General features: G+C 35.8%; 108 protein-coding genes and 3 pseudogenes (2 of these 111 running past the window's edge). 68 read left to right on the forward strand and 43 right to left on the reverse strand.

Annotation, left to right across the window (positions count from 1 at the left end; translation table 11 throughout):
- Window positions 1-368, forward strand: the 3' portion of a protein-coding gene (locus IPH52_03605; protein ID MBK7054128.1) for a hypothetical protein. It extends 394 nt beyond the left edge of the window; only the last 368 of its 762 coding nucleotides appear in the window; its start codon lies beyond the left edge, outside the window; its stop codon occupies window positions 366-368.
- Between the two features lie 184 nt (window positions 369-552).
- Here the strand turns inward: IPH52_03605 and IPH52_03610 are convergent, their stop codons facing one another.
- The gene (locus IPH52_03610) at window positions 553-1,311 is read right to left on the reverse strand and encodes an outer membrane lipoprotein-sorting protein (protein MBK7054129.1); all 759 of its coding nucleotides are present in this window, start codon (window positions 1,309-1,311) and stop codon (window positions 553-555) included.
- Window positions 1,312-1,577: 266 nt separating this feature from the next.
- A complete protein-coding gene (locus tag IPH52_03615) occupies window positions 1,578-2,219 on the reverse strand; it encodes a response regulator transcription factor (protein MBK7054130.1) in 642 nt (213 codons plus the stop codon).
- A 292-nt stretch (window positions 2,220-2,511) separates the two neighbouring features.
- Here IPH52_03615 and IPH52_03620 point away from each other — a divergent pair, with 292 nt between their 5' ends.
- From IPH52_03620 to IPH52_03675, 12 genes are all read left to right on the forward strand, one after another.
- Entirely contained in the window at window positions 2,512-2,799 is a 288-nt protein-coding gene (locus IPH52_03620; protein ID MBK7054131.1) for a hypothetical protein, read from the forward strand.
- Window positions 2,775-3,131, forward strand: a complete 357-nt coding sequence (locus IPH52_03625) for a hypothetical protein (protein ID MBK7054132.1) — start codon at window positions 2,775-2,777, stop codon at window positions 3,129-3,131. The genes IPH52_03620 and IPH52_03625 overlap by 25 nt, the downstream gene beginning before the upstream one ends.
- Before the next feature lie 378 nt (window positions 3,132-3,509).
- Entirely contained in the window at window positions 3,510-3,746 is a 237-nt protein-coding gene (locus tag IPH52_03630) for a response regulator transcription factor (GenBank protein ID MBK7054133.1), read from the forward strand.
- A gap of 162 nt (window positions 3,747-3,908) precedes the next feature.
- Window positions 3,909-4,133 (forward strand): hypothetical protein, encoded by a 225-nt coding sequence (locus tag IPH52_03635; protein ID MBK7054134.1) that lies wholly within the window; start codon window positions 3,909-3,911, stop codon window positions 4,131-4,133.
- Window positions 4,134-4,153: 20 nt separating this feature from the next.
- Complete coding sequence (locus IPH52_03640; protein ID MBK7054135.1) at window positions 4,154-6,001, forward strand: tetratricopeptide repeat protein; 1,848 nt, start codon at window positions 4,154-4,156, stop codon at window positions 5,999-6,001.
- A gap of 24 nt (window positions 6,002-6,025) precedes the next feature.
- On the forward strand, window positions 6,026-6,958 hold the full coding sequence (locus IPH52_03645) for a hypothetical protein (GenBank protein ID MBK7054136.1): 933 nt from the start codon (window positions 6,026-6,028) through the stop codon (window positions 6,956-6,958).
- Between the two features lie 46 nt (window positions 6,959-7,004).
- A complete protein-coding gene (locus IPH52_03650) occupies window positions 7,005-7,727 on the forward strand; it encodes a transposase (protein MBK7054137.1) in 723 nt (240 codons plus the stop codon).
- Window positions 7,720-8,937, forward strand: a complete 1,218-nt coding sequence (locus IPH52_03655; protein MBK7054138.1) for a hypothetical protein — start codon at window positions 7,720-7,722, stop codon at window positions 8,935-8,937. Before IPH52_03650 ends, IPH52_03655 begins: the two co-directional genes overlap by 8 nt.
- A gap of 700 nt (window positions 8,938-9,637) precedes the next feature.
- Window positions 9,638-9,844, forward strand: a complete 207-nt coding sequence (locus IPH52_03660; protein ID MBK7054139.1) for a hypothetical protein — start codon at window positions 9,638-9,640, stop codon at window positions 9,842-9,844.
- Window positions 9,834-10,193 carry a hypothetical protein gene (locus tag IPH52_03665; protein MBK7054140.1) on the forward strand — a complete coding sequence of 120 codons (360 nt, stop codon included), beginning with the start codon at window positions 9,834-9,836 and terminating at the stop codon, window positions 10,191-10,193. The genes IPH52_03660 and IPH52_03665 overlap by 11 nt, the downstream gene beginning before the upstream one ends.
- Window positions 10,190-10,447 carry a hypothetical protein gene (locus IPH52_03670; GenBank protein ID MBK7054141.1) on the forward strand — a complete coding sequence of 86 codons (258 nt, stop codon included), beginning with the start codon at window positions 10,190-10,192 and terminating at the stop codon, window positions 10,445-10,447. Before IPH52_03665 ends, IPH52_03670 begins: the two co-directional genes overlap by 4 nt.
- A 5-nt stretch (window positions 10,448-10,452) precedes the next feature.
- Window positions 10,453-10,782, forward strand: a complete 330-nt coding sequence (locus IPH52_03675; GenBank protein ID MBK7054142.1) for a DUF4384 domain-containing protein — start codon at window positions 10,453-10,455, stop codon at window positions 10,780-10,782.
- A 45-nt stretch (window positions 10,783-10,827) separates the two neighbouring features.
- Here the strand turns inward: IPH52_03675 and IPH52_03680 are convergent, their stop codons facing one another.
- Together IPH52_03680 and IPH52_03685 are read right to left on the reverse strand one after the other, a co-directional pair.
- Window positions 10,828-11,199, reverse strand: coding sequence for a PIN domain-containing protein (locus IPH52_03680; GenBank protein MBK7054143.1), 372 nt, complete (start codon window positions 11,197-11,199; stop codon window positions 10,828-10,830).
- Window positions 11,196-11,429, reverse strand: coding sequence for a hypothetical protein (locus IPH52_03685; GenBank protein MBK7054144.1), 234 nt, complete (start codon window positions 11,427-11,429; stop codon window positions 11,196-11,198). The genes IPH52_03680 and IPH52_03685 overlap by 4 nt, the downstream gene beginning before the upstream one ends.
- A 442-nt stretch (window positions 11,430-11,871) precedes the next feature.
- Between IPH52_03685 and IPH52_03690 the strand changes: the two genes are divergently transcribed.
- Window positions 11,872-12,108 (forward strand): DUF433 domain-containing protein, encoded by a 237-nt coding sequence (locus IPH52_03690; protein MBK7054145.1) that lies wholly within the window; start codon window positions 11,872-11,874, stop codon window positions 12,106-12,108.
- Window positions 12,089-12,421, forward strand: a complete 333-nt coding sequence (locus IPH52_03695) for a hypothetical protein (GenBank protein MBK7054146.1) — start codon at window positions 12,089-12,091, stop codon at window positions 12,419-12,421. Before IPH52_03690 ends, IPH52_03695 begins: the two co-directional genes overlap by 20 nt.
- A gap of 30 nt (window positions 12,422-12,451) precedes the next feature.
- On the opposite strand, the gene IPH52_03700 is transcribed toward IPH52_03695, so the two are convergent.
- From IPH52_03700 to IPH52_03710, 3 genes are read right to left on the reverse strand one after another with little or no spacing between them, the layout of a single operon-like run.
- A complete protein-coding gene (locus IPH52_03700) occupies window positions 12,452-13,732 on the reverse strand; it encodes a hypothetical protein (protein MBK7054147.1) in 1,281 nt (426 codons plus the stop codon).
- A 41-nt stretch (window positions 13,733-13,773) separates the two neighbouring features.
- Window positions 13,774-15,189 carry an FAD-binding oxidoreductase gene (locus IPH52_03705; GenBank protein ID MBK7054148.1) on the reverse strand — a complete coding sequence of 472 codons (1,416 nt, stop codon included), beginning with the start codon at window positions 15,187-15,189 and terminating at the stop codon, window positions 13,774-13,776.
- Window positions 15,186-16,124 carry an NAD(P)-dependent oxidoreductase gene (locus IPH52_03710; GenBank protein ID MBK7054149.1) on the reverse strand — a complete coding sequence of 313 codons (939 nt, stop codon included), beginning with the start codon at window positions 16,122-16,124 and terminating at the stop codon, window positions 15,186-15,188. The genes IPH52_03705 and IPH52_03710 overlap by 4 nt, the downstream gene beginning before the upstream one ends.
- A 54-nt stretch (window positions 16,125-16,178) precedes the next feature.
- Here IPH52_03710 and IPH52_03715 point away from each other — a divergent pair, with 54 nt between their 5' ends.
- Window positions 16,179-16,847, forward strand: coding sequence for a tetratricopeptide repeat protein (locus tag IPH52_03715; protein MBK7054150.1), 669 nt, complete (start codon window positions 16,179-16,181; stop codon window positions 16,845-16,847).
- A 161-nt stretch (window positions 16,848-17,008) separates the two neighbouring features.
- Here the strand turns inward: IPH52_03715 and IPH52_03720 are convergent, their stop codons facing one another.
- The gene (locus IPH52_03720) at window positions 17,009-17,455 is read right to left on the reverse strand and encodes a hypothetical protein (protein MBK7054151.1); all 447 of its coding nucleotides are present in this window, start codon (window positions 17,453-17,455) and stop codon (window positions 17,009-17,011) included.
- A 666-nt stretch (window positions 17,456-18,121) separates the two neighbouring features.
- Here IPH52_03720 and IPH52_03725 point away from each other — a divergent pair.
- The 5 genes from IPH52_03725 (at window position 18,122) to IPH52_03745 (ending at window position 25,505) form a co-directional block, all read left to right on the forward strand.
- Window positions 18,122-18,964 carry a Bro-N domain-containing protein gene (locus IPH52_03725; GenBank protein ID MBK7054152.1) on the forward strand — a complete coding sequence of 281 codons (843 nt, stop codon included), beginning with the start codon at window positions 18,122-18,124 and terminating at the stop codon, window positions 18,962-18,964.
- A 169-nt stretch (window positions 18,965-19,133) separates the two neighbouring features.
- Window positions 19,134-19,805, forward strand: a complete 672-nt coding sequence (locus IPH52_03730; GenBank protein ID MBK7054153.1) for a hypothetical protein — start codon at window positions 19,134-19,136, stop codon at window positions 19,803-19,805.
- On the forward strand, window positions 19,795-20,664 hold the full coding sequence (locus IPH52_03735; GenBank protein MBK7054154.1) for a DUF4238 domain-containing protein: 870 nt from the start codon (window positions 19,795-19,797) through the stop codon (window positions 20,662-20,664). The genes IPH52_03730 and IPH52_03735 overlap by 11 nt, the downstream gene beginning before the upstream one ends.
- A gap of 92 nt (window positions 20,665-20,756) precedes the next feature.
- Window positions 20,757-21,611: a hypothetical protein gene (locus IPH52_03740; protein MBK7054155.1), complete on the forward strand. Its 855-nt coding sequence runs from the start codon at window positions 20,757-20,759 to the stop codon at window positions 21,609-21,611.
- Between the two features lie 24 nt (window positions 21,612-21,635).
- A complete protein-coding gene (locus IPH52_03745; protein MBK7054156.1) occupies window positions 21,636-25,505 on the forward strand; it encodes a DEAD/DEAH box helicase family protein in 3,870 nt (1,289 codons plus the stop codon).
- Window positions 25,506-25,581: 76 nt separating this feature from the next.
- Here the strand turns inward: IPH52_03745 and IPH52_03750 are convergent, their stop codons facing one another.
- Complete coding sequence (locus tag IPH52_03750; GenBank protein MBK7054157.1) at window positions 25,582-26,115, reverse strand: hypothetical protein; 534 nt, start codon at window positions 26,113-26,115, stop codon at window positions 25,582-25,584.
- A gap of 533 nt (window positions 26,116-26,648) precedes the next feature.
- Between IPH52_03750 and IPH52_03755 the strand changes: the two genes are divergently transcribed.
- The 24 genes and pseudogenes from IPH52_03755 (at window position 26,649) to IPH52_03870 (ending at window position 50,461) form a co-directional block, all read left to right on the forward strand.
- On the forward strand, window positions 26,649-27,044 hold the full coding sequence (locus IPH52_03755; protein MBK7054158.1) for a hypothetical protein: 396 nt from the start codon (window positions 26,649-26,651) through the stop codon (window positions 27,042-27,044).
- Window positions 27,037-28,055, forward strand: a pseudogene (atpB, locus tag IPH52_03760) (F0F1 ATP synthase subunit A). The gene IPH52_03755 and the pseudogene atpB overlap by 8 nt, the downstream one beginning before the upstream one ends.
- Window positions 28,056-28,099: 44 nt before the next feature.
- Window positions 28,100-28,393, forward strand: a complete 294-nt coding sequence (gene atpE / locus IPH52_03765; protein ID MBK7054159.1) for an ATP synthase F0 subunit C — start codon at window positions 28,100-28,102, stop codon at window positions 28,391-28,393.
- A 16-nt stretch (window positions 28,394-28,409) separates the two neighbouring features.
- Entirely contained in the window at window positions 28,410-28,925 is a 516-nt protein-coding gene (locus IPH52_03770) for a F0F1 ATP synthase subunit B (protein MBK7054160.1), read from the forward strand.
- Window positions 28,926-28,927: 2 nt separating this feature from the next.
- Entirely contained in the window at window positions 28,928-29,494 is a 567-nt protein-coding gene (atpH, locus tag IPH52_03775) for an ATP synthase F1 subunit delta (protein MBK7054161.1), read from the forward strand.
- Entirely contained in the window at window positions 29,484-30,992 is a 1,509-nt protein-coding gene (locus tag IPH52_03780; GenBank protein ID MBK7054162.1) for a F0F1 ATP synthase subunit alpha, read from the forward strand. Before atpH ends, IPH52_03780 begins: the two co-directional genes overlap by 11 nt.
- Window positions 30,993-31,005: 13 nt before the next feature.
- Window positions 31,006-31,868, forward strand: a pseudogene (atpG, locus tag IPH52_03785) (ATP synthase F1 subunit gamma).
- Window positions 31,869-31,896: 28 nt separating this feature from the next.
- Window positions 31,897-33,303: a F0F1 ATP synthase subunit beta gene (gene atpD, locus IPH52_03790; protein ID MBK7054163.1), complete on the forward strand. Its 1,407-nt coding sequence runs from the start codon at window positions 31,897-31,899 to the stop codon at window positions 33,301-33,303.
- Window positions 33,304-33,306: 3 nt separating this feature from the next.
- On the forward strand, window positions 33,307-33,687 hold the full coding sequence (atpC, locus tag IPH52_03795) for an ATP synthase F1 subunit epsilon (GenBank protein ID MBK7054164.1): 381 nt from the start codon (window positions 33,307-33,309) through the stop codon (window positions 33,685-33,687).
- A 135-nt stretch (window positions 33,688-33,822) separates the two neighbouring features.
- Window positions 33,823-34,023, forward strand: coding sequence for an SLBB domain-containing protein (locus tag IPH52_03800; protein MBK7054165.1), 201 nt, complete (start codon window positions 33,823-33,825; stop codon window positions 34,021-34,023).
- 10 nt (window positions 34,024-34,033) lie between these two features.
- Complete coding sequence (locus IPH52_03805; GenBank protein MBK7054166.1) at window positions 34,034-36,505, forward strand: hypothetical protein; 2,472 nt, start codon at window positions 34,034-34,036, stop codon at window positions 36,503-36,505.
- A 2-nt stretch (window positions 36,506-36,507) separates the two neighbouring features.
- On the forward strand, window positions 36,508-38,790 hold the full coding sequence (locus IPH52_03810; GenBank protein MBK7054167.1) for a diguanylate cyclase: 2,283 nt from the start codon (window positions 36,508-36,510) through the stop codon (window positions 38,788-38,790).
- A gap of 14 nt (window positions 38,791-38,804) precedes the next feature.
- On the forward strand, window positions 38,805-40,286 hold the full coding sequence (locus IPH52_03815; GenBank protein MBK7054168.1) for an MBOAT family protein: 1,482 nt from the start codon (window positions 38,805-38,807) through the stop codon (window positions 40,284-40,286).
- Between the two features lie 42 nt (window positions 40,287-40,328).
- Entirely contained in the window at window positions 40,329-40,685 is a 357-nt protein-coding gene (locus tag IPH52_03820) for a hypothetical protein (protein ID MBK7054169.1), read from the forward strand.
- Between the two features lie 6 nt (window positions 40,686-40,691).
- On the forward strand, window positions 40,692-41,273 hold the full coding sequence (locus tag IPH52_03825) for a Uma2 family endonuclease (GenBank protein MBK7054170.1): 582 nt from the start codon (window positions 40,692-40,694) through the stop codon (window positions 41,271-41,273).
- Between the two features lie 227 nt (window positions 41,274-41,500).
- The gene (locus IPH52_03830; GenBank protein ID MBK7054171.1) at window positions 41,501-43,006 is read left to right on the forward strand and encodes a DUF459 domain-containing protein; all 1,506 of its coding nucleotides are present in this window, start codon (window positions 41,501-41,503) and stop codon (window positions 43,004-43,006) included.
- A gap of 177 nt (window positions 43,007-43,183) precedes the next feature.
- On the forward strand, window positions 43,184-43,456 hold the full coding sequence (locus tag IPH52_03835) for a TM2 domain-containing protein (GenBank protein ID MBK7054172.1): 273 nt from the start codon (window positions 43,184-43,186) through the stop codon (window positions 43,454-43,456).
- The gene (selD, locus tag IPH52_03840) at window positions 43,456-45,699 is read left to right on the forward strand and encodes a selenide, water dikinase SelD (GenBank protein MBK7054173.1); all 2,244 of its coding nucleotides are present in this window, start codon (window positions 43,456-43,458) and stop codon (window positions 45,697-45,699) included. The genes IPH52_03835 and selD overlap by 1 nt, the downstream gene beginning before the upstream one ends.
- A gap of 38 nt (window positions 45,700-45,737) precedes the next feature.
- Entirely contained in the window at window positions 45,738-46,718 is a 981-nt protein-coding gene (locus tag IPH52_03845) for a MoxR family ATPase (GenBank protein ID MBK7054174.1), read from the forward strand.
- 11 nt (window positions 46,719-46,729) lie between these two features.
- Window positions 46,730-47,611 carry a DUF58 domain-containing protein gene (locus tag IPH52_03850; protein MBK7054175.1) on the forward strand — a complete coding sequence of 294 codons (882 nt, stop codon included), beginning with the start codon at window positions 46,730-46,732 and terminating at the stop codon, window positions 47,609-47,611.
- On the forward strand, window positions 47,608-48,150 hold the full coding sequence (locus IPH52_03855) for a hypothetical protein (GenBank protein ID MBK7054176.1): 543 nt from the start codon (window positions 47,608-47,610) through the stop codon (window positions 48,148-48,150). Before IPH52_03850 ends, IPH52_03855 begins: the two co-directional genes overlap by 4 nt.
- Window positions 48,150-49,154: a VWA domain-containing protein gene (locus tag IPH52_03860; protein MBK7054177.1), complete on the forward strand. Its 1,005-nt coding sequence runs from the start codon at window positions 48,150-48,152 to the stop codon at window positions 49,152-49,154. The genes IPH52_03855 and IPH52_03860 overlap by 1 nt, the downstream gene beginning before the upstream one ends.
- Window positions 49,151-50,227 carry a VWA domain-containing protein gene (locus tag IPH52_03865; GenBank protein MBK7054178.1) on the forward strand — a complete coding sequence of 359 codons (1,077 nt, stop codon included), beginning with the start codon at window positions 49,151-49,153 and terminating at the stop codon, window positions 50,225-50,227. Before IPH52_03860 ends, IPH52_03865 begins: the two co-directional genes overlap by 4 nt.
- 15 nt (window positions 50,228-50,242) lie before the next feature.
- Entirely contained in the window at window positions 50,243-50,461 is a 219-nt protein-coding gene (locus IPH52_03870; GenBank protein MBK7054179.1) for a hypothetical protein, read from the forward strand.
- Between the two features lie 156 nt (window positions 50,462-50,617).
- Here IPH52_03870 and IPH52_03875 read toward each other — a convergent pair whose 3' ends face one another.
- Window positions 50,618-52,168, reverse strand: coding sequence for a DASS family sodium-coupled anion symporter (locus IPH52_03875; protein MBK7054180.1), 1,551 nt, complete (start codon window positions 52,166-52,168; stop codon window positions 50,618-50,620).
- Between the two features lie 335 nt (window positions 52,169-52,503).
- Between IPH52_03875 and IPH52_03880 the strand changes: the two genes are divergently transcribed.
- The gene (locus IPH52_03880; GenBank protein ID MBK7054181.1) at window positions 52,504-53,883 is read left to right on the forward strand and encodes a hypothetical protein; all 1,380 of its coding nucleotides are present in this window, start codon (window positions 52,504-52,506) and stop codon (window positions 53,881-53,883) included.
- A 2-nt stretch (window positions 53,884-53,885) separates the two neighbouring features.
- On the opposite strand, the gene IPH52_03885 is transcribed toward IPH52_03880, so the two are convergent.
- Together IPH52_03885 and IPH52_03890 are read right to left on the reverse strand one after the other, a co-directional pair.
- Window positions 53,886-54,386 (reverse strand): ankyrin repeat domain-containing protein, encoded by a 501-nt coding sequence (locus IPH52_03885; protein ID MBK7054182.1) that lies wholly within the window; start codon window positions 54,384-54,386, stop codon window positions 53,886-53,888.
- Between the two features lie 299 nt (window positions 54,387-54,685).
- Window positions 54,686-54,865 carry a hypothetical protein gene (locus tag IPH52_03890; protein MBK7054183.1) on the reverse strand — a complete coding sequence of 60 codons (180 nt, stop codon included), beginning with the start codon at window positions 54,863-54,865 and terminating at the stop codon, window positions 54,686-54,688.
- Window positions 54,866-55,165: 300 nt separating this feature from the next.
- On the opposite strand from IPH52_03890, the gene IPH52_03895 reads away from it, so the two are divergent.
- A complete protein-coding gene (locus IPH52_03895; GenBank protein ID MBK7054184.1) occupies window positions 55,166-59,497 on the forward strand; it encodes a GAF domain-containing protein in 4,332 nt (1,443 codons plus the stop codon).
- 10 nt (window positions 59,498-59,507) lie between these two features.
- On the forward strand, window positions 59,508-63,632 hold the full coding sequence (locus IPH52_03900) for a PAS domain S-box protein (protein ID MBK7054185.1): 4,125 nt from the start codon (window positions 59,508-59,510) through the stop codon (window positions 63,630-63,632).
- A gap of 184 nt (window positions 63,633-63,816) precedes the next feature.
- Here IPH52_03900 and IPH52_03905 read toward each other — a convergent pair.
- The 13 genes and pseudogenes from IPH52_03905 to IPH52_03965 form a co-directional block, all read right to left on the reverse strand.
- Window positions 63,817-65,965: pseudogene (locus IPH52_03905) on the reverse strand (copper-translocating P-type ATPase).
- Complete coding sequence (locus IPH52_03910; GenBank protein MBK7054186.1) at window positions 65,955-66,167, reverse strand: heavy-metal-associated domain-containing protein; 213 nt, start codon at window positions 66,165-66,167, stop codon at window positions 65,955-65,957. The pseudogene IPH52_03905 and the gene IPH52_03910 overlap by 11 nt, the downstream one beginning before the upstream one ends.
- A 161-nt stretch (window positions 66,168-66,328) precedes the next feature.
- Complete coding sequence (locus tag IPH52_03915; GenBank protein ID MBK7054187.1) at window positions 66,329-67,051, reverse strand: hypothetical protein; 723 nt, start codon at window positions 67,049-67,051, stop codon at window positions 66,329-66,331.
- Window positions 67,052-67,089: 38 nt separating this feature from the next.
- A complete protein-coding gene (locus IPH52_03920; protein MBK7054188.1) occupies window positions 67,090-67,581 on the reverse strand; it encodes a hypothetical protein in 492 nt (163 codons plus the stop codon).
- Window positions 67,517-68,281, reverse strand: coding sequence for a hypothetical protein (locus IPH52_03925; protein ID MBK7054189.1), 765 nt, complete (start codon window positions 68,279-68,281; stop codon window positions 67,517-67,519). Before IPH52_03925 ends, IPH52_03920 begins: the two co-directional genes overlap by 65 nt.
- A gap of 69 nt (window positions 68,282-68,350) precedes the next feature.
- A complete protein-coding gene (locus IPH52_03930; GenBank protein ID MBK7054190.1) occupies window positions 68,351-69,433 on the reverse strand; it encodes a trypsin-like peptidase domain-containing protein in 1,083 nt (360 codons plus the stop codon).
- A complete protein-coding gene (locus IPH52_03935; protein ID MBK7054191.1) occupies window positions 69,430-70,647 on the reverse strand; it encodes a hypothetical protein in 1,218 nt (405 codons plus the stop codon). The genes IPH52_03930 and IPH52_03935 overlap by 4 nt, the downstream gene beginning before the upstream one ends.
- A 110-nt stretch (window positions 70,648-70,757) precedes the next feature.
- Window positions 70,758-71,159 (reverse strand): hypothetical protein, encoded by a 402-nt coding sequence (locus tag IPH52_03940; GenBank protein MBK7054192.1) that lies wholly within the window; start codon window positions 71,157-71,159, stop codon window positions 70,758-70,760.
- Window positions 71,160-71,238: 79 nt separating this feature from the next.
- Window positions 71,239-72,423, reverse strand: a complete 1,185-nt coding sequence (locus IPH52_03945) for a cation transporter (protein MBK7054193.1) — start codon at window positions 72,421-72,423, stop codon at window positions 71,239-71,241.
- A gap of 61 nt (window positions 72,424-72,484) precedes the next feature.
- Window positions 72,485-72,820, reverse strand: coding sequence for an STAS domain-containing protein (locus IPH52_03950; protein MBK7054194.1), 336 nt, complete (start codon window positions 72,818-72,820; stop codon window positions 72,485-72,487).
- Window positions 72,821-72,851: 31 nt separating this feature from the next.
- Window positions 72,852-73,184 (reverse strand): STAS domain-containing protein, encoded by a 333-nt coding sequence (locus tag IPH52_03955; protein MBK7054195.1) that lies wholly within the window; start codon window positions 73,182-73,184, stop codon window positions 72,852-72,854.
- 1 nt (window position 73,185) lies between these two features.
- A complete protein-coding gene (locus IPH52_03960) occupies window positions 73,186-77,862 on the reverse strand; it encodes an AAA family ATPase (GenBank protein ID MBK7054196.1) in 4,677 nt (1,558 codons plus the stop codon).
- Between the two features lie 41 nt (window positions 77,863-77,903).
- Window positions 77,904-78,767: a serine/threonine protein kinase gene (locus IPH52_03965; protein MBK7054197.1), complete on the reverse strand. Its 864-nt coding sequence runs from the start codon at window positions 78,765-78,767 to the stop codon at window positions 77,904-77,906.
- 500 nt (window positions 78,768-79,267) lie between these two features.
- Between IPH52_03965 and IPH52_03970 the strand changes: the two genes are divergently transcribed.
- The gene (locus tag IPH52_03970) at window positions 79,268-79,495 is read left to right on the forward strand and encodes a hypothetical protein (protein ID MBK7054198.1); all 228 of its coding nucleotides are present in this window, start codon (window positions 79,268-79,270) and stop codon (window positions 79,493-79,495) included.
- A gap of 45 nt (window positions 79,496-79,540) precedes the next feature.
- Window positions 79,541-79,888 (forward strand): type II toxin-antitoxin system VapC family toxin, encoded by a 348-nt coding sequence (locus tag IPH52_03975; protein MBK7054199.1) that lies wholly within the window; start codon window positions 79,541-79,543, stop codon window positions 79,886-79,888.
- Window positions 79,889-79,937: 49 nt separating this feature from the next.
- Here IPH52_03975 and IPH52_03980 read toward each other — a convergent pair whose 3' ends face one another.
- From IPH52_03980 to IPH52_03990, 3 genes are all read right to left on the reverse strand, one after another.
- Window positions 79,938-80,150 (reverse strand): DUF1569 domain-containing protein, encoded by a 213-nt coding sequence (locus tag IPH52_03980; protein ID MBK7054200.1) that lies wholly within the window; start codon window positions 80,148-80,150, stop codon window positions 79,938-79,940.
- Window positions 80,093-80,395: a DUF1569 domain-containing protein gene (locus IPH52_03985; protein ID MBK7054201.1), complete on the reverse strand. Its 303-nt coding sequence runs from the start codon at window positions 80,393-80,395 to the stop codon at window positions 80,093-80,095. The genes IPH52_03980 and IPH52_03985 overlap by 58 nt, the downstream gene beginning before the upstream one ends.
- 133 nt (window positions 80,396-80,528) lie before the next feature.
- On the reverse strand, window positions 80,529-80,804 hold the full coding sequence (locus IPH52_03990) for a hypothetical protein (protein MBK7054202.1): 276 nt from the start codon (window positions 80,802-80,804) through the stop codon (window positions 80,529-80,531).
- 331 nt (window positions 80,805-81,135) lie between these two features.
- Between IPH52_03990 and thrS the strand changes: the two genes are divergently transcribed.
- Window positions 81,136-83,055 (forward strand): threonine--tRNA ligase, encoded by a 1,920-nt coding sequence (gene thrS, locus IPH52_03995; protein ID MBK7054203.1) that lies wholly within the window; start codon window positions 81,136-81,138, stop codon window positions 83,053-83,055.
- Window positions 83,056-83,184: 129 nt separating this feature from the next.
- Here thrS and IPH52_04000 read toward each other — a convergent pair whose 3' ends face one another.
- The 3 genes from IPH52_04000 to IPH52_04010 are packed head-to-tail and all read right to left on the reverse strand — an operon-like array spanning window position 83,185 to window position 85,800.
- Window positions 83,185-84,027, reverse strand: coding sequence for an ABC-2 family transporter protein (locus IPH52_04000; GenBank protein MBK7054204.1), 843 nt, complete (start codon window positions 84,025-84,027; stop codon window positions 83,185-83,187).
- Window position 84,028: 1 nt separating this feature from the next.
- The gene (locus IPH52_04005; protein MBK7054205.1) at window positions 84,029-84,817 is read right to left on the reverse strand and encodes an ABC-2 family transporter protein; all 789 of its coding nucleotides are present in this window, start codon (window positions 84,815-84,817) and stop codon (window positions 84,029-84,031) included.
- Entirely contained in the window at window positions 84,814-85,800 is a 987-nt protein-coding gene (locus IPH52_04010; GenBank protein ID MBK7054206.1) for an ATP-binding cassette domain-containing protein, read from the reverse strand. The genes IPH52_04005 and IPH52_04010 overlap by 4 nt, the downstream gene beginning before the upstream one ends.
- Window positions 85,801-86,111: 311 nt before the next feature.
- On the opposite strand from IPH52_04010, the gene IPH52_04015 reads away from it, so the two are divergent.
- Window positions 86,112-86,504, forward strand: a complete 393-nt coding sequence (locus IPH52_04015) for a hypothetical protein (protein ID MBK7054207.1) — start codon at window positions 86,112-86,114, stop codon at window positions 86,502-86,504.
- 17 nt (window positions 86,505-86,521) lie between these two features.
- Here IPH52_04015 and IPH52_04020 read toward each other — a convergent pair whose 3' ends face one another.
- Complete coding sequence (locus IPH52_04020; GenBank protein MBK7054208.1) at window positions 86,522-87,328, reverse strand: hypothetical protein; 807 nt, start codon at window positions 87,326-87,328, stop codon at window positions 86,522-86,524.
- A gap of 234 nt (window positions 87,329-87,562) precedes the next feature.
- Between IPH52_04020 and IPH52_04025 the strand changes: the two genes are divergently transcribed.
- A complete protein-coding gene (locus IPH52_04025; GenBank protein ID MBK7054209.1) occupies window positions 87,563-88,324 on the forward strand; it encodes a hypothetical protein in 762 nt (253 codons plus the stop codon).
- Window positions 88,325-88,478: 154 nt separating this feature from the next.
- Here the strand turns inward: IPH52_04025 and IPH52_04030 are convergent, their stop codons facing one another.
- The gene (locus IPH52_04030; protein MBK7054210.1) at window positions 88,479-89,594 is read right to left on the reverse strand and encodes a DUF3187 family protein; all 1,116 of its coding nucleotides are present in this window, start codon (window positions 89,592-89,594) and stop codon (window positions 88,479-88,481) included.
- Window positions 89,595-89,681: 87 nt separating this feature from the next.
- Here IPH52_04030 and gyrB point away from each other — a divergent pair, with 87 nt between their 5' ends.
- From gyrB to IPH52_04060, 6 genes are all read left to right on the forward strand, one after another.
- A complete protein-coding gene (gene gyrB / locus IPH52_04035) occupies window positions 89,682-91,601 on the forward strand; it encodes a DNA topoisomerase (ATP-hydrolyzing) subunit B (GenBank protein MBK7054211.1) in 1,920 nt (639 codons plus the stop codon).
- Between the two features lie 36 nt (window positions 91,602-91,637).
- Window positions 91,638-94,142: a DNA gyrase subunit A gene (gyrA, locus tag IPH52_04040; GenBank protein ID MBK7054212.1), complete on the forward strand. Its 2,505-nt coding sequence runs from the start codon at window positions 91,638-91,640 to the stop codon at window positions 94,140-94,142.
- 58 nt (window positions 94,143-94,200) lie between these two features.
- Complete coding sequence (locus IPH52_04045) at window positions 94,201-96,387, forward strand: sulfatase (GenBank protein ID MBK7054213.1); 2,187 nt, start codon at window positions 94,201-94,203, stop codon at window positions 96,385-96,387.
- Window positions 96,388-96,473: 86 nt separating this feature from the next.
- A complete protein-coding gene (locus IPH52_04050) occupies window positions 96,474-96,953 on the forward strand; it encodes a crossover junction endodeoxyribonuclease RuvC (GenBank protein ID MBK7054214.1) in 480 nt (159 codons plus the stop codon).
- Between the two features lie 31 nt (window positions 96,954-96,984).
- Window positions 96,985-98,523 carry an outer membrane protein transport protein gene (locus IPH52_04055; protein MBK7054215.1) on the forward strand — a complete coding sequence of 513 codons (1,539 nt, stop codon included), beginning with the start codon at window positions 96,985-96,987 and terminating at the stop codon, window positions 98,521-98,523.
- 52 nt (window positions 98,524-98,575) lie between these two features.
- Entirely contained in the window at window positions 98,576-99,028 is a 453-nt protein-coding gene (locus IPH52_04060; protein ID MBK7054216.1) for a MarR family transcriptional regulator, read from the forward strand.
- A 20-nt stretch (window positions 99,029-99,048) separates the two neighbouring features.
- Here the strand turns inward: IPH52_04060 and IPH52_04065 are convergent, their stop codons facing one another.
- Complete coding sequence (locus tag IPH52_04065) at window positions 99,049-99,471, reverse strand: hypothetical protein (protein MBK7054217.1); 423 nt, start codon at window positions 99,469-99,471, stop codon at window positions 99,049-99,051.
- A gap of 77 nt (window positions 99,472-99,548) precedes the next feature.
- Window positions 99,549-100,661 (reverse strand): hypothetical protein, encoded by a 1,113-nt coding sequence (locus IPH52_04070; protein MBK7054218.1) that lies wholly within the window; start codon window positions 100,659-100,661, stop codon window positions 99,549-99,551.
- Between the two features lie 218 nt (window positions 100,662-100,879).
- On the opposite strand from IPH52_04070, the gene IPH52_04075 reads away from it, so the two are divergent.
- The 3 genes from IPH52_04075 to IPH52_04085 all read left to right on the forward strand — a co-directional run bounded on the left by IPH52_04075 (window position 100,880) and on the right by IPH52_04085 (window position 103,608).
- Complete coding sequence (locus tag IPH52_04075) at window positions 100,880-101,542, forward strand: hypothetical protein (GenBank protein MBK7054219.1); 663 nt, start codon at window positions 100,880-100,882, stop codon at window positions 101,540-101,542.
- Between the two features lie 112 nt (window positions 101,543-101,654).
- On the forward strand, window positions 101,655-102,779 hold the full coding sequence (locus tag IPH52_04080; protein ID MBK7054220.1) for a hypothetical protein: 1,125 nt from the start codon (window positions 101,655-101,657) through the stop codon (window positions 102,777-102,779).
- A 1-nt stretch (window position 102,780) separates the two neighbouring features.
- Window positions 102,781-103,608 (forward strand): DUF4846 domain-containing protein, encoded by an 828-nt coding sequence (locus tag IPH52_04085; GenBank protein MBK7054221.1) that lies wholly within the window; start codon window positions 102,781-102,783, stop codon window positions 103,606-103,608.
- On the opposite strand, the gene IPH52_04090 is transcribed toward IPH52_04085, so the two are convergent.
- The 3 genes from IPH52_04090 to IPH52_04100 are packed head-to-tail and all read right to left on the reverse strand — an operon-like array spanning window position 103,609 to window position 105,200.
- Window positions 103,609-104,391 (reverse strand): histidine phosphatase family protein, encoded by a 783-nt coding sequence (locus tag IPH52_04090; GenBank protein MBK7054222.1) that lies wholly within the window; start codon window positions 104,389-104,391, stop codon window positions 103,609-103,611.
- A 2-nt stretch (window positions 104,392-104,393) separates the two neighbouring features.
- A complete protein-coding gene (locus IPH52_04095; protein MBK7054223.1) occupies window positions 104,394-104,759 on the reverse strand; it encodes an FHA domain-containing protein in 366 nt (121 codons plus the stop codon).
- A 30-nt stretch (window positions 104,760-104,789) separates the two neighbouring features.
- Window positions 104,790-105,200: a hypothetical protein gene (locus IPH52_04100; GenBank protein ID MBK7054224.1), complete on the reverse strand. Its 411-nt coding sequence runs from the start codon at window positions 105,198-105,200 to the stop codon at window positions 104,790-104,792.
- 107 nt (window positions 105,201-105,307) lie between these two features.
- Here IPH52_04100 and IPH52_04105 point away from each other — a divergent pair, with 107 nt between their 5' ends.
- Window positions 105,308-105,775: a DNA starvation/stationary phase protection protein gene (locus IPH52_04105; protein MBK7054225.1), complete on the forward strand. Its 468-nt coding sequence runs from the start codon at window positions 105,308-105,310 to the stop codon at window positions 105,773-105,775.
- Between the two features lie 36 nt (window positions 105,776-105,811).
- On the opposite strand, the gene IPH52_04110 is transcribed toward IPH52_04105, so the two are convergent.
- Window positions 105,812-107,704 (reverse strand): ABC transporter ATP-binding protein, encoded by a 1,893-nt coding sequence (locus IPH52_04110; protein ID MBK7054226.1) that lies wholly within the window; start codon window positions 107,702-107,704, stop codon window positions 105,812-105,814.
- 110 nt (window positions 107,705-107,814) lie between these two features.
- Here IPH52_04110 and IPH52_04115 point away from each other — a divergent pair, with 110 nt between their 5' ends.
- The 5 genes from IPH52_04115 to IPH52_04135 all read left to right on the forward strand — a co-directional run bounded on the left by IPH52_04115 (window position 107,815) and on the right by IPH52_04135 (window position 111,684).
- Entirely contained in the window at window positions 107,815-108,273 is a 459-nt protein-coding gene (locus IPH52_04115) for an energy transducer TonB (GenBank protein MBK7054227.1), read from the forward strand.
- A gap of 41 nt (window positions 108,274-108,314) precedes the next feature.
- The gene (locus IPH52_04120) at window positions 108,315-109,112 is read left to right on the forward strand and encodes a TatD family hydrolase (GenBank protein ID MBK7054228.1); all 798 of its coding nucleotides are present in this window, start codon (window positions 108,315-108,317) and stop codon (window positions 109,110-109,112) included.
- 2 nt (window positions 109,113-109,114) lie between these two features.
- Window positions 109,115-110,368 carry a serine--tRNA ligase gene (gene serS, locus IPH52_04125; GenBank protein ID MBK7054229.1) on the forward strand — a complete coding sequence of 418 codons (1,254 nt, stop codon included), beginning with the start codon at window positions 109,115-109,117 and terminating at the stop codon, window positions 110,366-110,368.
- Window positions 110,369-110,396: 28 nt separating this feature from the next.
- Window positions 110,397-110,981: an RdgB/HAM1 family non-canonical purine NTP pyrophosphatase gene (rdgB, locus tag IPH52_04130; GenBank protein MBK7054230.1), complete on the forward strand. Its 585-nt coding sequence runs from the start codon at window positions 110,397-110,399 to the stop codon at window positions 110,979-110,981.
- A gap of 202 nt (window positions 110,982-111,183) precedes the next feature.
- Window positions 111,184-111,684, forward strand: coding sequence for a DUF1564 family protein (locus IPH52_04135; GenBank protein ID MBK7054231.1), 501 nt, complete (start codon window positions 111,184-111,186; stop codon window positions 111,682-111,684).
- A gap of 143 nt (window positions 111,685-111,827) precedes the next feature.
- Here the strand turns inward: IPH52_04135 and IPH52_04140 are convergent, their stop codons facing one another.
- The 4 genes from IPH52_04140 to IPH52_04155 form a co-directional block, all read right to left on the reverse strand.
- Window positions 111,828-112,319 carry a 2-C-methyl-D-erythritol 2,4-cyclodiphosphate synthase gene (locus tag IPH52_04140; protein ID MBK7054232.1) on the reverse strand — a complete coding sequence of 164 codons (492 nt, stop codon included), beginning with the start codon at window positions 112,317-112,319 and terminating at the stop codon, window positions 111,828-111,830.
- Entirely contained in the window at window positions 112,303-113,883 is a 1,581-nt protein-coding gene (locus tag IPH52_04145) for a peptide chain release factor 3 (GenBank protein MBK7054233.1), read from the reverse strand. The genes IPH52_04140 and IPH52_04145 overlap by 17 nt, the downstream gene beginning before the upstream one ends.
- Before the next feature lie 46 nt (window positions 113,884-113,929).
- Window positions 113,930-114,592, reverse strand: coding sequence for a DnaJ domain-containing protein (locus IPH52_04150; GenBank protein ID MBK7054234.1), 663 nt, complete (start codon window positions 114,590-114,592; stop codon window positions 113,930-113,932).
- A 90-nt stretch (window positions 114,593-114,682) separates the two neighbouring features.
- A protein-coding gene (locus IPH52_04155; GenBank protein MBK7054235.1) for an adenylate/guanylate cyclase domain-containing protein crosses the window boundary here: on the reverse strand, window positions 114,683-115,343 show its end. Its footprint extends 665 nt past the window's final position; the window shows 661 of its 1,326 coding nt (coding positions 666-1,326); the start codon falls outside the window, past its right edge — the gene reads right to left on this strand; its stop codon occupies window positions 114,683-114,685.

Here is a 115,343-nt window from a genome sequence, read left to right on the forward strand (position 1 = left end):
AGGATAAATTCTATCTATTAACATATAAAACTTTAAGCTTTATAGTGCGTAGTTATGAGAAAAAGATTCTACAGGACGTAGATGCAAGAAAGTCTTACGTTAGAATAAAAAATAAACGTTATCCGTTATTTCCTGCCTATACCGGTCTCAAGACTGGCGATGAAGATTTTCAAATAGATTATTGTAATGTTTTAATTCTTAAAGTCAGAACTGATTATAAATGCTTCCGATTCGATCATATCGAAACAGTATCGGATATTAGTTATGATTATTTAAATGCAAAGATGATTCCCCTCGAAGAGCCAATTCAAGAAATCAAACACTATATCCGCCTAAGAGGCAAACGGGTATATTACTTAGATGTTTGATTACTTCCTCTGTCATTTCGAACTAGCAGCATCCGATTTTGCGCCGTGAGAAATCTATTTGGCAATATAACGATAGTTCTAAGCTAGATAGACCTCTCACGATTTTCCACCCTGCGCTTAGTCGCGGCCTTCACCTTCGTATGTTCGAGGTGACTGTAATGCAAGGCTCTATACTTTATATTCGTTATTTTTCATACATTGTCTTCATTTCGTAAAGAATCTTGTTGGGCTTAGTATCTTTATCTATTTCTGTAAATTCTAAAATAGAAACTAAACCGGTTGCATTGTCTGTCATTTCTAATCTATTCAAACTTGAAATTTCGGAATTGGAATTGCTTTCTCTTACTTTGATTTTTCCATATCTAAATTTCATTGTCTTAATTAAAAATCCTTCATGGGAAGTAAAATCTATTTTCCTTGGAGCATAATCTGTATTATCTACTTGAAGTTCTAGGTATTTGTAAGAAGGAGTCGATAGAGGAGTCATTTTTAGAATACTTGTTTCCGAGGTTTCGGTCTTTGTTTTGTTTACCTCTGCTGCACTGTAATTTGCTTCATAAGAAAGATTGCTCAAATCTAAATAGGTAAACGAGGAATGCAATACTCTTTCCATCTTTTCCATTTGCTCAATTCCAAAAAAATTTCCGGATAATACATTGTAGTAAGTTAGGTTTTGACCGCGCTTGATGGAAAGTAATTTTGCTACCGGCTTACGGTGAGTAATCTCAAATGTATATAATACATCTTCGCCTTGCTTGAATATGTTTACTTTCCAGAAATGAGTTTCATGATTTCCTTTCTTGATAGAAAGTCTAGCGCGGGTAAGTCCATCGTTTATTGCAAGAGTCCTATCGAGTCGCTCAATGATTTCTTGTCCACCAAGCTTTTCATCAGCGAAGAGAGACAGATTTATTATGAGTAGAAGTGTAGAGAAAAGTTTCATCTTACTTAATATCGGAAATAGAAAAAGGTAATTAACATTATTTATGGAATTGCAAATTTATTTAAAGTCTTCTAATTGTTGATATGGGAACAATGAATTGACCTTTACTACAACTGGAGCAGCACTCGTTTATCATTCGACAGTAAGGGCAATTTGCATCGAACTCTGATCGAACCCTGACCGAAGGCTGATCGAAAGGTAGTAAATGGCTACTAGTCGCTTGCCAATGTAATTCTTAAACTATAAAACAAAAAGGGATGATCAGTTTAGAAAAGATTTTTATCTTTTGCTTTCTTCATTAATTGGCGTTGATTGTTCACTTCTAATTTTCTATAAATACTTCGAACATGAACTCTGAGTGTAGTAACTGAAATATTTAGAGTTTTTGAAATTGTCTTTATGGAATAACCTTCACATAGTTCTTTTAGAACTTCATTTTCCCTTTTGGTAAGAGGCTCGGATTCCTCAGGAGTATTCTCTATGTCATTAAAAAAATTTACAATTCGAAGAGCAATGCTTGGCGTAATGGAAGCTTCCCCAGAAAGTAGAGTGTCTATTGCTGTATCAATAGTAAAGATTTCTCCTTTAAACATATAACCCGTAGCCCCATATTTTAAAGCCTCAAAAATTCGTTCCTCAGCATTGAATCCAGACAAAAGTAATTTTGGAATTTTTAGATTTCGAATGGAAGGTTGTCCTAAGAAAGTAATCCCATCCATTCCTGTGAGTCTAATATCAATTATTAGAAAATTAATTGTGCTAAGAAAATTTGATTGAAGCGCTTCTTCGGCAGAGGTAAATTCTAAAATTTCTTTTACATCTTTTCTTACTTTTAAAAGATTCACTACCGTTCCTAAAAATCTATAGTCATCTTCTACAATTCCAAAAACCAAATTCGCCTCTTTCATTCATACAGGAAAATTGTTAGTTATCCTAATTTCAAGTGAAAATATACTCAAAATTGGGTAGATGGAAGACCGTTTGCATTAATATGTCATAATATGGCACATAACTAATCCGAAAGCATTTAGAAAAATGGAATCAAGTTTAATCTGTTTTGATACAAGCATCCTAAAAGATTTCTTCCGTTAGGTGGCAAGGAGAAATGAAATGGAGAGTGAATTTTCCTTTTTGTTTTAAAAAATACTTGCAGAGCTTGCTTTATTCATAAGAATAAAAACTATGATGTCACAGGTAACAATGTTACAACTGAAAGAACTGACTGGAGAATCCGACTATGAATCCTCAGTGCAAAAACTTGTTTTTGAATATTTAGAATTGAAACTTTCCTATTGGAAATTAATTGATAAACAATTTGAAGAAAAAAAAGGAATGCCATTTTTAGAGTATCAGAATACTAAATACGAAGAATGGGATGGCATTAACTGGAAATTAAAGGAGGAATTTCACGATTGGGAAGCCGCAATTGCTACAATACAACACTTTTCTAACCTAAGAGACAAATGGTCATTAGTCAGTTCGAAATAGAGTTACAGTCTGCCCTGCAACAGCTTGATTATGTTGTAAGTATTTATCTCTATCAAATCAGTGAAAATTCGATCAAGGGAAAAGTGACTTTGCGAAAGAGTTATACTTTAGAAGTCAGATTTACAGAATTTGAGCAAGAATTCAATTTTACTTTATCATTTACCTTGTTATACAATGACGAAAGAATCTGGGGATTAGATAAAGATAACAGGATCGGCTGGCATATTCATCCAATAGGAAATCCAAAAGATCATGAGCCAATACAACCTAAATCAATTTCTGAGATTATTAGCATCTTTGACTCTATGTGCAGTCAATTCATGAGTTACTAACTCAGCAGCTAATCACCATTTACCTTTTTACTACTCAATGAAACCATTTCCATAACTAGAATTTCCGATTTTTCTCCATTCCATCTACCTAAAATTAGGTAGATCGGCTTACAAAAAACGCATAAATCTACTCAATTTTGAGTATTTACATTCTTCGAAGAATATGCGATAGTTGGGTATGGGAAAGGTTAGGCGATAGGGGTTGTCGCCATGGTGGACGGGGAAGAATTTTTGAACAAGAAGGGAATTATATTTTATGAATTCTTTTAATAAGGAGCTAACAGGAAGAGGAATGGTCAGGAGAATCAAAGGAAAATCTATATACCAGATTACGGATAGGTTCCATTTCTTTTTAAATATATTTCAGAGACACATAGCATGAAAACAAAGATGTCCGTAGATTTAACATCCCGTGAAACCCAAATCATTGAATTGGTCATCCAAGGTGCCAGAAATAAAGACATTTGTGACTTACTATGCATTTCAGAAAACACCGTCAAAACTCATTTGCAAAATATCTACTCTAAACTTGACGTTAACTCTAAAGCAAAACTCGTTACATTCGCCTTCCAAAATAAAATCAGCATCCCTCCTGATATGGCGACTTCCGACTAGTTCCTTTTCAATAAAAATTATGCTTTAGTCGAAAAAATCACCCCTTTGGGTGATTGACGGAATTTAAAAATGCGGTTAGAATGAGATTACTGATAGGAGTAGTCTTTAAAGAAGGCCTTATACTAAACAGCCAGTTTAGTATGGAATTTAAATGAGAATAAAATGAAACAACTTTATATATATAGCAGATTAATTTTGATTTTATTGATTTCATCTTTACAATTAAAGTGCAATACAATTCAAGAAATGGCAAGCATACCAAGCATAATTAAAGACTGGTGGTTTTCTAAACCGCAAGCTAGTGTAAATATACATAGCTTAAATTACTTTCTGACAGTTCTAAAGGCTGGAATTCAACCAGCCACAATTCCAAAATCATGCAAATAGTAAAAACAAAGGATCCATCTATGAATAAAATCGGAAAAACAATACAGACCATTACCGTAAAGACAATTCACGAATTGTCTTTACTCGTATCTCTGTCCCTGTATCGACGTATAGAGGCAATTCGTGAATTGCCTCTACGTATAATCCCAATAATTCTTCTTCTCACATGTAGCACACCGGAGGAGAAAAATACAATACCAACAGTAGAACCCGTAAAGATCAAAGGTCGAATTCAGATAGATGAGATTAAATATTCAGGACCGCCAAAGGAAAGCTGGATCGTAGCAGGTATCCGTGATACGGTTACTAACGATTTGGCGAAAGTAAAAGAAGTAGAAGCTATTTCCATTGATGATCAGAACAAGGCATTAAAGATGATAGCGGAGAGACGCAAAGCAGGAGAGAAAAATCTTGATCCTTCTAAAGAATCAGCAAAGATATTAGCCGCAGATTATCTTTGTGTTGGAAACTTACAGAATACAGGAAAAGTTCTGCGATTAAATATTCGACTTTTAAAAGCTCCTGATTTTAGTGCGGAGCAAACATCCACGTTAGACGGCACATTGGATGAAATATTTACTCTGCAAGATAAAGTAGTGGAATCACTGTTAGCCAACGTAGATGCTAAGATGAAACCGGAAGAAAGACTGGCAATAGAAGTATTTACTCCTAAAAATAAAAAGGCTTATGAACTGTATGCGCAGGGATTGCAAATCGAGGATACAAATCCGAAAAAGGCTTTGGATTTGTTTTTACAGGCTTTGAAGTTAGAGCCAGATTATTTGGAAGCTTTGAATTGGATTGGTATACAATATAATGCATTAAGCCAATATGAAAAGGCATTCGAATACCATAATAGAAGAAAGAAACTATTAGAAGATAAAAAACTGAATAATCACAAGGAATATGCAAAAACTTTGAATAATATTGGTTTGGTGTATAAACAACAGAAAAATTATACAGAGGCTTTGGATTATTATTTTCAATCCAAAAAAATCGAGGAAGATTTTGGGCTTCGAAAGACGGCAGAGTATGCAAGCACTTTGAATAACATTGGTTCGGTATATGATGACCAGGGTAAATATGCAGAGGCTTTGGATTATTATTTTCAAACCAAAAAAATCGAGGAAGATCTTGGGCTCGGAAAAACAGCTAGTTATGCAAGCACTTTGAATAACATTGGCGCGGTATATGATGACCAAGGTAAATATGCAGAGGCTTTGGATTATTATTTCCGATCTAAAAAAATCAGTGAAGACCATGGGCTTGGAAAAACAGAAAGTTATGCAGCCAATTTGAACAATATTGGTTATTTATATAGTTCACAGGGCAAATATACAGAGGCTTTGGAATATTATTTCAAAGCACTAAAAATCAGTGAAGACCTCGGACTTGGAAAAACAGCAGGCCATGCAGTAGGTTTAAAAAACATCGGTTTGGCTTTTTATAAGAAAGGTGAATACTGCAAAGCGACAGAATGGGTAAAAAAAGCTGTTACTATTCGGGAAGAAATTGGTGTTCCCAGTGCTAGAGATGACTTAAATATCGTGCAGGAAAAATGTGAGGAGAGTAAACCCACAAATGTAACCCAAGAAAAGAAGAAAGCAATTGATTGGATAATCAAAAATAACCGCTGGGGCACAAAAGACAATGGCGTAGTTCAATTACTAACTGAGAAAATTAATACTGCAATCCAGGATAAAAAAAATATCTATGTTGTCTTTGGAAGTGGTCTGTTAAAATCCGGAAAAGCAATGGAAATTTATTGGAAAAATAATCGTTTTTCAATGAAAGAGTTAAGTGATGAAGAAATTGGTGAGAAAAAACTGGAAGAAATGCAATTAACAGATGGTGAATTAAATGATTAAATTTAGAGGAGATAGGAGAGGATAATGGATAATAAAATGAATTTTATAGGAGAAAAGAGAATGAAAAAAGCAGTAATACTATTTGCTCTGACGCTTATTATGGACTGTTCAAGTGTGCCAGACAAACAGGAAGCAAAAGTAGAAGAGAACAAGATTTCCGAACGAACATTGGATCAAAGTAAAAAGTCAGATAATTTAGCATGGTTTAAGGATAAGTCACCAGTTTATATTTCAATTTCTCTTTTAAAAATTAAGGCTTCTGAAGAATTTTGTAATAGGTTTGAGCCGGGATTATTCGGGAGTAGTTTGGGAGGATTGCTTAGAAAGCCAGACCTAGATTTTAGAGCTTGGCTCAGAGAAGAAAATTCGAATATTGCGCATATCGCAAGTACGCAAGGATTTGAAATTATTACCTTAAAATGCGGAAAAGAGGAGAATACAAAGTTTAGTTTTTTTCAGGGCAATGGGATCATATCGAGAGATTCTCATTTGTCATTTTCTATAAAGATTTATGAAAACGACCAACTTGTAACAGATAATAAAACTGAGAAACTGAATAAAATTGTTACCGACTTATCATCAATTGCAACCGCAGCAGTAGATAAAGGATTCCTTCAAAAGAACAGAGGTGATGCGTTTTTAAATTATTTCTCCTTCGCGCTTATACCTGTAGACTTGCTCAATAATATTAACAATTTAATATATGGAGAAGAAACATTAGTAACATCATTTGAAATAAATTTATTTAGAGATAATTATTTTTTACCTGCGACTACTTCTGGAGACACAATTAAGACCGAAATATTAAAAGCGAATGAAATAAAAAATTTTACTGTTCTAGACAATTCTAAGCTACCAGACATGAAAGATGTTACTGCTATTAGATATGAAATCCCCACTAAAGCAAATGAACTAGAATTAACATTCGAAATACTATTAAGCAAACGTAAGGATTAATTTTTCATATTTACAGATTATGCATACAAATGTTATGTATATTTTTATGTCAAAATTATTCAAAAACAAATACAGGATAGAATCCACAAGGCGAAAAAATTGGGATTATTCACAAGAAGGATTTTATTTTATCACGATTTGCACAAAGGATAGAATAAAAGCATTCGGTAGTATTAAGGATGGAGAAATGATAAATACAAAACAGGCAGATATTTGTAACGAATGCTGGATGGATTTAACAAATCATTATCCCAATATTGAATTGGATGAATTTATCATAATGCCAGATCATGTGCATGGGATTGTTGCAATAACCGATTCGGTTTGCGTGAATCAATCCGACGTAGAGACAATTCGACCACGCGTAGAGACTCATGAATTGTCTCTACCGGTATATGATGAATTGTCTCTACGGGATATATCGGGTAAACGGAACGAACCCAATATACACGATGATCAATTCATTCGCCAACAACGCCGAAAAATGTTAATCCCCAAAATCATTGGTCGGTTTAAAATGCAATCAGCAAAGAAAATCAATCAATTTCAAAATACAATAGGACAACCATTCTGGCAAAAAAATTACCATGACAGAATTATTCGAAATGAAACGGAATTATATTTTGTCCGTGAATATATTCGCAATAATCCATTGCATTATACGGGGGATATTGTCGAACAAAATGAATTTGTCGTCGTAGAGACAATGAATCCTCTCTGCAATACGATAAAACAAACCAAATACATCAAAGGAACCAACCATGAATGAAATCGCACAGACAACAATGGTAAAGGCAATTCACGAATTGACTCTGATAACCGTAAAACCCGTAAAGACAATTCATGAATTGTCTCTACGAGGACGATGCATCCTCATAACAATCCTCCTCCTCTCCTGCGCCTCGGAACAGAAGACTACAAAACTAGAAAGCTCGCTTGTAGAAGTAACAGCGTTTGGTTCTTCTCTGGATGATGCAGATACGGAAGCGAAGCTGCAAATAGTAGAGAGAGGCATAGGCGTGTTAGTCGAAGGGGGAAGTGCGGTAGCAGATGGGCAGTTGCAATACAGTGTGGTTTCCACGTTTGCACAGGGGTATGTGACGGATTATCAAAGAATTTCGAATGAGAAGCAGGGAAGCGGGTATTGGGTTAAGGCTAAGGGCAAACCGAATTTAAAAGCGATAGGCGATGCATTGGAGCAAAGAAGACGAGAGATTGGAAATCCAAAAATGCTGATTCTAATGAGTGAAACAATGTTTGGGAAAAAATCAAAGGCTGGGTCTACTAAGAGCGAATACATATTCCAGGCTGATTTAAAAAAAGATGGATTCCAGTTTGATGATAAAGAAACAGTCATGAAGATATTAGCCCGCGAAAAAGGATTAGAAGTTGGTGCTTACGGAAATCCAAAAGCAGAAGAGTTGGCTCAAAGGATTGCAGTAGAGTTAAATACGGATATACTTGTAATCGGAGAAGCGATTCTCAAGAACGCAGGCGAAATCCGTAAAGGCACAGGACTCTTCTCAATTCAGACTGACGTAAAATACAAATTAGTAGATATAAACTCAGGAGCGATTATCGCAACGGCAACTGATACAGCTATAGTGTCTGACGTTGACCAAGAGTTAGGTGCAACAGAAGCACTTAATCAGGTCACAGAAAAACTCACTCCTAAAATCAAAGAGCAGATCGGCAAACAATGGCAAGCCGGTAGCACAACTCGCATTGCCTTTAAAGGAATTAGTCTTGGAGAATTCTTATCGAGCGACATCACCGACACAATCAAAAAAATCCGTGGAGTCAATGGCGTAGACGATAGAGGCAACACGGGAGTAGGTCCTACCATTGAAGTCAAATGCTACTGTGGAAGATTTGAACTCGTAAAACGTATATCCAAACGAAGCTTCGAGATGGACTATACACTAGAGTTGAAAGAAGAAAAAGGAAATCTAATTGTGTTCGGGGTGAAGAAACCGTAGGGATATTGCAACCACAATCTCGCGTAGAGACAATTCATGAATTGTCTTTACGATGAATTGTCTTTACGATATAGACAGAACCAGTCAAGGATTCGCGGATAACAAAGATTATGCAGTTATCAGATGGGAATGTGGGGAAGTTGTGAGGTGATTATTACTCTTCAACTTTCGAATAAGGTTGAATCGTTTTAAGTTTAGAAATTCCAGAATAATGTTTTATATTGAAAGTATGAAGCGGTAAATTTAAAGATAATGCTAATTCGCAATGCTCTTTAGAAAGCCAAACGCGATCAAAGGAACCAAATTTTTTTGTGATGTCTTTTTAATGAAACATTCTTTAAGAACAACTCTCCATCATTTAGAATATTTGAATTTAATTGAATAGCTTTATTCATATATTCATTTTTTTGATTTAAAGTAAGAATTGCAATCTCCGCCGCTACTTGTGCTCAGTCTGCCTTGGAATCCAAAGAATGGCAGAACGAAGCATTTACCTTTGTAATCAAAGAAGCAATTCTAAAAGGAAAAGCGAAAGACGAAAAAGGGAACATAACAGCCCGTAGCCTTCGCAAGTAGAGATAATTCATGAATTATTTTTACGATGATGTCTTTACGATGATCGATAATACAAAAACAAAAAGAGGTTGAAAAGGATTTTAGGTAGTAATAAGATTATCTTTAAATAGAAGGAGGTCTCAAAATGCAGGTAAATGCTAATTTCTTAATGGATAATAAGGGCGAGAAACAATTTGTAATGATACCGTATCTTGAATGGGAAAAAATTCAAAAATTACTCAACAAAATGGATGCATTAGAAGGAATTAAAAAAGGATATATTGAAGTTAAGAAGGCTAAAAATTCCAAGAAAAAACTAAGAACTTTAAGTGAGTTTTTAAGTGAATGTTGAAATAAGGACAACTAGGCAGTTTGAAAAGAATGCAAAATTTCTTATCAAGAAATACAAATCTTTGAAAGAAGAATTAAATGACCTACAAGAAAGTCTTTTGGCCAACCCACGTATGGGTGTTCAAATAAAAGAGAATGTGTATAAGATTCGATTGGCTGTAAAAAGCAAAGGAAAAGGGAAAAGTGGCGGGTTACGCATTATTAACTACATTAGTATTGAAATACAAGAATTGAAAAATGAGACTACGATCGTTTACCTATTAAGCATTTACGATAAGTCAGATACAGAAAAAATTTCCGATAGTGAAATAAAAGAATTAATCTCAGACATTGATAATGAGGATTTATGAAAAGACTTACTTTTTTAGCTATATTACTATTTGCATTCATTTCCCTCTCTGCTGGCGAATTACGAGTAGCCGTTGTGGGAGAGCCAGAAGAGCTTCGTTTAAAAGTAGAAGCTGCGTTGTTTAATTCTCCTTATTGTAAAGTCATTGAGTTAAACAAAAGAAAAGATGCGCTGAATGAAATTAAAATGGGTCAGCTTGGTGTGCTCGATGAAGAGAGTGTGGCTAAAGCTGGTAAACTGCTGACGGATACTTAACGTTAATCGACATTCAGCCCGATGGTAGCATCTTACAGCTATTACCCAACAAGACAGGGCAATCCAATCAGATTAAAGCAGAGGAGCCTTTTCGTTTTCCACCAGAAGACATTGATCTAAAAGTTTCTCCTCCTGCAGGAATGGATTCAATTAAGGCAATTGTTACTAAGAAGCCTTTGAATTTATTTAACAAAGCAGACTTGGACAATGAAAGTATTTCGTCTGTTAAACCCGGGAGCGGTATTCGCGCGGGTAAAGGTTTGAATATGACCATTAAGAAAGTTCCTGCTGGTGATTGGGGAATGGATGAAGTGAAGTTTTATACGATAGAGTAGAGGCAATTCACGAATTGTCCTTACGGTGGGATTACCTCATATTTCTCAATACGGAATTTTTAATTTAAGTTTTTCAATATTTTTGAAATGTTTGGAATTCCTAGAATAAAAATCAACGTTATGAAAGATAGCGGAGGCCGCATTTATGCTATCAATCAAACCAGTTCCTGATGTCAATTTGTGTTTGGAATAGATTTTAATTGCTAACTGCATGATTTGATTGTTCGTGTCTAGAATAGGATAGAATACACTTTCTTGAATTTGTTTTAATTGGGTTTTATTTTCAGCACCAGATATCAATTCCATCATTGTATAGTATGTAATATGAATATCATTTGTATGCTTATCAAAGAATGCGTTAGCAGGATCATAGTCACGGAAATAATCAACAAAAATATCTGTATCTACAAGAATCATATTTCGCGTTTTTCTATTTTCTTTCTCAATTGATTGATATAAGTAACACTGTCTGCTCCTATATCAGTTCTATTTTTCCAGATGCCTTTTAGCTGTTGAAACTTTTTATAGTTTGTTTTTGATTCAGGGACTATTTTTATTTCAACAAAGCCTTTCCCTTTAGGAAGTTTCTTTTCTTCGAAAGTAATTTTTCCATTTTCATAAAATCCATGTAAAGTCATAGTTTCCATAATAGTAAGAATTGTTTACCAATGGAATTTCTGTGTCAAGGGAATTTTTGAAATCCAAAGAATGGCAGAACGAAGCATTTACCTTTGTAATCAAAGAAGCAATTCTGAATGTTAAGCGAAAGACGAAAAGGGAAACATAACAGCCCGTAGCCTTCGCAAGTAGAGATAATTCATGAATTATTTTTACGATGAAGTAGAGAAATTAACAGATGGTCAACAAACGCCTATGGTGGCGCGAGATATTTCCGGAAGGGATTTTGTGATCTTTGGGAAGTGAAGATTAGGCAGTCGGTAGCTACCGACTGTCCAGTGCGTAGCTAAGCACAGTCTAAGCGGATGACCTCGCCTTTATTCTTCTTCATTCGAAGGATTTGTAAAATAAAAGGATTGTAAAAATTAAAGAAATTGGCTAGGTTTATTTTATAGTAGTGAGGTTTATATTTTGGAACAGTTAATTACAATTTCCCCTGAGGTGCAAAGTGGAATGCCTGTATTTTTTAATACACGTGTTCCTGTCAAAAATCTTTTCGATTATCTTTCGGAAGGAAAGACAACGGATGAGTTTATGGACGACTTCCCTTCCGTTTCAAAACAACAGATTCAAAAAGTTTTAGAGTTAGTATGTAATATGGTGACATTTCAATTTACAGGAAGCTTACATGAAAAAAGTGCTGCTTGATGAAAGTCTGCCTAGAAAGCTAAAGAATTTTCTTAAAGATGTCTGTGATCCCAAAACAGTTACGGAAATGCGATGGAATGCAAAGACAAATGGAGATTTACTCAGTCTCGCAAAAGATGCAGGTTTTGAAATTCTAATCATAGTAGATAAAAATCTAGTTCACCAGCAAAATTTATCCAAGTATGGAATACAAGTTGTATTGCTAGACTCATTTAAAAATACATTAGAAGTCTTAGAACCCCATATACTAAAATTCAAATCTTTACTTATTGAAAATAAACTTACAGAAATTTATACAATTATCAAAATTTAATAAACTGGATACTGTCTATGAAACCACTTTTCATATCTCATACGCAACATTCACATCACCGCCGTTTAATGGTAGAGTGATTTGAATATGAAAAGAATTCTCTTTGTTGGTAAATTGCATTTTGCCGCTCAGGCTGGCGAGCCTTTGCTCTATCGTTTCAGTGCCCTTCCCGGTAACTTGTCTGTTTGGTTGGTAGGTAGTATTGGATTGAATTTCTAATTCTAAAAAATCATTTTCCTTTTTTGTCCATTTCCAACTAGCTAAACCGAATCCATATTTTAAATCGTTATTACAAATCTCCATGCAAAGGGAGTATAAGCTCCAATACCGAATGGGTTCTTTAAAAATGGAATCATTCGATTGAGTGATGTTATCTAGAATAATGACTATCTCCCGTTTATATACCGCATAACGTCTGTATAAAATGAGTTGTATTCCTTTAAGGAAATCATTTTCTAGAACTCTCCTATCTTGGAATGTATTTATCTGCATTCTCAGATTGTCTTCTATTTGGTGAATATAATATTCCATTGAGTCTAAGTTTTCTTTTTCCGGATATTGTTTTGGGGATAAGGATTTTACAAGCATAGATAAATCCACAATGGCAGAACCAATATGATCGTGCAGATTATAGAAAATAGCCTCTCTTTCTTTTTGCACTGCTAGTTCTTTTTCCGTTTTTATTCTTCTTTTGGTTTGTTCTTCTAATTCTCTTAGATAAGTAAAGTTAGTATAACGGACTCTAAACCAGAATAGGTTAAAGAATCCAGAGAATAACCAGACAGGGGCTAAGTTAGTCATCACGGATATTAGCTTATGATCTGCAAAGCCAGATTTATCTGAAATGGCAACTCGCAGATAATAGTAAATAACCAGCGATAGCCAATACAGAAAAAACTTACCCGGCACTCCATTAAAATAGAAAGCATGAAAGATCATCAGTAGCGGAAGGATCGCCCATCCCAGTGGATCATAGAATGTAGTATCCGTTGAAATTAATTGTGTTTCTATATCCATTGTGAAGAAAATCGCCATTACCCACCGACTACTATCGAAGGAAAGTTTAGATAGTTTCGTATAGAATGCAATATAGAGTGCGCAGACTAGAATTACAAATAAACGAATGTAAGCCGAGATTCTATTTTCGTTTAGGAAGTCAATAATAGCAAAATAGGTATGTCCCGAAACAGCGATGATTGCTAAGTAGTTAAGCCCAATATACGATTGCTGGAAAATCTTTTCTGTAATTTCCTTTTCATATAGAAATAAAAATCTATAGGCACGCTGAATTCTTTTGGCTAAAGTTCTCATTGCGTTTTTCCTGTCATATACGGGCTAATCTTAATTTGCTGTTATAGAACTTTCCCCGGATTCATAATTCCTTTTGGATCGAAAATCTTTTTAATCTCACGCATAAGTGTTATTTCTTCTGAAGAGCGAGAGAAGGAAAGAAAATCTTTCTTAAGAAGACCAATCCCATGCTCTGCACTGATAGAGCCGTTGTGTTTTTGAATCAAAGTAAACATATCGGGGTCCACTTTCTTGCAGGAAGTAAAGAATTCTTCGTTGGATAGCTTCTCTGGCTTGAGGATATTCAAGTGTAAATTCCCGTCTCCAATATGACCGAAGAGTGCAATTTCAAATCCGGGATATTTGGAAGCAAGCAGAGATTCCATATCAGTAATAAAAGCTTCCATGTTTCTAAGTGGTAGCGATATATCGTTCTTATGCACAGTGTGTAAAATAGAAAGACTTTCCGAAATTCCTTCTCTGTATTTCCAGAAAGTTTGTTTTTGATGCGAGTTTTGTGCAACGGTTCCGTCATCAATTAAACCTTGCTCTGTTACATTTTCTAGAAATGCGTATAGTTTGTCGTTATCCGCTTCTTCTGCAATTTCAAATTCGAGTAGAACATAATAAGGACTCTTTGCTCCGAATGGATCACCCAGACCTAGATGTTGTTTTACTTTATCCGCACATAGATCAGAGAAGAATTCAAAGGCAAGTAGCGGCAGAACGGAATTATGCGTTTCTTTGAATACATTGAGAATAGATTGATAGTCAGGAACGGCGAGCAAAATGACGCTTGTATCAATTGCTTTTTTTGCTAGCTTTAAGGTTACCTCTGTGATTATTCCGAGTGTGCCTTCTGAGCCAATAAATAAATGCTTTAAGTCATAGCCCGTGTTGTTCTTTAGAATATTTCCATTGAATCTTAAAACTTCTCCTTTGCCTGTAACGACTGTCATTCCTAAAACCCAATTTCGAATCAGACCATAGTGAACTACTCTTACTCCACCAGCGTTAGTTGCAATATTGCCCGCAATATGAGAAGAACCAGTAGCAGCAAAGTCAACGGGGAAAATAAATCCACGCTCTTCTGCTTCCTTGTGAACATTTTGTGTAATCATTCCACCGCCGACAGTGAGAGAAGCAAAGAATGGATCGAAGTCAATCACTTGATCCATTTTAGAAAGTGAGATTACTAACTCTTTGTCTTTCGCGATTGCTCCACCGGCATATCCCGTTCTACCGCCGGAAGGAACCACTTTAATATCATTCTCGTAGGCGTATTTTACTAATGCGGCAACTTCTTCTGTGGTTCTAGGAAAAGTCAATAGATCATAATTTGGAGTATAAACTTTTGTTCTATCCGTTCCATAAGAATCAAAAGTAGCAATATCCAATTGCCCGTCTTCTCTTGCGAATACTTTCTCTTTGCCGAGAATGGCAATAATTTTATCTTTGTGTTGTAAGGTTGAATTCATAGATGCTCCCAGTCGCTATTTAAATGTATTTTTGGTAAATATGCAAATTGTTGAATTGCTTTTTTAGGATTCACTTCTACAAATTCAAGAAGTGGTCTTAGATCAATTCTCTTTGGATTTTTAGTAATCTTTAAAAAATATAAAATTTTGTTGATTTTGTGAATAACGGATAATAAGACTTTGCCGATTAAGATTCTAATTACAAATCCAGAGCGAGTCTTTGATTTTAAAATGACTGCAAGTTCCGAAAAAGAAAATGGCTCAGGATGTGCCAGATTAAAAATTCCTTTCTTCGGGTTCTCAACTGCACGTTCTAAGAATTCGACTAGATCTAAAACATGGATGAATGATTTCTTTGAATGAGAGTCTTCAGGAAAAGGAAGGAGTTTACGACGGAGTAGCCGCTCTAGCTTGGATACAAATCCTTTCGTCTCTTTTCCAAAGACAGAGGCAATTCTAAAGATGGTATAAGTCTCTATTCCTGAATTTAGCACGAGTCTTTCTGCATCAATCTTAGAAATCGCATAATCTGTATTACCCAGAAGTCTGTCTGTTTCTTTTAGTTTTTTGCCGGGTTGATTTCCATATACGGAGACAGTGCTTGCCAGGATAAAGGTCGGGACTTTATTTTCTTTTGCGAAGATTAAAAGCTTATTAGTGCCGAGAACATTTGTCCTCATATAGTCTTCTGTTTTATTTGATGAGCCAGACACAACGCCGGCAAGATGTAATATACAATCTATTCTATCTTGAATGCCAAATCGGTTCTCCGAAGCGAGATCAAATTCGTAGAACTTAAAGTTTTTATGAAGGCGCACAAATTCTGGAAAATTAGAAAAGTTTTTCCCAACCGCAATCAACTTGTGTCTATGCAGCATCTTGGAAATAAAACGAGAGCCAATGACTCCCGAACCGCCTGTAATTAAAATATTCATAATAGAAAGTTCTTGAAGTTTTCCGATTCGTCCGAAATATATACTGACATTACTATGAAAAAAAAGAAGTATCTGAATGAAATCAAAAAAGAGAACTTTGCGCTTGCTCTTACTCTGATTGACCAAGAATTAACAGAAAATCCAGATGATCCGGAGCTTTTGTATAACTTTGCGATCTGTTGCTCTAGAACTGGGAACCATAAAAAATGTGTTTCGGTATTGAAAACATTAGTTGAAAAAGTCGGTAGATTTATTGAGCGAGACAATGTATTTCGCCTAATCATTTTCTCTCTGATTCAAATGCACGAATACAACGAAGCGCTTACAATGACAGATGACCGTTTACGGGTAAACATCGGAGACTTAAAGCTTCTCTCTTTTCGTGCGCACATAATGGAAAAATTAAATCGTATTGAGGAAGCCATTCAGATTCATAAGAATATTTTGAAATTAAGCCCGGGCTATATAAACAGCTTAAACTCCGCGGGCTATTTGATTGCGATGAAAAAAAATCCAACGCAAGAAGAAATAGCAGAAGCAACTGACTTTCTAAAAGAAGCAGTAAAACAAAATCCGGATAATGCCGCTTATCTCGATTCGTTTGGAGTGCTTCTTAATAAACGTGGACAAAAGCAAGCCGCCATTCGAGCGTTTAACAAGGCAATAGCCGCTAACCCCGCTCATAGTGGAGTCATCTTAGATCATTTGCAATCGTTGTTGTAGAGATATCTAAGAAGTTTGCCACAGAGGCACTGAGTCTCGGAGAGAATGGAAGGGATTTTTTGGCACGGAATAATGATTGTTATCCTAATTCAGGTTTGTTGGTGAATGGATAAAATTCTAAATTTATTTCCTAAAATACCGCAATTAATTTTGAATGTTTTTTAGTTTTGTTTGCTGAGTATAAATTTTCCTCTATCACGACAGGCATTCGATATATATTCTCCTTGGATTTTATTTTTGCTTAGGGAAAATCTGTATTCGTCAATCAAACAAAAAACCCAGCCGCGGTTGGGTTTGTTCTCTAGAAATTTCTCATCCTGAAGTATAATTGTATTTTCTTTTTTGTTGCCATTAACCGCTCGTTTGTTCCAGCCGCTTCTTGTGCTTGACCATTGTAGTATACCTGTGATTTCATTGTTTCGATTTAAACAAAAACTAAATTCTACTTGCACACTTGGATCATTCCCACTGGCAGTCCCTACCCAGAGTTCGCAATTTTCCTTTGCCTTCAATGCCTGCGGTCTTATGTCTGCGGATAAATAGGTGTAGCCTGTGGCTAGGATAAGTATAAAGACGAGATGAATTATTTTTATAATTAGTTGAATCATGTATTTAGAATTTCGTGAGAAATGATTTTAAACTTAATGGAATAAATGTTCAGTTGAAAATTTTCTTCTCCTAATTACGCAGTTAAGCCTATTTGAGACATATAATGATTTACCGCAATGAATTTAAACCTCCATCTTACTTTGTATAACCTTTCGATAAGAAGACGATATACCAAGTATGGGTTAGGTAGGACTTCCCCTATACTCTGCGTATAACTTCAAGTTGCCCCTCTAACCGCAAGGTAGAGTATAAGTGAAGCCCTTCTTAGGTGGTAGTGTGTGTATCGTCATCTTATAGGATGGTAAAGGAATCCCCTTAATCTTTAAAATAATATTTGGATGAGGCAGAAAAAAATTGCCCTGCTCTTTGGAGTTGATCTAACCGTAGTTACAAATCTTAGAATGGAAAAAGCGAATTTAAAAAAGCCATGAGTCTGGTAGTTTGTGGTAAGCTAATTAAATATATACTAATAATAAGATTAGTTTATCTGTAAAAGTATTGCATTTTCAGTCGCTGTATTTTTTGCTGGTAGAATAATATTTGTTCATCAAAGATATACAGGACAATTATTGCAATATTCGATTAAAGAATTTATTGAAAGCCTATTAAACTTTATCCAAATGAAAGAGGAATTATAGGCTGTCTGAGTTATCTGGAGGTAATAAGTGAAAAAAGAAACTAGTATTCAATTTTTTGAAGAGAAACAGGTTCGGTCTGTATGGAATGAAGACGAAGAAAAATGGTATTTTTCTATTGTAGATATTATTGCTGTATTATCCGGTAGTCCCAATCCTAATAATTATTGGAAAGTATTAAAACATAGACTGAATAAAGAAGGCAGTGAGTTGGTTACAAACTGTAACCAACTGAAAATGAAATCGTCAGATGGAAAGTTTTACAAAACCGACGTTGCTGACACGGAGCAAATATTTCGACTTATTCAATCTATCCCATCTCCAAAAGCAGAGCCCTTTAAAGTGTGGCTTGCGCAAGTAGGTAGAGAAAGAATTGATGAAATGGAAGATCCAGAAATTGGTATTGACCGATTAATGGAAACATATTTACGAAAAGGTTATTCTAAAGAATGGATTAACCAACGGCTCAAAAGTATTGAAGTAAGAAAAGAACTCACAGATGAATGGGAAAAAAGAGGAGTAGAAAAGAAAAAGGGCTATTCAATATTAACCGATGAAATTACTTCTGCCTGGAGTGGCTTTTCTACTAAAGCCTATAAAAACTACAAAGGTCTTAAAAAAGAAAATTTGCGGGATAACATGACTAACCTTGAGTTGGTTTTAAATATGTTAGCCGAGGCTACAACTACAGAAATATCAAAAGAAAAAAAGCCAAAGACATTCAACGAAAATCGTAAAGTCGCAAAACAAGGTGGAACCATCGCAGGTAATACTCGCAAAGAAATAGAGGCAAAGACCGGTAAGCCAGTAGTTTCAAAAAATACTGCAAAACAATTACGCCAAAATAAAAGGGATGAATTATCAAAGGATTAAGAGCGGCACAAATAAAAAAGATTCCGGTAGACTTTTAGATGGTAAAGAATACAATCAAAAAAATGCTAAATAAAAGATTAGTAAAATTGTAAAAGTATTGCATTTTCAGTAGTAGTGTTTTTTGGTGGTAGGTAGAATAATCTTTGAGATAAGATTAATAGGACAATAAATGCACTACTCGATTTTAAAAGGACCGCTTGGATCACATTTGAATTACATTACGCATATCGCTTTGGAGAATTATCAGGACTACTTTGAATATACGAATAGGCAGAAGGAACTTGGAAAAAAGCAAGAGAACCGCAAATACCAAGGATTTCGACTTTTTCTAAATGCTATAGAGTCTATGAATAATATTTCGGATTATTTTTATTATGAATTCAAGGAAGTGTGCAATTGGACTGATAAGGGAAATATTATTGGAAAGATTCGAAATAATCATCGTATTCTAAAAGATATTGCACATATTGCGAATGCTTATAAGCATTGCAGAACAAACAACAATTCAAATATTCATGCCTCCGATTTACAAAATTCTACTTTAGATACAAATGTGAACCTTACATCTATGGATATCAAAGTTAAACAAGGATTTACCTCTATTGAAGATGAAAAATTATTAGGAGAAGCATTCGCTTTTTGGGTGAAGTATTTGAATGATCCGCAACCGGATTTTTTGCTTCAAGATGTAGAATTGACGAAAAATATTAGTGGCAATGATAACTATGACATAGCGGATAATGTTGTAAATCTAGTAAGTCAGAGCATAGGAAATGTTATTAGAGAAAGCGAAAAGCAGGCTGAAATTCTAGCTAAGGATAAAGTTAAAAATGGAGTATAAAGCTAATCACTATATACCGCAAGTTTATATAAAAGGATTTTTAGATACAATAACACCAGAAGGACAAAATCCTTTTGTCTGGCGGTATGATTCAGAATCAAGAAGAGTAAGGAATAGGGCTCCAAAAAAAATTCTAGCGAAAAAAGATTTATACACTCAATATGACAAAGATTTGAACCCTATTAAGAACTTTGAAAAGTATTTTACTGAAAATGTAGACACTCCATTTTATAAATTTAAAAAGAAATACGAGAAAGCAATTCTTGATTTCGACCAAACTTTTTTATACACTCAGCTAAAAGGAATGGATAAGCTTTTTATTCCCCATTTTATTCGATGGCAGATGAAGCGAACGAAAGGTTTTATGCAAGAGATTGAAAAACGTTCTTTAGAAATATATGGACAGGAATGTCCAGCGTTATTAGAAATGGGATATCCAAAAACTAAAAATTTTCGGAATGATATAATTGATTCGCTGGTTACTACTGGTAATGAATATGAAGGAATCAATTTCTTAGAATCCTTAAATCAAAGAAATATTATCTTCTCGGTCATTGAAACAAAGGAGGCATCCTTCATATCTTCTGATAATCCTGTTCTTAGAACAAATCCCAACTTTAAAAATGGTCAGCCAGTAGATGACCCTGAAACAGAATTTACAATTCCTCTCACATCTAAAATCGCTGTTAGCCTGTATAAATATGACCATAACTTTACTTTCAGCACAATGCAAAACAGAATAGAAATTGAAAATATAAACCAATCCTTTGCTAAAAATGCATACAATACAATTTTTGGATCGAGTAAAGAATTGATTGAAAATTTAGTAAACTTTATTCCAATGAAAGAAGAATCATGAAACTAACAACACAAGAAATAATTAAAGAATTAAAAAAAGCCAATGGGGATAAGTATGATTATTCGAAAGGATTACGCGAATACAAATAAGCTATGAAAATTGAAATAAATTTTATCAAAGATATTGCAATTTCCTTTCGAGGAGAGCTTGAACGTTACGGTTATAAAAATATTCCAGATGACAATGATGGGATTGTTAATGCTTATTTTAAAGTATTGCATAGAATTATTTCGTTTGCTCCCAGAAGCATAGAAAAGTCGGATGCATTTCTATGTCCTCCTGAGTTAATACACGGTCTTGAGATTTTAGAATATAAAATTACCAAAGGAGAAAATATTAATTCGTATCAAAGTAAGAAATTAATGGACACACAAGAAAATGACCCATTATTGAATGATTGGGGAATTCACCATCTTCATTTAGGAGTTGAGAATAAAGCGAATGGTTTTATTGAAAGATCAGGTTCATTATTATATGCTTTTTTTACAGAGGATACTGCTTATTTCATAAATGTTTTAGGTCATGGCGAATGGACAAATAAAAGTCTTTTAGAAATATTAGATAGGAATTGGTCTGAATTAACAGTCCCTTGGGAAATGAATATAATTAACATTGAAGAATTTGATTCTGAATCAATGGGAAAAATGAGAAAGGTCGGAGGGACTTTTTTTACGAAAATAAATGGTAAAGTATTTGCTCCACCCGGTGGAGGATATACAACTGCGCGAACTAGCATGATAGCGGGAATTGATTCAGATCATTTTTTAATGAGATTGGAAGATTATGAAAAAGGAATTAAAGATAATTTAGGTGAACTAGAAAAAATAATAAAGCGTAATCTAAATGCAAAAATAAATAAACTTGATTTAAAGCCAGAAATTAAAAATGGTATACTGTTTGCCAAAGATAAAAATTATAATCTTAGTTTCGAACTTGGTGCAATTTAAGTTTATTCCAGAGAAACCATTCAAATGAAACTAACTACCAAAGACGTAATCAAAGAATTCAAAAAAGTTCACGGGAATAAGTATGATTATTCGAAGGTGAAATATGTAAATTCAAATACTTCTGTTAAGATTGTTTGTTCAGATCATGGAGAATTTTTACAAAGAGCCAGTCATCATAGGAATGGAGTTGGTTGTCCAAAATGTGCAGGTCGTGGACTTACTACAAAAGAATTAATTCTAGAATTTAAAAAAGTCCACGGGGATAAATACGATTATTCAAAAGTAAATTACATTAAAGGAACGACTCCGGTTACTATCATTTGTCCTGAACACGGTAAATTTTTACAAACTCCAAGTGAACATAAAAGTGGGAAAGGTTGTGCAAAATGCGGAGGAAGAGTAAAATTAACTACAGACGAAGTAATTAAAGATTTTAAAAAAGTTCATGGAAAGAAATATGATTATTCAAAAGTAGAATATAAGAATACGGATACAAAAGTAATTATAATCTGTAAAAAACATGGTGAGTTTGAACAATTACCTTATGCTCATAAGAAAGGTGCCGGCTGTCCTGTATGCAGTGGAAATATAAAGCATTCGTTGGAACAAGTAGTTCAAGATTTCAGAAAAGTTCATGGGGATAAATACGATTATTCAAAGGTTGTTTACAAAAATAACATGGAGAGCGTAATCATAATTTGTCCTGAACATGGAGAATTCTTACAGACTCCCGGAAATCATAAATCAGGACAAGGATGTTCCAAATGCATTGGTAAAATGTTATTAACTCAAGAAGAGGTCATAAGAGATTTCAAAGAAACACATGGGGATAGATTTGATTATTCTAAAGTAAATTATGTAAATGCAAAAACTTACGTAACAATTGTCTGTAAAGTTCATGGTGACTTTTTACAGTTACCGGATAGTCATAAAAGAGGGACAGGATGTCCTAAATGTCTAAATCAAGGATTAACACAAGATGATGTAATTAATGCGTTTAAAGCACGGCATGGAAATAGATATAATTATTCAAAAGTTCATTACTTAGATCATAATACCAAAGTAAAAATTATTTGTCCCGACCACGGAGAATTTCTTCAGACACCAACTAGTCATAAAGCTGGAACAGGTTGTCCAAGATGTGCAGGTCACGGAATCACTACTAAAGAATTAATTCAAGAGTTTAAAGCTTTGCATGGGGATAAATATGATTATTCCAACGTAGTGTATGTAACAGCGAAAGTGCCAGTTATTATTCGCTGTAAAATACACGGTGAATTCTTGCAAACACCAGACAAGCACAAATCAGGTTCCGGTTGTCCAACATGCACTCGTGGCTGGACAAAGCCCAAAATTCTAGAATTCCTCCACTCCATTGAAAACCAAGACTTATTGAATATGGATGCAGTTGAATTACAAATGATAATCAACCAGGGCAAGCTACCCGAGACATTCAGAGACTTGGTATTCGCAGATGGGGATAACAAGGAGAATACGCTAAAGGCACTCAAAGAAAAATTAGAAGCGGAAGTAGAAAGTGCAGAGTTTGAAGAGTTGGGGGCAAGAGGAACACAAGAAGAAGATTGGGATTTAGATGAAGTAGAAAGAGAAGATATTGAAATAAGCGATGGCGAAGAAAGGAATGAATCTGCGGAGACAGAAAAGAAAAGGAATAAGTTAATTTCGCTTTCGAATACGAATGAAGACTTACACGTATTAGACCATGATTTGGTTTCTTCCTGTGATGCGGAGGTGATTGAATTTTTAATTCAGTATAAACTGAGAAAGATTTGGAATCAGGTTTTGAATGAGGAATTTTCGGTGAAACAGTTTAAGGCGGAAACTGGTGGGGCTAATTTTACTTTGCTACAGAATTATTTCTTTGATGAATACAACGAAGTCTTAAAGTATAAGCCTCCTGTGGGTTATGCGTTTCCCTATGCTCCGAATCTCATGCAGAAGCTAACAGTCTTTAGGCTCTTAAAGCACCAGAGGTATGGGAATTGGTCGGGAACGGGTGCGGGGAAAACTCTTTCGTTTATTTTGAGTAGTCGAAGTGTGGATGCAAGGCTTACACTTCTCATTGGACTCAATTCTACCATTGAGCAATTGGGCAAAAATATTTTGCAAGCCTATCCTGATAGTAAGGTATTTACTCATTATAAACCCGGACAAAAATTCAATCCTAAGAATCGAAATTATCTCATTTTAAATTATGATAAATTCCAACAGGAATATTCGGAAGGACTCTTTCAAGATTTAACTGATAACAACCAAATCGACTTTATCGCCATTGATGAAATTCATAATGCTAAACAAAGAAAACCAGAAGAAGAAAGTAAACGTCGCGGAACTATCAAGCGGATAATCGGTAGAGCCTCTACAAATAAAAATCTCTATGTTCTTGGTATGAGTGCAACACCTGTAATCAATAATCTCACGGAAGCAAAATCTCTTTTGGAAATGGTCACCGGCAAAGACTACAGAGACTTTAGCACGATGAAAACACTTGCCAACGCACTCGAAGCATTTAAACATCTGAGTCTAAATGGACTCCGCTATATTCCCAAGTATGAAATTCAAATCAAAGAACTTACAGGGGAAAATACTCCTAAACTTAAATTGGATGGAAGGGAACTACTAGAAGAATTACTTTCTATATCCAATGCCAATTATTCTAAAGCAGAACAAATTTTACTTTCCAAGAAATTAGAGGCAATTCGCAATTATCTCCGTTCGGGAGTAATTTTATATACTCATTATACAACTGGAATGATTGAGCCGATTGTTGCGTTTGTGAAATCCTGCGGGTTTAAGTTTGGAACATATACAGGTGAAGAGCCTTTAGATGAAAGAGAAGCGGCTAAGCAGAAATTCCTCTCGGGAAAAATAGACATTCTCATTGGCTCCCGTCCGATTGGAACAGGAGTTGATGGACTTCAGGAAAAATGCAATCGTATGATAATCCTTTCTCTCCCCTGGACTGATTCAGAATACACACAGTTAAAAGGAAGAATCTATAGACAGGGCTCCAAGTTCGGCGAAGTAGAAATTCTAATTCCACAAGTTTACATTCAATTAGAAGACAAAGAATGGTCTTGGGATAGACAACGAATCAATTTAATTCGAAATAAAAAGACACTCGCCGATGCTGCCATTGATGGAGTCGTTCCTTCTAAGAAAATTCCTTCTCTAGATACTCTCTTTAAAAAATCTCAAGAGGCACTGCGCGAATGGAAAGAGCGAATCGGGCAGGGGAAACTCTTTATTATCCAGAGAAAGGATTTAGTATTTCCCCTTCGACCGGAAATAGTAGAACAACTTTCTAGAACGTTAGGTGATTTCTCTACACTCAATCGAGTCTGGAGCACTTCTAATTCTAAAACAACTCATAAAAAGCTTACTGAAAATCCAGAAGATTGGTATTACTACCACACTCTCTATCGGGAGCGTCGTAAAGAGTGGAGTGAAATTCCTTACAAAGAAATTGGCAAAATGATTACTCGTAAAGAAATGATTGTAGCCGATCTTGGTTGTGGCGAAGATTTACTTCGTAAAGAAATTCCAAAGAATAAAGTTCTCTCCTTTGACCATGTCGCCATTAACAAAAACGTAATCGCTTGCGACATCTCCCATTTGCCGCTAGAAAATGAATCTGTAGATATAACTGTATTTTCTCTTTCGCTAATGGGTGCGAATTACAAAGAGTATCTACAAGAAGCCTATCGAGTCTTAAAGGCAATGGGTGTTCTACTCATCGCCGAGCCGATTAGTAAATGGGCAGGTCGAGAAGAGGAGCTAACAGCCATTTTGTCCGAAGTAGGATTTGAAAAGCCAACACTTAAAAAGACAAAGCAGTTCGTTTATCTGAGTGGGATTAAGTTTAGGATTTAGGGAATACAAGCGACTAGGCACTCGAAACAGAGGATAATCCAAAGACTTCAAGTTTTACAGAAATCATCTCAAAAATTTAAAATTGAGAATGAAATCCTTGATACAAAACTTTTGCCGCATTACTCATTTTCTGAATCAATTGCTGATACTTCTCATTGTCAGGTATAAGCCCACTAGCTTCAAAATGAATTTCATTGTGAGAAATTTGAAAATCATTAAATGACATTAATTCATTAATAGCATTTTGGATAGTTCTATTTAAAAGATATTCTTTGATTAGAGAGGGATTGTTTCCTTTTATGATGAAACTCTTATCGAATTTTTCATCCCCAATGGTAATGTCTTCCATTTGAAAAACTTTGATTGCAAAACCCATTAGTAATCCTTGTTTTTCAATATTCAATACAAAAGAAAGAGGCTCTTGCGGATTCAATTTGATAATCGTATACGTTTGACTATTTTTTCCAGACCCCCGAGTCTCCTTGTAAATGTTTATTGAAAAACCATCTAAATCTCCCACAATTTTCCATGGAACAAATGATGATATAAAATTTACCAATTTACTTTTAAGTTGGGGAAGGAAATTAAAATCCGATATTTTTTTTAACACGGGTGATTCTGATTCTACGAACTGCAAATTCAGTGCATTAGCTAGACTTTGCATCCTTACTTTTTCCTTTCCAAGATATAAATTAGAATAAAAAATACCAAATGCAAAAACGCTAAAAATGGGTAAAATGAATACAATAAAAATAAAAATATATGTAATAATTTTTATAATAATAGATATAATCATGATCATCGGTTTTAAAGTTTCCTTTGTAATAAAGATGAGATCTCTTTTTGAGAGGATGCAACATCACTTTCCACCTGTTTTATATTGTAAATGAATTTATTTTTCAATCACTTCTCTTTGTTCTTTCCAGCTCTACACTGTCACATATCCATATTTTTTCGGTATAAATTATATAATCAGTAAAATGGAAAAAATCTAGGCTTAGAATGGACACGTTTGATGTTATTGAAAAAACAACTGAGTTGATTCCGAACACAGTCGAAGTGTTACATTGGTGTTTGTTGCTAAAGAAGCTTTTTTCCCACTTGACACCATTCCTCATTCCACATTACTAATTCCTAATTAGAATGAATGCACTTGATCTTAGTAAAGTCTCTCTTTTAAAGTTTAACGCGTATTATGCGCTAGCGATGGGAGTATATCTGTTAATCTCTTCAACGTTAGAAGAAAGATTTTTTCCGAATCCTGAGTTAGCGTTTACAAATGGATTGTTCATTGGATTGATTGTTCAGTTTAGTATTTTGAATTTGAGAATAGTTCTAATGCAAAAACAATTAAAACGCTCAGGAGAAATTCAAATCAGCTTTGCATTCTTGTCTATTTTAATCAATATCATAGTTTTAATCGTTCTTATTTCCATCAAAAATAATTTTAGCTTGGTTTTTGGTTTTTTTATTGCACATAATCTTAATATTTTAAACATAGCCTTTATTACGACTCGTTCAGTTAAGAAAAATGATTAAAAAAATCTTAGTTATCCTGTTTTCCCTTTGTCTGAGCTTCTCCGTTTTCGCTAATGAGAACGGTCACGAATCAGAAGCCTTTGATCTTCCCGGTATTATTGACCATCACCTTTATGACCATGCAGAATTTCCATTGAATTTCGGCGGCGTAAAAGTCTATGAAGGGGAAGCTAATTTCGACAAAACCAACCCAGCTATTTTTGAAGAGCATTTAGAAGGCAATCTCACTAAGAAGTATCACTTTGTGGGTGGATTTGATATGCACATTACTCGTCGTGTTACCATGATGTGGATTGTGACTTTCTTTTTATTAATCACTTTTATCCCTGCTGCTCGCATGATTGCAAAGAATCCTCTTCGAAGGTTCATTCTCGTTTTACCGGTGCTGTCGAGACCGTATTAGAGTATCTTCGTAAAGAAGTGATTGATCCAAATATGCACGGTCATGGACATCCCTATTATCATTATCTTTTTTCTTTATTCTTCTTCATCTTATTTTGTAACCTTTTTGGATTAATTCCTTCCGTTGGAGAAATTCTTGCGATGGTAACAGGACAAGATCCTCATCACTCTGTTTTAACAAAGATTTGGAGTGGTATTACTGTAACAGGTGACGTTTCTGTAACGGTAACATTGGCAGGCGCTACTCTATTTTTGATTTACGGAACTGGCTTTGCTTATCAAGGGATTCGTTTCATTCCTAACTCTGTTCCAAATGGTGTGCCTTGGCCACTTTGGCCTTTATTATGGCCTCTCGAATTTATCATTTCTCCTATCGCAAAAGCGTTTGCGCTCACAGTGCGTCTTTTAGCAAATATGACAGCGGGTCACGTTGTGATCTTGGCATTGTTAGGATTTATATTTGAATTTAGATCTTATGCGATAGTTCCTATTTCGATTGGTGGAGCAACAGCGATTTATCTCCTAGAGATATTCGTTGCCTTTGTTCAGGCGTTTATTTTTACACTATTGACTTCCCTTTTTGTTGGTTCGTCAATGCATAGGCATTAAAAGTTTTAATTTTAATTTAAAGTTGATTTAAGAGGAGATTTTATATGGATTTTGGTTTAGGATATATTGGTGTTGGAATTGGAGCTGGACTCGCTATTTTAGGAGCTGGTTTAGGTATTGGTCGTATCGGCGGTCAAGCTGTTGAAGGTATGAGTCGTCAACCAGAAGCTGCAGGTAAGATTCAAACTGCAATGCTTATTTCTGCTGCATTTATTGAAGGTGCTGCGTTATTTGCTTTGGTTATCGCATTCCAAGCTGGCGGTGTTTTAAACAAAGAATTGCCAAATTCATTAAAGGCACACACAGCAGTAGAACAACCAGCTGCGCAACCTAAATAAGTAAGAGGCAATCATTTTGATTTATCTAGCGGCAGGCGGATTACTTGATGCTAATCCAGGTCTTTTAGTTTGGACCATAATTACATTTTTAGTCGTAGTTTTTATTCTCAGAGCTTTCGCATGGAATCCTATTCTACATGCTCTCGATGAGAGAGCGGAAAAGATCCATGGCGACATTGAGAAAGCGGATAAAATTCGCAAAGAGGCAGAGGAGCTTTTAGCAACCTACAATGCTAAGCTAACTGCTGCAAGAGATGAAGCACTTGCTATTGTAAGCGAAGCAAACTCTGATGCAGTCAAACTCAAAGCCAAAACTGTGCATGAAACCCAAGATGAGATAAAAGCTATTAAAGAGCAGTCTCTTAAAGATATTGAACTTGCAAAGCTGAAAGCTGTTCAAGAGTTGCAGGCTCAAGTTGTTGATCTTTCAGTTATGATTGCTAGTCAGATTTTACAGAAGAAAGTTAGATCTGAGGATCATGCTGAATTTGTGAAAGAAGAAATTGCTAAACTGAAGAGTATGAAAGCATAACTATGGATAATATTCACGTTGGTAAAGTCTATGCGGAAGCTCTGCTGGAGATAGCAGCAGAGAAAAAGAATTTTGCTATCATTGAAGAAGAATTGCAGGCGGCTGTAAAAGCTCTCTGTGATGACAATCAGGTTTGGGAGTTCTTTTTATCTCCCAAAATTTCTAAAGATCAAAAGATAAAAGTAATGGAGAGTTCACTGAAGTCTACCTTTTCTGAAACTGTGAACTCCCTTTTATTTTTGCTCTTAAAGAAAGACCGGATTTTCTTTATCAAAGAAATAGCATTGCAATACAGAATAGGAAATGACAAGCTCAATGGTCGGATTCGTGCATACGTTGAATCTGCTACCAAGCTTACTGATTCACAAGTGGGTGATATCCAGTCAACACTCGCAGAGCGATACAAAGGTGAATGTATCATCGAAAATATTATAAAGCCGGATCTTATCGGCGGACTGGTGATTCGTTTTAACGATAACCTTATAGATGGCTCAATGAGAAGCCAACTACTTACTATTAAGAAAAATTTACTCCAGAGCAAATTAGGTGGGGCATACTATGAAAATTAAAACTGAGGAAATAACTTCCTTAATTAAAAAAGAAATACAAAGCTATAAACAAGACTTAGCCATTGACGAAGTCGGAACCGTAATTGAAATCGGGGACGGTATCGCTAGAGTATTTGGCTTAAAGAATGTTATGGCAGGGGAGCTCCTTGAATTTCAAAATGGGATTCGTGGGCAAGCCTTCAACTTGGAAGAAAACTCCGTTGGGGTGGTTATTCTCGGTGAATACAAGCACATAGAAGAAGGATTCACAGTAAAAAGAACCGGAACTATTTTCTCTGTTCCTGTTGGTGAAGCAATGCTTGGTCGTGTAGTTAATCCTCTCGGCGAGCCAATTGATGGAAAGGGACCAATTCAAACTGACAAAGTTAGACCGGTAGAAGTATTAGCTCCTGGTATTTCTAAGCGTTATCCTGTAAATGAACCTCTTCAAACGGGCGTTAAAGCCATTGACTCCATGATTCCTGTCGGTCGCGGACAACGTGAGTTAATCATTGGTGACCGTGGAACTGGAAAAACAACCATTGCTATTGATACTATTATTAATCAAAAAGGTTCTGGCGTTATATGCGTGTATGTAGCTATTGGACAAAAAGCTTCTACTGTCGCTGGTGTTGTTCAAAAGTTGCAAGACAAAGGTGCTATGGCTTACACAATCGTTGTGAACGCAAGTGCTTCTGATCCTGCTCCTTTGCAATTCATTGCTCCTTATGCTGGTTGCACAATGGCTGAATACTTTATGTATGACCAAGGCAAAGCTTGTCTCATCGTATATGATGATTTAACCAAGCAAGCGGTTGCTTATCGTCAAATGAGCTTACTTCTTCGTCGTCCTCCGGGTCGTGAAGCGTATCCTGGAGACGTATTCTACTTACATTCTCGTTTATTAGAAAGAGCTGCTAAGCTCGATCAAAAATACGGCGGTGGTTCTTTAACTGCGCTTCCAATCATTGAAACGCAAGAAGGGGAAGTATCTGCTTACATTCCGACTAACGTGATTTCTATCACAGACGGACAGATTTATTTACAATCGAATTTATTTGCTTCTGGTATTCGTCCTGCTGTGGATGTCGGTATTTCTGTATCTCGCGTGGGTGGTGCTGCTCAAATTAAAGCTATGAAAAAAGTAGCTGGAACATTGAAGTTAGACTTAGCACAATTTAGAGAATTGGAAGCGTTTGCTTCTTTAGGAACTGAATTGGATGCAGCTACCCAAGCTCAGTTGGATAGAGGAAATAGAATCGTGGAAGTATTAAAACAACCGCAATCTAATCCTTATCCCGTAGAAGATCAAGTATTGGTAATCTTTGCTGTTACTCGCGGTTTGATGGATACAATTCCAGTAAACAAAGTTCGCGCTTTCGAAACTTATTTATTAGAGCATGTAAAATCTCATCATCCAGAGCTTCTAAATGAAATTCGTGATGAGAAAAACATCAAAGATGAAAACATTGTGTCAGAGCGTGTCAAAGAAGTTGTTGCAGACTTTTTAAGAAAGTAAGGGTTCAAACAAATTGGCTTCACCTAGAGAAATTAAAAAGAGAATCGTTTCGGTAACGAACACAAAGAAGATTACTCGCACTATGGAAATGGTAGCTACTGCTAAGTCCAAAAAGATGAGTAATCGAGTTAACGCTTCCAAGCCTTTTTCTGATAAGATAAAAGAGCTAGTTGGTTCTTTGTCTTCGCTTGCAAGTAAGGTAGAAAGCCCCTTTTTGCGAAGAGAAGAAAGTCCTAAGAAAATTGCCGTATTAGTAATCACGGCAAACAGAGGATTATGTGGTGGATATAATAGTAATATCCTTAGAATGACTCGTAGCTTTTTAGGCGAATTGAAATCTAGGGAATTCGTTATGATTTATATGTCATTGGTAAGAAAGGAATTTCCTTCTTTAAATTTGCGAAAGAGCCCGTTGCTCAGTCTTTTATTAATATTGATGACAACTCAGGCTACAAAGAGGCAGAGTTCTTTGCTAACTTATTTATGGATGAGTTTTCTTCCAAGAAAATCGATGGATTAGAAGTTATTTCAACTGTTTACCATTCTTCTGCTGATCAAAGAGCCGAAATTACAAGAGTTCTTCCAATTGAGCCTCCTTCAGGCACAAAGGATGTAAATGATTCTGTAATTTATGAGCCAAGTCCAGAAGTTATTTTGAATTCGCTTTTGCCACTAGTTATTAAAACAGCAATGTATAAAATGATTCTTGAAGCAGTTTGCTCCGAGCAGATAGCTAGAAGAATTGCAATGAAGTCCGCTACAGATGCGGCAACAGATATGATTAAAATATTAGTTCGTGGATACAACCGTGTTAGACAATCTAAGATTACGCAAGAGATTTCAGAGATTGTTGCCGGAGCGGATTCACTGAAATAGAGTTATAGTTTAAGGGAGTATAGTATAAATGAGCAACGTAGGAAAAATCAAGCAAATCATCGGATCGGTTCTCGACATTACTTTTGAGAATGGACAATTACCTGAAATCTTCAATGCCTTAGAAATTGATTTAGTTAAAAATGGGGTCAAAGAAAAAGTTGTCGCTGAAGTTCAACAGCATTTAGGGGACAATACTGTAAGAGCCATTGCTCTGTCTTCTACGGACGGGATGGTTCGAGGGCTTGCAGTAACAGATACAGGAGCTTCTATTAGCGTTCCAGTTGGAGAAGTTACTCTTGGTAGAATCTTTAACGTATTGGGTGAAACCATAGACGAAGGTGCTGCTATACAAGTAAAAGAAAGACGTTCCATTCATATGCCTTCTCCTAGATATGAAGACCTTAAACCAAAGACTGAAGTCTTTGAAACAGGAATCAAAGTTATCGATCTACTTGCTCCTTATATCAAAGGTGGTAAAACCGGATTATTCGGTGGTGCCGGAGTTGGTAAGACAGTATTAATTCAAGAATTAATCAATAATATCGCAAAGCAACATGGTGGATATTCTGTATTTGCCGGTGTGGGCGAAAGAACAAGAGAAGGAAATGACCTTTGGCGAGAAATGAAAGAATCAGGCGTTATTGATAAAACTGTTCTCGTTTATGGACAGATGAATGAGCCTCCTGGAGCACGTTTAAGGGTTGCTCTTTCTGCATTAACAATGGCAGAGCATTTTCGTGATTCTATGAATGCTGATATTCTTTTATTCGTAGATAACATCTTCCGATTCTCACAAGCTGGATCGGAAGTATCTGCTCTTCTTGGTCGTATGCCTTCTGCTGTGGGATACCAACCTACTCTTTCTACTGAAATGGGTGGTCTACAAGAGCGTATTACTTCTACTCAAAATGGTTCGATTACATCAGTTCAAGCGATTTACGTTCCTGCGGATGATTTAACCGACCCTGCTCCTGCTACTGCATTTACTCACTTGGATGCTACAACCGTTCTTTCTCGTAATATTGCTTCTAAAGGTATTTACCCTGCTGTGGATCCATTGGATTCTACATCTCGCGTTCTAAATGCTGAGGTATTAGGCGAAGAGCATTACACTGTTGCCCGTGAAGTGCAACGTATTTTACAAAGATATAAGGACTTACAAGATATCATTGCGATTTTAGGTATGGATGAGTTGTCAGAAGATGATAAGATTCTAGTAGGTCGCGCACGAAAGATTGAAAAGTTTCTTTCTCAACCATTCTTCGTTGCCGAAGTATTCACTGGTTCACCTGGAAAATATGTAAAACTAGCTGATACAGTTAGATCCTTTAAAGATTTGATTAGTGGTAAATATGATGACCTTCCAGAGCAAGCTTTTTACATGGTTGGATCAATTGATGAAGTTGTAGAAAAGGCTAAGAAGCTAAAGGCATAAGACATGTCTGAAAGTAAATTAACAGTTACAGTAATTTCGCCAGAGAAGCAAATCTTCTCTGGACCGGCTGAGTATGTGAATATTCCAGGAACAATGGGCTATTTTGGTATCTTAGTAAACCACTCTCCTATTGTTTCTGAGTTAGAAGTTGGAATTTTAGAAATTAAACATGATGGAAAAGTTCTAAAGATTGTAGTAGATGGTGGGTTTGCAGAAGTCAAATCAAACCAGATTAAAATATTAACGAACGGTGGCGATGTAAAAGAGAATATAGATTTTCATCGTGCTTCAGCAGATTTAGATAAGGCAATTGCTTCTAGTTCTAAAACAAGAGAATTGGACATAAAAAAAGCAAGAGCGCGAGTATTAATTCATAAAACTTAATCCATAGAATCACTTTACTAGCCGAAAATGTAATTTAGGAATAGGTGAATTTTTATTAAAAATAAGCTGCCAATCCTATTATTTGCCTTGATTCTAATCCTTGTAGGAATATACTTGAGGCAAAATAGAAATTGGTTGAAAGGAATTTATGCTCCATCAAAAATTCACGTCAAAATTACAGGTAAGGTTAGAAATCCCGGAATCTATGAAATGGTGCCCGGAGACCAAGTGAAACATCTGGTTGAAAAAGCAGGCGGCCTAGCTAGTAATGTTGACAGTTCCAATACAATTTTAGATACTGAAGTGCTAGATGGTCAGGTTATCAGCATCGAATAAGGAATAGGAAATGGCGGAAGAGAGTAAACAATCTGGATTAGCAAGCGACCAAACAAAGTCTGGTAATGCTTCCCTTGACGACAGCTTTTCTGATTTAGAAGAATCCCTTGATTTTGATATTTATGTAGAAGATATTCCTCTCATCGCTGAGGCTAATGGCGATATGCTTGATGATGTGGCTAATAGTGCTTCACCTATTGTCGCCCATTTTACCGATCCTAGTTCCAGTTCTTCTGATCCGATTCCTTTAAATTTAAGCTCCTTTCGAAGTAAGGATAATGATGATTATTCTGATATAGGCTCTAAGCCTTTCTCCGAAGATGATTTAGATGATATTTTATTAAAGGATAATTCTTCTAGTCAATTTGATGAAGATGAGCAAATTGGATTATCCTCTTCCGAGTTAGATCATATAATATCGGATAATGATGATTTTGCTACAGACTATGAAGATTCTTTAGAAAGTAATTATCAACCAGGAGGTGGTAAGTCTAGATTTGCCCCTACTGATGATTCATTTGAGGAAAATGATTTAACAGATACCTATGATACTGATTTAGGTGATGATGACAATATTACGCTTGGCTCAGATGAATTAGACCATATTTTAAATCCCGATGAAGAAGAAAACGGGGATGAAGAATTTGAATCCAAATCTTTCTTTGATGCTGATGCTGCAGAAGAAAATGAAGAAGATGGTCCTATAGCTCTATCCGATGAAGAATTAAATAATATTACAAGTCTAGATGATTCCAGTGTAGATGATTTTGAAACAGAGCATTTTATTTCTGAGCCTCCCCCTGATCTTTTTGAACATTCTGGTTCTAATGAAGAAGAGATTGCTTTATCGGGAGATGAATTAAATAATTTATTAGAAAGTGGAAATACTGACGAGGAAGAATTTGAAACCGGAGAAGCTAAGTCTTTCTTCGATTCGGAAGAAGACGATGAAGAAATTGCACTATCTCCGGATGAATTAAGTAATATTACAGATTCCGAATATGCTGTAGAAGATGGAATAGAAACTGCCGATTTAAGTTCTGGTATTGAATCCAATGAGTATGGTGTTTCTACTGAAAGCGTTTTTGATGAGGATGTTGCCGAAGACGATGATATATCTCTCTCGGGTGATGAATTAAATAATATCTTAGAAACTGGCGAGATTGAAGTAGAAAACGAAGAAGAAGTGGAAGAAGAATTCGATTTAGAGAATGCGAAATCTTTCTTTGACTCAGATGAAGAAGAACAAGATGATGAATCAATTTCCCTTTCACCGGACGAACTAGGCAATATTACTGCCGAAGAAGACTTTGAATTAGATTCCAGTTCATCTGAAAACTTTTCTAGTGATGAGGCTAATTTCGATTTAACGGAAGAGACAGAAGATTTGGAAATCGAATCCAAATCAGATTTGTTTGATGAAAACGCTACAGAAGATGAAGAAATTGCTCTCTCTGGAGATGAACTTAATAACCTAATTGAAAGCGGTGAGATTGAAACAGAAGAGGAACAAGAAAATGAAGTTGTTGAAGCCGATGATTCTTCTGCACATTCCTTTTTTGAAGATGCCTCAGAGGAAGATGAATCCATTGCTTTATCTCCGGATGAACTTGGAAATATTACGGCAGAAGAAGACTTTGAAATTCAAGAGATTGATGGAGTTAACGAATTAGAGCAAGAGGATAATTTCGATTTATCTGAATCAACGCAAGACTTGGAAATGGAGCCTACTCCAAACTTATTCGAAGAAGAGACTGTCGAAGATGAAGAGATTGCTCTCTCTGGTGACGAATTAAATAATTTATTAGAAAGCGGTGACATCACGACAGAAGAAGATGACTCTCTCGGAAGTTCTTTCTTTGAAAATTCAAATGAAGAAGATGAATCTATTGCTCTATCTCCGGATGAACTTGGAAATATTACAGCTGAAGAAGACTTTGAAGTTGAAAATATAGAGCCGTCTATTGCGAGTGATGAGGGTAATTTTGATTTGTCTGAAGCAACTGATGAGTTCGAGATGGAATCACCGCAAAACCTATTCGAAGAAGAGACTGTCGAAGATGAAGAAATTGCACTTTCTGGTGATGAGTTAAACAATTTACTTGAAAGCGGTGAAATTGAAACAGAAGATGCTCCTTCCAATGATAATCAAGTCGAAGAAGTAGCGGCTAATACTGATTATAGTAATCCAATCGACTCCGGAATGGTTATTGGAGATGATGATTTTATAATAGACGATAATTCATCTCTATCAGATTTAGGAGACTTCAATATTGATGATACTCCAGATATTGAACAACATGATTATTCTGATGAGATTGAGTCCTTTCAATTTGGTGCTGTCAAGAAAGAAGAATTAAAGAAAGTCATTTCTTATATGGATGAATTGTTAGGAAGTTTGCCTGATTCCTATATTAAAGAATTTGCAAGTTCTGAATACTTCGAGTTATACAAGAAGATTATGAACGAGTTGGAACTGTAAGAATGAGCTTCATACAAAAAGCGCTTAAATTATTACAAGAATTTCCAAATTTAAAAAACGAATCCTTCCAAGTTACAGATAAAAAAAAAAAGAGTTTTTTACAAGAAGCTGAAAGTTTTTTTAAAAATCTAACTTCTTCCAAACAGACTAACGAGGATTTAGAATCAGATGATGACTCAATCCTCGTAGACTTAGATCAACCAGATCCTCTTGCGGACATAAATGATTTGCCGCAAAATGATATCTTTACGCAAGATGAGAACGTTCCACCTGCTGATGATGAAGACACATTCTCCATTCCTAGTATTCCAGAAGAGTTCGATGAAGAAGATGGAATCGAAGTAGACTTAGACCCTGAAGTAGATGAAATTTCGAACGAGCCTGAGATTTCTAGTGATTTAACCTCCGAGACTTTTGATGAATCCTCTGATGATTTTATTGAAGTATCTTCTCTAGACGAATTTGATGAAATAAAATCCGATCCAATAGATGAATTTGCGGGTAATACCGAAACAGTTGAACTGAACGAAATAGATTCGCCTTTACCCGATGAAGATGGCGTTGTTTTTGAGGCAGATGACTTTGAAGAATCCGAGCCTAATGATATTCTAGAAGACTGGGAAAAAGATGCAATGGCAGAAGGAATGCCAGATTCTTTTATCGAGGCTGATACCGATAAGCTGCACGAAGAAGTTGAAGAAGCAGAAAAAATTCTCAGTAGCTTAGAGGAAGAACAATCAGCGGAAGTAAAAGAGCCTGATGAGATAGAACCTATTGTTGATGTCAATGTTGAAGCTGCTTTCGAAACTGCTAAACAATTCAAATCCTCTTATGAAGAAAAATTAGAAAGTTATTTAGTTTTATTTGAAATTACAAAAGAGCTTTTAAAATCCAAATCATTCGATGACTTCTTTGAAAATTTAATGTATTCTATCATTGGACAAGTCGGACCGGAGATAATGATTATATTTTCTTCTCGCGATGGTAACTTTAGTCAAATGAAAATTGTTGCCCACGAGGGAATTGACATTGAGCCAGACTATGTTATAAAGAAAGGGGATACTCTTTATTCGCTCCTTGAATCTGAAAAAAATGTAATCTATGCAAGAGATTTGTTAGATAAAGATTTAAAAGACCGTGAAAGAGTTTTAATTGCTAATCCACTCACAGAGATTTTAATTCCAATTCGAGTTATGGATCAATTCTCAGGCTTCATTGCAGCCGGTAGAATGATTAGCGGAGAGGATTACACTGAAAAAGATTTTGAGTTCTTACAGATTCTAGTGGAAGTTTCCGGAAATTTTTTAAGTAAGTTATTTGACTCAGAGAATTTGAGTAATGAAGTTTCTGAACTCAATAAAATTATTCATTCTAGTAGTAGCATTACTGATTTTACGGATAAGGTATATACGAGTAAGACGCTAGATGAGTTATACGATGTAGTCTCTGATAACTTGATCAATGACTTTAAAGTTTCAAGCTTCACATTCATGATCTTAGATGCAAAGTCGATGGATTATAAAGTCTTTGGCTCTAATTTTTTACTCCCTGATACTTTGGGAAAATTCCGATTGAACAAAGATTCAAAAATTATTACAATGATTTCACACATAAGCGATGTTTACCGCTTAGAAAACTTTCAATCAAATTCCGAGATAAATACATATATATCAGAGAAAGAACTTACAGCGATGAGTGAATTCACATTGATTCCATTGATTAGCATTGGAAGAATGGTTGGATTGTTTATCATTCATAAAGTCTCTACAGAATGGAGTCCCGGATTTAAAAGAACTATATTATCTCTTTCTAATGTTGTCGCTCCAATCATCGCAAACCTAGTGATGCAAAATGAAAAAGAAAGTCTATTTAGAAATCCATTCAATCCTCTTCTCGAAACTATTGATAAAGAAATTAAATACTGTGAAACAAAGAATAAACAATTTACATTGATTGTTTTGAAAATTTTAAATGTAACTCGAATCTTAAACATTCTTGGAATTAATTTCTTCTCTGAGTATTCAGATTTTATTTCAAAGAAAATATTTGAAAACGCAAAGGAATCTGATTACATATCCAGAATCGGTCAGGGTAAATTTGCAATTCTCTTAAAAGAAAACAGTAAAGCAGATTCAGAAAGTTTTATTTCTAAGATTAAATCTGAAATTGTATTATTTCATAACCCTTCTAGAGACTTTAAACTTTCGATTCAGATTTACTCTCTTACTTATCCGGAACAAGCCAAAGATAAACGAAAGTTTATTGAGATGATGGAAGAAACTTAGGGCTAATTAGCGTTATGCTCTTTAACTCGATTAATTTTTTAATTTTCTTTTCTGTCTTTTATTTAATCTATACAAAAGTAAATTTAAAAATCCAAAACTGGCTTCTTTTGTTAGGGGGCATTGTCTTTTATTCCTTTTGGAATTATAAAATGACATTTCTTTTGTTGTTTTGTATTTACTTCAACTTCGTTGCAGGAATTCAATTAGTAAAGAATCAAGATGCAATTAAACGAAAAAGAATTTTGCTTTTTACGATTGCTTTAAATCTGGGAATCCTTTTTATTTTTAAGTATACGGTTTTTGTAATTCAATCCTTTAACGATATATCTAGATTAGCCAATGGAAGTTTGAAGTTGAGTGTAATAGATATTATCCTACCGATAGGAATTTCTTTCTATACATTTCATAATATCAGTTATATCTACGATGTGTATAAGGAGAAAATTAAACCGACTCATAACTTGCTGACTTATGCAGTATACGATTTGTTTTTTCCATTACTTCTATCCGGTCCAATTGAGCGGGCAGAAAGATTAATCCCTCAGATTGAAAAAGAAAGAGAAATAACAAAAGAAAAATTCCAATCGGGGTTAATTCTTGTTATCTGGGGAATCTTTAAGAAAGTATTTGTCTCAGATAACCTGGCTCCTTTTGTGAATATGGCTTTGTACCCAGATGAGACTATTCCAAAGGGATTGGTTTACTTTGTTGCGGCTGCCTTTGCCTTTCAAGTTTACGCGGACTTTAGCGGTTATACTGATGCAGCACGGGGCATGGCGAGAATGATTGGATTTGAACTATCGCTTAATTTTAATTTGCCTCTATTTAAAGCTACGAATCCTTCGGAGTTTTGGAAACGCTGGCATATTTCTCTTTCTACCTGGTTACGGGATTATGTGTATATACCGCTCGGTGGAAATCGATATGGAATTTTTTATCAGAATATGAATCTAATGATAGTGTGGATTCTTGGTGGACTCTGGCACGGGGCTACTTATGGTTATCTCATTTGGGGAATCTATTGCGGCTTACAAGTAGTGATATACAATGTATATGCTGAGATGAAGAATAAACATTTTTCTAATGGAGACTCGGACTCAAATAATAAGATAGCAACAACAGAAAAAAAACAAATCATCTCTGCGTCTCTGTGGCTCCGTGGCAATATTTTTAATCTTATAAGTATTTTTATTACATTCATGCTCTTTGGGTTAGGATTACTTTTATTTAGAGTAGAAAATCCAACTCATCTAATGCGGCTAATGGATAATATGGGTGGAATTTATTTGAACTGGGTTTTGATTTGTAAATTTCTGTTTTATATTTCGCCAATTATAATTCTAGATAGTCTTCAAGTATTGCACAAGGACTTGGAATATTTTAGTTCTTCAAAAATTCACCCCGCACTTGCTTACGGTATAATGACAGTATTCGCTATTCAGTTTTGCTTGTTCTCTGTTTTTGAGAGTAAGGAATTTTTCTATTTTCAGTTTTAATTTTACTTGCATTTTTAATTATTATAAAATGATAATAGGTGCATGACTAATCTTTCTAATAAATTGGTTACCGTTACAGAAATAAAAAAATATTTGAGAATATTCATTGTCTTATTGTTTTTCACCTTTTCTCTTTTAGCGCAGAATAACGATAATCCTCCAAAGTCATCGGAAACCCCTATTGAAGCAGAAAAGCATCGAATTTATTTTCAAACCGGTTATGGCTATGGAAGTTTACGAAATGCTAATGACTCTATAACTCGTGAATCTATTATAGACTATGGCATTGTTTACTCTGCATTGAACCGTGGAGATTACATACCAATTCAGGCAACGCCGGATAAATCGACTGCAGTTCATCCTGGTCGAAGAAAAAGATTGCAAATCATAAAGAAATGATTAACTATGCTCTTATGGGTAAGCGCGGCTAAGAAATTAATGATGGCATCAGAGTATTTAGAATTCGAAAGAAATTCTTTGGAGAAGCATGAATTTTACAATGGTGAAATTTATGCAATGGCAGGCGCGAAGGAAAGGCATAATCTTATTGTCAGCAATTTGATTGCAACGATTGGAATTCAAATTAAAAATAAACCTTACGTAATATTTCCTTCATTAATGCGTGTTGTAATTGAAGAGTATAATCATTATACCTATCCAGATGTAACTTTAGTTTGTGGAGAGCGAAAATTTCTTGACAATAAAAATGATTCTTTATTAAATCCAAATGTAATTATAGAGGTCTTATCTGACTCAACAGAAAAATACGATAGAGGTAAAAAATTCGGGGCTTACAGGAATATTATTTCCCTTAGGGAATACATGCTAGTATCCTCCGAGCATAGAAAAATTGAATTATTTACAAAGACAACTGAAGGGAAATGGTTTCTATCTGAGAATGGAGTTGAGGATACTATTATTATTCCGACGCTAGACTTAACTCTTTTGCTGTCTGACGTATATGACAAAGTAGAGTTTGAACAGTAGAAATTTTTTGCCACAGAGGCACAGATTTGACAAGCTATATACGAATTAGTTATCCAATTTGTCATTCCCGAAATTCCACCAGCTATCGCCACGACTGCCAAGCGATGTCGGGAATCTTTACTTCTAGATATCCCCGACAGAAAAAGAAACTCAATGTTTCTCTCTTAGGGTCGAAACATAATGGGGATGACATAGAAACATTCCCTTTCCCTTAATTCTATAGTCAAATGAAAGCTCTATACCAAAATAAGCCCTTAAACTCTAATAATCGCATAAAATCCTTCCTCCGTGTCGGCGCCTGTAGTGAGCTTGTCGAATCTATGCCTCTGTGGCGACTAATCTTCCTAATCCTCACACTAGCCAATTGCATCTCTCGGCAGATTCCAATTCCCACCGAGCGGCTAATTCCAAAAGTCTTTACAAGTAAGAAATTATCGCAAAAACAAATTCCGTATTTATTATATCAGCCGAAATCCTATTTCACAAATCAGAGAGAAGAGCTTCCCCTTGTTGTTTTCTTGCATGGGCGAGGAGAAAGAGGAAATGATCTGGAAATGCTAAAACGGCAAGCTCTACCAAAGATGATTGCGGAGGAAAATACTGAGTATCCGTTCTTGATGATTGCGCCTCAATTGCCGGAATCAGAGGAAGAGTGGTATACAAAGGATTTGATGACTTTGATAGAAGAGATCGAATCAGAATACTCTGTCGATGAAAATCGCATCTACCTAACAGGCATTAGCCTCGGAGGAAATGGCGCTTGGAAAGTAGCGACTGAATACCCCAATAAATTTACCGCTGTAGTTCCTATTTCTGGTTGGGGAGACACGTCTAGGATTTGCAGGCTTAAAAATGAAAATGTATGGGCGTTTCATGGAGGAAAGGATACTCTCATTTTGCCTGAGAGAACGCTTGAAATAGTAGAACGATTGCAGTATTGTAATTCAACCACTTGGTTTACAATTTATCCCAACGCAAAGCACGATGCCTGGACGGAAACCTATCACAATGAAAATGTGATGAAATGGATGTTAGAACAAAGGAAAAAAAAGTCCAAAGAAAAAGAATCCAATAATAAAAAACCAAAGTTTACAAAATCTAATCCTTTAAAAATATTAGTCATTGGTGATTCGATTGGAATTTCTATCTCATGGGGAATCAATGAATTTGTGCAGGCTAATTACCATATGACGCTAGATAATTTTGCAAAAGTATCTACAGGGCTTAGTTATCCCAAGTTTTACAACTGGCCTGAAAAGTTAGACGAGCTACTCGAAAAAAAGAAATACGATTTGGGCGTTGTATTAATTGGCGCAAATGATCCACAGATGATGAAGACGGATGCAGGTGGCTTCCTTTTTAAAACAGATGAATGGAGAGTTGAATACTTAGAGCGGATTAAAGTTATTGCAGAAAAATTTCGGAAAGCAAAGATGAATCTCTACTGGATTGAGCTTCCTCCTATGGGACCTGCCAAATATCAAAGCGATACGCGCTATATTAATGCCTGTTTTAAAGAAGCTTCTGATATACATCAATTTACTTATTTGTCTATGACGAATGTTTTGGGAAATGAAAAGGGTGAATATGAAAAATATCTTCCTTATAGAGGACGTCGCACACTTATGCGAGCAGATGATGATATTCACTTAACTGTAGTTGCTGCAAAGATGATGGTGCGAGAAATATTAACCAAAATCTTTTCTGACTATGAATTTCCCGATTCAGAATAAAATTGCATATAGGAGATAAAAATGGAAGAGACTGAAAAACTAGATTATGATAAACTTTGTAAATGGTGTGGAGAAGAACTCAAGCAGCCGGAAGGAATTTGTCCTAAATGTGATGTAGGGGATAATGGTAATAAGGCGTTAAAAGGGAAAAGAACTGAGATCAAAGCGAATAATGAAATGCTTAATATTTTTGTTAATAGGGAAGCAACCGCACCAGGGAGTAAGAAAGAAGGTTATGACTGGCTAGTCACTTTGCTTCTTTGTTTTTTTGTTGGATTTCTTGGTGTGCATAGGTTTTATACAGGAAGTATGTTACTCGGAGTTGGGCAACTGTTGACCTTTGGTGGATGTGGACTTTGGACGATGGTTGATTTTGCGTTGATTCTTATGAACACGTATAAAGATGGAAACGGTAGACTTCTAGTTAAAAATGGGTTTTCAAAAACATAGTGAGTAAAGTTCAAAAAGAAATAGTTTTTGTTGGTGGTGGACAATCTCACGCACCTGTCTTAAAAATGCTTGGGATGCGTCCTACGGCTAATATTAATATAACTCTTATTTCGGCAAATTCAGTCGTCCCTTATTCTGGAATGCTTCCGGGGTATATAGCTGGTAGCTACACCAAAGAGCAGTGCTTGCTTGATCTCAGGCATATTTCTAATTTTGCAGGAGCAAATTTTATTCAAGCAAATGTGACCGGCTTGGATTTACAGAAGCAGTTAGTTCTTTTAGAAAATAGACCGCCTATACCTTACGATATTCTTTCGCTTAACGTTGGAATTGTGCCCGATCTAGACTCAATTGTTGGCAGGGAGCACATTACACCCGTTAAACCCGCCATTGCTTTCTTTGAAAAATGGGAATCTATTTTGCATAAGATTGAGAAGGGAGATTACGGAAAATGTTTTCGTATTGGGATACTTGGGGCTGGTGCTGGCGGAATTGAATTAGCCTTCACTATGCAGAAACGGCTAATGGATATTATTCCTAATGTAGAAGTTCATGTTTTTCAGCGAGAAAAGGAGATACTACATAGCTTAAATGACAAAACGAAATTAAAAGTAATTAGGCTTTTAAAAGAAAAAAAAATTCAACTGCATACGCAAGAAGAAATTTCTAACATTGTTTCGATAGATACTGGTTTGAGTTGTAAATCAGTTAGAGGAAATGAATTTCAGCTTGATTTCGTGGTTGGCGCAGTCAAAGCAAAATCTTTGAGTTGGATAGAAGAATGTGACTTGCAAAAAGATGAAAATGGATTCATTCTCGTTAATGATTCACTTCAATCGTTTTCTCATCCGAATGTTTTTGCGGTAGGCGATATAGCTAATATGAAAAACCATCCTCGTCCAAAGGCAGGCGTTTTTGCTGTTAGACAAAGCGTTCCTTTGTATGAAAATTTAATCCGATTCATAGAAGATAAGCCCCTGGTAAAATTTAAGCCGCAGGAAAAGTTTCTAACTCTCCTAAATATCGGCGATGGACGGGCTATAGCATCGAGGGGCAATTATTCATTAGGCGCTTCGAATTGGATATGGAAGTGGAAAGATAAAATAGACACTGAGTTTATGCAGAAATTTCAAAACCTTCCTGTTAAGATGAGTTTGTCGATGGATGATAAACAATCGGATGAATTACTTTGTAAAGGATGTGGTTCAAAAGTTGGCTCGGATATTTTAAAAATTGCACTCGATAGACTTGAAATATATTTAGCAACTTTAAAAAGACCAAAATCGTCTAATAGCAAGTATGCGAAGACTCTAGTGGGTTTAAAGCAAAGAGAGGATTCAGCACTAATTCAGATTTCCCAAAAAGTAGGACTCATTCAATCTGTTGATTATTTCAAACCAATTGTGTCTGATTTATTTATCTCCGGACAGATTGCAGCAAATCACTGTCTTAATGATTTATATGCGAAAGGGGTAAATGCTCATTCGGCGCAAGCTATTATTAACCTAGATGAGAAATCATCTCGATCGAGTGAAGATTTATTTCAAGTCTTGGCAGGTGCGGCTACTGTATTTTCGAAAGAAGGAGTTGAATTACTAGGAGGACATACTAATTCAGGTAAAGAATTTGGATTGGGATTTGTATGCAATGGCTTTCAAGAAAAAGAAAATTTCTACTCTAAGAAAAATGCAAAAGTGGACGATTTGCTAATTCTCACAAAACCAATCGGTGTTGGACTTGCCTTTGCCGCGGATATGAGAAATAGGGTAAGACCTAATTGTGTAGATGCGGCTATTCAGTCTATGCTGCTTTCAAATTACGATGCGATAGGCGCAATGAAAAAGTATACTATACATTCCTGCACAGATATAACCGGTTTTGGCTTAGCAGGTCATTTACTTGAAATATTAAAAGCATCTAACTTAAAAGCAGAAATTCAATTAGATAAAATTCCTCTTTTGAAAGAACTGAATTCCATATTAGAAAAAAATCCTGAAATACAAAGTAGTCTATTTCCATCGAACTGGAAATCGTTTGAATCTTTTTCTAGTGGAAATAAATCACATCCTACCTATCGAGTTCTATTTGATCCGCAAACCTCGGGTGGATTATTGTTTACAATCAAGCCTACCGAAGGAGAAAAATGTTTAGCCGAATTAAAACGAATAGGATATGACGCTTCGATTATAGGGAGTGTGAAGAAATTAAATTCGGATAAAGTTAAATTGGTTGAATGTGGCTAAATTATACTTGCATTCTAAATCCATTTAGATAAAAGTTAATCAAGGAGTTTGCCTTGTCAAAAAATACAGAAGCGGTTGCTCAGATTAAAAAAATTAAAGAAGAAATTCACAATGGAATTGTGGGGCAGGAATCTTTAGTCGATGGACTCATTCTTGGTTTATTAGCAGATGGACATATTTTGATTGAAGGTGTGCCGGGACTTGCAAAGACAAGAGTTGTCAATCTTCTTGCTAATATTTGTAATGTTGCCTTTAAGCGGTTACAGTTCACTCCTGATTTGCTCCCAGCGGATATTGTTGGGACTAGAATTTACAATCAATCAAAAGCAAGCTTTGAAGTGAATAAGGGTCCCATTTTCGCAAACTTCGTATTAGCCGATGAAATCAATCGGGCGCCCGCAAAAGTTCAGTCTGCACTTCTTGAAACCATGCAAGAAAAACAAGTCACGATTGGCGACGAAACATTCTTGGTTCCAAAGCCTTTTTTTGTTTTTGCTACCATGAATCCTGTTGAGCAGGAAGGAACTTACTCTCTACCAGAAGCACAATTAGATCGTTTCTTAATGAAGCTAATCGTGAATTATCCCACAAAGAAAGAGGAAGCAGAAGTTGTAAAGATGGTAATTCAAGAGACAAGGCTTCCTGAAGTGCAAAAGCTCATGACTCCCGAAGATATTTTAAACCTACAAAAGATTGCGCGAAATATTTTCATCGAAGATAAAATTATTTCTTATATCACTGATATCATTCAAGCTACACGTGATCCAAAGGCGTATGGATTGAACTTGGAAAATGTAATCCAATATGGTGCTTCCCCTAGAGCGTCTATTGCACTTGCGTTAGTAGGTAGAGCCCGTGCCCTTATGTTTGGAAGAGATTCTGTTTTACCGGAAGATATTAAGGCTATCGCACATAACGTTCTCCGTCATAGAATTATACCTACTTATTATGCGGAAGCAGAAGGCATTAAAACAGAGCAAATTATCAATGAGATTCTATCTAAGGTAAAAGTTCCTTAAGCTGTAACTCCATGCTAGTTTCAGATCTTTTAAAAAGAGCCAAAGAACTTGAACTGATTGCGAGACGAAATGCGCATTCACTTCTTGCCGGCGATTATATTTCCACAATCCCCGGTCGAGGTTTGCAATTTCACGAGGCAAGAAAGTATGTCTATGGGGAATCCATTCGAATGATTGATTGGAATATGACAGCCCGTTTAGGAGAACCATACGTTAAAACATTTTTAGAAGAAAGAGAACGAGAAGTCTTTATTGCGTTAGATGTTAGTCCCTCCATGTTTACAGGATTTCAAGATAGAACTAAAATTGAATTTGCTGTAGAGGTAGCGGCTACTCTTACTTATTCCTCTATTCAATCAAGGGATAAAGTCGGATATATTATTTTTAACAATGAAGCAATCGAAGTAGTTCGACCTACTGGCGGTAAATCACAATTATTCCGTGCAATTAAATCCTTCTTAACTCATTCAGAAACGATTCCTAATTCAAATGCAAATTCAGATATTCGAAGTGTTCTTCATGCGATTCAGAAATTTAAAAGAAGTCATTTTATACTTTTTATTATTTCTGATTTTTTAGATCACGATTTGCCGGAAGATTTGAAATTTTCTCGCATTGAGCATGATATTAATATGCTTCATATTTATGATCCGATAGAATATAGTTTTTCTAACGAAATATTTTTTCCTTCTATTTCTCCTGAATTAAACAACGGGAAAAGGAATACGGGATTTATTAGTCCGGGTGAGCTAGGCAGTCTTGATGAAATGACTACTTATTTAAAAAATGCGAGCGTCAAATATCGAATATCCGTTAATAGTATTCCTACTTCTGCCGAAGTTGGTCGCGCACTAAAGGAATTTTTCCATCTCAAGAAGAGGGTGATTGTTTGATTTTCTTACTCGCAGAATTACCCAACGGAATTGCTCCTCCTGTTCATATGTTTGATTGGAGATACAATCAAGAAATTAGAAATTGGATTTTACTTCCGATTCTATTGCTTGCAATTTATTGGTTGTATCGATACTTCAAGAACATGCAAAAAGAAATTCAAAAACGTAAACCAAGACCTCCAGTGCAACCAGCGGAAGTTCTAAAAGAAAGAATTGAAATTATTCAGAAAAACTATTCAAGCAATTTTCAATACAGAGACGGTTTACATGAATTATCCGCTTTGATGAGGACTCATTTCGAATCCAAGACGGGAATTGAAATGGAAGAAATGACAGCCGAAGAAATTACAAGTAGACTAAAGGATAAGAAAATTACAAAATTTTTTATTGATCTAACTAGTCTTCAATTTGGAAAAGAGAATCCGATGAAGTCAGAATTTGATGAGGTGTTTACTGAAGCAAAAATTGCCTCTGGTCTAGAAAATCTTCCTAAGCCCAAAGAAAAATCTAAGAGCACGGAAATTGTGAGGCCTGGATAGTGAGCGATATACATTTTTCCTATTCGTTAGTTCTTCTGGCATTGTGGTTGATACCGGTATACCTTTACTTCCGGTTTAGATTCTTTAAAAAGGCTAATGTATCTTATGCGCCTCTTCAATATAGAACTCCTGCGAATAAGCGATATTATTATTTTTATATGCAATTAGTTTTAGAAGCCTTACTGTTAGTTACAATTCTTGTTGGAATTGCTGATCCTCATAAAGTATCCGAACGAAGTATGATTCAAGAAGATGGGCTTGATATTGCGCTTGTTCTAGATGTCTCGGCAAGTATGCAGGCAGCGGATTTCCCGCCAAACCGTCTTGAGGCAATGAAAGGAATTGCAAAAGATTTTATTAAGCGCAGTGGAGGAAATCGTATCGGCATATACATATTTGCCCAAGATACGTTTACTCAGACTCCTCTAACTACAGATCATGCTGTGTTACTTGAATTACTAGAAAGTATTTCTTTTAAAGTGATTGATCACTCAGAAAGTGGTGGAACAGCTATTGGCGATGCATTATTAGCCGCTACAGATTCTTTGGAAAAAGCAAAAGTTCCAAAGCGAGACCAGGCAATCATTCTCATTACCGATGGAGAAAGTTCTTACGGGGTAGATCCGATATTAGCCGCTAAGTATGTTAAGGATCTTGGGATTAAGCTCTATGCAATTGGTTTAGCCGGCGAAGAGCCTATAGAGGTTTATGTAGACGGAAAGCCCTATCTCACTCCTAGTGGTAAAATACTAGTAACCTCACTTGATGATAAACAATTACGCAAAGTTGCACAGACTGCTGACGGAAAATTCTATCGTGCTAAAAACGAGAATGTTTTGGCTGAAGTATTTTCTGAATTAAGTAACCTCTCTAGAACTCCACTTGATATTAAAAAAACAAGACTTAAGCATTCCTATGCGCGCTATGTAGCATTTGTCGGAATGCAAATCTTTTTTGTTTGGATGTTAATCCATGGATTATTTGTTAGGAGGCCAATGAGATGATTGACTTTGAAAATATAAATCATTTTTTTTGGACTCTTCCGTGGATTTTTTTTCTACTCTATCTATATCGTAAACAATCGAAAGCATTTCTTTGGATTGAACAAAATATTTCAAAGAGGTTTACGAATTCGATTACAAAGTATAATTCTTTAAATAAAATCAAGCTTCACTTAGTATATTTATTTTTCTTGGGGTTACTGGCAATTACCGCTGCAACTGGACCTAGAATGGAAGGAATGGTAGAAGATGCATCAGGAAAAGGCAAAATCATATTAGTCCTCGATGGATCTTTTAGTATGCTTGCTGGTGATACAAGTCCTCATCCGATTACAAAAAAATATCCTGAAGATAGGTTTGCAGAGGCACAAATATTTGCAGAAGAATTGGTGGATGCAAATCCTGATTATGCTTATGGACTCATAACGTTTAGCGGCAAACCAGCGATACACTCTATGCCTACGAACGATATTATTTCAATTAAAACATTTATTCATACACTGCTTGCACATAGTTTTGAAAGCACTGGTTCTAGTTTTAAATTAGCACTAAAAGAAATTTTGCGAGAAGTCTACGAGACAGAGGGGAATATTCAAGTTATCCTCTTAAGTGATGGCGAAGTTCCGGAAGGTAAAGAAGAGGACTTAGAAGAAGAAATTGAATCCTTAAAGCAAAACAAAGTTACAATTCACACAGTCGGAGTAGGAACAAGCAAAGGTGGAGCTGTGAATTTCTTTGTGTCGTATACGGAAGAAGAAAAAAAGGAAATGGAAAATAATTCTACCGATGACTCGACTGGAACCAAGAAAAAAGAAGTAGATCAAAAAATAATCAAGAAAATCGAAACCTACCGACAGGATGATTTATTAAAGAGACTTGCCAATGAAACTGGCGGACATTATATTGTTGTCGAAAAAAGTAAGTGGGTAAACGATCTTAGTCCCTTCATAAAAGAAACCGGTGCAATTGCAAAATCTAAAATTAAAACTAGCGGCAAAATAGATTTATCCGTATACTTTCTAATTGCGTTTTTGATTGGATTTCTATTGGATAGTTTCTTACTTTTTAGAAAATAGAACAGAGGTATTCAGATGAATATTCTTTTTATCGCAATTGGTGTTTGTGTTCTGGGTTATGTTGTTTATGGTTGGATAGATCATTTTCGATCAGGTCGATATAAAAATATTTCTACGGAAACTCCTATTAGCCCCAGACTGAAAGATGGAAGAAAGCCCACACTTACTGATGTTAATATGGATTTATCTGAAAAAATTCTAAATCATGATTTTGATTCCAACGATAACACATAATTTATATTCAGTTGGGTGTAAGAGTATTGTTTCACCCCCGAGTTCCTCTGTCGGTGGTTGGTAAAGGCAAAGATTTTCAAGCGGAAAATGCCACGAAACTGATTTCTCTGTGTCTCCGTGGCAATCTTAATGCACTATCCCTGAAATATTTTATTTTCAGTATTGAATGGAAAATACTCTTACTCCTAACGTAAAAATTAAAAATGTAATCAGGAAAACAAAGAACACATTCATCCAAAATCCTGCTTTTGCCATTTGCGGAATCTTTACGTAGCCGCTACTGAATACAATTGCGTTAGGCGGCGTTCCTACCGGTAGCATGAAAGCACAACTAGAAGCAACCGTTGCAGGGATGAGAATTAATCTCGGGTCTACTTCTAATGCTTTGGCAATACCCAGACCTATTGGGAGAAATAAAGTAATAGTTGCAGTATTACTCGTAAATTCTGTTAGAAATAAAACAATCGCAGTTACTACGAAAACGACGAGGATAATATTTGTTTGCCCTTCTAGAATTATTTTTGTTTGGATACCCATCCAATCAGAAAGGCCGCTTCTATCAACTGCTCCTGCAAGGCTTAATCCTCCTCCAAATAAGAGCAACACATCCCAGGGAATGGCTTTCATATCAGACCATTCCAATAAAAAGATTTTCTTTTTCCAATTGACTGGAATTAAAAAGAGTAAAATTCCTCCCGTCATGGCAATGATTCCATCTTTTAGATTATTCTTAACGTATAAATTGCTTTCGTAAGTTCCACGTAAAATCCAGGCTAGTGCTGTTGAAATAATTACGAATGCTGTTAGACCTTCGGCTAATGTGAATTTGCCGAGCTTTGTTAATTCTACTTCTATGATTTCTTCTGCTCCTTCGATGGCTCCTAGCTTAACTGGATAAATAATTTTAGTGAGTAAAATAAATGTTACAGGTATTGACATTACAATTATCGTTACACCAAAGACCATCCAATTTGCAAAGTTAATAGATTCCAAGCCACTTTTATCAAAGAATGCTTTCATGACTGCGTTAGGTGGTGTGCCGATTAACGTTCCAAGTCCGCCAATGCTTGCTCCATAGGCAATGCTTAACATTAAAGCTACTCCAAAATTTTCTATGTTTTGTTTCTCGGAATCTGCTACTTTTGATTTTAATAATTCTAGAACAGTAATCCCAATCGGTAGCATCATGATTGTCGTTGATGCGTTACTCGCCCACATACTTATAAACGCGGTAGCAATTAAAAATCCGAGTAAAATTTGAGAAGGCTTTGTTCCTACAACTTTTATAATATTAAGAGCCACCCTTCTATGCAAGTTCCATTTTTCCATTCCGATTGCTAAAATAAATCCGCCGAGGAAAAGATAAATCACTGGATCAGCGTAAGGTGCTAATATTTGTTCTGAAAAGTATTTGGATAATTCTGGTTTGCCTATTTCTCGTAACGTTTCATTTGCAGTCTTAGGTGCAGTATTGGAAACATTTAACAAATAAAAAAGCGGAATTGGCAGCAAGGAAGTAATTGGAATTGGGGCTGCTTCTGTTACCCACCAAATCGCCATCCATAAACCGCAGGCAGCAACCTTCCAGGCATCGTATGTCATGGCACCTTTGATTCCACTCTCTACCACGAACGACGGTGGAAATAGTAACATTGCTAAGAAAAGAATTGGTCCTGTAAAAAATCCAACCTTCTGCCAAATTTTCATTTCTTCTTGAGTCTCATCCATTTGATTCACTGTATCCTCTCTATATATGCGTATTTTATTTTTCTAGTCTAATCGTGGTTGGTCTAGAGTTAGAATAGACTCGCTTTACAATGATTAATCTTTGTATTCATTTTTAGTAATGATGCCATTTGACAAAAATAATTTCCGATTCAATTCTAGATAATCTTTTTTCTGGCGATTGCTATTCAATAAAGTAGAGTTACTTATTTCTTTGAATCCGTATAGTGAAATTCTTTAAAAATTTCACTTTGAACTAATCTAATAAAAAAGAATTATGGTTGATTGCATTCTGATTCAAACTATTTTTACTTATTATGCTTTCAAATAGTTCTTTCCTAAAAAAAATCTTTTCTATTCCTTTCCTTTTTCTTTCTTCTTTAATTTTCGTAAATTGCGAATACTATAAAGCATACAAATACAACGAGCAGGGAATCCAAGAGTTAAACGAAACAAAGCTTTCTGATTCGAGGACTTCTTTTCATAAAAGCATTTCTTATTCTTATAAGTCTTATATTCCAATATATAATATTGGCAATACTCTCATGCAAGAGGATGATTTGCCTGCGGCTCATGAAAAGTTTCAACAGGCAATTGAAGCAAATCCTGAATTCAAAGAAGCCCTCTATAATGACGGGCAAGCTTTATTTCTTTGGGGCAAAAAAGAATTATCCCCTGATACCTGCAATATTGAAAGAGCGCGAGTGTTATGGGAGCAAGCGATTAATCGTTTCAAAGAAACTGCTGAATTAACAAGTGTAGGAGAATATAAAAAACCTTCTCTTGACAATGCGAATTTTATTGCCAATGAAATTTCTAAATTAGAAGATTTAAAAGCAAACAAATGTCAAAATCAAAATGAAAAACCAGACGAAGAAAAGAAAGATCAATCTGATTCAGATCAAAACGAAGATGGAGAAAAAAGCGAGAGCAAAAAAAATCAAGCGAATAACGATGATAAATCGCAAGATCAGAAGAATCAGAATCCAAATAATTCTCAAAGCAATGACAAGCCTAGTAAAGACGGAAAAGATTCGAAAGACAAAGATAAATCTGGTAAAGATGGAAAAGATTCAAAAGATAAAAATGAATCTGGTAAAGATGGAAAAGATTCAAAAGATAAAAATGAATCTGGCAAAGACGGAAAAGATTCAAAAGATAAAAATGAATCTGGTAAAGATGGAAAAGATTCAAAAGATAAAAATGAAACCGGCAAAGACGGAAAGGATTCCAAGGACAAAGATAAATCTGGCAAGGATGGAAAGGATTCCAAGGACAAAGATAAATCTGGCAAGGATGGAAAGGATTCCAAGGACAAAGATAAATCTGGTAAAGACGGAAAGGATTCAAAAGATAAAAATGAAACCGGCAAAGACGGAAAGGATTCTAAGGACAAAGATAAATCTGGCAAAGACGGAAAAGATTCCGAGGATAAAGATAAATCTGGTAGCGATGGTTCTGATGATGGAGAGGAAAATAATGGAACAGGGGGTAATGGATATATACCGTCTAATGATGGTGGTCCTAGAAAACCCACTCTAACTCCGGATGAACAAAAAAGACTTCAAAAAGAAATGGAGCGGATTCAAAAGAGATCTGGAGAAAGTAAAAACCATAAGCGCTCTCGTCACCAACAAGAGAAAAAAAATAAAGACCAAGAAGAATTAGAGCAAGGACTTAGAGATGCTCTCTGGTAGATTTATTCTTTCGCGCCGGCTTGTTTTAATATATGAATCATTTCTTCGTTACGCCAAATGTGGGCGAGGATAAGAGCGGTTATTCCGGATTTTGTTTTTATGTTTACATCGGCTCCTCGTTCGATCAGAATTTTTACCACTTCTTCATGATCTGAATCGGCTGCAAAAATGAGCGGAGTCCAGCCTTCCGTTCCATCAGGTCGATTCATATTTCCTTTCCAGTCATCTTTTGCGTTTATTTCTGCGCCGTGGTCAATTAGAAGTTTTACGAGTTCCTTTTTTCCTCGAAAGGCTGCCCACATAATCGCTGTTCTCCCAGGAGTTTTTCCAGAATGAGCGCGAGCATTTACTCTCGCACCTTTTGCTAAATGGTATTTGGCTGATTTCAAATTTCCTTTCTCACAGGCTTCAATCAAATCTTCTGTTTCTTCTTCGATCGATTCTTCCGAGAATACCGAAAATGAGAACAATAAAGTGAATACTAAAACAAAAATTCTAAACATGCTAATCCTCTAAAATAAAACTTAAGAAATGCTTCTGTAAGTTTTCCCTGAGAGCAAGAAGTTTTTTATATGTCAATAAATTACTTTTATTCTTGACAGTGCTTTCTTTCTGGTTAATTTACTAATCCCGAATATCGAAATCATCGATGGTTCAACCGTGAAAGCAAGCCTTAGAGTGATAGCAGAGAGGTTACTATTCATTAGCCGATCTGCTTATTCGATTGGCTGACTATTTGGTGACCAAACGAATTCGGGACAGATCATCCCTTTTTCTTCCATTACTTTGCGGCAATTCTATATTATTCATCTTCCTCGGTTAGAAGAAAATCTTTACTCGAATCGCGAAAGTTCGGACAATTCGAACAAGTAGAATATATGTCTTCAATATTTTTATTCCTTCGCATACATCGGCTAACTATTATTTCTTGCTCTCTGCTCTTTTCGAAGAGAAGTAACTCGCAGTCTTTAGGGTCATTCATAGTCTTTTCCTTAATTTACCTTACTTTGTTGCTTGGTGAGGGATTTTTTTTCCTAAAAGAACATTTTCAATTTACTTATTCTTCTACTTCGGGATATATACAGTATTGCACGAAAAAATGCATAGCAAGTATCGTAAATATACCTAGTTCAATTTCGTATTGGCATTGCAATTTGTCTTGCGTAAATTATAGTGTATTCAAAAAATAAATTCATCCATGTTTACTCGCATAAAGTTCAGTCTAGTGCTGTTAATTATTCTTGCATCTTGTCAGAAAGGTGAGCAGGCGATTGATGGGAGCTTGAGACCTATTCCGAAAGCTGTAAAGGGTGTGATGGATTTACGGGTGCCTCGATCCGATTGCCGAAATTCTACTGATTGTGTTGAAACTAAATCTATAAGCAGCAATCACTCGAAAACCGGATTTATTCCTTCAAAAATTACCAATTCTTACAAGGATGGGTGGGACTTTGAAAAGGACGGCAGTATCGATCTAGATGGAGAATGGGAATTTTATTGGAAAGAGTTTGTTCCACCCAATTCCCTCCCAATGAGTAATGAGGAATTACGAATAAAGAATGCAAAGACTGCCATTCCTCATTCCTCATTCCCCATTCCTAATTATATAACCGTTCCTTCTTCATGGAACAATCATAAAGTGAATGGCAAACCTATTGGCAAAGATGGATTTGCCACTTACAGACTAAAGGTATATCTTGATAAGCCGTTACAGGGGCTAACACTAAAAACCGATCATATCGGGACAGCATATAAGTTATGGGTCAATGGAAGACTTGTTACTGAGGTAGGCAAAGTATCCAATGATATAGAGATCGCAAACCCTGGATATTTAGTTAAGCCTTTTTTACTCTCCGAATCATATCAAGAACTAGATATAATTCTTCAAGTATCAAATTATCACGATAGGAATGGAGGATTCTGGCGTTCGTTTGTCCTTGGGGCTAACGAGCGTATTGCGAATCGAGCTTTAGTAAATCACTTCTTGAGCTTTTTCTTATTTGGTTGTCTTGTCCTCATGGGAATTTATCATCTTGGTTTGTATAGCCTGAGAAAACAAGATACTTCTGCTTTCTGGTTTGGTCTCTTTTCTATTCTACTTTCACTCCGTCCTATATTAGTTGGAGAATCCATTCTTTATGCATTACTCCCTAGTTCATGGGTTCTACTTCACAAGATAGAATACTTAACTGTATACGCTGCACTTCCTTTATTTGCAAATTTTGTTCATTCCATTTTTCCTTTTGAATTTCAAATTAAAATAAAAATGTGGGTCAATTGGATTGGATTTCTTTTTAGTGCGTTTGTTATTCTAGCGCCTTCTTCCTATTATACGCAAACTTTAGTAATATACCAAATATTCTTACTTGGGGCATGCCTACATTGCACATTTGTATTAATCAAAGCAGCAAAGAAAAATAGAATGGGTGCAAAGGTATTTCTAGCAGGATGGATTTGTCTTTTTATCACCATCATCAATGATATACTCCATCACCAACTTTTAATATACACTGCTACTTTATTTCCACTTGGTTTTTTTATTTTTATTATTTCGCAAGCTGTTGTCCTTTCCATGCGTTTTTCGCAAGCATTTAATCAATCAGAAGAATTGTCCAATGACTTGCAATCTCTTACGCAGAGTCTTGAAAATAAAATTGCAGAAGGCGTAAGAGAACAAGAAAAATACAGTCAGTGTTTGCTAGAACTTAGCAAAAGTAAAACCATTGATACTAATGGATTGGAATCTGCACTTCAAGAAGTAACCGAGGAATGTGCGAAAATTTTAGAAATCGGAAGATGTAGTATATGGGTGTTAAACGAAACTGGTTGCGAAATTAAATGTATAGATTTGTTTGAGTCCAAAGAAAATGTGCATAGCAAAGAACTAATCTTAAAACAGGTTGATTTTCCTAATTATTTTACATCTATAAAAGAAGGAGCAGTTTTGTCTGCGCCTGATATATACTCTCATTTTGCTACAAAAGATTTTACTAAATTGTATTCTCGGCAATTTGATATTCATTCATTACTCGACGCTCCAATACGTTCAGGTGGAAAGCTAATAGGCATTATCTGCTGTGAGCAAGTAGCCATTCAAAAGAATTGGACTCTAGAAGAAGAAAATTTTATTGTCTCTCTTGCCAATATTCTTGCTAGTTATTTTGAATTGAATGAGAGACAAGAGGCATTCTCAGAATTAACTGAAGCGAAGCAGGAAATTGAAGACTTAAATCAATTCACTCATTTAGTAAACTCTCTTTCTAGTTTAGATGATATATTTATTGAAGTCTCAAAGTATGCTCATAATAAATATAATATAGCAGGCACTTGGCTTTTTTTACCAGATGAAAAAAGAGAAAATCTATACACACATAAAGGATATAGTTATCAAAGAGTGGCTGATGAACATTATGCGCATCTAATAACTAAAAAGATTCCGCTCAAAGAAAAAGAGGGTGGGATGTTGTATGTAACCTTTAAAAGGAAAAAACCATTTTATCTAAGTAGAATACCAAAGAATGAATTTGAATTGGATCGTGAATTTGAAAAAGCACTTTCTATAAAGTCCTTTTTATATATACCGCTAGTTAGAAATGATAGCTGTATAGGAATTTTTGTTTTTTCTAATTTAGAAAAGGAAATGAAGCTATCTAAGAAGGATGTTCGAAAATTTAGTAACCTCTGCTCTCAGATTGCAGGAACTGTTGATACAAATCATCTTTTACAGCAAGTTGATAAAGCACGCAAAGAAACAGAAAAACAAAATAACGAAACAGAAGCATTAAACAAACTAATTAAAAGCTTAAATGAGGACTTGAATCTAAATCATATCATGCAAAAAGTTTTAAAATATGTGAATGATAAATTTGGGATTGAGCATTTTGCACTATATAAAACAAACCCAGAGAAAACTTCTATTCACCTCTTAGATATTTTTTTTCCAGATCATATAATGGAAGAGGATCGCAATGAGATATTAAATTTTAAAATTCCAATTCAAAATGTAAAAGGCTCACATGCATTTGCATTCAAAGCCAGAAAACCTTTTTACATTTCAAAGGTTAAAAAATATGGAGGAACGAAAGAAGAATTATTTATGTTAGAAAAATTTAACATAAAATCCATACTATTAATTCCTCTCCTTTTAAATAATGAACCGATTGGAATATTAGATTTTTCTAATTCTGATAAAATGAATTTAACCAAAGAAGATATTACAAAACTTTCTATTCTAGGGGAACAGTTTGCAGGAATTATCTATGGCTCCAATTTATATAAGGAAGTCCAAAAAGCAAAAGAGCAAGCAGAAATAGAAAGCGGTTTAGCCATAATTGCACAAAATGAAGCTGAGCAGGAAAGAGAAAAATCAGAGCGGTTACTACTAAATATCCTTCCAGCGGAAGTTGCTAATGAACTGAAAGAAAAAGGATTTGTAGAGCCTGTGTATTTCGAAAATACAACTATTCTATTTACAGACTTTAAAGGTTTTACGCAAATTTCTGAAGGATTAACACCGCAGGAGCTAATCAAAGAACTGGACGACTGTTTTTCTCAATTTGACCACATTATAGAGCATAATAATCTCGAAAAATTAAAGACAATAGGCGATAGTTATATGTGTGCGGGAGGTTTACCAAAAGTAAACGCTACTCACGCAGTAGATTCCTGCCTCGCAGCTCTTGAAATTCAAGCATTCATGAATCAGATGAAAGAGATTCGACAATCACAAGGATTTCCGTATTGGGAGTTACGTCTTGGTATCCACTCAGGATCTGTGATTGCAGGTGTTGTTGGAGAGAAAAAATTTGCATACGATATTTGGGGAGACACTGTAAATACGGCAAGTCGTATGGAGTCAAGTGGGACACCAGGAAAGATTAACATCTCTTATGCGACACAAGACTTAGTGAAACACCTATTTGACTGTGAGTCCCGTGGAGCGATGCAAGCTAAAAACAAAGGCATGGTAAAGATGTATTATCTCAATAGAATTCTGCCAGAGTTTTCAAAGGATGAAAAGGGAATGATGCCGAATGAAAAGTTCTGGGATACTTACAAAGGAGAAAGATCTAGTCTGAATAAGGAGCTTGTTAAACGAATTCAAAAATTGGCAGCGGAATTAAATCTATTAGTAGGATTACAAGTAATAGATACACAGCATCTTTGGTTGTATTATTTGATATTGGAGTTAGAAGAAATAAATGCAAATAAAGATTCCATCGTTGTATATAAGGAGCTAAAGCAGATTAGTCGCGAACTACGGAATTATGCAACGGAGCATTTTGAATTAGAAGAAATGTTATTAGATGAATGCAAATTTGATTCTATGGATTCTCATATTAAAATGCACAGAAATTTTTCTGAATTCATGGAAACACGAATCAGCGACTTTCACAGAATCAATCTGGATGAAATTCAATCAATTATCGACTACCTGAAAACATGGTTGCAAAAACATATTTTGATTGAAGATAAACTATATTGTGATTTTATAAATTCTACCAATTTTGATTCTGAAAGTTTTTTTCAAAAAATAATGGAAGAAAAAAAAGTTACTTTAAGTAAATACCAATCTGATTTATATACATTAATTAACACAGTTAACGGAACCTAGGCAAACGGCAATGGCAAACGAAGATTATTCAAATACAGATTTATTGAATCGTAAAAATGCAATGCTAGATATGGTAAACAGACTCCAGCAAACCTTTTTATCTGAAACAACTTCCAATGAAGTTTTTGAAAATGCTTTAAAAATGTTGCTCGACATTACAGAAAGTGAATACGGATTTATTGGAGAAGTATTACAAAATTCGGAAGGACAACCTTTCCTAAAAACCAAATCTATTACCAATATAGCTTGGAATGAAGCTACTCGCAAGTTCTATGAAGAAAAAGCACCCAAAGGTTTGGAATTTACTAATCTCAACACTTTGTTTGGCGTTGTGCTCAAAACTGGAAGGGCTATCATTGCCAACGAGCCATCCACTCATCCACAGAGAGGCGGACTGCCCGAAGGTCACCCTCCTCTCAATGCATTCCTTGGCTTGCCACTTTTGGTCGGAACTAAAATGGTTGGAATGGCAGGGGTATCCAATCGGCTTGGTGGATACGATGAAAATCTAATTGCAGAGATAGAGCCTATCACTACAACACTTGGTCGGTTAATTGAGGCACAGCAAGGAAAACTAGCACTGCAAGAAAGTGAGACTCGCTTGTTACTTGCTGTAAAAGAGCTGCAACAAAAAAATAGGGATTTAGAACGAACCACTACTTTACTAAATGATGCCCAACGTATTTCCAATATGGGAGCTTGGGAACTCGACTTGTCTACTGGCAAAACATTCTGGACAGATGAAGTCTATGCCATTCATGAAGTAGAAAAAGACTTTGATCACAACAAGCTAAATGGTATAGAGTTTTACCACACTAACTACCGTCCCATTATATCAAAAGCCATCGCTGAAACCATTGCGAAAAGAATTCCCTTCGATGTCAAATGTCAGTTCATTACAGCCAAACGTAACCACCGATGGGTACGTGTTTCTGGCTATCCCGTAATATCAGACGAAAAAGTAACACACTTGATTGGGATGTTTCAGGACATTACAAAACAAGAAGCCGACAGAGAAGCCCTTCAAGAAAGTGAATCTAAACTTAAAGAAATTCTCAATGCTATTAATGATGGTATATGGTCGGTCTCATTGCCCGATAGGAAAATACTCTATCTAAGTCCCTCAATAGAATCGATCTATGGATATTCTACAGAAGAGCTGATCGAAAAACCAAGCTTATGGCAAGAGTCTATTCATCCAGATGATCTCTTTGCATTAGAGGATACCATCCAAGAATTGACAGCAAATGGTTCGTCAATTAGTATAAAACGCATAATCAGGAAAGATGGTGCAGTTATCTGGGTGCAAGATAAAAGTTTTTTAATTTATGAGAATGGTAAGCCTATCAAGGTTGTTGGTGTAATAAGCGATATAACCGACAGCAAAAGAAAACAAGAAGAAATTACTACTATCAGGAAAGAAGTAGAAGATATCACAAACGCCGTCAATGAAAGTTCGCTAGTCTCTATTGCCGACATAAATGGAAATATTGTAAAAACGAATCAGCGTTATCGGGACTTGACCGGATACTCAGAAGCTGAACTTCTAGGTCAAAACCACCGTATTTTTAATTCAGGCTACCACAATAAATCATTCTGGAAATCAATGTGGCAAACCATTTCTTCCGGCACTATATGGCGAGGAGAAGTGAAAAACAAAGCAAAAGATGGAAGCGAACATTGGGTTTCAACTATGATCCACCCGATTAAGAACATGGAAGGTGTTATCACCAACTATTTATCCATTAGGCAAGATATTACCGACCGCAAGCAGGCAGAGAAAGAACTACAAGAAAGTGAAGCTCGTTACAGAGGATATATCGACAACGCACCAGATGGGGTTTTTATTGTCGATGCAACTGGGCAATATACGGAGGTAAATGATGCTGGCTGTGCGATGACAGGTTATTCTAAGGAAGAAATTCTGACAATGTCAATATCGGATTTTCTGTTCGAGGAATCCTTTCGAGAAGGGATGAACCATTTTACACGTTTGCTGGAAATTGGTAAATCTGCTGGGGAATTGCCCTTTCGCCATAAAGACGGTTCGAAACGTTGGTGGTCACTTACTACAGCTCGGTTAAATTCCGACCGCTTTATTGGATTTGCCAAAGATATTACCGACCGCAGGCAGGCAGAGGAAGAATTAATAAAAGCTAAAGAAAAAGCGGAAAAGAATGAAGAAAAATACCGGATACTTTTTAATGCAAACAAGGACGGTATTTCTCTTTTAAGCATTGGTATTGATGGAAAACCTTCTGGCTTCATTGATTTTAATGATGCCGTTTGCGAGGCTTTTGGTTTTGCTAGAGATGAATTGATGCATAGAAGGCTCGAAGAATTAGAGGTTCCTGTTCCTGATAATGTTATGATTAAAAGGTTGGAAACTCTTCGAACGAAAGGAATCATTGAATTCGAAACAATAATTAAAAATCAAACCGGAGATTACAGAAATCTGGATGTTAAAGCTGTGTTGATAAATTATTACAACCAGCCTGCCTTGATGAACATTACTAGAGATATTACCGACCGCAAACGGGCAGAATTAGCCTTGAAGCAATTTAACGATATTGCGGAAAATATTCAATTGGGAATATACGTATATCACCTTGAAAATATTAAGGATGACCGAACTCTTCGTTTGACTTACGCCAATCCTGCCACTGAAAAAATGACTGGCATTAAGACGCAAAACATTATAGGAAAAACCTTAGACGAAAATTTTCCCGCACTTAGAGCCTTGAATATTCCGCAAAGATATGCTGAGGTAGTGAGAACGCAGGAGCAAAAAAACTTTGAAGACGTATACTATGACGATGACCGCATTTCTCAATCCTTTTTTTCAGTAAAAGCATTCCCGCTACCCAATAATTATCTTGGCATCGCATTTGAAAATATAACCGAATCAAAACTAATTGCAGAATCATTGGTCATTGCCAAAGAGGAAGCTGAAAATGCCAACAAAGCCAAAAGTGAATTTTTGGCAAATATGAGCCATGAAATACGAACCCCGCTCAATGCAGTGATCGGATTTACTGAGCTACTGAAAAATACTCCCTTGTCGCCGGTGCAACAACAGTATGTAGATATTGCCAATGTATCTGGACATACCTTGTTGGGGGTAATTAACGGTATCCTCGATTTCTCAAAAATAGAAGCCGGAATGTTGAAACTGGAAATGATCAAGGTTGATTTAATCGAGTTAGCAGAACACAGTGTTGAGATTGTTAAGTATTCCGCAATAAAAAAGAATTTGAAAGTGCACCTAGATATCGATCCATCCATACCCCGTTTCTGCATAACTGATCCATTTCGTCTCAGGCAGGTTATCACGAATCTATTGAGTAACGCTGTCAAATTTACACACAAAGGGGAAGTAGAGTTTAAGATTAAGTTTGCAACAATGCCTAACGGTTTAGGAAAATTTCATTTTTCCATTCGCGATACTGGAATAGGTATAAAGGAAGAACAAAAAAATAAACTGTTCAAGGCATTTTCACAGGCAGACAGTTCTACCACTCGCAAATTTGGTGGAACGGGATTAGGCTTAGTCATTTCAGAAATGATCGTGAATAGACTAGGCAGTAAAATTAATATCGAAAGCACACACGGGGAAGGTTCTACTTTTTGGTTTGAATTTGTCACTATAACAGAAGAAGGGGAAAGGCTGCAAATTACTTCCCCTATAGAAAATCGAATATGTTCAGAAACTTCCTTTCCCAATAAAGAGTTTTCAATTCTAATTGTAGAGGATGATCCGATCAATGTCATTCTTCTAGAAGCAATGCTGCGCAAAATCGTTCCGAGCGCAAAATACACAGAAGCCACAACTGGATTGGAAGGATTAGAAAAATATAAACAAAGTCAACCTGATATAGTATTTATGGATATGCAAATGCCGGAAATGGGTGGTTTGGAGGCAACTTGTGAAATACGCAAACTGGAACAAATTAGTAGCAAACATGTTCCCATCATAGCATTTACCGCAGGCGCTTTTAAAGCAGATGAAGAAAAATGCCTCTCTGCTGGTATGAATTATTTTTTGACTAAACCAGCAAAGTTAGAAAACATTACCTTCGTTATACGCAAGTATTTATTTTTAGATGAGACCCCCGATATCGCTCAATGTCATTAAGTTAAGATAAAAGAAAAAAGAATTCACCACGAAGGGCACGAAGAACACGAAGAAAAAAAGGATTCCATCATAAACCCCTTCGTGAACTTCGTGCTCTTCGTGGTGAAAAACTCTTATCTTAATGACATTGCCCGATATCGCTTGGCGGTTGCGGCGATAGCAGGTGGAATTTCGGGGGTGACAGCTAATCCTTCTTCCAATTGAGCGACAGCGCATTTAATACAACAGAAATTGAGCTAAATGCCATTGCACCGCCGCTGACCCAGGGGGCTAATAAGCCTATGCCGGCAATGGGAATTCCGATTGCGTTGTAACAAAGTGCCCAGAAGAAATTTTGTCGAATGTTTCGAACGGTGCTTCGGCTGATTCGGATAACGTCAATTAGTCGTAACAATTTTTCTCCCTTCTGCTTTCAATGAGGAAATGCTTTTAGCTTTATCTTCTGGCAATAGAGAGGCAAATACTTTTTCGATTCCAACTTCATTCGCGATTTTTCTAGCGGTTACTTCATTATCCCCCGTGAGTAATATTGGCTCTATGCCCAATGACTTTAATTTTTTAATCGCGTCTTTGCTGCTTGGTTTTAATTTGTCTTCGATGGCAAAGATTGCTGAATAGGTTTCCTTCCCTGATACGACTGCAAGCACAACCGTGCTTCCTTCTTTTTCCCATTCGTCTGCAGTTTGGAGAATTTCTTTTGGTATAGTAAAGCCCTGGCTACTAATGTAAGATTGTTTGCCTGCAAATACTTGGAAGTTATCGACTAACGCTCTTACTCCACCACCGGATTCTATTTGTAAATTGTTAAATTTTGAAAGGGAGATATTTTTCTCCTTGGCGAAGTTCACAATTGCTTTAGCTAGTGGATGCTCGGAGCCAGCCTCTACCGAGGCAATTTTTTCGAGTGGTATATTTTCATTATCTGCAAGAGCTTTGTATTTAATAACATATGGCTTTCCTTCTGTAAGAGTTCCCGTTTTATCAAATGCGATTGTATTAATAAAGGCTGCTGTTTCTAAGGCTTCTGCATTTCTAAATAAAATTCCTTTTGCGGCGGCTTTACCTGTTCCAACCAAAAGGGAAACAGGAGTCGCTAGACCAAGGGCACAGGGACATGCAATTACTAATATGGCGATTGCTTTTTCAAGTGCAGCACCTAAAATGCCTGGCTCTAAAAATAGAAACCATAGCGCAAAATCAAGAGTAGCCAGTAAGACTACAATTGGAACGAATACTCCAGAAATTTTATCTGCAATTTTTTGGAGTGGGGCACGGCTAGCTTGTGCATCTTCGACGGTTTTAATAATGGAAGCTAAGAGTGTATCTGATCCTATTCTTTCTGCTTTTAAGATTAATGCTCCGTTTCCATTAATGGTTCCGCCGAGTAATTTACTGCTTAATGTTTTTTCTACAGGGAGACTCTCACCGGTTAACATGGATTCGTCTACAGAGCTATTTCCTTCCATTACAATACCATCAGTGGGAATTTTCTCACCCGGCTTTACTAAAATGAGATCTTCTACTTTTAAATATTCCGATGGAACTTCTACCCAGTTGTTTTCTTTTTTAATTCTAGCAGTATCCGGTTTTAGTTTTAATAAGGCTTTTATCGCACTCGAGCTTTGTCCGCGGACTACGGTTTCTATCCATTTGCCTCCGAGAATAAATGTTAGCAATACAGCCGATGTCTCGTAGTATAAAGGTGGAAATGCCGCATGTCCTAGGTGCTCAATATGCTTCCATGCATTTGTATAAAATATATCGTTTTGCTTAATGCCATGCATTAGACTCATTACGAGGCTATACCCGTATGCTGCGGAAGTTCCTGTAACAACAAGCACATCCATGTTAGCCGCTTTGTTTTTTAAGGCTCGATAAGCTCCATCGTAAAAGGGAAACCCAATCCAAAACTGAACCGGTGTTGCAAGCAAGAATTGAAACCATGGATGTAGGAAGATTGCGGGCAATGGTAAAAAAGAAAGAATAGAAAAATGAGAAACCATCGTGTATAAAAGTGGAATAGATAAAAGTGCAGAAATAATAAAACGGAATTTTAATTTATTAAGTTCAGCTTTGTGTTTGTCTTCCGTCTTATCTGCATTAGCCTCCGAGTGCTCAGAGGCTTTGTATCCAAGGGAGTCTACTTTGGTATATAAATCTTCCGGTTTTATAGAATTATCATATCTAACATAAGCAGTCTCGCGGGCAAAATTGACTCTTGCATCTTCGACACCGGCAACTTTGTGTAAACCCTTCTCTATGCGAAGGGCACAATTAGCGCAGGTCATCCCAAAAAGATCAAGTGTAATTTCTTGTTTGTTGTCAGGATTCAATTTTGTTCCCTAGTGAGTAACCTTCTTCCTCTAAGGCAGTTTTTAATTTATTATACATGCTAGCGTCTAATTCCAATTCAACGCTAACAGAATGATTTTTTAAATCAGCTTTCGCAGTAATTCCTTCTTTAGAAAATTCTTTTTCTACATGCATAACGCAGTGTCCACAAGTCATCCCTTCTAATTGGTATAAAGATTTCATGGTATTAATTCTCCTTGGTAGTTGCTTCTATTAAGATATCATTTGTAATTACAAATATGACATTTACACATTTTGAATGTCAAGCTTAAATTGATATGGCGGATACTCTACGTCATCTGGTTCCTGATTGTTACGGTGATACTTATCTCGATTATCTAGTTTTAAAAAATAGTTCGAATCCAGAATTTGTCTTTAACCGCTTTGAGTGTTTCTTCACCGGCAGCTATGAATCTCTGAACTTCGTATTGACCAGCAAATTTCTTTTTGAGTTCCATGTTAATCAGGAGCCATTGTTGAAAAGCAATTCCGTAATCATTTAATTCTTTTCTCTTCAGAAAATAAGGCATCTCGGACTTTTCAAGTTTAGTAGAATCCCAAATTAGAAGTTTATGGCGCTTCCATAGTTTAACAAGTCGTAACATTGATCTTGCATTGCGGATAAGATTAAGTTGCTCTTGCAGCTTGCCTGTTTGCCTTTGGTTTGTCTCCGGGTCGTATAATAACGAGTATCCGTATTCGGAATCTTCTGCTCTTCCAGAAACAAAGTCGATATCATAGTCTTCGTTGATTGTAATTCGATAGAGTAGTCCGAGTGAACGTGTTTCAAATTTTTTAGAGACTAGTTCAAATGCATACTCAGCTATTTCTCGTATATGGTCTTGTAGATCGTAAGGATAGTAAATATGAATATCCATATCTGCATAGGTGTTAATCTCGATTCTCTTTTCATAAACCCCTCCTATGTAAATTCGTGGAGCATATTTTCTTACGGGGGATAATGCCTGTAATACTCCGTTAAACTCTTTTCTTAGCTTCATTAATTTGTTTGGATCAATTCTTTCTGCAACAGTGCTGACTAAAAAACTATGAAGATCGTTTCCCATAAGTTCATTTTGATAAACGTTTTTGTTTTGGTCAAGATTTATTCATAGGTAATTGTGATTGGTAAATGTTTCTTTTGATTTGCCCAGGCTTTCCATTCAGGAGCGGTTGTAAATCTTTCACCGGTTTCTTTTTGTAAGAGTTGTATTACTTCTGATTGAATCGATGCAAATTTGTTCTTTCTATTCTTCTCTTGCAAGCCTTTAAAAATTCCGTGAATTCCAAAAGTAATTACAGTTGCGAAAGCATCACCAATATCAGCTTGCGTTTGTGTTTGGTATTCTTCCTGTAAAAATAGAATTAGAAAAGCATATTTTTTTTGATTTGGCAAATCCTTGATTTGTAGAATTGCTTCTGTTCGAATTGTTTGCGTTTTACCTGTGCGGCTGAGTCTACTAATTTCGCTGAATAGATTTTCATCCATCATCTTATTAAAAATAAAAAATACAGACGGAAGTAAACTCTGATTATCCTCCTTTAAAAAACGAAGATAGGTAGATTTCTTTTCTTTTTCGTTTCCCCCATTTTCCAATAGCCATGCAAGCAAATACTAAGTCTTCCGTTTTTGAATTAATACTACTTAAAATTTCTTGAAAGAGAGGTAAATCATCATTTGACCCATTTTCAACAATCCATTGGAGTGAGTATTTCCTTAATTCGTTATCTTTTAAATAGGAACGTATAAAGGAATCATTTTGTTTCTTCGGATGCTTGAGTAGAGACTGAATGGCAAGACTTCTATCGGGAGATTTTGGATTTTTAATAATGCTTTGTAGAAAATTGGAAGTATTCTCATCTTGCGTAATTTCGTATAGTTGAAATAATTCTTTCTTAGATGGATTCCAAATATCATTTTTATAAATAGCGATTAAATCTTTCACAAAGCGATTTGGATTTTTTTTAATCAATTCTCGAATTGGTGTGCGGATCATATGATCTTCTAAAAACAGCTTACACATCTCTTTATCTAGATTCGGATTTTTGCATTCACCAACAATAAAAATTCCAGCTTCACGGTTCCAGTAATGGGAATCTTTCAATAATTTTCTTGTATAAGCTCCTTCCTTACATTCACTTATTGATAGGAATTTCTTTGCTACTTCAATTTTATCATTCACAAATGTTGCTTTTAAAACAGACTGATAGATTTTTTCAGATTCTAATTTTGAATCTTGCGGACAAATGGAATTTGCCAATAAAAGAACGAAGAAAAATATGATTTTTTTAAGCATTTTAATTTTATGGATTACAATGCTTATCCGTGAAGAAACAGCATTGTAATTTTCAGTGCCTTTGTTGGCTTATTCTTTTTTTGACTCTTCGTGCCACTCGCATCCATAGGTCTCGATTAAGAAGTTATCTAATTCATCTGCTTTGATAGCAAGAGCTGCTAGATTTTTCTGAATGAGAGATCGTTTAGATGATTTTAAATCGGAAAGATGGGCGCGGTAGGAAATGTATATTAGCCCCTGGCTGATTCCAAGATAGAATGGAGAAACTGGATTACTCAAAATATATTTATAAACTTCTTGCAAATTTGTTTTTGGTAGTTTAGCAAGAGGACTCGTTGCAAATAAGAAGCTATTGCGATAAACGAAATAGCGAACAAGAGCACTTCCTCTATGAAATTCCCAAAAGTCTACACCTCGTCTTGCAATGACTGGATCAATTTTTAGTTCATTGAAAACTTCTTCTACAAAAACTGCCATTTCTGTCTTTGGTTGTTCATCGAATAACTCTTTTTTTAATGCTGCTCCACAATTTGCACAATTGTCCATAGGTTCATGTAAAGAAAAATTACACGAAGGACATTTTACTGAATAAGCAATATTTGGATTTAGTTTGTATGCTTCTAGTTCTTCCATAACATGATCGATTGGTAGAGCAAATCCCATATTATCCGCTTGTGTAAATTTGCTAGTTGTCACTCCAATGATATCTCCGTTCATGTTCACAACTGGTCCACCACTATTACCCGGGTTGACAGCGGCATCTGTTTGAATATAAGCCTGTCCGTTTAGTAGTTGCTTTGTTGCTGAAATGATTCCTTCTGTTACTGTGAAAGGCATTCCAAATGGGAATCCCAAGACGGAGACTTTGTCTCTATTTTTTAGGCTATCATGTTTCTTAAAGGTTACGTTCGGTAAGCCTGTTAAAGTTTTTTCTGGTTTTAATAAAGCAATATCAATTAATGGGTTAATGACCATTACGTCCGCAGAGAGAGTGTTTTTGTCTTGCATTTCAATGGCTACTTTCTTGTATCCGCTGACTACATGATAATTTGTAACAACTAGATTTTGATCTTGAATATAAAACCCTGTTCCACTGCCACTCGCTGTATTTATTTTAAAAATGACTGGCTCAATTTTTTCTATTTCACTCATAGTAATTCTCCGATTTGTTTTTTGAATAGACCTGTAATTTTACCGAAAATTGATTTGGTGCTACCGTGTGTAACTGTTCCACCTAATTTATTGCCTATATCTTCTTCTGGATTCAAATCCATAATTTTATTTACTGCATCGTAAAGAATCTCTGCACTTGTCTTCCAATCTTTACCGCCGGCTCTTTCTAAAGCAGAATCTAAGAAAGAAGCAATTTCATTTGGAATTGAGTTTTTATAGAATAAATCATAAATTAAATAAAGTGCTGATACCGTAATATCTACATAGTTTTTATTTCCCAAAGAACTTGTCATGGCTTCATGTGTGCTTCCCATGAAATCTTGTATATAAGGAAGTTCGCCTCTCTTTCGAATTGGTATTAAAAACTTAGGATGGAAAAGAGAAGAGTTAAATTTTTGTCTATCATAGTTTAGCAATTCTAGTAATTTAACTTTTGTGTTTGCGACTAATGTCTGTTGGGCGTCATTGGCAAAAAGTAAACCTTTTGTCTCACTTAACTTCGCACCCAATATTCCCTGGGGGGCAATTACATAATCTATTTTTAAGAAAATATTTTCCATCATTTCCCAAGCCAGAGAATAATAGCGCTTTGACTCAAAGTATTCAACAATGGAAATACCTTCCTTTATAATCTCATTGAATTTATTGAAAGCGGTATCGAGTTCGGAAGAACTAAATACATTGAGTTCTGGTTTTTTTACTGCCTCTGTTTTGAATTTATCAATGAATACATCATCATAGTAATCAGCACAGAAACAAATTTCTTCTAATAGAGAGTATACTTTATAAGGCTCTGAATTTTCTAGAGAGTCTTTATACTCGAAGTAAAAATCATTTCCTTTCAAAATAATCTGACCTAATACAAGGTAAGAGAAATTAAGCTCGGCAATTTGTCGCATCATACCAATTCCATTCGGACCATCGGGAACTTTTAAGAAGGGCGCAGAAATTTCATAGCTTTTTGAATCTATCTTTATATTTATAATGATTGATCCATGTGGAAGGTGAAGTTCTGTTGATTCACTCGATTCGTTGGGAATTACAATTGTGCTATTTACATATCGCAGTAAATTAAAGAATGAAGTCTTAAAGTCTTTATTATCAAAATTCTTTACGGATTCATACCAGAAAGGTGTCGATGAACTACTTCTTACTAAGTTAATCGTTTTATCATAAGTTAGGGATTTCTCCATGTAAGCCTCTTTTATGTAGCAATAGTAATTACTATTTTTTTTAACATTTAAAAATGCAATATTTTTCTGAAATAAAGTTTTTTTTTCACATTCAGAAAAATGCTATTATCTTACCATTTTTTAATGATTTGAATATCAGAGCGTGTTTCACCAAAGTTGGAATTCAAAATTTTCAATCTTTTAATGTCATAACGTCTTAGAAGCATTACATTTCTAGCTAGTGCATAATACACATTAGCCGTATTCTCATCAGAGCCTACCGTGCGCTTGGATAGATTTTTAAAGAAACGGACTCTCTGCATTTTCTTTGCTTCTTCTAAAAATCCTTTTTCGGTAAGATTTACATCTTGGTTTGGACTCCATGAAATATATCCATGCTGTGTTTTTTTATTGCGATAGGTGATTTCTACTGATGCTATTTGGTAGCAGTATGTGCAGTTGGCTTTTAATGTCGGAGAATAGAAAATTCCAATCCCAAAAAATAAAAAGAATAATAATTTAAAACATCTCATTTTAAACCTACTTTCAATATGATATTCCATCTTTTTAGGAATACTAAGCTTGAAAATGAAATTACTAATTTGAGATGGATTAATAAAACTGATAATCTATGGTTATGATGAAATTGTAGTCAGGGTGAAGTTTGGTTAAATTTATTTGAAGATCTTCTTTTATTGTGTCTTCATTGCTTGTCTTATTCATGGAAAGTGAATCAACGACGACATCGAATATTAAATTCTTTTTTTCTCCTTCTCCCCCTTCTACAACTCTTAGATCATGAAAGGATTTAATGCAGGGTATGGAAGAAATTGTTCTATGCACAGAGTTTCTTGCAATTTTTTCTTCTTCATTATCATTCGATACCGGATCCATGTGGATAAATAACATTATGCCCAATTTTTTAGAAATTTCTCTTTCTGCTTTATCAACGATGTTATGAATCTTCAAAATATTTATATCAGCAGGTATTTCGGCGTGAATCGTAGCCATAAATTTTCCTACTCCATAATTATGAATGATTAGATCATGAACACCGGTTATATAGTCATAGGAAAGTAAAGAACTATTGATACTTTCTACAAGTTCTGGGGAAGGTGCTTCTCCAAGAAGTGGACTGATCGTTTCTTTTACGAGAGAAAAACCGGAATACAAGATGACAAGAGCAACTACAATACCCGCATAGCCGTCTATAGGAAAATCCGTATATTTAGCAGCTAATAAAGATAATACGACGCAGCTTGAGGTGAATACATCTCCTAATGCATCGACAGAAGCAGCCTTTAAAGCGGAGGAGTTTATTTTATTTCCCATGTAGCGGTTAAATATGCTTAGCCAGACTTTTAATAGAATGGAGACTACCAATAACAGAAAGGGAATTAGTTCGAAGGTTACTTTTTCCGGATTTAGAATTCTTTCAAAGGAAGATTTTACGAATTGCATACCGACTAGCATTACCATGAAGGCGACAATCAGTGCAGATATATATTCCATTCTACCGTGACCGAATGGATGCTCTTTGTCTGCTGGCATTTTAGATATTTTAAATCCTAGAATAGTCACGATGGAGGAAGCTGCATCAGAAAGATTATTAAACGCATCCGCAATCACAGCAATGCTTGTTACAATAAGACCGACTGTGAGTTTGATAGAGAATAACAGTAGATTAACCACAATCCCTACAAACCCACCCAGATAACCTAAATTCCCTCTTACTTTTTTATCAGTAACATCCTCTGCGTTCTTTATAAAAACTTTTATTAGAATTTCAGATAGCATAATAGAAATTGGATTTTAATTTTCGTTACTGTCAAGTATTAGTTTATTAAATATGACTCCTCTAGCCAAAAGAACGAATCGCTTCGTTGACTGTTGGGAATATTTCAAAATTATTCTGCATCTTTGTTAGGCTAAATGTTCTCTCTGCTTCTACACTCATACTGGCAAGCTTTAGTCCAACATCAGTCTGTTTACATTCGTGAGATAAGTTGACTAACATGCCTAATCCAGAGGAGTCGATGAATTTTAATTTTTCCATATTAAATACAATTCTCTTGCTTTCTTTTTTTAGTAGTTCTTTGCAAAATTTTTTTAATTCTGGAACTGAATATAAATCTATTGATTCATCCAATTCAATCACATCTACACCAACTACTTTTCTGTGCACATAACTCATATTATCTACTTATCTCCCTTTTTATTGTAACTTAAAACGAAGCAATTGCTTCGTTTACTGTCTCGAATATTTCAAAATTGTTTTCCATTTTTGTTTGTCTGAAAATATTCCTAGCCTCTGCACTAACCTTTGCTAATTTGATTTGCACTTCCCGTTGTTTGCATTCGAAGAATAGATTTACTAACATTCCAAGACCGGAAGAGTCAAGGAAGGTAACTTTCTCTAAAGAAATTACTATTTTTTTATTTTTGTTTAATACGAGTGTCTTTAAAAATTTCTTAATTGGTGGGGCTGAATATAAATCAATAGATTCTTCCAATTCAACCACATCTACACTATTTATTTCGTTGTGTATATAGCTCATTTTATTTATATAACTCCTCTTTTAGTTTTTTAAATCGAACATCTTCTGGTCTTGCTTTTATACAAGCGTCTAATATTGTTTTAGCGCGCTCTTTCTTTCCTACGCCTTTATAGGCTTCAATTAAGTTTATGAGATTCGGAATATTTTTTGTATCACGAAGTCTAAGTCTTTCTCCATAATCAATCGCTTTTTCATATTGACCCAACTGTTTACATGCAAATGATATTTCGTATAGACAGTTAGTTAGATGCGGATAACTTGAAATTACCTCTTCACCTGCCTCAGTATACTTCACAAATTCCATCTTCTCCTTGTAGTCTTCTAGGAGTTTTAAGTCTTCCTCCATTTTGTTCTGCTCTGCTGCTACTCCTGTGTAATGAATCTTAAACAAAGAGAGATCATCCATTTGCTTTCCTGTATTTTTAATCTCTTCATATATCTTTTCCAAATCTCCATCAGCTTTCTTCACATGAGTTAAAAATAAAAGCTCATCTTGATTAATAATATCAGAGCCGGTCGTTGGGTCTTTTCCTAAAATAATATCATCTCTTCCATCTGAACCAAGAATCACTACATCATCCGGTCTCAATGAAAATACCTCTACAGATATATTTCCCGATTGTCCTTGTGTTCCTAATTTGCGATATTGGTTTGGATTCTCAATAAAATTTGCTATTCCATCTCGATACAGCACCATGTCAGGATGCTCTGCATTCATAAAATACATTGTCCCGGTCACTTCATCAATTAATCCAAACACCGTAGACATTAGCATAGACCCATCAAAGCTTTCAAATGCTTTATGCATTTCAATAAATGCATTCTTAAGCCATCTCTCTGGATATACGTTCTTACCCGCTGCCGTTGAAATAGTTCTCTGGATAATAGATTTAAACACAGTGCCTAATACTAATACTCCTCCAGCACCTTGAATTGATTTACCCATTGCATCCCCATTTAAGAAAACAATGTATTTTTTTCCTTGGAGTTCTATATTTTCTGAAATATTAATATCCCCACCCAATTCATATTCTCTTTTTCGGAATATAAAATTCTTCTTTTGCTTAACGAAAAATTCAATCTCTACATTTTTACTAAATGCATTATTTTGTCCGAGTGGCTCGATCAAGAGTGTGTTTAAGAAATAATCTCCATCTTGCTGTTCTTTTAATCCTCTAACTTCAACAAGGGCTTCGTTTAAGTCTTTTGTTCTCTCTTCTACCTTTTCTTCCAGGTTAGCGTATAACAGAGAGTTTTCTACACTCACCGCAATTTGAGACGACAATACTTTTAGTATCTCCAATCTATCCGGTGTAAATGCATCGGTAGTTAAATTGTTTTCTAAGTATACTACTCCAACTAAATTTCCTTGGTTGATGATTGGATAACAAAGAATTGACTTAGGTTGTTTTTCTTTTACATAGTTATCGTTTACAAAGATTCCTTTCTTTGTCGCATCATTGAGTAAGATAATACTCTTTGTTCTTATTACATAATTCACAATATTAGGGGATAACTCAGAATATCCTTCCAATGGTTTAGCTTCTAATACGGAAATGCTATCCGTGTTTGCATTTCCTTCTGCCTCTATATACCACTTCTCTTTTTCTTTTAGAAGAAAATAACCTTTCTCGGCTCCTGCATTTTCAAATAGAATCTTCATCATCTTTTCTAAGAGTTTACCAAGTTGAATCTCACCGGATATTGTCTGCGATGCTTTGATGACTGTATTCAAATCTAAGAAGCTTCCACCTGCTACTGTTTTCGTTGTTGTAGTTGAGCTGGAACTAACAGTCATATCGGCACTAATCGTGCGTGTCGCCTGACGTTTCAATTGTGGGTATTTTTCTTCTAGTTGTTTTACCTTTGGCTCACAGCCCCATTTTTTGTAAGCATAATGCGCTTCGATTAAATAAATATCCGCAATCCGTTCTTTGTTTCGTCCTATCCAAATATCCGCCATAAATTCATTGGCGATTGCTTCTTCCAATGTATACTCGTATTGTTTTGCAAGTTCCATTGCTCGTTCAAATGAGACAAGCGCTTTATCATGATGATTCTCTATTTGCTCTATTAAGCCTTCTATTATTCGGGACTTATGACCATAATTCGCTTCACAATTTTCTCCCCACTTCTTCATTCGTTTATTGTTTTTATCTAAACGCTTTCTGTATTCTTTTTGCTTTTTCTTGTCTTGGGTTTTCAAAATTAGTTTCGCACAGATAAGAGAATCAAAGAATACCTGCTCGGGTACATACATCATACCAAAAACTCCACCTTCATGTGAAACAGCTAATAATGAATACTCGCTAGCTTTCAAAATATCGCCAAAAAAGAAATAGAGTTCTGATTTAAAAGTATAATAAACGAATAAGGTTGTAGAATTATGAGCAACCTCCCATTCGGGAACCGATGTTGCTTCATCAAATTTATCACTCTTTAAAAATAATATATCATTAGCTTGACCATGCATATTATGAACAAACTGTTGATTCATTTTGTACATTAAGTAAGAATCATACTGTTGCAAATTCTTCATAACAGGATCATATTTCTGAAAACTTTCCATTACCATATCAAGATTTACTCGCATGAGCAATGCTTGAAAGTTATAATGATTTACCACATAGGATGTATATTGTAAGTCTCCATTTTCCAGACCACTTTGTATTGCGGTCTGGAAATATGGAATTGCTTCCTTGGCATGATGCGTCCAATGACTTACCATTGTTGTGAAAATAAAATAAGTTCTACACTCAATGGATTTTGCATTAAACTTTTCAATCAAATGAACAGCTAACTTCCCAAACTCATGCCCAGTTTTAAAATCTCCAAGACCGGATCCCTGAATTAAGCCAAATGCAACGTAGGCAAAGGAACTCAAAGCAGCATTGCCATTTCTGAGTGATAGATTTACCATTTTTAAAACTAATACAGGAAATAAATTAGGCTGCGCAATAAAGGATGCTGGAACAGCTGCATTCAGCAAACGCATAATCATAAGAAATTTTTGATTGTTTATCAAAGGTAGATTAGCCAAATCCATAATTGGCTTTTTTCCTTGTTTCAATTTGAATTTAATAATTTCAGGCAATGGTGAAAGCTCTGTAGGCTTTTTAGGAAGATCAACTCCAAAGGATTTTAATGCTTGTTTTAAAATATCTAATGACTCTAAAATTTTATTCTGACTTACATACATTGAAGATTTTAATTCATAAACGGTTACTTTATCTAATTCAGTTTTGGCATGAGACAAAATCAAATTAAAAGTTTTATCGGCAGACTCAAAATTTTTACAAAGATACTCAGCCTTTGCTCTGTTTGTAAACAATTCTAGGGTTAATTCATAATTAGCCGTCCAAGAATTATCTGGCAATTGATCAATAGCTATTTGAAAGAACCCAAGTGCGGCTTCATAGGCTGTTGATGCCATTGCTTTATTTCCAGCAATTATGTTTAATTCTTGCAACTTTGCTTTTTCTTCAGCATTGGTAATATGGTCTATCCCTTGGTTTAATTGATTTACGATTGTGAATATATGATCTTCCAATCTATACTTATTGAGCATAGATAAGTAAGTATTTCCAATTGTATAATGATATTTTGATTTCTCAGTATCAGAAATAAGTGTATAGGTTGCTTCTCTAATTTTGTCATGAGCAAAATTAACATCTAATTCACCTAAACGAAGAAAACCTTCATTTGCTAAGTGAATCAAATCATGCTTAGCCTCTGTTTGTGACTTGCCTAGTATCTGAAAGAATACTTCTTGTTTGAACCAACTACCAATACAAGCTGCTAATTTTAGTTTTTCAATTGCTGAATCAGAAAGCTCTTTTACCTTTTCAACCATTAAGCCAATTACGTTTTCGGATAATTTTACATCTTGGATTTTATCAATATCCCAATTCCAGCTTCCATTTACATATTGAATCAAATCTTTCTCATAAAAACTTTTAAACAATTCATTTACAAAGAAAGGATTTCCTTTCGTTTTTTCAAAAAGAACGGTGGCTAATTCTTTTGCTTTAACATCATCACAATTTAAGGTATCACTCACAAGACGAGAAATATCTGTTACGGAAATTGGCTCTAATGATATATTCTTAGATTGGAATCCTGTTTTATGCAAATCTTCCAACATGACTGAAAATGGATCTGTTGGTAAAACCTCATTATCCCTAAATGATAACATTAAAAATAGATATTTCATTTCCAGATCAGAAAGAATTGTTTGTATTAGGAGTATACTGGGAGTATCCGCCCACTGTAAATCATCTAGAAAAATAGCAACTGGATGTTCTTTAGTGCAAAATGCTTTTATTAAATTCTGAAATACTAAATTAAATCTATTCTGTGATTCTGTCGGTCCTAGTTCCGTAACAGGAGGCTGCTCTCCAATTAATGTCTCTAGTTCAGGAATCACATCAATAATGATTTTACCATTAGCCCCTAAAGCATTTAAAAGATTTTCTCTCCAAGTTGAAATAGAATCAGAGCTCTCTGTTAATATTTGTTGAATTAAACTTTGTATTGCATAAGTTATAGCACGATAGGGAATTGTTCGTTTAAACTGATCATATTTTCCTGACGCAAAATATCCCTTATATTCTACAATAGGCTTATTTATTTCGTTAATTAAGATTGACTTACCAATGCCAGAGCGACCGGAAATCAAAAGTAATTCAATATTTCCTTGTGCTGCATTTTTGAATGCTTTCAGTATTTGAATAACTTCTTTTGTTCTACCAACGCGATTAATCGCGTCTCTACGTTATTCAAACACCATTCCAAATCATATAAAATTCCATTGATGCTTTGATATCTATCTTCTGGATTCTTTTGTAATAATTTCATCACTATATCAGAAATTACTTTGGGTGTTTTATTTTTTTCAAATGGGGATAATGGTAATTTGGCGATATGAGCATGAACTAATTCCATCGGGTCAGAAGTTATAAAAGGGAGTTCTCCTGTAAGTATTTGATAGAATGTAACGCCTAATGAGTAATAGTCTGTGCGGTAATCTACTGTCCGATTCATTCGTCCAGTTTGCTCTGGGGAGATGTATGCTAACGTTCCTTCTATTGAACTATTTAGAGGAATAAAAGAATTTTGCTTTGCTAGAAGACTTGCATTTCCAAAATCAATTATTTTTAGTTCATTGGTGACCTTATTATAAATAATATTATGAGGTTTCATATCTTTGTGAACTAAGTTACATTTGTGAACTTCACCTAGAGCTTTCACTGAGAGAACCATAATATTTAAAACTTCTTTTATTGAGTAAGAACTAATATCATTTAATATTTTTGAGAGAGCTCGTGCTCCAATATCTTCAAAGACAATGGCTATACTATTTTTATATTTTTCTAAACCAATCGTTCGAATGATGCCAGTTGAATTTATTTTTTCAAGTAAATCATATTCATGTTTAAAACTATTCAATTCACTTGCATTAGGATAATCGCTATGAAGGATTTTTATGATTACTGGCTGACCAGATTTATCTCCTCGACAAACTATACTTTTTTCCCCTAAATGAATCTCTTCTCCAATTGTATAACCTGGTAAATTTATCATATAATTATTCCTTTTTATTATCTTGCTGTATTTATCCGCATGTTCTTTCGGTATATAAAAAGGAAAGTAGTGACGCCAATCTCATGATAACGTTTCTTCCTTGTATTCTATTCAAAAAAAGTGCTTTCGTCAATGACTTTTATTTGTATAAATTAAAATGCAATTTTTTTTATAAAACAATAAAATAATAAATTTACGAAATAATTTCTTTCAACTATCAGACATTTGCCTCTATATAGAAAAATATTAGACCAAAACATTTTTTCCTTTTTGCTGTCCGTTAGAATTCCTATTGGCTATATATTTACGTTTACTCATCTACGGTGCAGCTACGGTTATATAGCCGGTGCTTGTGCGGACTAAATTGCCCTTACTACCCGTTCTAGACCGAAGCTATAAGCGTAGCTAGACCGGAGGTGAGTAAAAGGCTTCTTATATGCAATTATATGCTTTACAAAAAACCTTCTTTACTAATAATTAAGGGAAGGTGGGTGAACAAAATGGAAGCATATAGAATTCAAACAAGGCTAGTTTCTGAAATCATAAAACTCCCTCAAATTACTAAATGGATCGGACAAGAAGTAGAAATTATCATTCTTCCTATACAAGAAATAGAAAAAAAAACAAAAAAAAGACCCTTTGGTTTAGCTAAGAACGAATTTCAAATTCCAGATTCTTTTTTCGATGAATTATCAAATGATATACTGAAAGGCTTTGGGGTGGTATGAAATTTTTACTCGATACTCATATCTTTCTTTGGTATATTGCTGGAAGTGGATTTACTAAAGAAAGAACATCGAGAAATTATAGAAGATTTGGAAAATAAAATCTTTCTAAGTACCGCCTCTATATGGGAAATGATTGTTAAAGCAAAAATCGGAAAACTCCCGTTACCCTCTCCTTATTTCGATTATATTGAAAGACAAATCAAAAATCATAATTTCAATTTGGATTCAATTGAAGGAGCTATTCTAAAGCACCTAGAATTGTTACCAGACATACACAAAGACCCATTTGATAGAATTCTAATATGTCAATCTATTGAATCTAAATACAAGCTAATTACAGACGATGAGAATATACTTCAATATTCTAAATACAATGACTCTTTTCTAGTCTGATTGTTTGTATACTATTCAAAGTCTTCTGGCTTAGAGCGTTTTTACTTTTCTACTTTTTAATCGGATGTAGAAAACCTAAATGGTGCTCACTATGTCCGAGATGTAGAATCTTCTGTTGTTCGTTTGTCATTTCTCCAAAGAAAGCAGAAGGATGAAGAGGAAGAGTATTAGACTCTAATCTTTTTAGAATTGTAAGTTCTGCTTCTATTGCAGCGGTATCATCAGGCTCTGTCGGAAAAACAGATTTAGGATCGGTTTGCATTCCTTCTTTGTAAGAAGTCTGAGTGAGCATTTTTTTAGAAGTAACTTCCCAATCGTCACACGAATAATCCAAGGCATCATTTTCGTAAATCCATCAAGAGCACCTTTTTGATAATAGGAAAGGTGACGACAAATCTGACCTAGATTCCATTTTCCACTTTGTGTATAACCATTTTTTCTAAGTGATTCTATTTCAGTAATTACATCTGAATAATTTTTAAATTTAAGAATTCTTTTTTGTAGCATTGAAGTTCTCCTATTTTACAAGTCCATAGTCTAACTTTCCATTTATGAGTAGAGCTTTTTTTTTACATAGGATTCTAAACTATTCCGAGCTTTTTCATTTGCTTTTTTATCAGAAGGAATTGAGACATTCAATTCAGAATACTTGCCCAATCCTCTTACTTCTAATTTTTCTTTTATCTGCTGAGCCTATAGGCTGATTTGGAAACTCAATTACTTCTTTTCCATTCTTCGATTCAATTTTCATGAACTCCATACAGGCTGAGTAGGAGATAATAAATGTATACCCATCAGGACCTTTGCATGTAAGAGGTGCATCACTTCCTTCAGGAATACTTTCTTCCTTTTCATACTTACAATCAGTAGAAATATTTGTGTAAAGACTACTAAACTTTTCGTTTGCATATAGCATCGAATAAGTTAATCCAATTAATATTAAAAATACCTGTTTAATTTTTTCTCCAACTCAAAATAGTTTTTTTATTCTAAGGGAAAGTAATGCAATATTTTCACTCATGATCATTTCAGGGACACTATGGCTCAAGATGGACTGGGTAGGCAATTCAATCCAAATTGCGAAAATGAAAGCCAATCGTATCCTTTATCGGTGTTCTCGGGTGCGCCATCGGTGGTAATCTTTGAATATATCACTTAGGATAAAAAGATATGGGGAGGGTTAGGGTCAATTCTAGGCGAATGAAAATCACTTGCCGAGAGCCCGTTTTCAGAAATTCTGGAAGAATATGAGCCAAATCCAAATTACATTACCAGATGGAAATACACGAGAAGTTGAGATGGGAACGAGTGTCTCTGATTTCGTTTCTAAGATGAGTATTTCATTAGCAAAGTCTGCGCTTGCCGCGAAAGTGGACGGTGTAGAGGTAGATCTATCTTATCCGCTAGAAAAAAATGCGCGTTTAGAAATTCTCACCTATGCAACGAAAGAAGGCAAAGAAGTCTTTCACCACTCTTCTGCTCACCTACTTGGTATGGCTGTGCAACGTCTTTGGTCTGATGCATTATTAACAGTAGGTCCTGTTGTAGAATCAGGTCCTGGATTTTTTTATTATGATATAGATTTTCCTTCTATTACAATTACTCCAGAAGATTTAATAAAGATTGAAAAAGAAATGGAGAAGATTGTAAAAGAAAATCTTCCTGTCAAACGAACTGTCTTAACAAGAGAAGAAGCAATTAAGAAATTCACCGAGATGGGTGAAAAATATAAAATTGAATTAATCTCTGGATTCGAATCGGAAACGGTTTCTCTTTATGGACAGGGAGAGTGGTTTGACTTGTGTAGAGGTCCTCACGTGCCTAATACTGGTTTGCTCAAAGCATTTAAGCTGACTGCAATTTCAGGAGCGTATTGGAAGGCTAACAAGGATAATGCGATGCTCCAAAGAATCTATGGAGTATCGTTTCCTTCTAAAAAAGAACTCGATGAATACTTATTTATGATCGAAGAAGCAAAGAAAAGAGATCATAGAAAACTAGGAAAGGAAATGGATTTATTTTCTTTCCAAGAAGAAGCGCCCGGTTTTCCTTTCTGGCATCCAAAGGGAACTATCATTTGGAATAACCTTGCTAATTTCATTCGTTCTGAATGCACTAGACGTGGATACCAAGAAATTAGAACTCCTGCGATTCTAAATTCTGACCTTTGGAAACGAAGTGGGCATTGGGATAATTTCAAAGAGAATATGTATTTCACAGAGATCGACGAACAAGAATTTGCAGTTAAACCAATGAACTGCCCTGGGTGCTCTTTGATTTATAAATATCATATGCATTCTTATAAAGAACTTCCTTTGCGTTATGCGGAATTGGGAACTGTTCATCGTCATGAATTAAGTGGGGTATTACACGGATTATTCCGTGTGAGAGCGTTTACGCAAGATGATGCGCATATCTATGCTCCGCTCGATCATTTAGAATCAGAAGTAATTGATCTAATTGATTTTACTTTTTCTGTTTATAAAAAATTTGGATTCACTGAATTCAAAACCTATATCGCTACACGTCCTGAAAAGTCACAGGGGCGTGATGAAGATTGGGAAGAAGCAACTAGCTCTCTTATCAATGCTCTCAGAAAAAAAGACATTCCATTTGGTGTAAAAGAAGGAGAAGGAGCGTTCTACGGTCCTAAGATTGAATTTAATATCAAGGACAGTCTTGGTCGTTTGTGGCAATGTGGAACGATTCAGATTGACTTCTCTATGCCAGAGAGATTTGAACTAGACTTCACAGGAAGCGATGGAAAAAAGAAGCGTCCTGTTATGATTCATCGTGCTATCTATGGCTCACTTGAAAGATTCATCGGAATTCTAATTGAACACTTCGAAGGTAAATTCCCTTTCTGGGTTTCGCCAAATCAAATTAGAATCTTGACAGTTGCTGAGCCGCATAACGCATATGCAACCGAATTACACAATCTATTTCTATCAAAAGGAATTCATTCTGAAATGGATTTGCGCTCTGAGAAGATTGGATTTAAAATTAGAGATTCCATTTTAAAGAAAGCAAATTTCCTTTTAATTCTTGGTGATAAAGAAGTAGAAAATAGAAGTGTATCGATTCGAAAGTTAGGGGAAGAGAATACTACAACTTATTCGCTAAATGAGTTTCTTGACTTAATCGAAAAAGAAAAAGCGGCTATGTAAAAACTGTCATTCCCATTATGCTGCGACCCTAGGAAGCAGCATTGAGTTTTCTTTTCTATCGGGAATCTCAACTTATTGAGACCCCCGATAAAAGAACTCGGGGGTGACAAGTAGAATAATTCCTTCACATTACCCACCCGCAGATTCGTAGGCGTTTTGTCCTTTCTTCCAAAACCACAAAGAGAATAGCATCATCACAATGCCTATAGGCAAAGTTCCAAATACAAACATTGGGTGAAATAAATTTTCGCCGGATTTGTTTAGGAAGTAATGTGCGGGATAAAAATTAATAAAGGCAAGTGGAACGATAAAAGTAAGTAGAAATTTTAATCCACCGCTGTAAATGTTAAGCGGATAAAGTAAAAACTCTCTAGAAGAGAATACGAATAGATGAACTAGAGAATTTGTATTTACCGCATAAAAGGCAATAGCCGCAATGATGATACGTATCGAACCGAGTATCATAGCTCCTCCGATTACAACAGCAATAAATACAAGCACGTTTATAAAATTCCAGTGAACTTCAATCAGACTATTTGCCATGACAAATGTCAAAAAACCGAGGATAATATGAGCAAACCCCGTTATTTCAAATCCTCCCATGATGACTTGGGACAAAGGAGAAAGAGGACGAACTAGAAAACGATCAAAGGTTCCGTCCCTGACATAGTTACTGAATTCTAAGATGCCTGAGAAGATAAATGTGACAATCCCCTGTGATAAGATGAGAAGGCTATACAAAAAAGCCATTTCTCCCATTGACCAGCCGCCTATCGTCTTGAATCTAGTGATTACAATGCCGATAGTCGCAATCTGTGCTGCATAAAAAGTAAGAAGAGTAAAAAGGAAAATCAAAAAGCTAGCTCTATATTCCATTCTGGATTTGATAGAAGCAGTTGCAATTCTCAGATAGATGTAGAGAGTTTCTGAAAAAGTATTTTCTACTATATTAGGTCTTGTTGTTAAACTCATATTAGCCTCCTGCAAATTCTAATTTTCGTTTTCCTGAAAAATACACAGAGAATGTAAGCATGCCTACAATCAGTAACTCAAGTGCATATCGTAGAAGCAACTCTTCATAAGCCATTTGAATTGGAGTTCCAATTAAGACGGTGGTAGGATAATAATATAAATAAGGAAATGGACTCCAGGATATAATTCGCACTAAGTAATCGGGAAATAAATTCAATGGTATCACAGATCCTGAAAGTAGAGTGACTAATGCACTATAAAGAATCATAAAACTAAACACTTCCGTAAAGAAAAAAGCAAGAGAGGAAATCATAAAACCAAAGAGTATAAACAAAATAAAAGACATGAAATAAACAGGAATGAATTGTAAGAGGCTAATGGGAGTTACACTTGGCATGATTCCAAAGAAAACAAGCGAGAATATTAAAAGCGGAATCGCTCTAGCAAAAAGTTGAAATAAACTAACTCCAAAGCTATCTGCAAAATACATCATCACAAAATTATATGGCTTTAGAATATCATAAACTATATCGCCGGTCTTAATTTTGTTTGTTAAAAGAGATTCATTTCTACCGAAGGAAACTTTTATTAAAGTAGAAAGAATCGCATAGCTAACAAGCGTTTCCCCACTCCATGTTCCAAGTGCACCGGGACTTTCTTTTGCGACAGTCTGCCATACAGATGTAAAAATGAATATATACAAAAATGCATTCATAAGACCAGTGTAGTATTCTAACTTGTAAGCGATGGATCTTTGAAATGCTTTAGAGATGAATTTTAAATAAGTCATAATTCCCCCTTTCCTGCATACATTTTCTTAACTGCAAAACCTAAGTCTGGCTTATGACGATTAATCTCTTGGATTTGTAATCCTTTCTTTTGTAAAACTTCTAAGAGTCCAGATAAAGGTTCATTGTCCGGTAGATTTAAAGAATATTGTTGATCGGAGATTTTTTCTTTTATTTCGAATGGCTTTGGAAGTTCTAGATTCTTTATAGGATTTACAAAATGGACTGTTACTATTGAGTCATTGCCTAGTAGTTTATTGAAATTGGCTATATCTCCATCATATTCTTTTTTTCCTTTTTCTATAATGATAATTCTCTGAGCTAAAAATTCTATGTCCTGTATATCATGCGTAGTGAGGATAATGGTAACTTTCTCCTCTGTGTTTATTTTGCGAATAAACTCACGCACTTTTTCTTTTACGAGTAGATCAAGTCCGATTGTTGGCTCATCCAAGAATAAGACCGACGGTGAGTGAAGTAGACTTGCAGCTAAGTCTGCTTTCATTCTTTGACCGAGGGAAAGTTTTCTAGCTTGTTGATTGAAGAATTCGTTCAATCCCAAAAGATCAAAGAAGAAATCTAATTTCTGTTTGTAAACTTTACTGTCAATTTTATAAATCGAACGGAGTAGATCAAATGATTCTTCTACTGGCAAATCCATCCATAGTTGGCTTCTCTGTCCGAACACAACACCGATTTGCCGCGCATTGAACTTTCTATCCCTTGAAGGATCTAATCCATTTACGCGAATCTTTCCTTCTGTCGGAGTTAGGATGCCGGTTAGCATTTTGATTGTAGTGGATTTTCCTGCCCCATTTTGTCCGATGTATCCCACTAACTCGCCGGGCTTTATTGAAAAAGAAATATCATCCACTGCTTTTAGATATTCTACCTCTGAATGCACAAGAGAAACTATAGAGCCAAGAATACCTGGCTTTCTTTTTTTAATTTTGAAATGTTTACTTAAATGTTGAACTTCAATCATAAATTTTCCTTATGCAAGTGCACTAGCGTTACCACGCTGGACTGTGACTTTTGGCACCCAAACTCAATGTTTCTCTCTAAGGATCGAAACATAATGGTGGGCTTTCTATTGCAGATTATTGATTTATTAGAATTATCTAATATTCTAAAATTCAAAATTTCTTCTTTCGGTTTACCTTTTGCGAGAATATGATTCATAATTTATTAACCTAAATAGGCTCGTTATTTTTACAAATCTTTAAATAAAAGAATTTCTACTTGAACTAATTTCTTTAGTTTTAGAAAAGAGTAGAAAGAAAAAGGGGAATAAAAATGAAATTTATGAAATATGGTTTTATCGGAGCAGGGCTTACCAATATAGTCGGGGTTCTTTTATTCTCTAAGTTCTTTTCGAATGAAACAATGAATGCCGCAAATCCGATTGTAATGTCTAATTTTGGACTCCTTATGATAGTCGTATGGGGCTTTGCTTATATTGCTGCGGCAAATAGCTATGAGGCTACTCCTTGGTTATCCGCCGTATTTACTATTGAGAAATTAATTTATACTTTAACATGGATTTTTTGGATTCAACAAAATGATTTAACCCTCCTTTATACAAAAGATTTATTTGCAGGAATTTTTTATTCTTTATATGGTTTGAATGATTTTTTATCTATGTTAATCTTCGGCTTTGCATTCTGGATAACTAGAAGAGGTAAATAATCCTTACTCGCTAAAGGCTATTTGGATAATTTAACGGAAGTAATATCTATGTCTGCACTTTCCCATTTGTAGGTTCGGGAATAGGCATATTTACTGCTATCCATTAGATTTTGACCGGAGAATTTAGTTTCCGAGATTGAATTTGTTTTGACTGTAAGAAGTTTTTTATCTATACGAGCGGATAATACTGATTCTGTCTTTAACCAGGCTAGTTCGAATTCAGGAGAATCCTGCCAATCAGGAATAGGGAAACTAGATTGAATTGCATAATTATTAGCAAGATTAAGTATGTGCAATTTGAAATTTTGGTAGAAGCCAGTGCTTTCATTTATTTCACCACTTACAACTGCAAGCAAACTTGCGTCAGCCGATAGAGCTATTCCAAGAGGTGTCTTTATCTCTGACTTGCCTTTGATAACGTTGACTGTCTTTTTGTCCGTTAGATTATAAACGGAAACGGTTTTACTAGGAGTTCCATATTCATTTTCGTTGAGTCCGTGCATGAATGCAAGAGTTTGCGCTGTGTCATTGTAATACAATGCATTGGGTAAAATCCAAAAAGGGAAACGTTCCAGGTCTGCAATTTTTTTTACGCTTAAATCATTTTCAATTTCTGCGAGTATCACCTGGGTAGTAAAATTTTTCTTATCCGTTGTTCCATTCAGTGGATTCCAGGAATCTTTTTCTTTGTAATGCACTCTCATGTAAGCAATCTTTTTTCCTGTTTCAGAAAAACTAATGAAGGGAAATAACTTTGCATCTCTCCAAAAAATAGTAGAGCAAGAAGATAAAAAGAGAAGAGTAATAGCAGAGATTAGTTTCATGGTTTTTTCCTTTTGGGCTTGTTGTCATTCCTGAAATCTTTAATCGGGAATCTTTTATTGTAAAGACTCAGATTAAAAATAGAATCGCCTTGCTCATTGTAGATTTCGAGAGTTATACAAACAGCAATGTCACTATTGATTCTAAAACTAACACGAATGCAAGCTAATTTTAATTGACGCAAAAAACAGTCAAACTAAGCTTCCCAAAATCAAAAGAGCAAAAAGAGGATACGCATGATTAAATGGAAGCTTATGTTGACAAGCATCCCGTATATGATAGTTGTAATGGGATTAGATTATATATTGGGAAATGTGTTAGGATTTGATGGAATTATTGAATTTGCAGATGTAGGTTTGGTGTTGACAGGAGGAATTTTTCTAATTGGTTTTATGCTAGCAGGGACAATGTCAGACTACAAAGAAAGTGAGAAACTTCCTGCTGAACTTGCTTGCACACTAGAAGCAATCGAAGAGACAATGGTTACTGCCTCAATCAGTAAACCAGACCTCGATGAAAAAAAGATGAAGGCAAATCTATTTGAAGTTACTACGGATATATCGAATTGGTTTTATAAAAAAGTATCTTATGAGCAAATGTTTGCTTCTCTTTCTAAGTTACAGGGAGCCATTTCTCATATGGAGAAGTTAGGCGGCACAAGCTATGCAACTAGAATGCTTGGCGAATTAAATACACTTAGAAAAATTATTACTCGAATAGGTGTAATTTCTAGAACCAATTTTCTTTCTACTGGTTACGCGCTGTTAGAGGTTTTAATTTCTGCGATTATCATTCTGCTATTAATTTCAAAATTCAAAAGTATATTAGCGGAATATATTCTAATTGGTTTTGTTACTTTGATTTATGTTTATATGTATCGACTCATCCAGGATATTGATGATCCATTTGAATATTCTGAATCAGGTGCACCCGGAGCCTCCGAGGTTCCCTTATTTCCTTTAGAAGAATACAAAGAAAGAGCAAAGAGTAGGCTATGAATTGAGTAACTCCTTCATTCCAGAAACTTGCCCCTACAATCTTTAATTAGGGAGATAATAGGGGCTATTTCTTGTTATCCCATTTTGTTGCTTCTTTGGTCGCAATAGAATGGGTAAAAAAGTTAGATTATCTTCTTTACTACATAAATCGTATTCAGTTAATCATACAAAACAAACTACTCTGCACACTGACATCTGGAACTGTTCGAGTGATCGGATCTTCTGTGAAGTTTGCTCTAAATGCACAAGAAGAAAATACTTTCCAATTAAATCCGAATGACCAAAGAATAGCAGTTTGGTTTATCATCTCTATTCCAGAGTGATAAGGACTTCCTTTAACATCGACTTGGGTTACAGCAGAAAAATTATCAGTGAACGAATAACCAAGTGTAGACGATGCAGCAGCAAACGGTTTAATATGTATCTCAGAAGAACGAAATGGATCTGTTGGAGCAATGCCAAATACATTTAAGAATTTAAAAAAGCGATAAAAATTCCACTTAGCAGAAACGCCAGTTGCCACATCTACTTTTCCTGTCCCCATAGAAAAACTTGTATTACCGGTTGGAATTTTAATTGAATTAATCCAGGCAAAGGCAGGAATCCAACCGCTTTGCGAGACTAATTGCCATTTGCCGTCCAATACAGAATCACCACTACTAGTTCCCGTCTTTGCTTTTATGAGAGGTTTGTAATTATCTGTTAATGTAAAACCGAATTGATCATTAGGATATAAATCTCGCAATGGATAAGGGATATTTACCGCTCGATGGTATCCAGTAATGGGACCATCCAAAATGCCTGTATTGTAAGATAACGCGGTTATTTCGATTCCTATTTCGAATTTTTCAAATAAGCCATAATTTAATCTAGCATGAAACCTTTCGATCTCAGCATCCATTCTTAAATGAGATTGTTGCTCTAATCTTCCATAATTGATAAATTCAGAAAGATAATACGTGTTAGGCGTTAATTTTCCATTAGAAAAAAATTCCGAATAGTTTTGCCAGAGAAATGGTTTATACTTTGTGTATCCAGTGACATCAGTGCCGGCATTGTTATTATCAACCATGTTCGATATCGCAAGTCCGGTATCGATGCTCATCTTTCCTTTCTCTAATGCGATTGGAGTCGTTGGATATGGCTCGAAAAAGAGCAAAAAGGGAAGGTAAAGATTTCGATTTTCGATTGGTCGTTCTCTTAATGGGTCAGTTAAAATTTCCTTAGAATTTATAAGTAAAAGTAGGGTAAAAAAAAATTTATTGAGCATTGTTGGGTTTATGACTTAATTAGTTAATAGCTAAAAGAAGTTGCCTTATAGCATAAGAATATAGGATTGTTATATGAGGGTTATTTTATGAGTCAACAAGAAGCAACTTACGGCGCGGAAAAAATCAAGATTTTAGAGGGTCTAGAAGCAGTTCGAAAACGTCCCGGGATGTATATCGGAACGCAAGACGAGTCTGGACTTCACAAAATGGTCTATGAGGTAGTAGACAACTCCGTTGACGAGGCAATGGCTGGACATTGCTCCCATATCCTTATTAAAATTCTTCCAGGCAATATCATTGAAGTGTCTGATAATGGTCGTGGAATTCCAACAGGCATTCACCCCGACAAAGGTGTTTCTACCATTGAAGTCGTTTTAACTATTTTACATGCCGGTGGTAAGTTCGAAAATGATGCTTACAAAGTATCTGGTGGTTTACACGGAGTAGGCGTAAGCGTGGTTAATGCTTTATCTGAGTGGTTAGAAATTGAAGTTCACCAAGGTGGAAAATTATACTACCAAAAATACTTTACGGGTATTCCTGATAAGCCGGTAGCGATCATTGGGGAGGCAGCGGGTTCAGGAACTACTGTTCGCTTCAAGCCTGATGCAAATATTTTTACTACAACAGAATTTCAATATGATATGCTTTCTTCTCGTTTTAGAGAAATGGCTTTCTTAAACAAAGGACTCAATCTTAAAATCCAAGATCTTCGAAAAGAAGACGGTCACTCAGCAGAATTTAATTATTCCGGTGGGATTGTTTCTTTCGTAGAATTACTCAATGAAAGCAAACATCCAATTCACGACAAAGTAATTCATTTCGAAAGTCAAAAAGATGGAGTCATGGCAGAAGTTGCACTCCAATATTCGGACGCTTATTCGGAAAATATTTTTTGTTTTACGAATGCGATTAACAATAGTTTGGGTGGAACTCACCTCGAAGGATTTCGCGCCGCCCTCACAAGAACTTTAAATGACTTCTTAAAGAAAGATGCAACTGCCGCCAAGAAAATGGATACTGGTTTTTCTGGAGAAGATGTTCGTGAAGGGCTAACGGCTGTTATCTCTATAAAAGTTCCACAACCTCAATTCAATTCCCAAACAAAAGAAAAATTAGTCAACGCCGAAGTTAAAGGCATTATGCAAACGATAGTCTCCGAGCGTTTGACAAATTACTTCGAAGAAAATCCTGCTATCATTAAGAAGATCATTGAGAAATCAATGCTTGCCGCAAAAGCAAGAGAAGCCGCTAGAAAAGCCCGTGATCTGACAAGACGCAAGACCGTTCTAGAAGGTGGTGGACTTCCTGGTAAATTGGCAGACTGTTCTGAAAAAGATCCTGCTCATTCCGAGCTTTACTTAGTAGAGGGAGATTCTGCTGGTGGTTCTGCCAAACAAGGGCGTGATAGAAATACACAAGCCATACTTCCACTCAAAGGTAAAATTCTAAACGTAGAAAAATCACGCTTGGATAAAATGTTGGCTAATGAAGAAATCCGCACACTCATTTCCGCCATGGGAACCGGAATTGGAAATGATGAATTCAACGTAGAAAAAATTCGTTACCACAAAATCGTAATCATGACGGATGCGGATATCGACGGCTCGCATATTCGAACCCTCTTATTAACATTTTTCTTTCGTTATATGAGACCTGTAATCGAGAGAGGCTACTTATACATAGCCCAACCTCCTCTCTATCAAATCAAGAAAGGACAAGAGGCTGATTACGCTTATTCGGACAGAGAGAAAGATGAAATTTTAGCGAAGCATGGAAAAGAAGCAAAGACAATCATCCAACGTTACAAAGGTTTGGGAGAAATGAATCCAGAGCAACTTTGGGAAACTACAATGGATCCAGCTAAACGTGTCGTATTGCAAGTAAGACTCGATGATTTAGTAGAAGCAGAAGAAACATTCACTACTCTCATGGGCGACGAAGTCGGACCACGCAGAAGATTCATCGAAGATAATGCATTAAAAGTCGCGAACTTAGATTTATAATCTAGCGGATAATAAGAATTAATCAATAGGAATACAATGGCAAATTTAGACGAAGAATCAAGCACCAAAACTTTAAAATTTAGCACAGCATCTAGACCTGATATTGCAGAAGCAATTAAGAATGGAACAAAGGTCATCCCTGTAGAAGTAGAAGATCAAATGAAAGATGCATACTTAGGGTATGCGATGAGTGTGATTGTAGGACGCGCTCTTCCCGATGTTAGAGACGGGCTAAAGCCTGTTCACCGCAGAATCTTACATGCGATGAATGAGCGTGCTTGGAGATCAGACAAGGCTTATGTAAAGTGCGCTAAGATTGTCGGGGAAGTGTTAGGTAACTACCATCCACATGGAGATAGCTCTGTTTATGATGCGTTAGTTCGTATGGTGCAAGAATTTTCTCTTCGTGTTCCACTCATTGACGGACAGGGAAATTTTGGTTCAGTAGACGGTGACAACGCTGCCGCCTATCGTTACACGGAAGCCCGTCTTGCTAAAATGGCAGAAGAACTTCTACGTGATATTGACAAAGAAACTGTAAACTTCTCACCTAACTTCGATGATACCAAACAACAACCCGATGTTCTTCCTGCTAACTTTCCAAATATTTTAGTCAATGGCTCATCCGGTATCGCCGTTGGTATGGCGACCAATATTCCTCCGCACAATTTAAAAGAAACGATAGCCGCCGTAGTAGAGACAATTAAAAATCCAGATGTTCCGATTCGCGATTTAATTAAAATTATAAAAGGGCCGGATTTTCCTACCGGTGGTATTGTAATTGGTGGCGAAGGTCTATTATCCGCCTATACAACAGGAAAAGGCTCAATACGAATTCGCTCTAAAGTAGAAATCGAAGAGAATGCAAAGGGAAGAGAAGTAATTGTAATCACAGAAATTCCTTACCAAGTAAACAAAAAAGTTCTCTTAGAAAAAATCGGTGAGTTAATAAATGAAAAAGTCGTAGAAGGTATTTCTGAAATATTAGATTTATCTAATAGAAAAGGAATGAGAGTCGAACTTCTTGTTAAGAAAGATTACAATTCGCAAGTCATTTTAAATCAACTCTTCAAACTCACACAATTGCAAGTAAGCTATGGAATCACCATGCTTGCGATTTTAAATAACAAGCCAAAAATATTTAATCTCAAAGAGACTCTAGTTGCATTCATTGAGCATCGCCGCGAAGTCATCGTAAGACGAACCAAGTATGATCTTCGCAAAGCAGAAGAGAGAGCCCATATCTTAGAAGGCTTAAAGATTGCCCTCGATAATATTGATGAGGTAATTCGTATTATCCGTGCTTCTAAAAATCCAGCCGAAGCAAAAGTTGGATTAATGACAGCTTTCCCTCTTTCGGAAGTCCAAACAGATGCAATTCTAGATATGAGATTACAGAGATTAACCTCTCTCGAAGTTCAAAAGATTATTAACGAATTAGAAGAAATTCGTAAACTCATTGCAGACCTAAAAGATATTCTAGATAAACCTGCCAGAGTGGATGCGATAGTTACTACAGAATTACAAACAGTATCCGATAAATTTGGAACCGATAGAAAGACTGAGATTAGCAATGAAAGCATTGCAAGCACATCTTTTGAGGCACAGGATTTAATTGATGACGAAGATGTAGTGATTCAAATTTCAGAAGACCAATTTATCAAACGACTTCCGATTGATACATTTAAACGTCAAAAGCGCGGTGGGAAAGGTGTGCAGGGTGCATCTACCAAGCGAGATGATTTTATTAAGATTATTCGCGTAGCCTCAACACACGACAACATCATGTTATTCTCTAATCGTGGAAAAGTGTTTATGATGAAAGTCTATGAACTTCCCGTTGGAACAAAAGAAGCAAGAGGAAAATCTCTCAAGGCAATCATTAATCTCGGAAACGAAGAAAGCATTACATCGATTTGCACATTTAAAGAATTTAGCGAAGATGCAATTCTTATGGCAACAAAGAATGGAGTCATCAAAAAATCTCCGCTCAGTGTATTCTCTAACACCAAGAAAAATGGAATCATAGCAATCGGCTTAGATGAAAAAGATCAGCTAATCTATGTTAATCTCTTAAAGCCAGAGCAAGACGTAATCATTGCCAGCAAACGAGGATTAGCCGTCAGGACCAATTTAGCGAAACTTAGAACGCAGGGAAGGACTGCCGGTGGCGTTAGAGGAATGAGACTCTCTGAGGGAGACTTTGTTACCGGTGTTACAATTGTAGAGAAGGATTCTGATTTACTGGTCATCACTGAAAAAGGTTACGGAAAGAGAATGGAATACGCTGAGTTTGCCACTAAAGGTAGAGGCGGACGCGGTATGACTTATCTCAAGATTACCGAAAAGAACGGAAGCTCTGTCGGTATTTCTTCGATCAAGCCGACTGATGAAGTAATCATCATTGCCCAATCAGGAATGATTATCCGAATGGAAGCAAAAGATATTTCGGTTATCGGTCGCTCTACTCAGGGAGTAAGAGTTGTAAACCTCAAAGATGATGATTCTGTAATTGACTTTGCTGTTCTCGAAAGCGAATAAATTCATTTCGTTTCTTTTCCTCTTGTTTATTCTCAGTTCTTGTGAGGATAAGCAGGAGTTGCCCGTTATTGTTAATCCTGTTGATTTAACAAGAGAATTAAAATCTGCCAGAGAAGAAAAATTCCGATTCGAAGAAAAGAAGGATTTAGTTTCGCATTGGAAAAAGAATCCTTCTCGTTTTTCAGGACTTGCGCAAAGTAAGAAATGGCTCAACACACAGATTACATTTAATACTGATAAAACTTTTTTTATCAACCACTCGCAAGATTCTATTTTACTCACGCCAAATGCGAGCGTTGAATTTACTGTTAAGGCAGGAGTGTATTTACTAAATTTTGACGCTGGTATTTTATCGGATAATAGCGATAAGACCGGAAAGCTCACCATTGAGATAGACGGAACATCCAACCCGGAGAACACTATTTTATTAGAGAATCTGGAATCATGGAATAACTTTGAACGCAAAATTCGAATTAACCAGAAAATTAAATTTATATGGAAAGGTAATCAATCTTTTGCATTCATCGCTCATCCGATTCTGACACCAGCCGAATACAAAGCAGAAAGACCGAATATAATTCTATTTGTGATTGATGCTTTACGTGCGGATACGCTTAGTTATACGGGATTTAAGTTTCCTGTTTCACCAAATATTGATGAGCTTACAGAGGATTCTATTGTATTTCCAAAAGCATTTGTCAATGCAAACTGGACGAAGCCTTCTATGCTTTCTATGTTTTACTCTGACTATGCATCCAATTTAGGAATTGGCAATATTGGATTTGATGTAAGTCCTGCTCAAAAGAAAGTATTCTATCAACCTTCTAGAAAGAATTTAATCAATAAACTAAGAGACAACTTTTATTATACCGCTAGCATTATGAACAATGTATTCTTACTCGAATACACCGGCGTTGGTTTTGATATTGGATTTCATGAACTGATCCAAATAGGAAAAGACATAGACGATACAAAAAAAATAGCGGATGAGTCGATTGACTTCCTCAATCGCAATAAGCATTTTCCTTTTTTCTTGCATGTAAATTTCAATACACCGCATGGTTCGTATGAGCCGCCTGCACGTATCATGAAAGACTTACAACAAGAAACAGATCCTAAGATTTGGAATAAAGAAAATCCAACACTTAGAAGGTATTATGGAGAGATTCGTTATGCAGATGAAGAGCTAGGTAGAATCATAAAAGATTTAAAGGCTAAAAACTTATATGATGAGACTACCATTGTAGTAACCGCTGATCATGGAGAATTGTTTAGTGATCATCATAGATTTGAGGCTAATGGAGTGTATGGCGTAAAGTATGGACATGGAATGACTCATTTCGAAGAAGAAATACAAGTTCCTTTAATATTGAAACCTGCCAAGTCTTTGAAGAGTAAAATCCTATTTAAAAATTTCGATAAGCCTGTTTCTCTGTTATCCCTAACTCCAACTCTATTGGGATTATCAAATGTATCTTTTCACAAAAAAGATTTTAGAGGAGTAGATTATTCTCGCTCTATGTTCGGAGAAACTTTTTTACAGGAAGAATCTATCTTTACAGAAGGAAGACTCTCTGAGTCAATAAGGACAAATAGATTCAAATACGTTCGTTTTTATCCCGCTTACACAAACTCACAATTAGCCGGAAGATATTTATCCGGCTCAGAGTTGGATGAACTGTATGATATAGAACATGATCTAGCGGAAAAACAAAATTTGGCGACAGAAAGTTCTCTATTTAAAACAGCCGAGCAAGAGTTGGAGAAGCATTCTCTCGTTACAAATTCCTTTCATATTCTTTTTCCTAAGAAATCCGAATCTGATATTTATTCTGGTTCCATGCAATTACAAGGAGCGATTTACAAAATTCGAAATCAAAAAGAGTTTGGAATAAAAATTCAAAGCAAACGAAGTTTTAGCTTTGAGTTTAAAGGCAATGACTCACCCCGCGAAATCATTATTGATACTGTGCAACCTAGCTTTGAGTTCAATTTATCCATTTATCTCAATCAAAAAACCGAAAAGTTTAGAGTTGGGAAATGGGGAATTTTACATCAAAGCTCTCTTGGAACTTACCCGCAAATTTTAATCTCAAACTCTGCTCCTGCTGACTCGGAAAATGCAGATATACCTTGGATTTATAACGATGCCAAGCTCACGGGAGAAAAAGAAATAACCAGTTCTTCTGCAATGGGAGAAGAAGTGAGACAAATTCTAAAGAGTTGGGGTTATATTCACGAGTGAAAGATTTCGTTTCCTAGAAAAAAATTTCTATTGAAAAGAAAACTCAGCTTTTGTAGTTTAAGTAATTTAATGGAGATTTTAAACATTTGCCTCGTATAATTGGAATTGATCCCGGCTCGCATAGAGTTGGTTACGCACTACTAGACAGAGATGATAAGACTCGCAAAGTAACTTTAATCGACTATGGAACGATTGAAGTAAAATCGGAAATTCAATCTCCTGAAAGTCTAGTTTTAGTTCACATAGAACTAAAAGAAATTCTTAAAAAATATAAACCAGAAGTGGCAAGCGTAGAAGAGCTTTTCTTTTTTAAAAATCAAAAGACGGTTGCACAAGTTTATGAGGCGCGTGGTGTTATTTTATTTACGTTAATTGAAAGAGGATTAAAAATCTTAGAACCGACGATCACTCAAATTAAAAAAGGTGTTACAGGTAGCGGAACAGCAGACAAGAAGCAGGTAAAAGAAGCGATCAAATTAATTCTAGGTTTAAAAGAATTAAAAGGTCACGATGATTCCTGGGATGCAGTTGCTGCCGGCTTCGTTGGTCTTGCCATGTTTAGATAACGATTATGTATTTTACGGAAAGAGGAATTTTATGTTTTTAAGAAAGAATGGAATTATACTGGCTTGTGGACTTTTGTTACTTGGAGGTTACTCTTTATTTGCCGGTGATTTTGGAGATGTGTATGGAGCACATCCTGCGGCTAACGGTATGGGTAATGCGGTAACGGCTACTGTTAATAATTCATCTGCTGTATATTATAACGTAGCGGGACTTGGTAGGCTTTCCGAAGGAGATATGCTTACAGCATTAGCTGATAAAAAGAAATGGGAAAAAGAAAATGGAGTTGCCGCAACAACTGAACCTAAAAAAACATTTCGTCAGAATATGACAGAGTTCCTTAGTGATGCAAAAAAGGATTTATTCTCGAATAAGCCTTTAGAAAGACCGACACGAAATGTGAACGAAATCACTCTTCAATATAATTATGCAAATCCTCATTTAAATGCTTCTATGCTTTCTATCGGTGACAGTGCCAAGAAAGCGATCGGCGGTTACCAAGCGCAAAATACCAATACTCCGGTGAGTCAGGATTTATCTAAGCTAGCGGATGATTATGCAGGACTTGGTTTAACAATCAATCTGAATAATATCTATGATTTTAAAAGAACTATTCGCTTTGGCTTAAACGTATTAGCCCCTGCTACTGGAAATCTTCTAACGATTAACGATGTTAATCCGACAACACATAGATATTTACAATACGGTGTTGCAAACCAAAAGCCAACTATCATGGGTGGAACTGGAATTGAAATCATTAAGGATAGATTATTTGCTGGCGTTGGCTTTACTGCTATTGCCGGCGGAGGTGGTGCTATTCTTTTAAAAGATGTCCCTCTTTCGCCTAACAGCGTTATACCAAACCAACAAGTTATTCTGGAAGTAAAACCAATTATCAATCCAACCTATGGACTTGCCTTTACTTACGGAAAATTTTCCGGTGGAGTTTCTTATAGAAGAGAAACAGCATTAGCCGTTAATTCGCTTGGTGCAAGAGCACAAACCATTCTATTAGGAATTCAATTGGACTTTGATGTTGCCTTATACGATTTATTTTCACCAAGAAAATGGGCTTACGGACTTTCTTATAAACCAAACGGCAAATGGGTGTTTTCCTTTGATATGAATCGCGAGCTTTGGAGTCAGTTGGGATACAAGAATAAATTCGTTGGAACAGAATTCATGTCTAGAACAAAGGCTGCCTATTCAGAACCATTTCATTTAGTTGATGTGACTGTCCTTCGAGCAGGCACAGAATACAAATGGAGTGATAGTCTTCGTATTCGAGGAGGAATTGCAAGAAGACCAAAGGCTACTCCCGATATACCCGGGGCGAACAATTGGATTGATTTTGATAGAATGATATATACAGCCGGAATTTCTTATATTCTTTTTCCGGGAATGCGTTTTTTGGAAAATCTAAAAAACCCAGTCGTAATTGATGCAGTGCTAGAGCACCAAGAGCTTAAATCAATGAAGGTTTATAAATATGCACCTACTCCTAAAAATCCTAATTATAGTGTAGGTGGAAGTGTTTGGCATATCGGAGTTTCCGCGACTATGTTCTTTTGATCTGAAAGTTTATTTGTTGCATTTTATAAAAAGATATCCAACGTATACATCAATGGGCACAAAATACAAGGGTTCAAGTGAAGATGTTCTGTCGCTCAATGCGTTTATATGCTTAGCTAGAGCAGCGGACTCAATTAACAACAGATTAAACTCATATATCTCTGGCTATAGCTTAACCATTAGTCAATTTGGAATTTTAGAAGCGTTATATCATATGGGTTCGATGTGCCAAAAACAACTCAGCGATAAAATTTTAAAATCAACTGCAAACATTACAACCGTAATAGACAACTTAGAAAAACGTTCTCTCGTTAAACGCATTCGCCAAGAAGCGGATCGCCGTTATATCACTGTTGAATTAACAGAAAAGGGAAGGAAACTTATCCAAGAGATTTTTCCCGAACATGTAAAACATATTAACGAAGAGATGGCGATTCTTTCGAAAGAAGAAAAATTACATTTAAAAAATCTCTGCAAGATAGTTGGCAAGAAAGAAAGATGTTAGGGCTTGCGGATAACAGTTGTTTATTCTCCAATTTTAAAATTAAATTTGGAAGCAAATTCCAATTGTTTTTTTTGTAAGTCTTTGTCTAGTTCTTCATCCCTGTTTTGAATTGCTTCTTGTCCTTTTGAACTCCATTTCCCATCAATGACTTCTTGATAAAAATTACAAACAGCCAGTGCAGAGTTTAGAAGGGAATCATTACCTTCAAAATTTCCTAGTTTCTCTATTTTTACTTTTGAATCCGGCACTGCTTTTTTGAATCTATCAATCGCTGCATCTAGTTCCGGTCCATCTTTTAATGCAATTTCTTTTTCTAAGTCAGCTAGAAATTTCATTTCTAGAGCAATGGCATTATTGTATTGCTTTGCCTTTTCGGAATTTCTATTACAGAATGAAATGAATAGAATTAGGATACTTACGAATAAAATTTTTGTATTTCTCAAATGAAATCTCCTTTGTATATAAGTAAAAAAAAAGGAAGAGGTTACTCTTCCTTTTGCGATAAAGATTTAAAAATTAATTATTTTTTTTCTGGAGAACTCATTTTAGGTTCAACTTTTTTTCCAGCATCGCCAGCATCTACTTTTGGATCTAAAATATTGTGCTTAGAAACAGGAGCCTTAAAGTCTACACGGCAAGAGAACTCAACTACATCAGATAAGTTTCCAGAAATATCAGCAGCACGGAAATAAATTTTGTAAACGTCCATTTCAGGAACTTTCACAGTGCCTGCTTTGAATTCTTTCCATTCTCCCGGAGCCCCTACACTGTATTCAATTTTTGCAATTCCAGATTCAGCATCATTTGCATCTGCAACTATAAAAGAATCTCTTTTACAAAAAGTTATGTTGTTAATTGTAACTGGTTTTGGATCAGATTTAACAACAACAGTTGGTTTTTTATCGTCGATAGAAAAGTTAAGAACTTTCTTCTTGGATAAGTTATAAACATTATCTAGCGCTCGCACAGCGATTTCGTAATCTCCACCTTTTGTGAAAACTTGATCTTCGGTTACTGGTAAGTTGCCTTCACCATTTACGTTTAGGACCACGAGATTCACGCCTGCACCTGTGTCAGTTGCCTGAACGTTTAGTTTAACACCTGGTTTGTAGTATTGAATGTCGCCTGGTTTAATTCCTTCACCAATCATTTTTGCTTCCAATTCAGGAGCTTTTGTGTCTACATTGATTTTGTAGGTTTGTGGTTTCTCTACACTACCCAAAATATCAACGCTTCTATAAGTTAGATTGTATACGCCTTCTTTTTCGAGAGCGATCGGATTTGAATAGGTGGAATACGGACCACCGTCTATTTGGTATTCAATATAAGCAACGGCAGCAGAATTTTCTTCTGGTTGTAGATGAAAGCGATACTCTCCGTTCGTATAAAGAGCACCAGCTTCATTCTTGAAAATAACACTTTTTCTGTTTTTCAATGCTGTTTTCATCATTTCATGAAACTTTTCTTTGTCTTTAAAAGCAGCTCTATCTACTATCTGGCTTTTATTATCAGTGGTGATCTCATTGTTCTTGAGCGATTTCAAGTCTAGAAATGCCCCGGTGCTTTCTTGCGATACCAGTGCATAGGTTAAAAATAAAATTGTTACAGTGAGTAATGTCAAAATTCTTTTCACGGTTAAACCTTCCTATTGATTTGTGTCTTAAGTATAGCTCATAAAAATATAGGTATTATGTAAAGAAAAAAAGGGTAAAAATTTCGAAGAGTATTTCATTGACTTTTAAATATCCCTTCCTACTTACATACAGTAAATGCTTAATACTTTCTAAGTTTTTATAAAAATCTTTTTTTTTACTAGATGCTTACGAATCAAAAATTATACTATTTCAAATAATGAAACTTTTTACCATAATTCTATTCCTACTTTGCTACCCAATATTGCCTACGTCCGAATTAGAAAATGACCCTGCATTCGTAGATTTCAAAACCAAGCTTGACTCAGGATGGAAAGTATATGTTAAGAAAAATTTACTTCAAATTGAAAGAAAAGAGCCAGTCTTTGTTATGCCTGAAAATAGAACGAATGCTCCTCCAACGTTAGGCGAAACAGAAAGCGATAAAATTGCTAGAATGAAAAAATATGGGATGAAGATGAAGCCGGCTTTGATTTACGAAATTCAGAAAAGATGGACAGTAAATGATTCCATCGAAGCAGAAACCAATCGAGAAGAAGTTCAGAATAAAATACATTCCCTTCCTAAGAAATACAAAATCGAGCGTTTACTAGATAGAGAATTATCTAAGAAAGGAGGAGAAATCTATATTCCCAAAACAGTAAAAGAAAAAAGAAAAGTAAAAGAATATTTCGCAGCAAAATCCAAACTTGAAAAAAAAATGCCGCGTATACCTGATTATCATTTTAATAAGTTCACTCTCTTTTTAATATCCAAAAGAGGAGTAAATAATGATTATGCGGAAGTATATCCTGAATCTGTAACAGGAGAATTCATAAAAGTAGAAAAACTCTTATTTAAATATAGGGCTAAAGAAGATTAACCATTAAATTTTTTAATGCATCAAGTTATTTATTATTAAACCGGTCGCTACTTTCACATACTCTCTAAAATTTCTACTTGACTCAAAAGATTTTATCCTCACTGATGCAACTATGCAACGAATTATTTATATCCTCATTTTCATTTCCTCTTTCTTTTGTTACAAATGCCAAACAACAAAAGATAATATTCCTAAAGAAAAAGTTCCTATTCTGTTTCAAGTCTCTAATGAACACAAAGCCTTTTTTGTAGATCTCAATAAGAATGAATACACAGAGGCGGAGATAACAGATATTTTCCTCAAACGAAAAGAAATAGCCCGCACTGTATGCGAAATGATTTACGGACAAAAAAAATACTCCAAGGAAATCGTAACCCAGTTTATTACGGCAGACAGTTTCACTAAAGAACCGTTTAAGACTTGGGGACATCCTGTTCCAAAACTCATTGCAGGTTGTTGGAATTTCTTTAAGTTAAATGATGTTCACCCAAATCGTGATTTTGCGCTACTTGCAAAATTATATCCTACTGAGGCTAAGGATTGTTTTACTGTCGGATTTATGCAAGCGTATCTAATGCACAATACTCTTGGTTGTAAAAATCTTACTATGCTAGATATTGATTGGAAAATTCTAGAAGGTCATAAACAAATTCTTGCACTTTTTCATGCAAAAGGATTTGACTCAGAAATGAAAATTCCAACCTCTCTTTCTCAGCTAAAGCTTGGTTGGATTGCTCGCTTTGATGGACGCCCAATGGAAGCCGAAATCAAGACAGACCTAAATAGTTTATGCTTTGCCGAGCATCATAAAATGTGCACAAACATTTTACTTGATTTTCAAAAGAATTTTTTAAATCTAGATGCAATTTACTTACGATTATCCGCGCTTCATGATAGCAATTTCAAGATGAATACAACAAACACAAAAGTAATCTATCTGAGTAACGCAATAGACGACATTTACACAAACAAACAGCAGTTTGATTCTATGATGGCGCAAACAGCAAATGCATTTGCAACAGGACAAAAGGCAATCTTTGTCCACCATGCTGCGGGTCGTTCTCTATTCGGAATCTACGAGTTAAAGAAAACAGAATCGGGTCATGAAATCACAACCGTTTGCAAGGACAAATACCTGACTACTCCCGTTGCTGAGGTTACTTCTGAGTATTCCACACACTTCGAAAGAGTAACGGCTAATAAGAAATTTCCCACCTGCGAAACTTTACTGAAATAAAATGAATCAAGGATTTATTGTATTTCTTCTTGGCTTAGTGTATTGTAGCCCTGCATTGCCGGAATCAAATTTTATAAATCCAAAAGGAAAAACAGTTCAAACACGGATTCAAGTTCCAGAAGGTTATAATCGAATAAAGTCTTCTAAAGAAAGCTTTGGAGAATATCTACAAAGCTTTCCAGTAAAAAAAGATGGGACAAAAGTATTACTCTATAATGGGAAAACCAAAACCCCCAAAGATGTTTATGTTGCAGTGCTTGCTATAGACATTGGAGAAAAAGATTTACAACAATGCGCTGATGCAATTATGCGGCTAAGAGCGGAATACCTCTTCTCGAAAGAACGCTATGGAGAAATTCATTTTAACTTTACAAATGGATTTACTGCGGATTATACAAAGTATGCGAAAGGAAATCGAATTAAATTCAAAGGCAATACCACTTATTGGACTCAATCATCGCAAGCTGATTTCTCGTATAAGAATTTTAAAAACTACTTAGAGCTTGTGTTTAACTATGCAGGATCAGCTTCACTCTCAAAAGAATTAAAAAAAGTAAAGAGCTTAAATGAATTAGAAATTGGAGATATTTTTATTCAAGGTGGATCCCCCGGTCACGCAGTAATTGTCCTTGATAGCGCAAAATCGAAAGTTACCAATGAGAAAATTTTCTTACTAGCTCAGAGCTATATGCCAGCACAAGATATTCAGATTCTAAAAAATCCAGAGGACAATGAATTAAGTCCCTGGTATACAAATAAAAATCTAGACACACTCATTACACCGGAATGGACTTTTAAAAAGACAGATTTGAAAAGATTTGCCGAGTGATTAGCCTGAAATAGGAATAGAAGGATCTATTGGTTTACCTTTTATATAATCTGGGTCTAATTCCCATTTATCACTTCCCTCTTCAGCGGTAAATCGATATACTCCAAGATTCGGACTTCCGATTCGAATGCTTTCCAAATCATCATTAGTCAATAATGAAATAATCGCAGAATTGGTAATCCCATGACCAACAATAAAAAGAGTCCTAAATTGAAGGCTCGCTAATATGTTTTTAAGTTCTGGAATTCTATTAAATCGAACATCTCGAATGCTTTCTCCGCCGGGTGGACGAAAATCCAATTTAGGTGATCTATGGTAGTAATCATTTGTCTCAGGAAATAGAACTGGATAATAAGAAAGCGGATAACCAAATTCATCCCCTCCATCTCGCTCAACAATTAGTTTTGAATACAAAACCATATGATTAAAAGTCTTACCTGTTTCCAATTCAATTCCCTTTAGAATTCCATTTGCTGTTTGCCTTGTCCGAAGAAAATCAGAGCATAGTATTAAATCAGGCAGTATATTTTTCTTAGCTAAAAATTTTCCCGTCAACTCTGCCTGCTCTACACCGAGTGCCACTAGCGGTATATCACTGTCTACCCGTGGATATTGGTTGTTATGCCCTCTTAATCCATCTAGAAAACGAACAATTCGTGCAGTCACAGTAAAACCAAACCACTTTCGCACAAGCATGAGTAATTTAGGGAATAAAACTTTTCTATATCTCTCTGCATTTGCCTGTGAATACCCATGTCGGAAAAGGTAAATTTCTTTTGTCATTGCTACTCTCTTACGTATTTAAGGCAGACTTCACCCATTTCAATATTGTCATTGTGTATAAGTATGTAGGGGATACCAGGAGCTAGCCGCTCCCCATTTAAAAAGGTTCCATTTTTAGAAAAATTATCAATCAAGTAATAATCAAGTCTATGCTTTTCAATCGTTGCATGAATGCGACTTAACTCGATTGAATTTAGATATATTTCTTTTGCCGCATCCACCCCTCTGCCAACTTGATAAGTCTTTCTTTGTAATTTCTTTACGGGGATAACGGACGTTCCACTCTCGATATAAAGTATATTTTTCTTAAGGAGCTTTTCTAATAATAATCTCAGTCCAACCTTTATCTTTAAAAATATCAATCTCATTTGTATATCTATTATCGGAGAAAGGGCTTATTAATACTGAATTCTTTTTAGCGGATAATCACAACCAGGCGTTACATCGTTGTAACATTCGTCAAAGCAGGTTGCTCTTTTGGCTTGAATAATTGCCACTTTTAAAGCGAAGAGCGAACTATTTATGTCATAATTCTTATTGCAATCGCTCATACATTTTGCAAGTTTACTTACACAGTTATTTGGTCTTGGTCCCATTATTTCATCTTGTGTTTTGATTTTATACATTCCATTCGAGCTAGATGAATCTGAAATCTTTGCGATTTCAGCCTTCGTTAAATTTCCATCGTGTGGATGATCGTAAGTAAACACGCGTGGCGGCTTACCATCATTACCCCAATCCACTCGCATAATACAATCAGAAACCAAAATTAATACTAATAAATATAAATTTTTCACAGCTATTTTCATAGAAAAATACTTTTCTTAAAAAATCTAATCTTTAAAATAAATTTCTTTTCCAAATTTGACAATCAATAGATCATAGTCTAAGATACAAGATAAGGAGATAAAAGTTAATGAAAATTGATATTGGAATTTCAGATTCACATAGAAAAAGTATTGCAGATGGACTAAAAAGCCTCTTGTCCGATACGTATATGCTATATCTAAAAACACATGGGTATCATTGGAATGTAACCGGCCCGATGTTTGATACTTTGCATAAAATGTTCATGGCACAATACACAGAATTATGGAATGCAGTGGATCCAATTGCCGAGCGAATTCGCTCACTCGGATTCTTTGCTCCTGGAACTTATGGTGAAATGAGTAAACTCACAAATCTTAAGGAGGACACAGAAGTTCCCAAGGCAACAGACATGATTAAAAATGTAATCCAAGGACACGAAACTGTTATTCGCACTGCTAGAGAAATTTTTGATGAAGCAGAAAAAGGTAAAGATCAGGTTACTATGGATCTGCTCACACAAAGATTAGATGTTCATGAAAAAACCGCATGGATGCTTCGTTCGCTATTGGAATAAAAACATGATTAACCATGTCCTTACAAAAAGGATTAATTAAACCTGAGTAGGAACAAATTGACTCTCATATAGTTTCGCATAAAGACCATTTTGCGCAATGAGAGATTCATGATTTCCAACTTCAGCAATTTGTCCACTATCCATGACTACAATTTTAGGAATGCGGCGAATCGTAGATAGCCGATGAGCAATAATAAAAGTAGTTCTATTTTTAAATAGTCTATCGAGAGCATCACCCACAAGTTTTTCTGTTTGAGCGTCTAATGCACTCGTAGCCTCATCTAAGATTAAAATCTCAGGGTTACGTAGAAGGGCTCTCGCAATTACAAGGCGCTGTCTTTGTCCACCGGAAAGATTTAGTCCGCGCACTCCTAAAAAACTATTATATCCATGCTCCATTTCCATAATGAATTCATGCGCATTCGCAAGCTTAGCCGCTTCTATGATTTCATTCAAGTTAGAATTGGGGCGACCGTAGGCGATATTTTCAGCAACGGTTCCATGAAATAGAAAAATATTTTGCGTAACGATTCCTATTTTTCTTCTTAGGTCATGTAAGTTATACTCGCTAATATTTATTCCATCGAAAGTAATTTCTCCAATAGAGAGATTATAAAAACGAGGAATTAAATCCATTAACGTCGATTTGCCGCTACCACTTGAACCAACAAAAGCAACCGTGTCCCCAATTTTGATTTCAAAGTCAATTCCATGCAATACATCACTGTTTGTTTCAGGATATTGAAAATGGATATTTTTAAATTGAATAGATTTTTTTAAAGGACTTACATGCAATCCTGATTCTTCTTCGTGGGATTCAGAATTTTCCTTATCTATGATTTCAAAAATTCTTTCACCAGAAATTTTTGCTTGCGTGATTTTTCCGAACATCTGAGACAATTGAGTTAAAGGACGAAGCAAAAATAATAACGTAAGTAAGAACGCCATAAATTCACCCTGAGTAAAACTTCCGTTAAATATTAATTTGGCGCCAATCGCAAAAAAGCCAAGCACAACAATGGAAGACGTTAGTTCCACAAGTCCGGGTGCAACTTGTAAATAGAATTGTCCTTTGAAGTTTCGATGAGATAATTTTGTATTAATGTCATTGAATTTTTCTAGTTCATGATCTTCCATCGAAAAGCTGCGGATAACGCGGATACCAGAAATCATTTCCTGAACATTTGCATTTAAGTCAGCCATTCTTTCTTGAAATTTGGAAGTAGACTTAGAAATCTTTTTTGTGAACAAAGTAACAGGATATATAATCACTGGAACTGTAATCGAGGCAATTAAGAGTAATTCGGTATTTAAATATAACAAAACAAACAGGTGAGTGATGACATAAAAGAAATTGATAATTGCATCTCGGAGGTTACTCGAAATAATCGCAGCAATAATTTCTGCATCGTTAATAATTCGACTCATCAAGAGTCCAGTCTTCTCTTTATAAAAATACGTTAGTGGAAGTGTCTGCACTTTGTCGAAGAGTTCTTGCCGCAAATCCCGCACCGCATTATAGCCACTAGTCGCAATACAAAAAACCGAAAGCAAAAAGCAAATCATCTTCATTACATATAAGGGCACGATCAATTTACAAATCGTCCACACAATCTCAGTAGAGTCCATGTCTTTGATTGCATTGTTGACTCGAAATTTTAAAACAATAATCAATCGCTTGAGTTTTTCAAGTCCATCAAGAGAGCTACGACCAAACATTTTTTCTTTTATCAAAATATTGTATTCGGGAGCGGTGTAGTCCAAGTGGAAATTTGTTTTTTTATCAGACCCAAGTGCGTCAAAGAGTGGAATCAAAACAGTGATAGAAGACGCATTGATAAGCGCAGTTAAGACAGCAAAGAAAATCCCTGCCATAAAACGATATTTATATTTCAATGAATAAGATAAAAGCCGTCTGAATATTTTCATTGGAGTCTAACATTCATTTATTGATTGTATTTTTTACTGTCAAGGGAATATTTAAAGATTACCACCGATGAACACCGAGGGCACCGAGAAAAGACAGTCAAGGAATGTAAATGGATCTTAAAAATTCCTTATACCTATCAATTTTGGTTTATTCCAGTATAATACTTTTTTATTCACTCAGCAGTAAACAAGAGGATATGAACAAGATTGAAATCAAAAAAGGCTCTACTGGATTTATTTCCTTTGCGTTTGCAAATCATAAAGAAGGAATGAGTGAGAGTCCGCAGTCGGAAAAAACGTCCTCACTAGAAGGAACAGTGGCGGAAGAAATCAATAAAATTCGAAACAAAATTTCCTATCCTCCACAGGCGCTCGAAGACGGACTTGAATCTGAATGTGAATGGAGCATCGTCATTGACGCAAAACAAAAAGCTTCTCAGGTTAAGACGATTCGCCCTTGCAAATATAAAATTTTCGATGACGAATTTCGTCGTGTTATTCAAGATTGGAATTTTACTTTGCCTGAAAATACAGTTCTGCTAATTCCTGTGAGTTTTAAGATTCAGTAAAAATTGCTTTAGTTAGGAAAGATTTCAAATTTTATGGTTGTATGAACTATAGTTTGATAGATACGCATTGTCATTTGGACTTAATCGAAAAACAAGGGCAGGATATTTCCGTATCATTGGAAAAATCCCAGGCTGCTGGCGTAAAAAAGATCGTGCAAATCGGAATTAATTTAGAACGATCAGAATTAGCAAGAAGCATTGCTATAGATACTAAGTCCGAAATCGAATTATCGTATACTATCGGATGCCATCCTGCGGATAATATAGAATTGCCGGAAGTAGAAGAAATTTCTACTATGGTAGAATCACGCAAAGACGAAAAGAACTTTGTAGGTATTGGAGAAATTGGTTTAGACTATTACCACAAGAAAGAAACCAAAGAATCTCAGTTCAAGATATTTCATCATTTCATGGAATTGTCAGTCAAACACTCATTACCCGTAGTCATTCATTCAAGAGATGCAGCAGAAGATACCTACCAAGTTTTAAAAAAATATAAGGGAAAAGGATTTGGAGTGATTCATTGTTTTGCGTATAACGCAGAATATGCGATCAAGTTCGTAGAGCTTGGATATTATATTTCTTTTTCCGGCGTTGTTGCTTTTAAAAACGCGCAGGATATCCACGAAGCAGCTAGACAAGTTCCACTAGAATCAATCCTTATCGAAACAGATGCTCCTTATTTATCTCCTCCTCCTCACCGAGGAAAAAGAAATGATTCTTCGAACCTTCCTTTTATTTTAGAGAAAATGTTTTCTTTGCGAACAGAAGCAAATCATAAAGTAGAGCAATCCATATACGAAAATAGTTTGAAATTTATACATAGAAAAGCGGTTTAATCATGCTAGATATTAACAGAATCCAATCCAACCCAGAAGAATTAAAAGAAATGCTTAAGAAAAGATGCATGGACGATACATCTTTAGTCGATCGGCTAAATGTAATTATCCAGAACAAAAAAAAGCATCAAGGCGAAGCCGAAACTCTCCGCGCCGAAAGAAACAGAGTAAGCAAGGAAATAGGAACCATCAAGAGTAAAGGTGGGGACATACAAGAATTATCCGCTTCCATGAAAGAAGTAGGCAGTCGAATCAAAGAATTGGAAGAAGCTCTTGAAGTAGAAGAAAATAATCTTTCTGATTTAAACTTGAATCTTCCAAACTTCCTTGACTCGGAAGTTCCTTTTGGAAAATCAGATGCGGATAATATTGAAACACATAGACATGGAGTTAAACCGGAATTTGCCTTTACTCCGAAGCCACACTTCGAGATTGGAGAAGCGTTAGGTATATTCGATTTTGAAAAAGGGGTGAAGCTTGCAGGTGGTAGGGCATATACTTACTTCGGCAAAGCGGCTAAACTCGAACGTGCTCTCATGAACTTCATGCTGGATACTCATGCGGCTGAACATGGCTACGAAGAAGTCTGGGTTCCAACTCTCGTAAACGATGAATCTATGAAGACTACGGGACAATATCCAAAATTCAAAGATGAATACTATCGTCTCGAAGCGGATAATCTCAGTTTAATCCCAACAGCAGAAGTCCCTCTGACTAATCTATACAGAGATGAAATTATTCTGGAAGACAAGCTTCCAATTTCAGTAATGGCGCATACTTCTTGTTTTAGACGAGAAGCTGGTTCGCACGGAAGGGATACTCGTGGTTTGGTGCGAGTGCATCAATTCCAAAAGATTGAACTTGTAAAGTTTACAAAACCAGAAGACTCAGAGATAGAGCACCGTAAGATGTTAGTCAACGCTGAAAATATTTTAAAGAAACTTGGGCTTCATTATAAAGTCCTACTTCTTTGTAGCAAGGATACTTCTAACTCCTCTTCTAAAACTTTTGACATAGAAGTGTGGATGCCGGGTCTTAACCGCTATATGGAAATTTCCTCTGTTTCTAATTTCAAAGACTACCAGGCTCGTAGAGGAAAGATTCGTTATAAATCCAAAGATGGAAAGAACCAATTACTTCATACAATTAATGGCTCTGGTCTTGCAATTGGTCGAACTCTTGCGGCTATCGTTGAAAATTACCAAACAGAATCTGGTGATTTCACAATTCCTGATGCATTAAAGAAGTATTTTTAGAAGGTTACAGTTACTATAAGGCAAAAAAATGACTCCAAAGAAACTAGCACTCGCATCAAACAATCAGCATAAAATTTTTGAATTTAAAAAAATCTTAACCACTGGCTTTTCTTTATTAACCGCAAAAGAATTAGGATTTGATTTTGAAGTTGAGGAAACGGAGTCAACCTTTGAAGGAAATGCTCGTCTCAAGTCAGAACATTTGTATAAAATCTCCGGAATACCTTCGATTGCAGATGATTCTGGAATCTGTGTAAGTGCGATTGACGGCAGACCGGGAGTATACTCTGCTCGTTACGGCAAACCGGAATTTACCGATAGAGATAGAACAGAATTTTTACTAGAAGAAATCAAAGGCAATCCAGATAGAGATGCCTATTATTTTTGTTGCATTGCTTTTACGGATGGAAATGGAACTAAGTTCTTTACAGGAAAATGTAAAGGAATTCTCGCAGAAGATTACGATGAATCCGGAAATGGATTTGGTTACGATCCAATTTTTATTTTTCCACCACTGGGAAAACGTTTCTCGCAAATTTCTCCCGAAGAAAAAAACAAAGTCTCTCATCGTGGAATTGCGCTTAGAGAATTTGCAAAATTTTTAAAGGAGTAGTTTTTTACAGTCACCTCGAACTGCTCTTTCGTGAGAGGTCTATCCTACAAACTAAGTATAAGATTAACCTAACCCTATATTTGTAAAATAGATTTCTCAAAGCAATTCCTTCGTTTTCCAATGTAAATTTTTTATTCCAAAAAACCTCTTACTTTTTACAAAAAAATCCGCACATTTTGTCCTTTTTTGACCTAATATATGTATGATAACCTTCCGAAATAGAAATGAATTTCGTAGAAAAAATATTGATAAAGAAGATGACACTGCCTCTACTCTCCTTGTCCCACTTCATCTCTACGATGACTTCCTACAAAAAACTAAAAAGCACAAAGGAAAAACGTCCGTTTACCTCCATAGCCTCCTTCGACGGTTTAGAACTATTACCCACTCCGGTATGATCCCAAGCCCTGAACAATTGAAAACTTCTTATCAAGAACGAAATCTGTTTTTGAAGAGAGTTAACTTTAAACCTAAGAACATAGACTGGATTGAACTTGGAGAACTGGCTCTCGCCTTTGGTAAATCTCGTTGTTGGGTGTTTGTCTTTTTACTTGAACTAGATTTACTGGGTTTGTGGAAATCTATAGTTGTTGCCGGATTGAAGAAAATAGTTCCGATGGTATCTAGGTTAGAACTGGAAGTTTTTCAACGACTAGAGAGGTTTTCGTATACCTTTATGCGCGGCTATCATGTAAAAGTATAGCAAACACACGAAAAATCTGACTAAAAGAAAAAAACTCTCAACTAAATAAAAAAGTCCCTGTCCGAGGTATACACTTGTAAGCCACAACAAGGGGAAAGGTCAGACAACTACAAGCAGTAGCGCCCAGTGTTAAATTCGAGGAGCTATTGTTTCTCCAGCATCACTGTTGTAAAAACGGCAAGACCTTCGCTACGACCGAGTGCGCCCATTTTTTCAGTAGTGGTTGCTTTTACGGAGACTTGATCTTCTGGAATTTCCAAAAGCTTTGCAAGAGAAGCGATAATCGGTAAACGGTGTGGAGCGATCTTTGGTTTTTCACCGATGATCGTATTGTCTACGTTTAATAGGCAGTAGCCTCTCTCCTTCATTAAATCCAAACACTTTCTAAGAATAATCGAAGAGTCCATGTTCTTTAGAGATTTATCTGTATCGGGAAAGTATTGACCGATGTCTCCGAGTCCGAGAGCTCCGAGGATTGCGTCGGATAACGCGTGTAAGACTATGTCGGCATCCGAGTGACCGATAAGCGACCATTCGGAATCAATGACATAACCACCGAGGATAAGTGGACGTGTTTCGTCTAACGCAAGTTTGTGAAAGTCGATTCCATTTCCAACTCTATACTTCGGGGGCATCTAAAAGCTCTATGTCAGGATTATTTTTTTTGAAATAGTTCAATTCCCAATCGGATTCAAAAAGAACAGCCATGCGACCATCTCTGTCAAAGATTTGGTTTGTAGAAGAAGGCATATTCGGCATGTCTTCTTTTTTTACCCAGCGACAAGATCCATAGGGAAGAGGAGTAATGCTACTCTTTGCGTTGTATTCATCTTGGAGTCGTCTTTGGAAAACTTCAAATTGTAGGTTTCCAAGAGCGCCTATTATCGGATAGCCGCTACCAATCGTTCGCGAGGTAAATAGGTGTAAAATTCCTTCTTCGGATAATTGCTCTATGCCTTTCTTAAAACTTTTGAGGGACATACTATCAGGACAGGAAACAGTGGCAAACATTTCAGGAGCGAATACAGGAAGCGGTTTTAATTTGGGAATTGGTCCTGATGCAAGAATATCGCCTATTTTATAAGTTCCAGGATTTACCAGTCCGATGATGTCGCCGGGGTATGCTTCATCAATCGTATTTCTATCCTGTCCAAAGAAGGCAAAGGACGAAGAAAGTTTAATTGGTTTATCTAATCTCTCATGGTTAACAGTCGTTCCCCGCTCAAACTTCCCAGAACAGATTCGCACGAATGCAATTCTATCTCTGTGCACCTTATTCATATTAGCTTGAACTTTAAAAACAAAACAACTAAAAGGAGAATTGATTGGATCGAGTTCACCACCTTCTCGTAATGCGATATGCACAGGAGGAGGAGCGATTGAAAGAAAATGATCTAAGAATAACTGAATTCCAAAATTATTTACGGCAGAGCCAAAGAACACGGGAGTAATTACACCGGCAAGAAAATCTTCGTCACTAAAAGGAGAAATTCCATTATCAATAATATCAATCTCTTCGCGGAATTTTTTTAGAATATCAGAATCAATTTGATCTTCGAGGCTACTATCGTTTATCCCGCTGAGTTGAACAGGAGCCTGATAGGCACCACCGGGAGTTTTTTGAAATAGGTTGACTTGCTTTTCTTCTCTATTGTATACACCTTTAAAATCAGGACCTGTTCCAATTGGCCATACAGCTGGCACCGCTGTAATGCCTAGAACTTCTTCGATCTCATCTAGAAGAGCAAACAAATCTTTTGTTGGTCTGTCCATTTTATTTATAAAAGTAATAATCGGAATTCCACGGTCGCGGCAAACTTTGAATAGCTTACGTGTTTGAGTCTCGACTCCCTTTCCGGCATCGAGCACCATAACGGCAGTATCCGCTGCAATGAGCGTGCGATAGGTGTCTTCGGAAAAGTCTTCGTGACCGGGAGTATCTAAAAGATTTAAGACAAAGTCTTTGTATTCAAATTGGAGTGCTGCGGAGGTAATCGATATTCCCCGCTCTTTTTCCATTGCCATCCAATCGGAGGTTGCGGATTTTTTATCTTTGCGGGCTTTGACAGCGCCGGCGAGTTGGATCGCTCCTCCATAGAGAAGTAATTTTTCGGTGAGAGTAGTTTTTCCTGCATCGGGATGTGCAATAATCGCGAATGTCCGTCTTCGCGCTGTTTCTTCTTTTAAGCTGAGTGCCATACTGCCATATTTGCAGAAAGGCTGATTTTTCCAATTCTTTCCTTATCTAATTAATATCAATTCGCACTCTAAGCTTTTTCTTTTTAAAGTGAATAAACTTATCAGGACGAAAGCGACTGAGTTCGAATTCATAGACTCGATTGTGAACGAGTAGGTTCGGCTCAAATGCGATTTGTAAACTACGGGTGCTTTTGTAGGTTCCGATTCCGTTACAACACTCGCAATAGATATTCGAGCCGAGACATTCAGGACAGAGGATACGCACTGTTAAAGGAATCTTAACTAGGATTCGTTTTGTCGCTTCTTCTTTTTTTATGATTAAGTCAATGTCATGATTTAGGCCTGTAAATTTAGCTCGGTCTTTTCTGCGAAATCCTGTTCGCATGAGTCCACGTCTGGCGAGAAAGGTCATGGAGGTAGTATAGATTAGCCGCTCTTGGGGAAGTAAAAATTCTTTCTTCGCCTTATCGACATTAGCCTTAAGCGAAAGATGTTTCAGGTAGGCTTTGTCGTAGGCTTCGCGAAATTCTCCGCTTAATACCTGGTATGCCGCAAGTAGATGCTGAAATTTTGCAACTTGTCCGGTGGTTTTATTATCAGGATGATAAATTTTTGCAAGCTCACGATAGTATTTTTTAATTACATCGGGGCTACTTCCAAAGGGAAGATTGAGCACTGCATAGTAATCAGGAAATTTAGTGAGCGGCATGATTTTAATATCGGAAGATTTTTAAAAAAAACATAACTGGCGTGAATTTGGCGTAAGAGAAATTACCAATTGTCACCTAAGCTAAGCCTCTTAAAGCACTCTATACATCTCCCAAAATTTTTCATTTGGAATTACGCCATTTTCATCAGAAGAGTATTCGGGGATTATCCGCTTCAAAAAATACATATCTACATCGCCTTTATTTTTTGCTGGAATTTTTCCGCGGTATTCACAGATAAAAAAATTCTTAACTTGATCAAAGACTGATTGAGAGATATTAATCTCTCCTGCTGCACCACTCGATTCCAATCTACTCGCAGTGTTTACTGCATCTCCCCAGATATCATAGGCAAATTTTTTCTCGCCTATTACTCCAGCAATTACAGGTCCGCAGTGGATACCAATTCTTAGCTCCCAGGATTCAAAACCTAAAGAGTCTTGAAGTTCTTTTATTTCAGTCATTAAGTGCTTTAATTCCAATCCGGCAAGACAGGCATCAACAGGGTGAGTATTATTTTTAATAGGTAGTCCACCCGCGCACATATAACTGTCGCCTATCGTTTTTAGTTTTTCTAAATTATTTTTTTCTACAATCTTGTCAAATTGAGTAAAGCTTGCGTCTAACGTCTTTAACAATTCCTCTGGAGACATTCTCTCTGCAATTTTTGTAAATCCTTCAAAGTCAGTGAATAGTATTGTTACATTCTCATATAAGACCGGTTTCACAAAGCCTTCATCTTTTAATTCTTCT

It is taken from the genome of Leptospiraceae bacterium, from assembly GCA_016708435.1.
Classification (GTDB): Bacteria; Spirochaetota; Leptospiria; order Leptospirales; family Leptospiraceae; genus UBA2033.

Coding starts and splice junctions, on each gene's coding strand:
- IPH52_04005 (MBK7054205.1), bottom strand. CDS start 84,817: ATGACTTATTTAAAATTCATCTCTAAAGCATTTCAAAGATCCATCGCT.
- IPH52_03970 (MBK7054198.1), top strand. CDS start 79,268: ATGGAAGCATATAGAATTCAAACAAGGCTAGTTTCTGAAATCATAAAA.
- IPH52_04030 (MBK7054210.1), bottom strand. CDS start 89,594: ATGCTCAATAAATTTTTTTTTACCCTACTTTTACTTATAAATTCTAAG.
- IPH52_03945 (MBK7054193.1), bottom strand. CDS start 72,423: ATGCTATCTGAAATTCTAATAAAAGTTTTTATAAAGAACGCAGAGGAT.
- gyrA (MBK7054212.1), top strand. CDS start 91,638: ATGGCAAATTTAGACGAAGAATCAAGCACCAAAACTTTAAAATTTAGC.
- IPH52_03885 (MBK7054182.1), bottom strand. CDS start 54,386: ATGTTTAGAATTTTTGTTTTAGTATTCACTTTATTGTTCTCATTTTCG.
- IPH52_04150 (MBK7054234.1), bottom strand. CDS start 114,592: ATGCCGCTCACTAAATTTCCTGATTACTATGCAGTGCTCAATCTTCCC.
- thrS (MBK7054203.1), top strand. CDS start 81,136: ATGAGCCAAATCCAAATTACATTACCAGATGGAAATACACGAGAAGTT.
- IPH52_04090 (MBK7054222.1), bottom strand. CDS start 104,391: ATGACAAAAGAAATTTACCTTTTCCGACATGGGTATTCACAGGCAAAT.
- IPH52_03695 (MBK7054146.1), top strand. CDS start 12,089: ATGAAAAAAGTGCTGCTTGATGAAAGTCTGCCTAGAAAGCTAAAGAAT.
- IPH52_03625 (MBK7054132.1), top strand. CDS start 2,775: ATGGTCATTAGTCAGTTCGAAATAGAGTTACAGTCTGCCCTGCAACAG.
- IPH52_03755 (MBK7054158.1), top strand. CDS start 26,649: ATGAATGCACTTGATCTTAGTAAAGTCTCTCTTTTAAAGTTTAACGCG.
- IPH52_03950 (MBK7054194.1), bottom strand. CDS start 72,820: ATGAGTTATGTGCACAGAAAAGTAGTTGGTGTAGATGTGATTGAATTG.
- IPH52_03810 (MBK7054167.1), top strand. CDS start 36,508: ATGAGCTTCATACAAAAAGCGCTTAAATTATTACAAGAATTTCCAAAT.
- IPH52_03815 (MBK7054168.1), top strand. CDS start 38,805: ATGCTCTTTAACTCGATTAATTTTTTAATTTTCTTTTCTGTCTTTTAT.
- IPH52_04120 (MBK7054228.1), top strand. CDS start 108,315: ATGAACTATAGTTTGATAGATACGCATTGTCATTTGGACTTAATCGAA.
- IPH52_03880 (MBK7054181.1), top strand. CDS start 52,504: ATGCTTTCAAATAGTTCTTTCCTAAAAAAAATCTTTTCTATTCCTTTC.
- IPH52_03720 (MBK7054151.1), bottom strand. CDS start 17,455: ATGATTCAACTAATTATAAAAATAATTCATCTCGTCTTTATACTTATC.
- IPH52_03640 (MBK7054135.1), top strand. CDS start 4,154: ATGAATAAAATCGGAAAAACAATACAGACCATTACCGTAAAGACAATT.
- IPH52_03915 (MBK7054187.1), bottom strand. CDS start 67,051: ATGGGAAACGATCTTCATAGTTTTTTAGTCAGCACTGTTGCAGAAAGA.
- rdgB (MBK7054230.1), top strand. CDS start 110,397: ATGACTCCAAAGAAACTAGCACTCGCATCAAACAATCAGCATAAAATT.
- atpH (MBK7054161.1), top strand. CDS start 28,928: ATGGATAATATTCACGTTGGTAAAGTCTATGCGGAAGCTCTGCTGGAG.
- IPH52_03705 (MBK7054148.1), bottom strand. CDS start 15,189: ATGAATTCAACCTTACAACACAAAGATAAAATTATTGCCATTCTCGGC.
- atpE (MBK7054159.1), top strand. CDS start 28,100: ATGGATTTTGGTTTAGGATATATTGGTGTTGGAATTGGAGCTGGACTC.
- IPH52_03715 (MBK7054150.1), top strand. CDS start 16,179: ATGAAAAAAAAGAAGTATCTGAATGAAATCAAAAAAGAGAACTTTGCG.
- IPH52_03900 (MBK7054185.1), top strand. CDS start 59,508: ATGGCAAACGAAGATTATTCAAATACAGATTTATTGAATCGTAAAAAT.
- IPH52_04140 (MBK7054232.1), bottom strand. CDS start 112,319: ATGCCCCCGAAGTATAGAGTTGGAAATGGAATCGACTTTCACAAACTT.
- IPH52_03620 (MBK7054131.1), top strand. CDS start 2,512: ATGTTACAACTGAAAGAACTGACTGGAGAATCCGACTATGAATCCTCA.
- IPH52_04135 (MBK7054231.1), top strand. CDS start 111,184: ATGATAACCTTCCGAAATAGAAATGAATTTCGTAGAAAAAATATTGAT.
- IPH52_04055 (MBK7054215.1), top strand. CDS start 96,985: ATGTTTTTAAGAAAGAATGGAATTATACTGGCTTGTGGACTTTTGTTA.
- IPH52_04000 (MBK7054204.1), bottom strand. CDS start 84,027: ATGAGTTTAACAACAAGACCTAATATAGTAGAAAATACTTTTTCAGAA.
- IPH52_03910 (MBK7054186.1), bottom strand. CDS start 66,167: ATGAAATCTTTATACCAATTAGAAGGGATGACTTGTGGACACTGCGTT.
- IPH52_04075 (MBK7054219.1), top strand. CDS start 100,880: ATGAAACTTTTTACCATAATTCTATTCCTACTTTGCTACCCAATATTG.
- IPH52_04010 (MBK7054206.1), bottom strand. CDS start 85,800: ATGATTGAAGTTCAACATTTAAGTAAACATTTCAAAATTAAAAAAAGA.
- IPH52_03740 (MBK7054155.1), top strand. CDS start 20,757: ATGAAAATTGAAATAAATTTTATCAAAGATATTGCAATTTCCTTTCGA.
- IPH52_04015 (MBK7054207.1), top strand. CDS start 86,112: ATGAAATTTATGAAATATGGTTTTATCGGAGCAGGGCTTACCAATATA.
- IPH52_04110 (MBK7054226.1), bottom strand. CDS start 107,704: ATGAAAATATTCAGACGGCTTTTATCTTATTCATTGAAATATAAATAT.
- IPH52_03700 (MBK7054147.1), bottom strand. CDS start 13,732: ATGAGAACTTTAGCCAAAAGAATTCAGCGTGCCTATAGATTTTTATTT.
- IPH52_03735 (MBK7054154.1), top strand. CDS start 19,795: ATGGAGTATAAAGCTAATCACTATATACCGCAAGTTTATATAAAAGGA.
- IPH52_03805 (MBK7054166.1), top strand. CDS start 34,034: ATGGCGGAAGAGAGTAAACAATCTGGATTAGCAAGCGACCAAACAAAG.
- IPH52_03635 (MBK7054134.1), top strand. CDS start 3,909: ATGAAACAACTTTATATATATAGCAGATTAATTTTGATTTTATTGATT.
- IPH52_03660 (MBK7054139.1), top strand. CDS start 9,638: ATGCAGGTAAATGCTAATTTCTTAATGGATAATAAGGGCGAGAAACAA.
- IPH52_03685 (MBK7054144.1), bottom strand. CDS start 11,429: ATGGAAACTATGACTTTACATGGATTTTATGAAAATGGAAAAATTACT.
- IPH52_04095 (MBK7054223.1), bottom strand. CDS start 104,759: ATGAGATTGATATTTTTAAAGATAAAGGTTGGACTGAGATTATTATTA.
- IPH52_04085 (MBK7054221.1), top strand. CDS start 102,781: ATGAATCAAGGATTTATTGTATTTCTTCTTGGCTTAGTGTATTGTAGC.
- IPH52_04100 (MBK7054224.1), bottom strand. CDS start 105,200: ATGAAAATAGCTGTGAAAAATTTATATTTATTAGTATTAATTTTGGTT.
- IPH52_03645 (MBK7054136.1), top strand. CDS start 6,026: ATGGATAATAAAATGAATTTTATAGGAGAAAAGAGAATGAAAAAAGCA.
- IPH52_03925 (MBK7054189.1), bottom strand. CDS start 68,281: ATGCTTAAAAAAATCATATTTTTCTTCGTTCTTTTATTGGCAAATTCC.
- IPH52_03650 (MBK7054137.1), top strand. CDS start 7,005: ATGTCAAAATTATTCAAAAACAAATACAGGATAGAATCCACAAGGCGA.
- IPH52_03875 (MBK7054180.1), bottom strand. CDS start 52,168: ATGAAAATTTGGCAGAAGGTTGGATTTTTTACAGGACCAATTCTTTTC.
- IPH52_03955 (MBK7054195.1), bottom strand. CDS start 73,184: ATGAGCTATATACACAACGAAATAAATAGTGTAGATGTGGTTGAATTG.
- IPH52_03615 (MBK7054130.1), bottom strand. CDS start 2,219: ATGAAAGAGGCGAATTTGGTTTTTGGAATTGTAGAAGATGACTATAGA.
- IPH52_04080 (MBK7054220.1), top strand. CDS start 101,655: ATGCAACGAATTATTTATATCCTCATTTTCATTTCCTCTTTCTTTTGT.
- IPH52_03780 (MBK7054162.1), top strand. CDS start 29,484: ATGAAAATTAAAACTGAGGAAATAACTTCCTTAATTAAAAAAGAAATA.
- IPH52_03820 (MBK7054169.1), top strand. CDS start 40,329: ATGACTAATCTTTCTAATAAATTGGTTACCGTTACAGAAATAAAAAAA.
- IPH52_04020 (MBK7054208.1), bottom strand. CDS start 87,328: ATGAAACTAATCTCTGCTATTACTCTTCTCTTTTTATCTTCTTGCTCT.
- IPH52_03850 (MBK7054175.1), top strand. CDS start 46,730: ATGCTAGTTTCAGATCTTTTAAAAAGAGCCAAAGAACTTGAACTGATT.
- IPH52_03935 (MBK7054191.1), bottom strand. CDS start 70,647: ATGGAGAAATCCCTAACTTATGATAAAACGATTAACTTAGTAAGAAGT.
- IPH52_03930 (MBK7054190.1), bottom strand. CDS start 69,433: ATGAGTGAAATAGAAAAAATTGAGCCAGTCATTTTTAAAATAAATACA.
- IPH52_03670 (MBK7054141.1), top strand. CDS start 10,190: ATGAAAAGACTTACTTTTTTAGCTATATTACTATTTGCATTCATTTCC.
- IPH52_03940 (MBK7054192.1), bottom strand. CDS start 71,159: ATGAGATGTTTTAAATTATTATTCTTTTTATTTTTTGGGATTGGAATT.
- IPH52_03745 (MBK7054156.1), top strand. CDS start 21,636: ATGAAACTAACTACCAAAGACGTAATCAAAGAATTCAAAAAAGTTCAC.
- IPH52_03965 (MBK7054197.1), bottom strand. CDS start 78,767: ATGATAAATTTACCAGGTTATACAATTGGAGAAGAGATTCATTTAGGG.
- IPH52_03825 (MBK7054170.1), top strand. CDS start 40,692: ATGCTCTTATGGGTAAGCGCGGCTAAGAAATTAATGATGGCATCAGAG.
- IPH52_03655 (MBK7054138.1), top strand. CDS start 7,720: ATGAATGAAATCGCACAGACAACAATGGTAAAGGCAATTCACGAATTG.
- IPH52_03630 (MBK7054133.1), top strand. CDS start 3,510: ATGAAAACAAAGATGTCCGTAGATTTAACATCCCGTGAAACCCAAATC.
- IPH52_04025 (MBK7054209.1), top strand. CDS start 87,563: ATGATTAAATGGAAGCTTATGTTGACAAGCATCCCGTATATGATAGTT.
- IPH52_03680 (MBK7054143.1), bottom strand. CDS start 11,199: ATGATTCTTGTAGATACAGATATTTTTGTTGATTATTTCCGTGACTAT.
- IPH52_04145 (MBK7054233.1), bottom strand. CDS start 113,883: ATGGCACTCAGCTTAAAAGAAGAAACAGCGCGAAGACGGACATTCGCG.
- IPH52_03865 (MBK7054178.1), top strand. CDS start 49,151: ATGATTGACTTTGAAAATATAAATCATTTTTTTTGGACTCTTCCGTGG.
- atpD (MBK7054163.1), top strand. CDS start 31,897: ATGAGCAACGTAGGAAAAATCAAGCAAATCATCGGATCGGTTCTCGAC.
- IPH52_04115 (MBK7054227.1), top strand. CDS start 107,815: ATGGATCTTAAAAATTCCTTATACCTATCAATTTTGGTTTATTCCAGT.
- IPH52_03980 (MBK7054200.1), bottom strand. CDS start 80,150: ATGCAAACCGATCCTAAATCTGTTTTTCCGACAGAGCCTGATGATACC.
- gyrB (MBK7054211.1), top strand. CDS start 89,682: ATGAGTCAACAAGAAGCAACTTACGGCGCGGAAAAAATCAAGATTTTA.
- IPH52_04105 (MBK7054225.1), top strand. CDS start 105,308: ATGAAAATTGATATTGGAATTTCAGATTCACATAGAAAAAGTATTGCA.
- IPH52_03890 (MBK7054183.1), bottom strand. CDS start 54,865: ATGAATGACCCTAAAGACTGCGAGTTACTTCTCTTCGAAAAGAGCAGA.
- IPH52_03990 (MBK7054202.1), bottom strand. CDS start 80,804: ATGCTATATGCAAACGAAAAGTTTAGTAGTCTTTACACAAATATTTCT.
- IPH52_03985 (MBK7054201.1), bottom strand. CDS start 80,395: ATGCTACAAAAAAGAATTCTTAAATTTAAAAATTATTCAGATGTAATT.
- atpC (MBK7054164.1), top strand. CDS start 33,307: ATGTCTGAAAGTAAATTAACAGTTACAGTAATTTCGCCAGAGAAGCAA.
- IPH52_04060 (MBK7054216.1), top strand. CDS start 98,576: ATGGGCACAAAATACAAGGGTTCAAGTGAAGATGTTCTGTCGCTCAAT.
- IPH52_03835 (MBK7054172.1), top strand. CDS start 43,184: ATGCTTAATATTTTTGTTAATAGGGAAGCAACCGCACCAGGGAGTAAG.
- serS (MBK7054229.1), top strand. CDS start 109,115: ATGCTAGATATTAACAGAATCCAATCCAACCCAGAAGAATTAAAAGAA.
- IPH52_03610 (MBK7054129.1), bottom strand. CDS start 1,311: ATGAAACTTTTCTCTACACTTCTACTCATAATAAATCTGTCTCTCTTC.
- IPH52_03830 (MBK7054171.1), top strand. CDS start 41,501: ATGAAAGCTCTATACCAAAATAAGCCCTTAAACTCTAATAATCGCATA.
- IPH52_03710 (MBK7054149.1), bottom strand. CDS start 16,124: ATGAATATTTTAATTACAGGCGGTTCGGGAGTCATTGGCTCTCGTTTT.
- IPH52_03730 (MBK7054153.1), top strand. CDS start 19,134: ATGCACTACTCGATTTTAAAAGGACCGCTTGGATCACATTTGAATTAC.
- IPH52_03870 (MBK7054179.1), top strand. CDS start 50,243: ATGAATATTCTTTTTATCGCAATTGGTGTTTGTGTTCTGGGTTATGTT.